100 protein-coding genes, 1 tRNA gene and 1 pseudogene (2 of these 102 running past the window's edge) are annotated in these 115343 nt (G+C 46.8%); 51 read left to right on the top strand and 51 right to left on the bottom strand.

Annotated elements, in window-relative coordinates:
- From AB3114_RS00945 to AB3114_RS00965, 5 genes are all read right to left on the bottom strand, one after another.
- Positions 1-481, bottom strand: partial view of an NAD(P)H-binding protein gene (locus AB3114_RS00945; RefSeq protein WP_367341389.1) — the 5' portion only. The gene continues 185 nt to the left of window position 1, outside the view; only the first 481 of its 666 coding nucleotides appear in the window; the start codon lies at positions 479-481; the stop codon falls past the left edge of the window.
- A gap of 151 nt (positions 482-632) precedes the next feature.
- Positions 633-1367, bottom strand: coding sequence for an amino acid ABC transporter ATP-binding protein (locus AB3114_RS00950; RefSeq protein WP_367341390.1), 735 nt, complete (start codon positions 1365-1367; stop codon positions 633-635).
- Positions 1367-2068 (bottom strand): amino acid ABC transporter permease, encoded by a 702-nt coding sequence (locus tag AB3114_RS00955; protein WP_367341391.1) that lies wholly within the window; start codon positions 2066-2068, stop codon positions 1367-1369. Before AB3114_RS00955 ends, AB3114_RS00950 begins: the two co-directional genes overlap by 1 nt.
- 33 nt (positions 2069-2101) lie before the next feature.
- Positions 2102-2890, bottom strand: a complete 789-nt coding sequence (locus AB3114_RS00960; RefSeq protein WP_367341392.1) for a transporter substrate-binding domain-containing protein — start codon at positions 2888-2890, stop codon at positions 2102-2104.
- A 110-nt stretch (positions 2891-3000) separates the two neighbouring features.
- Positions 3001-3327, bottom strand: a complete 327-nt coding sequence (locus tag AB3114_RS00965) for a hypothetical protein (protein WP_367341393.1) — start codon at positions 3325-3327, stop codon at positions 3001-3003.
- 134 nt (positions 3328-3461) lie between these two features.
- Here AB3114_RS00965 and greA point away from each other — a divergent pair, with 134 nt between their 5' ends.
- The gene (gene greA, locus AB3114_RS00970; protein WP_367341394.1) at positions 3462-3941 is read left to right on the top strand and encodes a transcription elongation factor GreA; all 480 of its coding nucleotides are present in this window, start codon (positions 3462-3464) and stop codon (positions 3939-3941) included.
- A gap of 42 nt (positions 3942-3983) precedes the next feature.
- Here the strand turns inward: greA and AB3114_RS00975 are convergent, their stop codons facing one another.
- The 9 genes from AB3114_RS00975 to AB3114_RS01015 form a co-directional block, all read right to left on the bottom strand.
- Entirely contained in the window at positions 3984-4493 is a 510-nt protein-coding gene (locus AB3114_RS00975) for an O-acetyl-ADP-ribose deacetylase (RefSeq protein ID WP_367341395.1), read from the bottom strand.
- Between the two features lie 13 nt (positions 4494-4506).
- Positions 4507-6417, bottom strand: a complete 1911-nt coding sequence (locus AB3114_RS00980) for a M13 family metallopeptidase (RefSeq protein ID WP_367341396.1) — start codon at positions 6415-6417, stop codon at positions 4507-4509.
- A gap of 103 nt (positions 6418-6520) precedes the next feature.
- Positions 6521-7693, bottom strand: a complete 1173-nt coding sequence (locus AB3114_RS00985) for an MFS transporter (protein ID WP_367341397.1) — start codon at positions 7691-7693, stop codon at positions 6521-6523.
- Positions 7694-7711: 18 nt separating this feature from the next.
- The gene (locus AB3114_RS00990; RefSeq protein WP_367341398.1) at positions 7712-8899 is read right to left on the bottom strand and encodes an MDR family MFS transporter; all 1188 of its coding nucleotides are present in this window, start codon (positions 8897-8899) and stop codon (positions 7712-7714) included.
- A 96-nt stretch (positions 8900-8995) separates the two neighbouring features.
- On the bottom strand, positions 8996-9283 hold the full coding sequence (locus tag AB3114_RS00995) for a hypothetical protein (RefSeq protein ID WP_367341399.1): 288 nt from the start codon (positions 9281-9283) through the stop codon (positions 8996-8998).
- On the bottom strand, positions 9283-10602 hold the full coding sequence (locus AB3114_RS01000; RefSeq protein ID WP_367341400.1) for a VWA-like domain-containing protein: 1320 nt from the start codon (positions 10600-10602) through the stop codon (positions 9283-9285). The genes AB3114_RS00995 and AB3114_RS01000 overlap by 1 nt, the downstream gene beginning before the upstream one ends.
- Positions 10603-11769, bottom strand: a complete 1167-nt coding sequence (locus AB3114_RS01005; protein ID WP_367341401.1) for an ATP-binding protein — start codon at positions 11767-11769, stop codon at positions 10603-10605.
- Position 11770: 1 nt separating this feature from the next.
- Positions 11771-12403: a DNA-3-methyladenine glycosylase gene (locus tag AB3114_RS01010; protein ID WP_367341402.1), complete on the bottom strand. Its 633-nt coding sequence runs from the start codon at positions 12401-12403 to the stop codon at positions 11771-11773.
- 23 nt (positions 12404-12426) lie between these two features.
- A complete protein-coding gene (locus AB3114_RS01015) occupies positions 12427-12750 on the bottom strand; it encodes a hypothetical protein (protein WP_367341403.1) in 324 nt (107 codons plus the stop codon).
- 127 nt (positions 12751-12877) lie between these two features.
- Between AB3114_RS01015 and AB3114_RS01020 the strand changes: the two genes are divergently transcribed.
- Complete coding sequence (locus AB3114_RS01020) at positions 12878-13513, top strand: NAD(P)H-hydrate epimerase (RefSeq protein ID WP_367341404.1); 636 nt, start codon at positions 12878-12880, stop codon at positions 13511-13513.
- 86 nt (positions 13514-13599) lie between these two features.
- On the opposite strand, the gene AB3114_RS01025 is transcribed toward AB3114_RS01020, so the two are convergent.
- Complete coding sequence (locus AB3114_RS01025) at positions 13600-14220, bottom strand: LVIS_2131 family protein (RefSeq protein ID WP_367341405.1); 621 nt, start codon at positions 14218-14220, stop codon at positions 13600-13602.
- A gap of 154 nt (positions 14221-14374) precedes the next feature.
- On the opposite strand from AB3114_RS01025, the gene AB3114_RS01030 reads away from it, so the two are divergent.
- From AB3114_RS01030 to AB3114_RS01045, 4 genes are all read left to right on the top strand, one after another.
- On the top strand, positions 14375-14914 hold the full coding sequence (locus tag AB3114_RS01030; protein WP_367341406.1) for an HdeD family acid-resistance protein: 540 nt from the start codon (positions 14375-14377) through the stop codon (positions 14912-14914).
- Positions 14915-14988: 74 nt separating this feature from the next.
- Positions 14989-15189 carry an LBP_cg2779 family protein gene (locus tag AB3114_RS01035; RefSeq protein WP_367341407.1) on the top strand — a complete coding sequence of 67 codons (201 nt, stop codon included), beginning with the start codon at positions 14989-14991 and terminating at the stop codon, positions 15187-15189.
- Between the two features lie 312 nt (positions 15190-15501).
- Positions 15502-17421 (top strand): LysM peptidoglycan-binding domain-containing protein, encoded by a 1920-nt coding sequence (locus tag AB3114_RS01040; RefSeq protein ID WP_367341408.1) that lies wholly within the window; start codon positions 15502-15504, stop codon positions 17419-17421.
- A 151-nt stretch (positions 17422-17572) separates the two neighbouring features.
- Complete coding sequence (locus tag AB3114_RS01045; RefSeq protein ID WP_367341409.1) at positions 17573-17884, top strand: ArsR/SmtB family transcription factor; 312 nt, start codon at positions 17573-17575, stop codon at positions 17882-17884.
- Positions 17885-17953: 69 nt separating this feature from the next.
- Here AB3114_RS01045 and AB3114_RS01050 read toward each other — a convergent pair whose 3' ends face one another.
- The 4 genes from AB3114_RS01050 to AB3114_RS01065 all read right to left on the bottom strand — a co-directional run bounded on the left by AB3114_RS01050 (position 17954) and on the right by AB3114_RS01065 (position 22212).
- Positions 17954-18187, bottom strand: a complete 234-nt coding sequence (locus AB3114_RS01050) for a hypothetical protein (RefSeq protein ID WP_367341410.1) — start codon at positions 18185-18187, stop codon at positions 17954-17956.
- A gap of 70 nt (positions 18188-18257) precedes the next feature.
- Positions 18258-18716: an arginine repressor gene (locus AB3114_RS01055; protein WP_367341411.1), complete on the bottom strand. Its 459-nt coding sequence runs from the start codon at positions 18714-18716 to the stop codon at positions 18258-18260.
- A 130-nt stretch (positions 18717-18846) separates the two neighbouring features.
- Entirely contained in the window at positions 18847-20832 is a 1986-nt protein-coding gene (locus tag AB3114_RS01060; RefSeq protein ID WP_367341412.1) for an ATP-binding cassette domain-containing protein, read from the bottom strand.
- A gap of 84 nt (positions 20833-20916) precedes the next feature.
- Positions 20917-22212: a Y-family DNA polymerase gene (locus tag AB3114_RS01065; RefSeq protein ID WP_367341413.1), complete on the bottom strand. Its 1296-nt coding sequence runs from the start codon at positions 22210-22212 to the stop codon at positions 20917-20919.
- A gap of 216 nt (positions 22213-22428) precedes the next feature.
- Here AB3114_RS01065 and AB3114_RS01070 point away from each other — a divergent pair, with 216 nt between their 5' ends.
- The 4 genes from AB3114_RS01070 (at position 22429) to AB3114_RS01085 (ending at position 27952) form a co-directional block, all read left to right on the top strand.
- Positions 22429-24006, top strand: coding sequence for an Nramp family divalent metal transporter (locus AB3114_RS01070; RefSeq protein ID WP_367341414.1), 1578 nt, complete (start codon positions 22429-22431; stop codon positions 24004-24006).
- Positions 24007-24292: 286 nt separating this feature from the next.
- Entirely contained in the window at positions 24293-24952 is a 660-nt protein-coding gene (locus AB3114_RS01075) for a hypothetical protein (RefSeq protein WP_367341415.1), read from the top strand.
- 332 nt (positions 24953-25284) lie between these two features.
- Positions 25285-27090 (top strand): threonine--tRNA ligase, encoded by a 1806-nt coding sequence (thrS, locus tag AB3114_RS01080; RefSeq protein WP_367341416.1) that lies wholly within the window; start codon positions 25285-25287, stop codon positions 27088-27090.
- Positions 27091-27232: 142 nt separating this feature from the next.
- Positions 27233-27952, top strand: a complete 720-nt coding sequence (locus tag AB3114_RS01085; protein ID WP_367341417.1) for a gamma-glutamyl-gamma-aminobutyrate hydrolase family protein — start codon at positions 27233-27235, stop codon at positions 27950-27952.
- Between the two features lie 41 nt (positions 27953-27993).
- Here the strand turns inward: AB3114_RS01085 and AB3114_RS01090 are convergent, their stop codons facing one another.
- Positions 27994-29337, bottom strand: a complete 1344-nt coding sequence (locus tag AB3114_RS01090) for a glutamate--cysteine ligase (RefSeq protein WP_367341418.1) — start codon at positions 29335-29337, stop codon at positions 27994-27996.
- Positions 29338-29527: 190 nt separating this feature from the next.
- Here AB3114_RS01090 and AB3114_RS01095 point away from each other — a divergent pair, with 190 nt between their 5' ends.
- Positions 29528-30928 (top strand): class II fumarate hydratase, encoded by a 1401-nt coding sequence (locus tag AB3114_RS01095; protein WP_367341419.1) that lies wholly within the window; start codon positions 29528-29530, stop codon positions 30926-30928.
- Between the two features lie 80 nt (positions 30929-31008).
- Here AB3114_RS01095 and AB3114_RS01100 read toward each other — a convergent pair whose 3' ends face one another.
- Entirely contained in the window at positions 31009-32193 is a 1185-nt protein-coding gene (locus tag AB3114_RS01100) for a hypothetical protein (RefSeq protein ID WP_367341420.1), read from the bottom strand.
- A gap of 216 nt (positions 32194-32409) precedes the next feature.
- On the opposite strand from AB3114_RS01100, the gene AB3114_RS01105 reads away from it, so the two are divergent.
- Together AB3114_RS01105 and AB3114_RS01110 are read left to right on the top strand one after the other, a co-directional pair.
- Positions 32410-33606 (top strand): amidohydrolase family protein, encoded by a 1197-nt coding sequence (locus AB3114_RS01105; protein WP_367341421.1) that lies wholly within the window; start codon positions 32410-32412, stop codon positions 33604-33606.
- Between the two features lie 21 nt (positions 33607-33627).
- Positions 33628-34968 carry a M20/M25/M40 family metallo-hydrolase gene (locus AB3114_RS01110; protein WP_367341422.1) on the top strand — a complete coding sequence of 447 codons (1341 nt, stop codon included), beginning with the start codon at positions 33628-33630 and terminating at the stop codon, positions 34966-34968.
- A gap of 68 nt (positions 34969-35036) precedes the next feature.
- Here the strand turns inward: AB3114_RS01110 and AB3114_RS01115 are convergent, their stop codons facing one another.
- Both AB3114_RS01115 and AB3114_RS01120 read right to left on the bottom strand, forming a co-directional pair.
- Positions 35037-36278: an MFS transporter gene (locus AB3114_RS01115; RefSeq protein WP_367341423.1), complete on the bottom strand. Its 1242-nt coding sequence runs from the start codon at positions 36276-36278 to the stop codon at positions 35037-35039.
- Complete coding sequence (locus AB3114_RS01120) at positions 36278-37582, bottom strand: alkaline phosphatase family protein (RefSeq protein WP_367341424.1); 1305 nt, start codon at positions 37580-37582, stop codon at positions 36278-36280. The genes AB3114_RS01115 and AB3114_RS01120 overlap by 1 nt, the downstream gene beginning before the upstream one ends.
- A gap of 152 nt (positions 37583-37734) precedes the next feature.
- On the opposite strand from AB3114_RS01120, the gene AB3114_RS01125 reads away from it, so the two are divergent.
- Positions 37735-39183: a C69 family dipeptidase gene (locus AB3114_RS01125; RefSeq protein WP_367341425.1), complete on the top strand. Its 1449-nt coding sequence runs from the start codon at positions 37735-37737 to the stop codon at positions 39181-39183.
- Positions 39184-39473: 290 nt separating this feature from the next.
- Here AB3114_RS01125 and AB3114_RS01130 read toward each other — a convergent pair whose 3' ends face one another.
- The 9 genes from AB3114_RS01130 to AB3114_RS01170 all read right to left on the bottom strand — a co-directional run bounded on the left by AB3114_RS01130 (position 39474) and on the right by AB3114_RS01170 (position 49121).
- Complete coding sequence (locus tag AB3114_RS01130; RefSeq protein ID WP_367341426.1) at positions 39474-42617, bottom strand: MMPL family transporter; 3144 nt, start codon at positions 42615-42617, stop codon at positions 39474-39476.
- Between the two features lie 18 nt (positions 42618-42635).
- Positions 42636-43217: a TetR/AcrR family transcriptional regulator gene (locus AB3114_RS01135; RefSeq protein WP_367341427.1), complete on the bottom strand. Its 582-nt coding sequence runs from the start codon at positions 43215-43217 to the stop codon at positions 42636-42638.
- A 178-nt stretch (positions 43218-43395) separates the two neighbouring features.
- Positions 43396-44043 (bottom strand): DUF421 domain-containing protein, encoded by a 648-nt coding sequence (locus AB3114_RS01140; RefSeq protein ID WP_367341589.1) that lies wholly within the window; start codon positions 44041-44043, stop codon positions 43396-43398.
- 9 nt (positions 44044-44052) lie between these two features.
- The gene (locus AB3114_RS01145; protein WP_367341428.1) at positions 44053-44502 is read right to left on the bottom strand and encodes a DUF3290 domain-containing protein; all 450 of its coding nucleotides are present in this window, start codon (positions 44500-44502) and stop codon (positions 44053-44055) included.
- A gap of 93 nt (positions 44503-44595) precedes the next feature.
- Complete coding sequence (locus AB3114_RS01150; protein ID WP_367341429.1) at positions 44596-46023, bottom strand: nicotinate phosphoribosyltransferase; 1428 nt, start codon at positions 46021-46023, stop codon at positions 44596-44598.
- Between the two features lie 111 nt (positions 46024-46134).
- The gene (locus AB3114_RS01155) at positions 46135-46866 is read right to left on the bottom strand and encodes an NUDIX domain-containing protein (protein WP_367341430.1); all 732 of its coding nucleotides are present in this window, start codon (positions 46864-46866) and stop codon (positions 46135-46137) included.
- A gap of 111 nt (positions 46867-46977) precedes the next feature.
- The gene (locus AB3114_RS01160; RefSeq protein WP_367341431.1) at positions 46978-48339 is read right to left on the bottom strand and encodes a PTS ascorbate transporter subunit IIC; all 1362 of its coding nucleotides are present in this window, start codon (positions 48337-48339) and stop codon (positions 46978-46980) included.
- A gap of 30 nt (positions 48340-48369) precedes the next feature.
- Positions 48370-48666 (bottom strand): PTS sugar transporter subunit IIB, encoded by a 297-nt coding sequence (locus AB3114_RS01165; protein ID WP_367341432.1) that lies wholly within the window; start codon positions 48664-48666, stop codon positions 48370-48372.
- Positions 48667-48680: 14 nt separating this feature from the next.
- Positions 48681-49121: a PTS sugar transporter subunit IIA gene (locus tag AB3114_RS01170; RefSeq protein ID WP_367341433.1), complete on the bottom strand. Its 441-nt coding sequence runs from the start codon at positions 49119-49121 to the stop codon at positions 48681-48683.
- Between the two features lie 129 nt (positions 49122-49250).
- Here AB3114_RS01170 and AB3114_RS01175 point away from each other — a divergent pair, with 129 nt between their 5' ends.
- Positions 49251-51326: a PRD domain-containing protein gene (locus AB3114_RS01175; protein WP_367341434.1), complete on the top strand. Its 2076-nt coding sequence runs from the start codon at positions 49251-49253 to the stop codon at positions 51324-51326.
- A gap of 49 nt (positions 51327-51375) precedes the next feature.
- On the opposite strand, the gene asnB is transcribed toward AB3114_RS01175, so the two are convergent.
- The 5 genes from asnB to AB3114_RS01200 all read right to left on the bottom strand — a co-directional run bounded on the left by asnB (position 51376) and on the right by AB3114_RS01200 (position 58573).
- Positions 51376-53301 (bottom strand): asparagine synthase (glutamine-hydrolyzing), encoded by a 1926-nt coding sequence (gene asnB, locus AB3114_RS01180; protein ID WP_367341435.1) that lies wholly within the window; start codon positions 53299-53301, stop codon positions 51376-51378.
- Between the two features lie 30 nt (positions 53302-53331).
- Positions 53332-54564 carry a carboxylate--amine ligase gene (locus tag AB3114_RS01185; RefSeq protein WP_367341436.1) on the bottom strand — a complete coding sequence of 411 codons (1233 nt, stop codon included), beginning with the start codon at positions 54562-54564 and terminating at the stop codon, positions 53332-53334.
- 201 nt (positions 54565-54765) lie between these two features.
- Positions 54766-56091, bottom strand: a complete 1326-nt coding sequence (locus AB3114_RS01190) for a C1 family peptidase (protein ID WP_367341437.1) — start codon at positions 56089-56091, stop codon at positions 54766-54768.
- Positions 56092-56229: 138 nt separating this feature from the next.
- Positions 56230-56829 (bottom strand): signal peptidase I, encoded by a 600-nt coding sequence (lepB, locus tag AB3114_RS01195; RefSeq protein WP_367341438.1) that lies wholly within the window; start codon positions 56827-56829, stop codon positions 56230-56232.
- A 202-nt stretch (positions 56830-57031) separates the two neighbouring features.
- Positions 57032-58573: a UDP-N-acetylmuramoyl-L-alanyl-D-glutamate--2,6-diaminopimelate ligase gene (locus tag AB3114_RS01200; protein WP_367341439.1), complete on the bottom strand. Its 1542-nt coding sequence runs from the start codon at positions 58571-58573 to the stop codon at positions 57032-57034.
- A gap of 183 nt (positions 58574-58756) precedes the next feature.
- Between AB3114_RS01200 and AB3114_RS01205 the strand changes: the two genes are divergently transcribed.
- Positions 58757-59425: a YitT family protein gene (locus AB3114_RS01205; protein WP_367341440.1), complete on the top strand. Its 669-nt coding sequence runs from the start codon at positions 58757-58759 to the stop codon at positions 59423-59425.
- A gap of 67 nt (positions 59426-59492) precedes the next feature.
- Here AB3114_RS01205 and AB3114_RS01210 read toward each other — a convergent pair whose 3' ends face one another.
- From AB3114_RS01210 to AB3114_RS01220, 3 genes are all read right to left on the bottom strand, one after another.
- Positions 59493-60125, bottom strand: a complete 633-nt coding sequence (locus tag AB3114_RS01210; RefSeq protein WP_367341441.1) for an SDR family oxidoreductase — start codon at positions 60123-60125, stop codon at positions 59493-59495.
- Positions 60126-60238: 113 nt separating this feature from the next.
- Complete coding sequence (locus AB3114_RS01215) at positions 60239-61351, bottom strand: P-loop NTPase fold protein (protein ID WP_367341442.1); 1113 nt, start codon at positions 61349-61351, stop codon at positions 60239-60241.
- A gap of 197 nt (positions 61352-61548) precedes the next feature.
- Positions 61549-64176 (bottom strand): SEC10/PgrA surface exclusion domain-containing protein, encoded by a 2628-nt coding sequence (locus AB3114_RS01220; RefSeq protein ID WP_367341443.1) that lies wholly within the window; start codon positions 64174-64176, stop codon positions 61549-61551.
- A 298-nt stretch (positions 64177-64474) separates the two neighbouring features.
- On the opposite strand from AB3114_RS01220, the gene AB3114_RS01225 reads away from it, so the two are divergent.
- Entirely contained in the window at positions 64475-65254 is a 780-nt protein-coding gene (locus tag AB3114_RS01225; protein ID WP_367341444.1) for a LytR/AlgR family response regulator transcription factor, read from the top strand.
- On the opposite strand, the gene AB3114_RS01230 is transcribed toward AB3114_RS01225, so the two are convergent.
- Together AB3114_RS01230 and AB3114_RS01235 are read right to left on the bottom strand one after the other, a co-directional pair.
- Positions 65217-65672 carry a hypothetical protein gene (locus tag AB3114_RS01230; RefSeq protein WP_367341595.1) on the bottom strand — a complete coding sequence of 152 codons (456 nt, stop codon included), beginning with the start codon at positions 65670-65672 and terminating at the stop codon, positions 65217-65219. The two genes, AB3114_RS01225 and AB3114_RS01230, sit on opposite strands and share 38 nt — an antisense overlap.
- A gap of 93 nt (positions 65673-65765) precedes the next feature.
- Positions 65766-65825, bottom strand: a pseudogene (locus tag AB3114_RS01235) (hypothetical protein); the annotation flags it as partial.
- Positions 65826-65977: 152 nt separating this feature from the next.
- Between AB3114_RS01235 and AB3114_RS01240 the strand changes: the two are divergent.
- Positions 65978-67225, top strand: a complete 1248-nt coding sequence (locus tag AB3114_RS01240; RefSeq protein ID WP_367341445.1) for a GHKL domain-containing protein — start codon at positions 65978-65980, stop codon at positions 67223-67225.
- Positions 67226-67320: 95 nt separating this feature from the next.
- On the opposite strand, the gene lysS is transcribed toward AB3114_RS01240, so the two are convergent.
- The 8 genes from lysS to rpmH form a co-directional block, all read right to left on the bottom strand.
- Positions 67321-68823: a lysine--tRNA ligase gene (gene lysS, locus AB3114_RS01245; protein ID WP_367341446.1), complete on the bottom strand. Its 1503-nt coding sequence runs from the start codon at positions 68821-68823 to the stop codon at positions 67321-67323.
- Positions 68824-68843: 20 nt separating this feature from the next.
- Positions 68844-69848, bottom strand: a complete 1005-nt coding sequence (gene dusB / locus AB3114_RS01250; protein WP_367341447.1) for a tRNA dihydrouridine synthase DusB — start codon at positions 69846-69848, stop codon at positions 68844-68846.
- A gap of 85 nt (positions 69849-69933) precedes the next feature.
- Positions 69934-71871: a tRNA uridine-5-carboxymethylaminomethyl(34) synthesis enzyme MnmG gene (gene mnmG, locus AB3114_RS01255; RefSeq protein WP_367341448.1), complete on the bottom strand. Its 1938-nt coding sequence runs from the start codon at positions 71869-71871 to the stop codon at positions 69934-69936.
- A 16-nt stretch (positions 71872-71887) separates the two neighbouring features.
- Entirely contained in the window at positions 71888-73279 is a 1392-nt protein-coding gene (gene mnmE / locus AB3114_RS01260; protein WP_367341449.1) for a tRNA uridine-5-carboxymethylaminomethyl(34) synthesis GTPase MnmE, read from the bottom strand.
- 157 nt (positions 73280-73436) lie between these two features.
- A complete protein-coding gene (gene jag, locus AB3114_RS01265; RefSeq protein ID WP_367341450.1) occupies positions 73437-74261 on the bottom strand; it encodes an RNA-binding cell elongation regulator Jag/EloR in 825 nt (274 codons plus the stop codon).
- A gap of 70 nt (positions 74262-74331) precedes the next feature.
- Positions 74332-75165: a membrane protein insertase YidC gene (gene yidC, locus AB3114_RS01270; protein WP_367341590.1), complete on the bottom strand. Its 834-nt coding sequence runs from the start codon at positions 75163-75165 to the stop codon at positions 74332-74334.
- 26 nt (positions 75166-75191) lie between these two features.
- Complete coding sequence (gene rnpA, locus AB3114_RS01275) at positions 75192-75530, bottom strand: ribonuclease P protein component (RefSeq protein ID WP_367341451.1); 339 nt, start codon at positions 75528-75530, stop codon at positions 75192-75194.
- A gap of 122 nt (positions 75531-75652) precedes the next feature.
- Positions 75653-75799 carry a 50S ribosomal protein L34 gene (gene rpmH / locus AB3114_RS01280; protein ID WP_283583137.1) on the bottom strand — a complete coding sequence of 49 codons (147 nt, stop codon included), beginning with the start codon at positions 75797-75799 and terminating at the stop codon, positions 75653-75655.
- A 504-nt stretch (positions 75800-76303) separates the two neighbouring features.
- On the opposite strand from rpmH, the gene dnaA reads away from it, so the two are divergent.
- The 14 genes from dnaA to AB3114_RS01350 all read left to right on the top strand — a co-directional run bounded on the left by dnaA (position 76304) and on the right by AB3114_RS01350 (position 92517).
- On the top strand, positions 76304-77632 hold the full coding sequence (dnaA, locus tag AB3114_RS01285) for a chromosomal replication initiator protein DnaA (RefSeq protein WP_367341452.1): 1329 nt from the start codon (positions 76304-76306) through the stop codon (positions 77630-77632).
- Between the two features lie 175 nt (positions 77633-77807).
- Positions 77808-78950 carry a DNA polymerase III subunit beta gene (dnaN, locus tag AB3114_RS01290; protein WP_367341453.1) on the top strand — a complete coding sequence of 381 codons (1143 nt, stop codon included), beginning with the start codon at positions 77808-77810 and terminating at the stop codon, positions 78948-78950.
- Positions 78951-79178: 228 nt separating this feature from the next.
- Positions 79179-79397, top strand: coding sequence for a S4 domain-containing protein YaaA (gene yaaA / locus AB3114_RS01295; RefSeq protein ID WP_367341454.1), 219 nt, complete (start codon positions 79179-79181; stop codon positions 79395-79397).
- Positions 79398-79409: 12 nt separating this feature from the next.
- On the top strand, positions 79410-80534 hold the full coding sequence (recF, locus tag AB3114_RS01300; protein ID WP_367341455.1) for a DNA replication/repair protein RecF: 1125 nt from the start codon (positions 79410-79412) through the stop codon (positions 80532-80534).
- The gene (gene gyrB, locus AB3114_RS01305; RefSeq protein WP_367341456.1) at positions 80531-82483 is read left to right on the top strand and encodes a DNA topoisomerase (ATP-hydrolyzing) subunit B; all 1953 of its coding nucleotides are present in this window, start codon (positions 80531-80533) and stop codon (positions 82481-82483) included. Before recF ends, gyrB begins: the two co-directional genes overlap by 4 nt.
- Before the next feature lie 22 nt (positions 82484-82505).
- Positions 82506-85019, top strand: a complete 2514-nt coding sequence (gene gyrA, locus AB3114_RS01310; RefSeq protein WP_367341457.1) for a DNA gyrase subunit A — start codon at positions 82506-82508, stop codon at positions 85017-85019.
- 195 nt (positions 85020-85214) lie between these two features.
- Complete coding sequence (gene rpsF / locus AB3114_RS01315) at positions 85215-85511, top strand: 30S ribosomal protein S6 (protein WP_367341458.1); 297 nt, start codon at positions 85215-85217, stop codon at positions 85509-85511.
- A gap of 41 nt (positions 85512-85552) precedes the next feature.
- Complete coding sequence (gene ssb, locus AB3114_RS01320; RefSeq protein ID WP_367341459.1) at positions 85553-86236, top strand: single-stranded DNA-binding protein; 684 nt, start codon at positions 85553-85555, stop codon at positions 86234-86236.
- A 29-nt stretch (positions 86237-86265) separates the two neighbouring features.
- Entirely contained in the window at positions 86266-86502 is a 237-nt protein-coding gene (rpsR, locus tag AB3114_RS01325; protein WP_283583146.1) for a 30S ribosomal protein S18, read from the top strand.
- 91 nt (positions 86503-86593) lie between these two features.
- Positions 86594-87259 carry a histidine phosphatase family protein gene (locus AB3114_RS01330; protein WP_367341460.1) on the top strand — a complete coding sequence of 222 codons (666 nt, stop codon included), beginning with the start codon at positions 86594-86596 and terminating at the stop codon, positions 87257-87259.
- 50 nt (positions 87260-87309) lie between these two features.
- The gene (locus tag AB3114_RS01335; RefSeq protein WP_367341461.1) at positions 87310-89340 is read left to right on the top strand and encodes a DHH family phosphoesterase; all 2031 of its coding nucleotides are present in this window, start codon (positions 87310-87312) and stop codon (positions 89338-89340) included.
- A 5-nt stretch (positions 89341-89345) separates the two neighbouring features.
- Entirely contained in the window at positions 89346-89798 is a 453-nt protein-coding gene (rplI, locus tag AB3114_RS01340; RefSeq protein WP_367341462.1) for a 50S ribosomal protein L9, read from the top strand.
- Positions 89799-89836: 38 nt separating this feature from the next.
- Positions 89837-91264: a replicative DNA helicase gene (gene dnaB / locus AB3114_RS01345; RefSeq protein ID WP_367341463.1), complete on the top strand. Its 1428-nt coding sequence runs from the start codon at positions 89837-89839 to the stop codon at positions 91262-91264.
- A 62-nt stretch (positions 91265-91326) separates the two neighbouring features.
- Positions 91327-92517, top strand: coding sequence for an MDR family MFS transporter (locus AB3114_RS01350; protein WP_367341464.1), 1191 nt, complete (start codon positions 91327-91329; stop codon positions 92515-92517).
- Between the two features lie 93 nt (positions 92518-92610).
- Here AB3114_RS01350 and AB3114_RS01355 read toward each other — a convergent pair.
- Positions 92611-92683 (bottom strand) — tRNA-Lys (locus AB3114_RS01355).
- A 248-nt stretch (positions 92684-92931) separates the two neighbouring features.
- Between AB3114_RS01355 and yycF the strand changes: the two genes are divergently transcribed.
- The 19 genes from yycF to AB3114_RS01450 form a co-directional block, all read left to right on the top strand.
- Entirely contained in the window at positions 92932-93636 is a 705-nt protein-coding gene (yycF, locus tag AB3114_RS01360) for a response regulator YycF (RefSeq protein WP_367341465.1), read from the top strand.
- A 14-nt stretch (positions 93637-93650) separates the two neighbouring features.
- Positions 93651-95525, top strand: a complete 1875-nt coding sequence (gene walK, locus AB3114_RS01365; protein WP_367341466.1) for a cell wall metabolism sensor histidine kinase WalK — start codon at positions 93651-93653, stop codon at positions 95523-95525.
- Positions 95503-96795 carry a YycH family regulatory protein gene (locus AB3114_RS01370; RefSeq protein WP_367341467.1) on the top strand — a complete coding sequence of 431 codons (1293 nt, stop codon included), beginning with the start codon at positions 95503-95505 and terminating at the stop codon, positions 96793-96795. Before walK ends, AB3114_RS01370 begins: the two co-directional genes overlap by 23 nt.
- A gap of 12 nt (positions 96796-96807) precedes the next feature.
- Positions 96808-97659, top strand: a complete 852-nt coding sequence (locus AB3114_RS01375; RefSeq protein WP_367341468.1) for a two-component system regulatory protein YycI — start codon at positions 96808-96810, stop codon at positions 97657-97659.
- Between the two features lie 15 nt (positions 97660-97674).
- Positions 97675-98484 carry an MBL fold metallo-hydrolase gene (locus tag AB3114_RS01380; RefSeq protein WP_367341469.1) on the top strand — a complete coding sequence of 270 codons (810 nt, stop codon included), beginning with the start codon at positions 97675-97677 and terminating at the stop codon, positions 98482-98484.
- A gap of 90 nt (positions 98485-98574) precedes the next feature.
- Complete coding sequence (locus AB3114_RS01385) at positions 98575-99849, top strand: S1C family serine protease (RefSeq protein WP_367341470.1); 1275 nt, start codon at positions 98575-98577, stop codon at positions 99847-99849.
- Between the two features lie 523 nt (positions 99850-100372).
- Positions 100373-100852 (top strand): 23S rRNA (pseudouridine(1915)-N(3))-methyltransferase RlmH, encoded by a 480-nt coding sequence (gene rlmH, locus AB3114_RS01390; RefSeq protein ID WP_367341471.1) that lies wholly within the window; start codon positions 100373-100375, stop codon positions 100850-100852.
- A gap of 342 nt (positions 100853-101194) precedes the next feature.
- A complete protein-coding gene (locus AB3114_RS01395; RefSeq protein WP_367341472.1) occupies positions 101195-102226 on the top strand; it encodes a PTS sugar transporter subunit IIB in 1032 nt (343 codons plus the stop codon).
- A 17-nt stretch (positions 102227-102243) separates the two neighbouring features.
- Positions 102244-103071 (top strand): PTS mannose/fructose/sorbose transporter subunit IIC, encoded by an 828-nt coding sequence (locus tag AB3114_RS01400; RefSeq protein ID WP_367341473.1) that lies wholly within the window; start codon positions 102244-102246, stop codon positions 103069-103071.
- Between the two features lie 12 nt (positions 103072-103083).
- On the top strand, positions 103084-103929 hold the full coding sequence (locus AB3114_RS01405; protein WP_367341474.1) for a PTS system mannose/fructose/sorbose family transporter subunit IID: 846 nt from the start codon (positions 103084-103086) through the stop codon (positions 103927-103929).
- A 76-nt stretch (positions 103930-104005) separates the two neighbouring features.
- Positions 104006-104386: a DUF956 family protein gene (locus AB3114_RS01410; RefSeq protein WP_367341475.1), complete on the top strand. Its 381-nt coding sequence runs from the start codon at positions 104006-104008 to the stop codon at positions 104384-104386.
- 570 nt (positions 104387-104956) lie between these two features.
- Complete coding sequence (locus AB3114_RS01415) at positions 104957-106141, top strand: ammonium transporter (RefSeq protein WP_367341476.1); 1185 nt, start codon at positions 104957-104959, stop codon at positions 106139-106141.
- Between the two features lie 165 nt (positions 106142-106306).
- Positions 106307-106543, top strand: a complete 237-nt coding sequence (locus AB3114_RS01420) for a transcriptional regulator (RefSeq protein ID WP_367341477.1) — start codon at positions 106307-106309, stop codon at positions 106541-106543.
- 84 nt (positions 106544-106627) lie between these two features.
- Positions 106628-108751: an ATP-dependent Clp protease ATP-binding subunit gene (locus AB3114_RS01425; protein ID WP_367341478.1), complete on the top strand. Its 2124-nt coding sequence runs from the start codon at positions 106628-106630 to the stop codon at positions 108749-108751.
- Between the two features lie 159 nt (positions 108752-108910).
- The gene (locus tag AB3114_RS01430) at positions 108911-109897 is read left to right on the top strand and encodes a LacI family DNA-binding transcriptional regulator (RefSeq protein ID WP_367341479.1); all 987 of its coding nucleotides are present in this window, start codon (positions 108911-108913) and stop codon (positions 109895-109897) included.
- Positions 109898-110177: 280 nt separating this feature from the next.
- The gene (gene scrK / locus AB3114_RS01435) at positions 110178-111056 is read left to right on the top strand and encodes a fructokinase ScrK (protein WP_367341480.1); all 879 of its coding nucleotides are present in this window, start codon (positions 110178-110180) and stop codon (positions 111054-111056) included.
- A gap of 15 nt (positions 111057-111071) precedes the next feature.
- Positions 111072-111482, top strand: coding sequence for a VOC family protein (locus AB3114_RS01440; protein WP_367341481.1), 411 nt, complete (start codon positions 111072-111074; stop codon positions 111480-111482).
- A gap of 31 nt (positions 111483-111513) precedes the next feature.
- Positions 111514-112533 (top strand): zinc-dependent alcohol dehydrogenase family protein, encoded by a 1020-nt coding sequence (locus tag AB3114_RS01445; RefSeq protein WP_367341482.1) that lies wholly within the window; start codon positions 111514-111516, stop codon positions 112531-112533.
- Between the two features lie 263 nt (positions 112534-112796).
- On the top strand, positions 112797-115343 hold the 5' portion of the coding sequence (locus AB3114_RS01450) for a KxYKxGKxW signal peptide domain-containing protein (protein WP_367341483.1). 585 nt of this gene lie beyond the right edge of the window; only the first 2547 of its 3132 coding nucleotides appear in the window; it begins with the start codon at positions 112797-112799; its stop codon lies beyond the right edge, outside the window.

Consider the following 115343-nt stretch of genomic DNA (forward strand, 5'->3'; position numbering starts at 1 on the left):
TCAACCATGGCAAACGCAACGTGGTGTAAGTCAAACCGGAATCTGCTGCTAGCTGGTCAGACTTCACAGCGGCATTGTCGGCAGTGACCTTGCCACCAAAGCAGGTGTCCCGGTTCCACTTACCAAATGCACCAGGCACTTCGTCATAGATGCCCAGCAGGTTGGTCAGGATCAGACGTTTGACCCCTTCCTTCTTCATGGCGTTGATGATGTTATTAGTTGGCCGGTTTTGTCCTTCGTCATGGTCAATTACGGCATTGAACACCATGTCTTGACCCTTGACGGCCTTGTCCACATCAGCAGGGTTGTTGAGGTCGCCTTCGAGGACAGTAACCCGCGGATTGGATGCGAGGTCATTCAGTCGGCTGCTGTTCCGCAACATCAGCGTCAAGTCAACGTCCTTAAACTGGTCTTCGTTTAAAATCCGATCCTCAACCAAGCGAGCAATCTGTCCATTAGCAGCTAAAATAGCGAGTTTCATTATAATTTCCTCCTCTGTTTTTATATCATTTTCAACACTGCTAATGCTAATCCTTATAGCAAACTTTAAGGCAAGGGGAAAATCACAAAAAAATGAAAAACTGGTAATTCACCTCCTCAAGCCTTTGAGAAAGCAAATTACCAGCTCCATCTTAAAATTTCATTGCCGCTAAGAATTCTTTAATCCGCTCGGTTGGGTGGTTAAAGAAATCGTCACTGCTGCCATTAAATTCAATCCGACCGTCTTCCACGAAAATCAACCGGTCAGCAACACGACGGGCAAATTCCATGTTATGGGTAACGACGATCATCGAATGCTGCTCATGAGCTAAGCGTTGCAAGACGCGCAGCACCTGGGCCTCTAATTCTGGATCAAGGGCACTGGTTGGCTCATCAAACAACAAGTAAGAAGGATTCATCGCTAAAGCCCGACAAATGGAAATTCGCTGTTGCTGACCACCAGAGAGTTGGCGCGGGTAACGGTCGGCAGTATCATCTAGGTCCACCTGCCGCAACAATGCGTGTGCCCGCTGGTTAGCCTGGTCAACCGGTTGCTTAAGTACATAGCGCGGTCCTTCAGTGATGTTCTGTAAAACCGTCAAATGAGGAAACAGGTTCCAACTCTGGAAAACCATCGCCGTTTTGCGCCGGGCAGTCAGAATCGTCTTGCTAGTCAGGTCAGAACTAAAATCGATCGTCAAATCGTCGAGCTGCATCGTTCCCTTTTGCGGACGCTCTAATAGGTTGAGTGAACGCAGCAAAGTGGATTTACCGGCACCAGACGGTCCTAAGATCACCGTCGTCTGGTGTTCCGGAAATTCAACCGATACATCCACCAGGGCATGGTGTTCAGCATAACGTTTATCAACATGGCTCAGTTTGATCATTAGGCACCCTCCTTTGAATCGGCAACATAACGGGAGGTCCACTTTTCAAGATAGTGTTGCAAGATGGAAAGGACCGTGCAGAAGACCGCGTAGATAATCGCTACCAGCGAATACATCAGTAATGGCTGGTAGTTGTGAGCGACGATCTGCTGGCTGACCATGAACATTTCCATGATGGTAATCGAGCTGGCCAGTGACGTGTCCTTGACTAAGCTAATAAAGGCATTGGACAGCGGTGGTACCGCGATACGCAAGGCTTGGGGAAAAATGATTCGCCACAAAACCTGTTGGTAGGTCATCCCAATCGAATATGCTGCTTCCCATTGGCTCTGGGGAATAGAATTAATCGATGCCCGAATGGTTTCGGATTCGTAAGCCCCGCAGTTCAACGAGAAAGTAATGATGCCCGCCGTCCACGCGTTGAACTGGATGCCAATATTTGGCAAGCCAAAGAACACGATGAACAGCTGAACCAGCAACGGGGTTGAACGGAACAGCCAAACATAGAAGTCAAAGATCCACTTAGCTAGCTGCCATAAACCATGTACTAGCAAGTTGCCATGTGGATTGGAACGTCTAATCAACGCGGTCACTACCGCAATAATCAATCCCAGGACAAACGAAATGATTGAGATGGGAATCGTATATTTTAAACCAGCCTTGATCAACTGTGGCGTCGTTGTAACGATAATGTGCCACATGCCATTCATCCCCTTTGCTAGGTGCCGCTATCCTTATGGCTTAGTGATGTTGCTGTTAAAGTACTTCATTGACAGGCGCTTCAGCGTACCATTTTTGCGTAAGTGGCTCAGTGCCCGGTTGACCTTAGTCTTCAGGCCTGGGTTATGCTTACTCATTAGAACAGCCACTTTTTGGGTTGGGACTTCCTTTGATGGTACAACCACTGACTTGAGATCAGCCGACGGGTTCTGCCGTTGGTAATAGAGGTAGGCTTCGTTGGCGTCGAGCAAAGCAGCCACCCGTCCTTGCCGTACCAAGGAAACAGCAGCGGAGAAGTCGCTCATCGTTACAACATTACCATGCCACTTCTTAACGTTATCGGCATTGACTGAACCAGTACCAGCAGCAATCTTCTTACCCTTGATATCTTTCATATTGTGAAGAGAATTGTTGTTCTTCTTCATAATCAAAGCATCTTTAGAGTAAATATACGGTGTTGAGAAAGTATAAGCTTTCTTGCGGGCTGGCGTTTCAGCAATATTGTCAAGCACAACGTCGAACTTCTTGGATCCCAGTCCAGCAATCAGTGAGTCCCACTTAGTTGGAACAAACTTAACCTTGTAGCCCATTTGTTTAGCTAGTTTCTTGGACAATTCAATTTCAAACCCAGTCAACTTACCATTCTTCCGGTAGGCATAAGGAGCGTAAGTGCCTTCCACCCCAACGGTTAACGTGTGCGGGTGGATCAGATGAGCCTGGGCACTCTTCTTACCACAACCACTAACTGTTACTGCCAACAACAATGCCGCAGCAACGACAATCAAACGATGCAAAAACTTCATTATTATTTTCCTCTTCTCAAATAGTGAATAACCTTTTAAATTATCTCGCAAAGGCTGCTGGTAAGCAACGATTTGCTACTAACTTTTGAGAAGTGACACAAATGTTCCCATTACCGACCGCCGACAATTTTATCAGCAGCGTCCGATAACTTGAGGGATAGTTTGTCGGCAGAATCCTTAAAGTCACCAATAAAATCCTGGCTTTCAGGACTGACACGACCGACTTCCTTGCCCATAATATCAGTCACAACCAAATCTTTTTGATCCCACTTAACATCGTCGTAATGGCCTTCCAATGCAGCATCCATGTACGCTTGCAGCATGTCTTTTACCGCATCACTAATAACGTCGTCAGCTTCAAGGTGTTTACCATGAACGTTGGCTTGGGCGATCTTCATTGCTACTTCATCCATATTTGACGGAATTTCGATACTCATTTTCCATTCTCCTCTTTTCATCAGGTCACTGGATTAGTGTAACGCCAGGCCTTAAGGACGCGCAATAATTACGGCTGGCTTGACGCTGCAATGGCAAAGAGCCTAGCATAGTGGTCGAGTAAGGGGGAATGCACATGGCTGAAATCCAATTCCAGCAAATGACTAGCAAGGGTTATCATGAAATTCAACAAGAAATCGAAGACCTCAAGAAGCAGCGGCCCTTTAAAATTGCTCAGTTAAAGGCAGCCCGGGCGCTAGGAGATTTATCCGAAAACACCGAATACAGCACTGCTAAACGTGAATTGCGTCATCTGGAAAGCCGGATGCGCTACCTTGATCATCTTCTAACTTACGCTAAAATCGTCGATCCCAAGGACAATGGCACCGTCCAACTCGGAGCCCACGTTACGATTGAATTCACTGATGATCACAGTCAAGAAACCTACCAGATTGTCGGCAAGCAGGAAGCTGAAGAAGCTTCATTAAACGAACAAAAGTTGTCCTTTGATTCACCGTTAGGTAAATCATTAATGCATCAGCAGGTTGGTGACACTGTTAACGTCAAGGCTCCAGCCACAACCTACCAGGTTAAGGTGAAAAAAGTCGAACTCTAGTAACAAAATTGGCCAGCACCCGTAAGTGCTGACCATTTTTCTTTATTCTGCAATCGCCTGTCGATAAGCCTTTGCCGTTCGCGGATCAAAGGCGCAGATAATAACTTCCTTCAAACTATCATCTTTTTGAATGAAATCACGGATCGTTTTAATAGCGATCTTCGCTGCCCGCTCTAACGGGAAGCCATAAACGCCCGTACTGATAGACGAAAAGGCAACGTCGCGGCAATTATTTTGAGCAGCTAACTCCAATGAATGCTGATAGCTGTTTGCCAGCAGTTGGTCCTCATTATGATTACCACCGTGCCAAACCGGTCCCGGGGTATGAATGATGTACTTAGCTGGCAGCTTAAAACCCGGGGTAATCACGGCTTCCCCCGTCCGGCAGCCATGAAATTTCGCACAGGCCGCGTTGAGTTCTGCCATCCCCGCTGCCCGGTGGATGGCACCATCGACACCACCGCCACCACGAAGGCCAGTGTTGGCAGCATTGACGATAGCATCGACCTTCAGCGTTGTAATATCAGCTTCAACAACTTTGATTGTGGTCAATCAGCTCACCGCCTTACCAAATATTAACCCGTTTGTCTGGTGCCAGGTACATTCCATCGCCTTCATGAATTCCAAAGGTGGTGTAGAAGTCGTCCTGGTTCTGGGCTTGGACGTTAGCCCGCAGTTTATTAGGAGCGTGAACGTCAATTGACAACAACAATTGCTTATATTGGTCGGTGGCCTTCATCCGCCAAATCCGGCCCCAATTGATGAAGAAGGCGCGCAGGTCAACATCATCTTCCTGCTTAGCTGCTGAGAGGGCACAGGACAAGCCACCACCATCAGCGATGTTTTCCGAAACCGTTAATTTGCCGTTAACCGGATGCCCAGCAAATTTCAGCCCGTTAAACTCATCAATCATCTTTTGGGCCAGTTTCTGGAAGTGTTCCTTGTCTTCTTTTGTCCACCAGTTATGCAGATTACCGTGTTCATCAAACAATGAACCATTATTGTCAAAAGCATGGGAAATTTCGTGGGCCATAACGGCGCCGATCCCGCCGTAGTTCTCGCTGCTCTTCTGTTTCAGTGAATAGAACGGTGCCTGCAGAATAGCTGCCGGGAAGACAATGATGTTCTTGAACGGAGCGTAGTAAGCGTTGACTGTCGATGCACTCATTTCCCAACGCATTCGGTCGACTTGTTTGCCATAACGGCTAAACTGGTCTTTGCTGAAGGTCACACTGAGGTTATTTAAGTTAGCCAGCAGCGTTTGGCCAGGATCGATCTTCAGTTGGTCAAAGATAGCCGGAATCTTATCCGGGTAACCGACTTGGATGCCCAGATTATCCAACTTCTTAATGGCTTGCTGACGAGTAGCAGCACTGAGCCAGTCGTTGTTACGCAGCCTATTCTCGTAAACGCCAACCATCCGGTGCACCATTTTGATAACGTCCTGCTTAGCTTCGGGGCCAAAGTACTGTTGCCCGTAGTAGGTGCCAAGGACCTGGGAGAACATGCTGCCAGTCAGATAGTAAGCAAATTTGTGTTGGTTAACGGCTTCTTTCCGTCCAGAAATGGCACGGCCGTACGTCCCACTAAGTTGACGCAGCTCTTCACTCAGATAATGTGAATCGGCTACGACCCGCTTAGTCAACAGCCATGACTTAAAGAGTTCAAAGTGGTCAGCCAGGATATCATCCAGGGCTTCGAAGTATGCCGGTTCGGTGACGATGATCTTGTCTGGCGTGGTACCAATCAGCTCTTGGACAATGGCCCGGAGATCAAGCTGCTTAGTGTGTCCAGCAAATTCATCCATCGTCTGTGGATTATAGAGCTTACTGTAATCAGCTGCCTCTTCCGCACTCTTTACGTGTGGAACTAACAAGGAATCAAACTGAACGGCTTGGTCAGCAATGGTTTTAGCATCATCTTCAGTAAAGCCAAACTTCTGCAGCAATTGAACGACCATCTGCTTCCAAATCTTCAAGAGAGCTGGTCCCTGCTGATTATCCTTAGCATAGTAAGTTTTATCGGGCAGGATCAGGCCTGGAGCGCTGGCAAAAAGAGCGTAAGTTGTCGCGTGTTTCATGTCAGCATCGATGTCAAAATCAACGGGTGAAGTCTCGCCACGTAAAATCGTATCTTTCCAGCCGTTCTGGTAATCCTGATAAGATTGCAGCTTCTGAATCCGGTCAACGCCTTCCCGAGATGGTTCGGTGCCCTCTTCATCACGGCGTTTGAAATCACCAGCCAATTGGTACAACTTTAGCATCTCAGAAAACTGGTTAGTCTGTGGGCGCTTATCCTGCTCTTTACCCGCCACAAAGGCGTCAAGATCAGCCATCAGGTGCTTTTCGACTCCATCTTCTAGTTCAACAAAGCCTCCCGTTGCCGGTTTATCCGCTGGAATCTTGGCCTGCTTAACCCAGTCCGCATTGACTGCTTCGTACAGGTCATCCTTAATTTGTTGCTCGTTAATTGCCATCGAGCCACACTCCCTTCAATATTTACCCTTTCAGTATACCAGTTTCTACAACAAAGCCACCCTGATAAGCACTGCAAGAACAGACCTACCTGGGTGGCTAATTTTATTTAGATGGGGCAAGGCGTTTCCCATGAATGATTAATATTTCCCGGGCAATAATCAAGGCAACCACCACAACGATAAATAGTGGTTGGTAGCCAAAATGATCAATCATGAGGCCACCCCAAAATGGTCCCAGTGCCTTGCCGACAGAAGAAAAGACATTAACCAGTCCTTGATTGCGTCCCTTCTGCGCATAAGGTGTATTTTCATCGACAACAACAGGAGCCGCTGGAACGTAGAGTGCTTCACCACAAGTTAAGAAAATCATCCCCGCGATAATCCAAGCACTCTGGTGAGAACAGATGATCACTACAAAAGAAAGGAGGCAAAAGAGTAACCCCGTACGGGCTTGACCCAGTGCCTGCTTGAAGATGTGTGGATTACGCAAAAGCAGCAGTTGGATGACAGTGATGCCAATACCATTGATAACCCATAAATGGCTATAAAAGGTTGGCCGGTAGTGTAGTTCTGCCAAATAAACAGACATATTAGTCATCCACTGGGAATAACAGAGCCACATTATTAGGAGGCTGGCCATTACTAGCCAGATAATTAAAGCCGTTTTTCCACTAGACTTATGGCGTGAGCCTTGCCGATTCAGTGTCGCAGCCTTATTAGGATATTTAAACGGCATCACCAATAAAGCAAAGGCCAAGACACAGGTAGCAATAATAACGATTACCATCATAAGACGTTGAATGCCGTGACCGTCATACAGATAACCGATTGATCCGGAACCGAGTACCAGACCAATATTGACAGCCAGATAAAGTAAGTTGAAATCGCGGCGTGAATAGCCACCGGCATCCATATAACTGACCATCGAATACTCTACTGTCAGCGCCCAACCGGTTAAAAAACCATACGGAAGTAAGAAGATGACATAACCCAACATCCCGGGCAATATCAAGCCAATTAAGGAAATAATCAGTGTACCGATGATCCCAATCATCAAAACCGCATATTTGTTAAGGCGGTCAAAGAGCTGGCCAGCCACGTAGCTGCCCAGGGCATTTAAAAAAGAGTAGATCATCAATATCATGCCCGTCTGTGTGAGAGAAAGATGGAATTCCTGGTGGAGATACAGCGTACTAACCGGCCAGACCATGCTATAGATTGTGTTGACGAGTAAAGCAATAATGGCTAAACGTGGCAATGTTAACCGACGTTTCACTACACTCACTCCCCCTGATTAGTTTTGTCTGCGTTGCATCCACCTCATGTAAATAACCACTGCCACAATGGACACGGCCATCATGGCAACACAACTAGTGAACAAGAAACGGTAATTCCATTCATCAATCGCAAAACCGCCGTACAACGGACCAATTGCCCGCCCGATCGAAGAAGTCATGCTGACTAAGCCTTGATAGTGCCCGGCTTCGTCTAAAGTAGTCATCGTTGCCACCCAGGCTGGTGCTCCCGGAAGGCTCAGCATATCACCAATCGTCAAAATGATCATTGAGATCGTAAAACCCGCCAGGGAATGGGAGAAGATCAAGATGACAAACGATGAAGCAAAGATGATTAAACCAACGATAATCTGCGTACTTAGTCGCACATACGGTGAGAGCATATTAACTAACGGCTGCCCACATACGATTAATAAACCATTGATCGTCCACAAGAGGCTGTATACGAAGAATGGAATCCCCATATTGGTGATGTGGACCGACATAATACTTTCCCACAGCGAATAAGCGAGGTAAGCGACAATCAAGTTCAGACAAATTAACCGAATCAGGATAATCCGTTGGTGATGGCCAGTGGAACTAACTTTATTCCGTTCTTTGGTTTTACTCTGGGCCCGTTTTTCAACTTTCGTAAAGTTGACGTTAAAGGTGAACAGAGTGACCAGCAGAAGCGCCAAGTAAAAAATCGAGGTGACAACAAAGGTAATGACAATCCCAATTGGGAACAGAACCCCGACGAGTAGCGTCCCAATAACAATCCCGAGATTATAGGCAATATAAATGATGTTGAAAACATAGCGTTGCCCATGTCCCGTAACAGCGGAACCATAAGCGTTAGTGATCGTCATGTTGATTCCGTCACCAAAACTTACCAGTGACATCAGGACGCCAAAAATAGGCCAGCCATGGAAAACAATCAAAAGCACCACGGCGGCCACGGCTATTCCTGCCCCGATGACCGCTGTCAAATACGGACGCCAATGATCAAACAGGTGTCCTCCCAAATAATTGCCAAAAATCATTGCTGCTGACATTATCAGTGTGACGACACCAGCCGTTGTCAGTGTTTGGTGCAGGTAATTATGCACGTACATCGTGGTTAACGGCCACAAAAAAGAGGCTCCGGTGCTGTTCATAAAGCAGGCCACCACAACCCATTTCAATTTGACAGCTGTTCGCTGTCCCATAACAAACTCCTCCTGTTATCAGGCCCCAAAGCTACAATCGATCACCTTAATTTTAACATTTCGCTATTGTGAAAGCGATCAAGGGGAGCAAGGAATCTAATTGAATTCTGCCAGTAATTCTTGGCGTCCTGCGGCGGAAAACCACTGCGGATAACGTGCTATCAACTGACTGGCCGAGCGGTAATCATCTAGGTTCACTCGCCCAGTAATCAATCCCTGCCGCTGCAGCAGACGAGCCCATGATACATCTACTGCGTCCACCAATTCATTAGCAATGGGGCTCTTCTTAAAATCCCAGTCTTCATGCAGCAGCTGGACCGCCCGCTGATAACGTGAACCATGCCTCAAAATCTCGCGCATTTGTTCTGGTGTTAATTCTGCCATCATGAATCCTCCTTGATTTCAATAATTCGGCCAGGCGGGCTAATGACTGACAACTGGTCCCGGCTCGTTGTCAGTAGCCAGACAACGTTGCGGTAGCCATAAGCATTAAGCTGTTTTTCACCCCAGCCGTCAGTCATGATAATCACCAAATGGCCATTCTTGTCGACATGGTGTTGGTGCAGATAGTCAAAAATCGCTTGGAAACTGGTGCCCCCACCACCAACTCGTCGGTAATCCACTCGTCGACCTGGCTGAAGCTGCTGAATTCCTTGTTCCTGAACTTTGGCATCAAAAGGATAGACCGTTGCTTGAACCTGAAATTGTTGACCGAGGGCGTTGATCGTACTTAATAATTGGCTGATCTTGTCATTGGGCATGGAACCCGAATTATCGACGAAGATGTCAAGCTCCATCACGTATTTGGTCATCCGTCCTGGCAAATCCATCCTCATCGGCTGGCGACGGTTAAAGCGACCCCAGGAATCTTGATAGCCACGGGCGACACTGCCTAAATCGAGTCTCAACTGACGACTCCATTTCATCATCGGCCGCTGCCGCGGCTTCTCAAGAGCCTGACGAATATTGCCCGGCAACAGTCCCCGATCATGTTGGGGTGTCTCGCGCCAAGCAGCTTTCAGCAAATTTTGCAGCTGCCCTAAGCGCCAGGTACGGTTGACCCCGCTGCTTTCACCATGCCAACCAAGATGAGATTCCAATTGTGGCAAGGCCTTAGCAGGACGCGGCCTGCTACCCTGCCGTTCATCCAAATGACGGTTGAGGAGTTGCCCATGCTTATCCGTCGTCGGTTGCAACTTCAAATGGGCTTTTTCGATCAACTTGAGGTAAAAAGCCGAGTCCTGGTGAGCTGGGACATTGCGGTGCAACAAACGGCGCAATGATCCTAGTGTCGCAGTCCCAGCAGGCACCTGGTCCAAATACTGGTTCACCGCAATATCACAAGCCACTTTCACATTAGCCTGGTCCGCCCGATTCGCATAACGAAAAGGGTGACGCCAAATAACGTGCAGCGCCTCATGACTCAGCAAGGCCAACAGTTGGTCTGGCTCAATCGCGGTTAATTGTTGCGGATTAAAGGCGATTGCCAATTGCTGATCATGCCAAGTCAGACCCAAAACCGCTGTCGATTGGTCAATGGCGTAACGGGGCAAACGCAACAGTATCTCGCCCGTCAACCGGTTAGTCCGCAATACGTCCACCACCGCTTGGTTAAGGTAGGCATCTGCCAGTTCAGTACCCGTCCCAGTATTCAACTGTGCATTTAGTTGATCATACAAAGTTGTAAGCCGTCGACTTGCCAACTAATCGCTTCCTTTGTCGCTTTGCGTTGCAACCCGCGCAAGCCAGTGATAAAGATTGGCTGCTTGCGGATCATCTCCTAAACGTTGACTGAGTTGCTCTAAGATTGGCTGCTTGCTTTCCCCAATAGCTTCAGCCAAACTATATTGACCGTCCGGGCTCAGTTGTTGAGCTGCTGCTAAAAAATTAGCTGCGTGTTCAGCAATGGACCATCCCTGATGATCATCTTGCTGAATCCACTGCTTCAGGGCGGTTAAACGTCCCATTTCATCTGCCTGTTCAAAGCGGTCACGGTGATTACCATTGGCCAAGTCATCGACTGACAGCTGCTGGCCATGTTCCTTCACAAATTGTGCAAAGGCCACCCCAACTGTCGTACCAAGATCGCCACTAAAGACATCCGCCATGAGAGCATTTTGCTGTCGGGGATTCAATTTCTGTAATTCGGTGAGGTTACGTGATACCCGTTCCCACGAACGTGGTGTCGGGTAAAGATCATCGCCATGTTCTTCTGGCGCCAGGGCATCGGGATTTTCCTGAATATACTGACGTACTAGACGGTGAACCCGGTCGTGCCCGTGATCCTGAACACCGGCCCACTGCAGCCAGTCATCGACTGAACTACGCATGACCAACCGGACGGTCCGGTCACGGATGGCTGCATCCCCAGCCGCGACGGCATAATTACTGTCAGCGAATTCTTCCATGCTACTGTCAGGGTTTTCTGCAATAACAATCTTAACTTCATCGGGTAAGCGGAGAGCATTGACTTGCCGTTGTAAAACCAGGTTCATCAATTCACTCTGGACGGCCTGGGTTCCCCGGTTAAATTCATCCAGAAACCAGATAATTGGTTGCCCAGGGTGCTTTTCAGCCTGTTTAATAATAGAAACCAATGTCTCTGAATAACCATACTGAACATCAGCGAGACGGCCGTAATGCTGGGTCTGGACGAAAGAATCGCTGGTCAACGGTGGCACCGGAATCGCCAAATCGCCTTTTTCTACCAAACTGACGACGGTCGTAAATAGTGACGCCTTCAGGTGTTGAGCAACATCTTTCACCAGGGCTGATTTACCAATCCCGGCTTCACCGACGATGTTGGGAACATTACCTGCCTGTATAATTGCTGGCACCGCAACCAATAACTGTTGGTATGTCAGAGCCATCTTATCGCCTCCATCCTAATGTCTGTTGATTGACTTGCCGTTTTCGCATGCCCGATACGTAGGGATTGCCATCTACGAAAAATCGCCACTGCTCATCAGCGTGTGGCCCCTGTGGTGTCGTCCCAATCCGTTGGGAGCAAGCGATTGTTTCTGGTTGGCGCGCTTGGAAATCGTCGATCGTCAATGGTGCCCGCAACAACGAAGCACCATCTAATTTTCGATCTTGAATTCCCAACGCTTGCACTAACTTAGCTGGGCCATTCGTCATGGCCACTCCCTGACGGTGACGATGATTAGCCATCGTCGCTACACCTTGCAGAGGCTGGATAGCCCGCAGCAACACACTTTGGGGCTCTCCAGTTTCTTGGGTAACGATATCGCAGCAAATCCAACCACGAATCTGATAAAGGTACCACGTTCCCGGAGATTTAAACAGCGAAGCGGTGTAAGCCGTGTGACGTTCTCCGTAAGCATGCGATGCCACATCATTGACACCACAATAGGCCTCCGTTTCGACAATCAATCCAGCCAGTTTTGCCTGACCAGTATCGTAAACCAATCGTTTTCCCAAAAGGTCACGGGCAATTACCGGTGTGGGCCGACCAGTAAAAAACTGTATTGATAATTGTGCCACGATTGCTCACCCCATAATGAAAATCACTGCTTAGCCAAAATATGTTGGCCGTCTTTTAGCAGCTGGTCACTCGCGTGAACTGTCAAAAAACGTTGCATTGGCACCACGCTATGGCGGTCTTTAAACGCTAATGGCAATTCTTCCAAAATCATGACCATCAAGTGGTTTTCCGTCATCAACAATTGACCTGGACGATCAAATTTGCCCTTGGTATGCTTGCCGATGCGCCAAGTGTGGACTTTGACGCCGCCATCCGCATCGCGTTTAAATTGATAGCCGCCATTATCGTCTTCGATGACTGGAATACCCACGTAACGATGAGTTTCATATTTTGCTTTTTTGCCCATAGATCTTGCTCCTTAGCCGTGCTTTTGCCATTCATCTTAGCTAATTCCACGAACTTTGTCATCCCCTGCCACTAACAATAAAAGTGTTATGATATGTCTGTTTACATTATTTTTGGAGGGACCTTTAATGGCAAAAACTGTGACTGCTGAACAAATGAGGCACTATGACCAAGCAACAATTCATGAGATTGGCATCCCATCAGCCGTTTTAATGGAACGGGCAGCATTGGCCGTACGCGATGAAATTTTATCGGGATTTCCGTTGTCACAAGGCAAAGTTGTTATCGTGGCTGGTAGCGGCAATAACGGTGGTGACGTCTTAGCACTCGCCCGTTTGCTTCACATTGCTGGTTTACACGTATCCATCATTAATGTCGGTAATCTTGACCACGCCAGTGATGAACACAAACTTCAGGAACACATTTGCCATTACTACCAGATACCCGAAAGCACTGATTTAAAAGACCTCGACGGTGCAACAATGATCGTCGATGCTATCTTCGGAATCGGCATTAACCGCCCCGTCACTGGCAACTACACCGATGTGATCAAACAGATTAATCAATCATCAGCCGTCAAATTGGCTGTCGACATGCCATCTGGCATCAACACGGATACTGGCGAAGTCATGGGTTGTGCCGTCAAAGCAGACGCAACCGTCACCTTTGCTTTCAATAAAGTGGGACTAACCAAGGATCCTGGTAAGAAGTACGCCGGTCGAATCGTTTTGGCAGACGATATGGGGACGTATGAAGTGAAGTAATAGCCCAGTTAACAACACAAAAATAGGCCTCTAGTGTTCGGATCTAACGAATACTAGAGGTCTTTGTCATACTGTCTGTTAACTGTTTAATTCAAATCAATCATATTTGCGCCCGGAATCCGCAAGAGCGTATAAGTTGTTGCCACCCGGCCACAACGAACACCCAAACCATTGAGCGGAGTATTCTTGTAGTGAATGGTCATCTGAGCCACAAAGGCACGACCTGTTCGACGATTCTCTTCTTTCAATCGTTTTTTATTCCACGGATAAACAGAGGCTTGCGTACTGATATAGGAATTAGAGTCAGCAATTGAACCGAAGCGGGAATCCGTCGTGTTTTTAGAATTTTTAGTCCAATAAGTATAAGAAACAACCGGGTGCTTCCCCATCCGACTACGGTTGGCGACAACGTAATAGAACCCATGCTTCGTATTGCCCAACTGCAGTGGTTCATAAGTCTCACTCGTCGTGACAGCCTGTGTATTATGCACGTCAACCGAGCGGAAAAAGGTAAAGTATGCCATCAAGCCAATGCATGCTAAAGACAAAATCGTTAACAGGACATAGCGAATAAATAATTTACTGCTAAACCGTTTCTTTGTTTTAGCAATTAACATTAGTTGATGATTGCGGATGTATTTGACTGTAAAGACGCATAAGACGACTACTGCAAGCCAACACAGCCATCCTAACCAATTCCAATTCATTTTTCAGCACTCCCATCTCTAACTTGCCCTTTATTATGACACAAACCCGGCTAAATTTCCGCCAATCTAACCAATCATTACCTTTTCTAATTAATTTTGCTAATTTTGATAAAATATAATTAAGGTATAATAGTAAAGTTATTATTGCAAAGGAGTGATTGAATTGTTTAGTGCAAGACAACCAAAACCGTTTGGTTGGGGAAATTTAATCTTAGGTATCCTGCTCATTGTACTGGGATGCTTGTCATTTAACCGCCCCGATAAAACGCTACACCTATTAACGATTTTGGTAGCAATTGGTCTTTTATTACGGGGGATTTACGAATTATGGTGCCGGGTAGGCATCAAGGACCTATTAGGATTTAATGCCGGTTGGCTGCTGATAATGGCAATTGTTGATATTATTTTAGGAATTGTATTCTTATTCTTCCACAACTTTGGCAGTACCGTCATCGTCTACATTTTTGCTTTCTGGTTTCTCTTCGACGCCATTGCCGATGTTTCGACCATTAGTCTGTTCAGTCGTTTCCATGGTCCAGCTTGGACGATCTTTATGGTGATCTTCAGCATCCTGCAAATCGTCATTGCCGTCATCATGCTCTTCCAGCCAATGCTGTCAGCAATCATGCTGGTCTGGCTGATTTCTTTCTACCTGATCGTAACAGGAATCTTCAAAGTCGTTCAGTCGTTCTAAGGTCCTTGCCTTTTGGCGAATAAAACGACTACAATAGAAGTTAAAGGTTTTTGATTGAAAGGGGACGTTCGATAATGGCTGACAAGGAAAATGATCTCTCCCACCAAATTATTGAATTTGAACGTAAAAAAGAAATGACTGACAATGAGGTTGCTTTAGGTAGCCAGTTGTCTGTAGAGCGCGTACACGATATCAAGTCTGAATCAACCGAACCAACGATTGAAGAAATTGGCTTGCTTCAACGTTTCATGCAATCCAAGGGCGATAATGATTAACCTAATCATTCATAATTAATTAAAAGCAAGAGCTGGTGAAACAATTTTTCACTGGCTCTTTTTTACGTCTATCTACTTTTCAATTGATAAGATCCTTGCCCTAAGTTTAATAATTTTATAAAATGTAAATGTTATGGTCATTTTGAACTAAATGAATCACAATGGGTGATAAATTCGTTGACGATCCATATTAATCATGATACCTTTTAAAATAATTAAAGACCTTTGGAAATTCTTAACCTTTTTCTCTTATTCAGAATATAGATTGATCAATTAATAAATGAAACGGTCTACTGAGGGGGACTCAACAATATGCAGGAAAATTCAGAAGTAAAAAAACATTTTAAGTTATATAAAAGTGGCCGTAAATGGGTCGTTGCTGGCATCACTACTTTAGCCTTACTGACGGCTGGTGGCAGTATTGCTCACGCCGACGAGCAAAGCAATGCCAACCAGGACAACAACCAAGATGCTAGCAAAACGGCCGCTAATAGTAACAACAACCAAACCACTTTGAAAGCTGGTAGTAGTGCTGAAAGTGACCAAGCCACTTCTGCAGCTACCCAATCAGCTACTAGTGCAGCTTCAGCCAATAGCAGCAATGCTAGTCAAGCAACGAGTTCTGCCTCTGCACAATCATCAAACAGCAACCAATCTGCTAATAGTCAAAGTGCTGCCAGCGCTAGTCTAAAAGCTGCAACTGTTTCTTTCCAATCCGGTGCTAGTTCGGCAAACGAAACGGCTGCATCTTCTGCAACTTCATCAGCTGAGTCACAGGCCAATTCTGAAAAAGCCGTCGTCACTGTTCCGGCTGCTGCCAACAACGTTGACCTCAATTCATTACACTTCAGCAATAACGCAAGCAACCAGCAATTTATTCAAAGTGTTGCTAGCGGTGCAATTGAAGGATGGAACAAATATGGTGTTCTGCCATCCATCACGGTAGCCCAAGCCATCCTCGAAAGCGGCTGGGGTCGTTCTAGTTTGTCAACAACAGCCCACAACCTCTTTGGAATCAAGGGATCATATAATGGTCACTCCATCAACTTACCAACACGTGAAGTTTACGGTGGCCGGAGCGTTTATATCAATGACTACTTCCGGGCATACGCTAACAATGCAGAATCCGTGGAAGACCATGGTAACTTCTTGTACAGCAACTCCCGTTACCACAACCTGTTAGGTGACACCAACTACGTCAGTGTTGCTAACAAGCTCCATGCTGATGGTTATGCCACCGATCCTAGTTATGCTTCATCGTTGATCAGTTTAGTTCGGACGTACAACCTTACCCAATTAGACTCCGTTGCTTTGGCCGGCAAGCAAGTGACGCCGATTAACAACAACAGTGGTAACCATGATATCGTCAACAACCAAACTAGCAACAACAATAGCAACAGCAGCAATTACTATACCGTCCAAAGTGGCGACACCCTGTCTGGCATTGCTAGTCAATACAATACAACTTACACTCACCTGGCAAGCATCAATGGTCTTAGCAATCCAAACCTTATTTATGTAGGCCAGCGTTTGCTTGTTTCCAGCTCTACTCCAACGAGTAGTGCAGCTCAGAACAGTTCACAAAATAGCCACGCTGCTTCACAAAGCCATAGCCAAGCCACGTCCCATACATCGACTAGCTCTGCCAAAGCTTCCAGCACGGCCACTGCTAGTGCCAGTGAAACTTACACCGTTCAAAGCGGCGACACCCTGTCCGGCATTGCCGAAAAGTTCAACACAACATACAGTCACTTGGCCAACATCAACAACATCAGCAACCCGAACCTGATCTATGTCGGCCAAACGCTAACCATTAATCGAGCTGCTCAGACCAATCAGAACTATCAGTCTCACAGTAGTTCTCAACAACCAGCAGCTGCTTCGAGCCACAGTTCTGCCGTATACACCGTCAAAAGTGGGGATACCTTATCTAGTATCGCGGCACAATATGGTACTAATTACGAATACTTAGCCAACTTAAATGGCCTGTCTAATCCAAATATGATTTATGTCGGTCAACAGCTGAAGGTAAGTGGTAATACCTCCGCTAGTCACGCAACTTCTGGTAGCTATACATCTAGTAGTCGTACATCTGGCAGCTACACCGTTCAAAGCGGTGATACGCTCTACGGCATTGCTCAGCGTTATGGTTTAGATTGGCACACTCTTGCCCAAATCAACGGCATTAGTTCACCATACACGATTTTGGTCGGTCAAACTTTAGTTCTGTAGTTTGATTTTAAATTAACCTGGGGAAAAATGATTAAGTGTGTTCGTAATGAACATGCTTATCATTTTTTTGTTAATTGATCAAGTCTTGTATTTGCAAAAATAGCAAGCTAATCTTTAATTAGGAACGATATTGGGAAAGTCGTGATTTATTGTGAGCAGCTATCAAGCACCAGAATTAGAGGATTTACAAACCGTCAGCAAATTATTCAAACTCCTTGGGCACCCTAAGCGTTTGCAGCTTCTGTACCTGCTCTTACAGCAGCCGATGAGCGTATCACAAATTAGCTCCGCGTTGAATTGGGAGCAATCAGCCGTGTCCCATCAGTTACAGCAAATGAGGGCCTTTAACCTGGTAAATTACGACCGAAAAGGCAAAGTAATTGTTTATCATCTCAAAAATCCACAAGTAATGACTTTGATTGCAGACATCGTTAGTCATACTGAACAAATTCTTAAGATGTAAAGCTAAAAATTCAAAAAGCCCCGCAATTCGTAATTAGCGAATTGCGGAGCTTTTCATATAGATGCCTATTTACTTGAAATCTAGTTGGAACTTCTCGACCACGTTAGCGGTTTTCACCGTCACATCTTCCCCATTATGGTAATCGCTGCTCATCAATGAGAAAGAAGGATGCATATGTCCGTAGAAGCGGAAGCAATACTCCTTGCTTTTGCCACTAGGTTCCACACTCATTTCACCAGTAGTGTGATCTGAACAACTAATTGTTTGATCGCCTAACTTCGAATCAACGTAAACTTTCGTCATTGCTAGTCACCTCTATGGTTATCATACCGCAATTTTGGTGAGCCTAACTTATTTATTTGAGATCCCTACATCAATTATGCATATGTTCGGTGATCATTTTTGCGATCTTCTGTGCACCTTCTGGTGACTTGCAAATAACAATCAACGTGTCGTTGCCAGCAATCGTCCCTGCCACTTCTGGTAGCTTTACCTCATCAAACAATCCGGCCATCACAGTCGCAAAACTGGAGTTCGGCGGATTTTTAATGACATTGATGAACTGAACGGTCGTGATGTCGTCAACGTCATTAGCGATTGCATCATAGAGTTCACGGTAACGGTTGTCATTATTAGCAGCTAGTTGGGAATAACGCAAAATCCCATTGTCGTTTTCTTTCACGATATTCATGGAGTGAATATCCCGTGAAACAGTAGCCTGGGTGGCATTGACTCCCTGTGCGGCCAACAGCTTCAACAACTCATCTTGAGTACTGATGGGTTGTTGTTTGATCAATTTTAAAATTAAAGCTCGGCGTTTTTTGCGATCCATCCCAGCGCCTCCTTTATACATAATCTGGATATTAATACGTGCTTAATCATACTCCTATTTTGCATAAAAGAAAAGCCCTCAGTATTTAAGTGGATGAATACTGAGGACAGTTATATTTGAATTAGTGTATTTATTCAGCTGACAATGCATCAATAGGGTTCAATCGTGCTGCCCGTCGTGCTGGCAATAACGCTGCGATAAACGAAATAACCAGGGCAATCACAAAACCATTAACCAAGTTGATTGGCATCAGTTGGACGATGTTGTAATGAATTAGACCATAAATGGCGTGATTGAACACTGACGAAATAATCAAAGCTAAAACTTCAGCCAAGATAGCCGCAAAGAGGCCGATAAAGATGGACTCCGATGTAAAGAGCCGCCGGATATCGCTCCGTCGCTCACCCAAAGCACGAAGAATCCCAATTTCCTTGGTACGTTCTGAGACCGACATGTACATCGTGACGATGATCATCAGTGCAGAAACCAGCAACGAAATTCCAGCGATAGATGAGAGAACCCGCGAAGCGACCTTCACGTAGCTATTGAGAGTTTTCAGAATTGAACCGACGGTAATTGATCCTAAAACGTACTTATGGTCTTTACCCTTTAAAGAGTTGATACGGCTAGCAACCGTTGATACTTGGTTCAGCTCTTTGACATAAACTGCAGCAGAATTTGGTTCCGTCACTGCATGGGCATTTGTCAGACCGCGTTTCATCGTTTGGTAAGTTGTGGCTGTAATGGCTGATCCAGTATTGGAATCAGTAATTCCAACAACTTTGAGCTTCAGATTGACCTGAACGGGGGCGTCCTGAGAATTAAACCAGTTGAAACTGAAGTTAACCCGTTTGCCCATCAATGATTTGTAATGGCGTTCACCCCTAAGGTTAGCAGCTTCACGCCGACTAATAACCACTTCACCATTGCCCGGGCGATGGCCATGTTTGATCACGTGGCTGCTCTGGTGTTTAGTCCACGTGCCAATTGTGCTACCACTAACCGATTTTCCAGCAAACTCTGCTTTATAGGTAGGAATAGAATAACCCGGATAAACACCATTAACACCCTTCACGTTGCGCAGCCGGTTCATCTCATGATGACTGAGGAGCATTGCACGTGGATTAGAAGCGAAATTCTGCATCGAATCCTGCAATTCTTCCATCGTCATCTTTTTGCCGCTAGTGTTGCGAATAACCGTAATGACGTGCGGATTCATCAGACTATTGATCTGGTTGTTGATATAGCCATTAACCCCATTGCCTAAACCACTGAATAACAAAACAGCAAAAATCCCGACTGCTGTACCGAGGATAATTAAGAAATTCCGCCAGAAGTTATAGGAAAAGTGTTTAAAAGCAGTCCGGTAGCTAGCAGCAGCAGATAATTGCTTAGATTGGATTTGTTCCTGATCGACTGGGATGGGATATGCATCCTTTAGGCGTTCATCGCCACTAATCTTGCCATCAGCCAAATGAATGATTCGCGTCCCGTGGTCGGCCACTTCCTGAGAGTGGGTCACGGCAATTACCAGCTTGCCTTCACGCGCAATATCATCCAGGAGCTTCAAAATTTCTTGAGTGTTAGCCGAATCTAAGGCCCCCGTCGGTTCATCGGCAATAATCAATTGAGGATCCGTGGCTAAAGCACGCGCAATGGCAACCCGTTGCTTCTGACCACCCGACAGCTGGTTGGGATGCTTCTTTAGTTGCGACTCTAGTCCTACCCTCGTTAGCAACTGGACTGCCCGCTGGTGTCGCTGCTTACGATCTAGCGTGGTCATATCCAATGCCATCAAAACGTTATCTAACACCGTTAAGTGCGGAATGAGGTTATAGGATTGGTAGATATAACCAATTGTTTCTCGGCGATATTGATCCATCATCTTTTCTTTGTGGTGGTCCAGTGCTTTGCCATTAACGACAACTTCACCGTCAAATTCACGATCCAAACCGCCGATGATGTTCATCAGTGTCGTCTTACCGCCGCCAGATTCGCCAAGGATAGAAACAAACTCGCCCCGCTCAAAGCTAAGGTTGATCCCCTTTAAAACCGGAAATTCTTCATTTCCCAGGAAATATGACTTATGAATGTCTTTCAGTGTTAGGAACGCCATATTTTTCTCCATTCTATCTATAGTGTATTGTTGTTGCACTAAGCTTATCACACTTTGAAGGAGTCTTAACATCATTCATCAGACTTAAGCAAAACTATTGCCACCATTATGACCACCCACAAGTCCAGCTCGTTCCAGCATCGTTCCACCCTGTAGCAAGCTGTTAGCATAGAAGACCTTGTTAGTTCCAAAGCGATCCCGCAGGTGATCCACCAAGTGATCAAAACGATACTGTTTAACTTGCTGATTGACAGGAGTAAAGAGGGATAGTTGTTGGCCACTAGCTGGGCAGAGTCTACCCAGGCTTACCGCCACGTTGCGAATTGTCTCCCCATCCCATGATTGGCGAAAAATGTCTAATACAGCATCAATAATAATGCGACTATCATCTGTCGGATCAATTTTGCACTGGTGAGCAAAGCCCGACCGCCCTAACTCCGCCTGCCGACCAGAAAAACCAATCCATAAGCTAACACAAGCTGTCAATTGATGGTGGTGGCGCATCCGAGAAACCACCTGCTGGGTAATTTCACGAAGCACTACCGTAATTTCAGCAGCAGTATGGTAATCGCGTGGTAGCACCTGTGAATTGCTCCAGCTGTGGTCTTTGACTAACGGAATCCTATCTAATTGGCTACGGTCAATGCCCCAAGATAGTGCATAGAGTTGCTGCCCCATGACTCCCATTTCACTACTTAATTGATAGGGATTGGCATGTGCCAAGTCACTGATGGAATAAATTCCAAGGCGGTGTAAGTGCTTAGCAGTTCGCTTGCCGATGCTCCATACCTTAGTCAGATCAGTGATTGGCCAAATTTTTTCACAAAAATTACGATAGGTCAGTGTTCCCCGAAAATTACGACTATGTTTAGCTAGCAAGTCTAAGGCTAGCTTAGCTTGCAAGGGATTCTCACCGATACCGACCGTTGTGTAGAGGCCGAGACGATCTCGCACCGTTCTTTGGATACGCAGTGCTACCTCTTCAGGAGTTTTGCCAAAAAGGTGCCATGATTTTGACATATCCAAAATGCTCTCGTCGATAGAATACGGCCAACACTGAGGAGGCGCGACAAATTCTTGGAAGATTTGGTTAATAGCCAGGTTCTTTTCTATATAAAGATTCATCCGGGGAGGCACTACCAATAAACGTGGGTCACGGGGTACCTGGTATTCACGATCAACATTGCTAATGCCAAACTCTTTTTTGGCCATCGGCGAAGCAGCCAGCACTAGACCCTTCCCCGTATTGGCAGTTTCGGACATCACAATGAGTGTGGCTTTCAGGGGATTCAAGCCACGAGCTACACATTCCACGCTTGCGTAAAAAGATTTATTGTCGATCATAAAAAATAAGCCATGCGGTTCGTGTTCATAATTCATCGTTAACCTTCCCCCTTTGCTCATATTATACGAACACATGTTCGAAAAAGGCAAGGATTTTCAAAAAAATCCCATAAAAGCGCTTTTTTGGGGTACTTTAGATGAAAACTTAGATTGAATTATGTTGTTTTTTATGTTAGCCTAAAAAAGGTTTTGAAAGAGACTAACGTCGTTTATCAACGACCTTAACATTTACACAGAAAGGTGGATTTACAAGTGGACAATACAAAACGTCCAAAGAAGCAACACCACTTGATTGAATACGCCAACGGGAAATCGCTGGAAGAAATCAATGGTACGGTTAAAGTTCCAAAGGGCAAAGGATTCTGGAGAACATTATTTGCTTACTCTGGTCCTGGTGCCCTGGTTGCCGTTGGTTACATGGACCCAGGTAACTGGTCAACTTCAATCACCGGTGGTCAAAGCTTCCAATACACTTTAATGACTGCGATCCTGATCTCAAGTTTAATTGCGATGCTACTGCAATACATGGCTGCTAAACTTGGGATCGTGAGCCAAATGGACTTGGCGCAAGCGACCCGTGCCCGGACAGGTAAGGCCTTAGGGATCGTCCTTTGGATTATGACTGAACTTGCTATCATGGCGACTGATATCGCCGAAGTTATCGGGGCTGCGATCGCTCTGAACCTATTATTCCATATTCCATTGGTACCAGCCGTATTCATTACTGTACTGGATGTTCTGGTTCTGCTGCTGCTGACCAAGATTGGTTTCCGGAAAATCGAAGCTATCGTTGCTTGCCTGATTCTGGTTATTCTGGTTGTCTTTGCTTACGAAGTTGCACTGTCACGTCCAGATTGGTTAGGCGCTGCTAAGGGCTTGATCCCATCAACCAAAGCTATTGCTAAGGGTCCAATCGTTGGTGGTATTTCACCATTAACTGGTACTTTAGGTATCGTCGGTGCCACCGTTATGCCGCACAACCTGTACCTGCACTCAGCTATTTCTCAAACCCGTGAAATCGACCATAACGACCCAGAAAGTGTTCGTCAAACCGTTCGTTTCACCACTTGGGACTCCAACATTCAACTGTCACTGGCCTTTGTTGTTAACTCATTGCTGCTGATCGTTGGTGTGGCTGTCTTCAAGATGGGTGCCATTAAGGACTCCAGTTTCTTCGGTCTATATGAAGCTTTGAACAACACTTCCATGCTTAGCAACAACCTGTTAATTGCCGTTGCTAAGTCTGGTCTGCTGGCCACCCTGTTTGCCGTTGCTTTGCTGGCTTCAGGTCAAAACTCCACTATTACTGGTACCCTGACTGGTCAAGTTATCATGGAAGGTTTCATTCACATGAAGATGCCCCTGTGGGCCCGTCGTCTGGTTACCCGTGTTATCTCTATCATCCCTGTTCTAATTTGTGTTGCCATGACTGGTAAAGAAACTGCTATTCAACAACACGAAGCCCTGAACATGCTGATGGAAAACTCACAAGTGTTCCTGGCTATTGACCTGCCATTCTCCATGCTGCCACTGATCATGATGACTGACAGTAAGGTTGAAATGGGTGAATTTAAGAACAACAAGGCCGTTAAATTCTTCGGTTGGGTTTCAATTCTGTTACTGACCTTCTTAAACCTTTACAACATGCCACAAACCTTTGAAGGCTTCGGCCTTTGGAAGAAGGGCACGGCTGATGTTCTTGCCTGGATCACGATCGTTGCCATCATTGCTTTGTTGCTCTGGACCTGCTACGAATTCCGTACTGGTGAAAAGCGGTTCCGTGCACAGCACATCGGCCACGACAAGGGCGAATCTGTTGAAGCTAAGTAATTAATTCACGTCAATCATTAATTTCACTTTCCAATCACGAGTGGGAGCATGACAGAAGTCGTTTATGACTTTGTTAGTCACCCCCCCAAGTAACAATAGGCCTCTAGCGTTCGGATTTTCGAATGCTAGGGGCCGTTGTTGTACTGTGCATTAAATTATTATCCATGTAAGAGGAATCATAGTACCTCCCCCCGCTCGTGGTTTGGTTCTTTTCAACCATCGGGCAGTTCATGGTATAATAGGTGAGATAAACTATATTAGCCTTTCCTACTGAGGTGAAAATAAAATGAACAACAACTTGGAACCAAATCGTAATACACGAATGGGCCGTTACGACTCACCAAAGCCCAAACAACATAAATCACTTTTCAGTAAAAAACGACCTCGTAAAGCTAAGCAATTTCACTATGGCAAGGGTCCGCATAAGGGCGGCAGCAAACTCTTCCGGATCCTGCTTGGGATTCTGTTAGCCGTTCTGGTTGTCATGATTATCGTCTTTGCTTTCAAACAACAAAACCCTGTTAACACCAACAGCGACTCCGCCAGTGTATCGACTAGCACGAGTTCCCACCGCAAACAACATCACCACAAAAAGCATCATCACAAACACCACCACTCTAGTAGCTCTTCTAACGGCACTGCTACGACCGATGATGATGATAACGATGGTTATACTGGCGGCAGCCAAACCACAACGACTACGACAGGACGTAGCAATGGCAACGGCGGTTCCCAAGGCAGCACCCAGTCCAATGGTGGCCAATCCAACAACAACCGTTCATCTAACAATGGCGGCGGCCAAACCGGTGGCCAGCGGACTTATGGTGGTAATGGCAACTCCTCTAACCAAGGAGCCCAAAACAACAACGGCGGCAATCAAAGCAATAATAGCCAAAGCAACAGCGGTGGTGGCAATAATACCAATAACGGTACGCAAAGCCACTAAACTGATTTAATAATTTTCTAATTTTTCTCTTGACACGAAATTGCGCGATGCTATACTTTGAATTGTAAAGGACATGCCTAGTTTAGTCAGTTAGACAGGGAGTCGGTGCCATGGCTGGAAGCACCGTTGACCGGCTAAGTTAACGTACCACCTTTCTTTTGTTTCCCGAAATAAGGGAGACCGGTTCGTGAACCGTTACCACACCATGGAGGGAGTCTTTTAGTAGGCTCTAAATGTGGGTGGAACCACGCTGATTTCGTTAATCAACGTCCCTAGCGCCATTAAATTGGTGCTAGGGGCTTTTTTTATTACTCAAAGGAGTGTGTATATCGATGGCACAAGTACAGTTATTATCACCAGATGGTTCAGTTCGTAAAGTAGACCGCGATTCAAAAGAAGCTCTGGACGCTCTGCGGCAAACAGCTGCTCTGTTACTGAAGGCAGCTCTGAAGCAAGAGTTTGATGGCATTCGTCTTGGCGAAGCAAAGGTCGATGAAGACGGCTTCCACGTTGATTCTGACAAGGACGACCAACAAGTTTCAGTTGACCAACTGCCACAATTAGCTGACGCTATGAAGAAGTTCATCAAGGACGACGCTAAAATCGAACGCGTTGAATTGAGCTTGGATGATGCTTTAGCTAAAGCCAGTGACGACCAATACAGCAACGCCCTGCTGAAGGAAGCTGCTGACGGCGACAAGGTTAGCGTTTACTCCGTTGCCGGCGTCATCGCCCCAGCTGAAGCTGATGTCCTGACCTACGCTGATGTTTTGAAGAACTACAAGCTGCTCTCCGTTGCCGGTGCTTACTGGAAGGGCATGTCATCCAACCCGATGCTGCAACGGATCTACGGGACCATCTTCTTCAAGAAGGCTGACCTGGACGACGACATGAAGAAGCGTCAAGAAGCCCGCGAACGTGACCACCGTGTCATCGGTAACCAACTGGACCTCTTCTTCGTTGATCCAAAGGTCGGTGCCGGCCTGCCATACTGGATGCCAAAGGGTGCTACGATTCGGCGGACGATTGAACGTTACATCATTGACCGTGAAGTTGCCGACGGTTACCAACACGTTTACACGCCAGTGCTGATGAACCTGGACGCTTACAAGACTTCTGGTCACTGGGCACACTACCGTGACGACATGTTCCCACCGATGGACATGGGTGACGGCGAAATGCTTGAACTGCGGCCAATGAACTGCCCAAGCCACATTCAAATTTACAAGCACCACATTCGTTCATACCGTGACCTGCCACTGCGGATTGCCGAACTCGGGATGATGCACCGTTACGAAAAGTCCGGTGCCCTCTCCGGTCTGCAACGTGTTCGTGAAATGACCCTGAACGACGGCCACACCTTCGTTGCTCTGGACCAAATCGAAGACGAATTTGCCAAGATCCTAAAGCTGATCATGGACGTTTACAAGGACTTCGACATCACCGACTACAGCTTCCGTCTGAGTCTGCGTGACCCGAAGAACACCAAGAAGTACTACGCTAACGACGAAATGTGGGAACGTTCACAGAAGCTGCTGAAGCGTGCCATGGATGATCTCCACCTCGACTACTACGAAGCCGTTGGTGAAGCTGCCTTCTACGGTCCAAAGCTGGATATCCAAACCAAGACTGCTCTGGGCAACGACGAAACGATGTCCACTATCCAACTGGACTTCATGCTGCCTGACCGCTTCGGTTTGACTTACGTCGGCAAGGATGGTCAAGAACACATGCCAGTTATGATTCACCGTGGGATCGTCGGCACGATGGAACGGTTCATCGCTTACCTGACTGAAATTTACAAGGGTGCCTTCCCAACCTGGTTGGCTCCTGAACAGGTTCACATCATCCCTGTTTCAGATGACAAGCACGGTGACTACGCTGAACAGATTGCCAAGAAGATGAAGGCTGCTAACCTGCGGGTTGTTGTTGACCACCGTAACGAAAAGATGGGCTACAAGATTCGTGAAAGCCAGACTCAGAAGGTTCCATACACTCTGGTTGTTGGTGACGACGAAGTTAAGGGCAACAGCGTTTCTGTCCGGAAGTACGGTGAAAAGGAACAGAACGAAATGTCCATGGATGCCTTCATGAACGAAATTCTGGCTGACATCGCTTCATACTCACGTGAAAAGTAATTAAAACTAGAAGATTAATTTCTAGCTATTAATAAGAGGATGAGAAATTCGTTTCCCATCCTCTTTTACTTTGCCCTAATAATTTACAATTATTCACAATTTCTTTATACTATGTACAAACTATTGCAAAGGAGACCTGCCCATGCGACCAAGAATTTCTATCCCAGCCGATACCTTAACGGTGGCCACCAACATTATCAATGAGCGTAACGCTAACTTTGCTCCGCGGCCCCTGATTGAAGCCGTCCTTAAATCCGGTGGTGTTCCTGTCATTTTTCCCAACGTACCGACAGAACTTATCCCCGAATACCTCAACCTCTTCGATGGTATTATCTTTGCCGGTGGCAGTGACGTCGATCCCACCTTCTTTGGTGAAGAACCGCACCAAAAGCTCGGCCCAACCTACTTTAAGCGGGATCAATTTGAGATTGCCTTGGTCAAGGCTGCCCTCAAAGCGGGTAAAGCGATGATGGGCATCTGCCGTGGGATGCAGGTTATCAACGTTGCTCTCGGTGGCACTGTCTACCAGGACCTCTCCGAGGCACCGTTTAAAACCCTGAAGCATTCACAGGACGCCCCTGGTAACTTCCCTTCTCACCACGTCACAACAACAAAGGGCAGTCACTTGGCTGAGTTGGTCGGCAAGCGACCGTACGTAAATTCTCGGCATCACCAGGCCCTCAATAAAATTGCAGATCCGTTGAAAATCACTGCCAAAGCAGATGATGGCATTACGGAAGCCGTAGAATCAAAAGACAACGACCGAATTCTGGCCGTTCAGTGGCATCCGGAAAACATGTTCAAACATTATGACTACTCACAGGCACTGTTTGCTGATTTAATCAAGCGAGCACAAAAATAAAAATTGGAGCAGGAGGAAATATCCCCTTGCTCCAATTTTGTTTACTCTTGCGACAATGCTTGCCGTAACTCCGCCGCCGTGTATACTTTGCCACTCTCAAAGCCCCGGAAAGGATTGATCGACTCGAGGGCTGCTTCCTGGTAACGCTTGGCCCGCGTCAATGCGTATTCCGTCAGCGAACCATTCTTAACGTAGTTCATCAGCTTAGCACTCGGCGTCGTCCGTGTGTTCATGATCCTGTCTTCCAGGTCTTCCAGGATTTCCGAATATTCAGGGCCTAGTTGAATTTGGTTAGCATAGCGTTCCAGGCTCTTCATGATTGCCCAAGCGGTCGACTGATATTTACTCTTCTTAGTTGGATCTTCTTCGGCAATTTCTTCATTGATCTTATCCGCATTCTGTAAAATATTGTCCACGTCTGTCTCGTGCAACGCCGGATGCATGATGAAGTAGCTAGCCATCAAACGGATGAAACGCAACGTTCCGGTCCGAACACCCACCGATGTGCTCGGGTCCAGGTCGAGCATCCGCAGTTCCAGGTATTCCACGCCCTTCTTCGGCAGATCCTTTAGATTCTTGTTTCCTTTAAAGCGAACCGGACCATGGAATTCATAGTCAGAGGTCAGGACACCCTGCTTCACTCCTTGTTCAATCCGGGCAATGTACTTATCTAAGTTAGTGTAATCACCGGTAAATTTCGTGCCAAAGCCATATTTACTCTGCCGAATCGAACGGAAAGGATGCTTCGGTTCCTTACCAGGTGCAAAGTAGTTAGCTTCGGCAATCGGACTGGCGCCGAAAAGATATGTCAGTAGCCAGCGATAACGCACAAAACCCTGGGCCAGCACAGAATACAAGTAGTTGCGCACTTCGCGTTCGTCTTTGAACTTCTCCGGAAAATGTTCTAGTACTAACTTGATCACGTGCTCATCGATGCTCAGATTAATATGGGCACCACACGGGGCTCCCTGTGAATAGCCGTGACGTTTGGTCCATTCAGCCAAGTAGGCTTCCTTCTTGGGACCCATCTTGGCAAACTGCAGCTTGCTTTTGTCTTCTGGCATCCGTGGTGGCATCGACAATGGCCACAGTAGTTCCCCTGGAGCTAAGGCGGAACGCAATGCATTATTGATCCGGTACAGGTAGTGCATGGCGTCAATGGCATGTTTAGCGGATGGCGTCACTGTCTCTGACATCGTCTCCAGGTAGTCATTAGTAATCCACGGATTAGTCTTTTCATCCCCAATCCCTGCCGGATAAGGTTCCTGGCTAAAATTGCCGTTTTCATCAACCCGTTGCATTTCGATTTCCATCCCCATCGTAAAATCTGAGGTTTTCGCAACGGCTTCACTATCAAAAATCAATTGTCCAATTTGGCTAAACATTGGCTTCCCTCCTAAATTAGAAATTACTTAGAATTTTCTAATAATATAACAGCTTTCACCAAGAGAAGCAATTGCTAGTCCTAAATAGGAATTAAAGTCTTATTTTGGTACAAATCAGCTATAATAATAAGCACAATCTTAGATGTCTGCGCAGTTAGTAATAAAATGTGTCTGAAAAGAGGTTTTGCATATGACTGAATCATACCGAGTTGAAAGCGACACAATTGGTCCCGTCAAAATCCCCAAGGATGCCCTGTGGGGACCACAAACCGAGAGAAGCCGTCACAACTTCCCTGCTGGTGAATTGATGCCATTACCAATCATCCGCGCTCTGCTGCAAATCAAAAAAGCTGCGGCCCAGGCCAACCTTGACCTCGGTGCTGAGGATAAAGAAAAAGGACAAGCCATCATCGAAGCCGTCGATACCTTGCTTGCGCTAAAAGACGAGCAGCTGCGTCGAGACTTTCCTCTGCACGTCTACCAGACTGGCTCAGGTACCCAAACAAATATGAACACCAATGAAGTCGTCGCCAATGAAGCGATGAAATTGCATCCAGAATTAACAATTCTACCTAACGACGACGTCAACCGCGGTCAATCATCCAATGACACCTTCCCCACTGCCATGAATGTCGTTGCGGTTCAAGCACTAGACCAACTGGAACCAGCCGTCCAGCACCTGATCAATGAACTGGTCGTCAAAGAGAAGAAGTATTGGCGCACCGTCAAGGTTGGCCGGACGCACCTCCAAGATGCCACACCACTCACCTTTGGCCAGGAATTATCGGGTTACATAGCCGCTCTCAAACATGACCTAGCTTACATCAAAGAACTGAAGCCCACCCTTTATGAATTAGCAATCGGCGGAACGGCAGTTGGCACCGGCCTCAACGCAGCCCCAGGAATGCCAGAGCGGATTACCGAAAAGCTGTCCCAAGTCTATGGCCACCAATTTAACGTCCATACCAACAAATTCTTTGGTCTGGCCCACCATTCGGGAATAAACGTTGTCCACGGCGCACTGAAATCCTTGGCAGCCGACGCCTTTAAATTAGCCCAGGACATTCGTTTTCTCGCTTCTGGTCCACGTGCTGGCTTACGCGAACTCAACCTGCCAGCCAATGAACCAGGATCTTCCATCATGCCTGGCAAAGTGAACCCGACCCAGGCCGAAGCCGTCACCATGGCCGCCCTCCGGGTCTTCGGCAACGACACAACCATCACCGCCGCAGCTTCCCAAGGCAATTTCGAGATGAACGTCTATAAACCAGTGATGATCGCCGCTTTCCTGGAGTCAGCTGACTTACTGAGCGGAACATTGCGAAACTTCGCTGATAAAGCCATTCAGGGCTTAACCGTCAACGCCCAACGGATGGATGACCTTTTGGATAATTCCTTGATGACCGTCACGTCCCTCTCTCCACACATCGGTTACCACGCAGCCGCTGAAATTGCCCAGCAAGCTTCCCGTGAAGGTTTAACCCTACGTCAGGCAGCACTGAAGAGCGGCAAAGTTACCGCCCAACAATATGACGAGTGGATGGACTACATGAAGATGACCAACGTCGACCAACACAAACCGGAAGAATAACTGAAAAAGAGCATGACCCACAAAGCCTCATCAGCTTTGTTGTCATGCTCTATTTTTTTGCCATTTTTTAACCTCAACCCTTACAGCAATCTCAAGAAAATAGATGCGATGACCACTGAAGCGACGGAGACGGTAGCAAATCCACCAACCAGCATTGGGTTCAAGGTGTTTTCTAGAACAACCTCTTCCTCGTCCTTAGTAGTAGAAACCGTTCGTGCCACCTCGGTTGTCAGCACGTAGTCAGCTGGGAAACCGAAGAGAGCTGTCAGGGAGCAAGCAAATGCCATGTAAGGACTCATGTGCAGTGGCTTGTGAAGAAGGAATGAGGCTACGAACATTCCCACAACACCCAGGACAATCAAAACAACAATTTGCAAAATCACAGTAGCTAATGTCCGTGGTGAGGTCAGGCTCAGTTGAGAGAAAATGTAGGCAAGGTTGCCATAGATCAGCCAATTAGTAACTCCTGCTTTGCCGAGGGCATTTCCTTCCAAAAATCCGAGTTGGTGAAAAATAACACCAAAGACCAGGCAAAAGATATTAGGATTAATCACATTGTGTAATAAAGCAGCTACAGCATAACTGAGAGCACCGACAAATCCTAATTTAAAGATGATGAAGGCAGGAGTCCGGTACGCTTTAGGAATCTTGTTAAAGCGACCTTTCTCTTCTACACCTTTTTTATCGTCAGCGAATTGGCCTGTCTTTTGAATATTACCGGCATGGTACTCAGAAATAACGCGCCGACCTTCTTTTTTCAACAGCCAGCCAGTTAATGGATAACCGATTAATGAGTGCATGATGAACATTGAAACTGGAATGGCAACTAAGGTAGTAATTCCAGCTGCTTTAAGGCCGTTAGTCATCAAGAGCGCTGCAACCAATCCACCAGTCAGCGGCGGTACAGCTGCCACAACCGTGTGCCAGTTAAAAATAAAACTACCAATGGTTAATGTCAGGGCCAGGGTGCCACAAACACCAACAAGAGCAATGCAAATTGCTTTCCATTGAGCAGCTAATTGGCGCAAATTCATTAGTGTTCCTAGATGAACTAACAGTAACCCAACGACAACAGCTGAAAAGTTATCACCAAACGTAGCCATTGTAACAACCGTTTTTGGTAGAACCGTCCAAAAACCTATGACAAAAAGGAGCGCTGAAATAAAGATAGATGGAAGATAGGACCTCGTTCGCGTCGATACCCACTCACCAAGAAAAAGAAAACACATGACAACCGTAAATGCCATTAACGGAGTAAATTTCATATTGCTAACTCCTTTCTGAGAAACAAATTAAATTAAAAATTGATTAGAATGAATTATAGGTGCTATCTGTCTATTATTCAAGCCCAAATTTAAAATAATTTAGTTTTACTCAATTTTAAGAGCTTTTAATTTGGGGTTGCACTTAAAATAAATTAGTGTTAGTTTAAATGCATGTTCCGTAACATTAGAATTTTCTAATTTTTAAGGAGTGGTTATATGACAATTACTTACACCAATGTCAATTTATTCCAAGGCACTAAGGATCAACTACTGAACAATGCTTGGTTTACTGTCAATGAAAAAGGCAGAATCGAAGACATTGGAACAGATAATGCTCCGGCCACAGATAAAGTGGTAGATCTTAAGGGTCAATATGTTATGCCCGGCTTAATTAACGCGCATACACATATTTTTATGAACGCCCTCACCAATAAGCTTTACTACATTAGTGAAACGGAAGGCACGCTGCAGGCTCTAGCTAACTTACGCGAAGCTCTCCAGTCAGGCCAAACCTATATTCGTGATTGTGGTTGTATTTTTGATATCGATGTTAAACTCCAAAAGAATCGCAAGGCTCATCCATTCACGGGTCCTAACATTATGGCTTCTGGTCGTCCGATGTGTATTACCGGTGGCCACGCGGACTTTGTCGAAGGTGAAAACGCCCAAACAACTTGGGGGCATCTGGTGGACTCAAACGATGAAATGCGGCATGCCGTCCGTCTAAACTTCAAAGAAGGAGCACGTAACATCAAAGTAATGTCGACTGGTGGTATTATGTCAGCTACCGACCAAATCGATGACACTGAATTGACGGTCGCAGAAATGAAGACGGCCGTGGAAGAAGCCCACTCCAAACACATGACTGTTGCGGCACACGCTGAAGGCGGCAACGGGATTCATAACGCCATTCTCGCTGGTGTTGATTCAATCGAACACGGTTCTTTCGTTAGCGATGACGACATTCAATTGATGTTAGATAAGGGAACATATCTAACACCAACGTTAGTTGCCCCATGGACATTGATGAGATATGGCGAAGGCAAGGTGCCTCAATACATGCTCGACAAAGCCGGCAAGTTCCTGAAAGATTGGTTTGCTAATACCGGTCGTGCTTTCAAGGCGGGTGTCAAACTAGCCTTCGGGACAGATGCTGGTTGTCCATTTGACCGCTTTGCTTATGCTCCAAAAGAATTAGAATTAATGGTTCAAGCTGGTGCGACTAATTTCCAAGCACTGCAATCAGCCGGCGTAGGCTCAGCCACTCTGATGAAAATTGATGATGACTATGGCACCCTTGAAAAAGGTAAGTTTGCCGACTTCCTCGTTTTGAAAGACAACCCATTGAAAGACGTTAAGGCCGTTCAACAAAAGGATAAGCAAGTCTTCCAACACGGAACACGGAAGTTTTAATAAGGGGGCATTGTCACAATAATGGCTAATCAAAAGGACGAAGTTCAACAGTTTGTGGTAGACGACCTCGCCAACGTTCAACATTATCTTGAAATCCCCAGTGTTTCGACGGAAAATCGCGGCATTCCTGAAGTTGTTGCCTGGCTGTCATCGACCTTTAAGGATTTAGGTGCAAACCGAATCGAACAGTGGAACGAGTTAGGCGGAAATCCTGTAATTTTTGCAGAATTTAGTGTGGGCAAAGCTAAAACGCTTCTTTTCTATAACCACTACGACGTTCAACCAGAGGCACCTCTTGATCTATGGCACACCAAACCGTTTGAACCGACAATTAAAGATGGCAAACTATTCGCACGTGGTGCTAGTGATGATAAGGGTGAATTAATGTCCCGCCTCTCTATCGTCAAGTATTACCAGCAACACGGTGGCCTTCCCTGCAACCTGAAATTTGTTGTAGAAGGGGAAGAAGAAATTGGTAGTCCCCATATCGATGACTACGTTGCTAAACACGCAAACGACCTAAAGGCAGACGCCTGTATCTGGGAAGGTGGTACCAAAAATGAACGTGATCGCTTCCAAGTCACCTGCGGTATGAAGGGCATCTTCACCTTTGACATGAAAGTAACTACCGCCGATAAAGACATCCATTCCTCCCAAGCTTGTTATATCGACAATGCTGCATGGCGTCTTGTGAAAGCACTGAACTCATTACTCGACGACCAGGGAAATATTGACGTCGATGGCTTCTACGATGACGTTGTTCCACTAGACAACCCCACCAAGGACGCAATTGATAAGATGGACTTTGACGCCGAGCGCATTAAGAAACATTATGGCTTAAAACGTCCCTTTATTACTAAGAATCCCAAAAGAGCGCTGGTGCAAGGCAGTACTCTCACCATCAACGGATTATCTTCCGGTTTTGAAGGACAAGGCAATAAAACCATCCTTCCCCACAATGCTCGTGCTAAACTTGATTGTCGTCTCTTTGCAGGTCAGAAACCTCATCACATTTTTGATCTTATCCGTAAACAGCTAGACCACAACGGTTATTCCGACGTCGAAATGTCTTACGCTGCTGGTGAAGAAGCTTTCTTAACTCCTTTAACAGATCCCTTTGTTCGACTTTGCCAGCAAACTGCTAAGACAGTGTATGGAGATGATAATTACCTGTTAGTTCCTGATATGCCCGGAGGCGGTCCTGGCAGAGCTTTCCAAAAAGCACTCAACTTACCAATCGTGCTGGTTGGGATTCACTATTCGGGCAGTGATCCACATTCCCCTAACGAAAACATTCGATTAGAAGACTATCGTCAAGGCAGCTATTACTTGTATCAGCTATTAAAATCTTTCGGTAAATAAAATTGACCTCCTAATGAAAAGAGCATGACCCCAAAGCCTCATCAGCTTCGCTGTCATGCTCTTGTTGTTTATTTAGATAATTTTGGCAAACGCCAGAAGATCAACAGTCCGATCAGAAAAAGGATACTCAGCGATCCCGCACCAAGCGTTGACCGACCGGTTAACTGGGTCACGATTCCCACGATGACCGGTCCGATAATGGCCGAGAATTTACCTAAAATATTATAGAAGCCAAAAAATTCATTACTAGAATTTTTGGGAATTAAACGGCCAAAGTAGGACCGGCTCAAGGCTTGGATGCCACCCTGGCTAGTGCCGATGAGGACAGCCAGCCCCCAGAAACCGACTAAAGTATGTAAATGCAGTGCCGACAGGCAGATGATAACGTAAACTAGGATGCCGATTAAAAGAGCATTCCGGGTTTGGATGCGGTTGGCCAGCCAACCATAAAGCAAAGAAAATGGCACCGCAATCAGCTGAACCATCAAGAGGACCAGCATCAACATCCCCGTCTTCATTCCCATATCCTTACCGATCGAAGTTGCCATCGTAAAAATCGTGTCAACCCCGTCGATGTAGAAGAAATAGGCCACCAGGAACCAACAAGCCTGCCGATAATGGCTAAGGTGACGGAGGGTTTGCCGTAACCGCCGTAAACTATCGGTAAAGTGATGATCCACCGCGCCCATCGTGTACTGCTGATGACCATGCTTCAACAAGGGATAAGCAAAGATGATCCACCATACCGCAGCCAGCACAAAGCTGAATTTAGCAATTGCCACTGACGACATCAAACCACCCAGGCCATGAGTCAGTTCCGGTACTAAGAAAATGAGAAAGGCCAGCACACCACCCAGGTAGCCCATCGAATAGCCAGTGGTCGATACGGCATCCATTTCCGAATTGTCAGCAACATCAGTCAAAAAACTATCATAGAAAACGTTGGCGCCTGAATAACCGATGCTGGCAAAAATATAGACTATTAATAGAAGCCACCAGAGCTTAGCAGGCACGACGGCTAAACAGAGGGTCAGGATAATCCCCGCCCAAGTAAAGACGTTTAGCCAGCGCCGCTTCATGTGCGGGTAATCTGCCATCGTACCCAGGAGGGGCGCCAGTAAGGAAACAATCAAGGTTCCAACACTGTTGGCATAACCCCAGTAGGCTGTTGAATTGCTAGCACTAACCCCGGCAGACTGGGCCACGGCCTTAAAATATACGGGCAAAACCGCCGTGGTCACCAGGATGCCATAACCAGAGTTTGCCCAGTCGTAGAAAATCCATCCCCACTGCTGTTTGGAAAACTTCATCAGGACTCCCCCTCCTTCACTACGCCAGCAATCGGGTGGCCGGCTGTCGGTTGTGGATAGTGTAAGCCCAACAATTTGGCAAAGGTCGGTCCCTCATCGACCAGGTGGGCTTCTTCATCGATGACACGCCCTTGGTTGACGTCCGGACCCACGAAGACGGCTGTCGTGTAGTAGTTTGGTTGGTTGGGGCCGTAGCCATGAACCCCATGATACCGATCGTGCGTCCCTAATGACGTTGGGTCCACCGATTCTACTACTGCCGGCCGGTTAACCTCATCCGTGAAGTAGTATCCCCGCTCAGCCTCTACCAAGAAGGCACAGTGTGGATCAGCACCGAGCTTAGCCGCCTCTTTCTGTGAGTAGATGTGGGCAACTCCCTCGGTACCTTCGAGCAATTGACGTACTTTGGCTAAATCTACACCGTCGCGTGCGTAAACATAAGTTTCGCCATCACAGGTTTTTGCCGTCACCTGCCAATCCTTATGGTAGGTTGGCTTATCTGGATACGATCGCAACCATCCCTGATGCTCAAAGAGCATGTTCAGGTGAATCATCTTATGAACGTTGATCTGGTAGTGGTCGCCGAGAAAAACGAAGTTCGTGTGATCGTAAGTTCCTGCTTCTTTGGTGGCTTGCACTAACTTCGCTATGCGTCGATCCAGACGCTGCCAAGCAGCCCGGGCATCAGTAGACCGTACTCCAAAGCGGTGACGCATACTGTCCATATCAACCAGGTGGATGAGTGTTAGATCTGGTTTTTTATTCTTCAACGTATCGACCGCGCACGCCGTCACGAAGTCATCCAGCCACGGTTGCTTGATTCCATGACGCAGGTGACCGTAGCGATGGTTCATCTGTAACAGAAACCACGGCGAACTAGCCTTCAACGATACCAATACCTGGTTGGTCCAGATGCGGTTAGGAAAAATTTCAGAAATATTGTAGGTAATCTTACTGCCGGCAGTCACTGGCCACAGAAAAGCTGCCGTCGTCATCCCCGCTTGGTTAGCTAAGTCGTAAAGAGTAGCTGCCTTGACGTCACGCCGGTACCAATACCAGTCCGGTGAGAGGAGTTGCGGCTGCAGTTTTGTATTGTTAACGATGCCGTGAACTGCCGGGTACTGGCCAGTGATAATCGAGGTGTGGGACGGGTAAGTCAGGGTCGGAAAAATTCCCCGAACATGTTTTACCCAAGTCCCCTGATCACGCAATTTCTTAAGATGCGGTGCCAAATCTGCCCACTGATCAAGGTCGTTAAAACCCATTGAATCTAGTGAAATGACAACTAATTTATTCTGTGGCATTGGTAAGAATCCTACTTTCTTTCAATAAGTATCTAAATTTTCACGATAAGGCCATCCGACAGATTTGTCAATTTGTGTGGATTCACCCCCTACCAGGATTGTGTACAATTAAAGTGTGTATTGAAAGCGATTTAAAGAAAGGTTCTGATCCAATGACACGTTTTCGCAACTCAGCTTGTACCTCAATGATGGTAGGTAAAAAGGCCTCGATTGACGGTTCAACCTTTATCAGCCGGAATGAAGACCGGGTCAAGGCAATCGAAGGCAAGCGTTTTTTGGTTCAACCAGCTGTCCACGGGCGCGACAAAACCTACGTCTCGCCTTATAATCAACTGACGGTCAAACTGCCAACTGACGGCATGCGCTACACCGCCACGCCGAGTGCCGATCAGTCTGCTGGTCCCAATGAAGAAGACGGCTTTAACGAGGCCAACATCGGCGAAAGTGCTACCGAAAGTGTCTACGCTAATGAACGGGTGCTTGGCTATGATCCCTTCGTCAAAAATGGGCTGGCCGAAGACTCGATGACAACCCTGGTTTTGCCATTCATTCACTCCGCCCGGGAAGGGGTCGAATACCTGGGCAAATTAGTTGCTAAGTATGGTTCCGCTGAAGGCAATGGTGTCCAGTTTATCGACAAAGACGAGGTGTGGTATATGGAAATTGCCACCGGTCACCAGTGGGTTGCGATCCGCATCCCTGATGATTGCTACGCGGTTGCTGCCAACCAGATCGCCATCCAGCAAATTGATTTCAAAGATCCAGACAATTACATGTGGGCCCCAAATATTCAAAAGTTCGTCGCTAACCACCAACTCAACCCTGATGATGACCAATGGAACTTCCGTCACATCTTTGGTACTGATACCCAAAAAGATCGGCACTACAACACGCCACGGGTTTGGTTTGCCCAACGCTACCTGAACCCGAAGGCTGCCGCTGGTCAAGCACCAGAAGACTCCGAAATGCCGTTTATCCGGAAGCCAGAGCGTAAGATCAGTGTCGAAGACATCCAGTACATCCTAGGATCACACTACAACGAAACCCGCTTCGACCCACTGGGCAACGGTACCGAAGAAGAGCGCAAGATCTACCGTTCAATTTCGCTGTCGCGGACGGCACAATCACATATTCTTCAGGTTCGCAACCACGCAACTAATGACAAGAAATCTAATGCCACGGCTAACCAGTGGGTTGAATTTGGGGTGCCGAGTTTCTGCCCATACGTACCGTTCTACGCTAACGCCACGGACACTGACCCCTCCTACCGGAAATTAACTCCTACGATGGATTGGAAGAGTGCCTTCTGGCTTAACGAAGCCCTCGCTACCATCGTTGAATCGCATTATGAAGAGTACATGGAAGATGACGTGGCTATGAAGAAAGAGCTCAATGCCTGGGCACGGACCAAGTTGGCGGCGGTCGATGAGCACGTTAAGGGTGCTGGCTTAACTGGCAGTGAGTTGACCAACTACCTGACTGGTGTGAACCACGAAATCGTCAGCCACTACAACCAGCGGATCAAGCAATTGATCATGAAGCTTTTGACGGACGGTGCTAGTCTATCGAAGCTCACCTTCAAGATGGACCCGAATTTATAATGTATATAGAAGTGCGACACAATGCGTACAGAGAGCCCGGTGATCTAACCTAGCACGGGAGCTGACATTGCCAAATGGCGGCTTTCGGGCGTAGTTAGATACTTAGGGCTCTGCATTGTGGAGCACGTTAAGAAGTTCGACACCATGCACACAGAGAGCCCAATGATCTAACCTAGACCGGAAGTTGGCATTGCTAAATGGCGGCTTTCAGTCGTAGTTAGAAAAAGCAAACGACCCGGATAGCTATGATGCTATCCGGGTCGCTTTAGTTTAGCCAAAAATTAGCAGTTTTATTGCGGATTCTTATTGATTACTTGTTTGTTCAGTGGATTGCCATAAGTTAGTGAAACAACACTAGTCATGACTTCTGGCATGATCAATACCAGGATGATCAGACCAACGATCACGGTCATGGCAACTTCGATCAGTGTTGGAATCCCTGATGGAATCAAGGCAGCAAAGGTACCACTCAGGATGATAGCAGCTGAAATAACAACCGTCCCGATGTTACCACATGCTCGCACGATGTTCTTGTTAGGATTGTTTTCTTCACCCTGGTAATCCAGGTAACGCCGCATCAGGAAGATACTGTAGTCCACACCTAAGGCAATCAGCATGATGAAACTGAAGAATGGTGTGTTCCACGTCAGCATGTCGCGACCCATGAACACTTGAACCAACCAGTGGTTGATAGACAGTGATGACAGGTAAGCCAGTACCAGCGTCCCCATAATATAGAGAGGCTGAAGCAGTGAACGGGTGATGAGCATCAGAGCCAGAGAAATTCCGACCAGCATGATCACTGCAGTCCGCATAAAGTCAGAACCAGCAGTCTTACGCATGTTGTAAATCCGTTCAGACTGACCACCCATGGCGATCCGGGCGTGGCCAAGGTCCGTCCCCTTCAGTGACTTCCGTGCCATTGAAGCCAGGGAGTTAGCCCGGTCAGTAGCCGTGTAACTGTTTGGATCAGAATTGTAAACAATAACGACCCGCGCAGCTTTCTTGTCGCTAGACAGGTAAGTTTGAATCGATGGCCGGAAGGTCTTGCCATGCAGAACATAGCTTGGAATGTAGAGATGCTTAGCAGCAGCTGAGCTCTGCAAACCACCCAGGTAATTAGAACCGGAGTTCAAGCCCTTATTCAACTGCTGCAGACCAGAAGTCAGTTGTGGAGAAGCAGCAGCCAACCGGTTAATCCCGGTATTCAGTTGGAGAGCACCGGCAGCACCCTGACTAACGGCGTTTTGAACTTGCGTCAAACCACCAGTCAATGTTTGCAAAGCAGTAGTGGCACCTGGCAAGGCAACATTAGAAGCAGCTGCCAATTGAGCCACAGAAGCACGTAAAGTAGCAATCTGACTAGTCAGGCCACCAAGTGATGAAGCAGAACCAGAAACGGCCCGCATAGAGTTGCCTAAACTCTGGTCAGCAGCACCGGCAGCTTGGATGTTAGCAGCGACTGACTGTAAACGTCCAGCCAATGAAGCTTGTTGACCACTAGCGGAACTAGCAGCACTGGACATGATTTGACGCATGGCGCCTTCCATGACAGATCTCTGTTGGTCATTTAATCGAGCTGATGATTCTGCGCTCTGGAAAGCGGACATAGCTGAACTGGTATCGAGGCTGGCGCTAGAACCAGACAGGCTTCGCAAAGTATTGCCAGCTTGCGTCAGGTTGTTGCCGATCACGGTTGCCTGAGTACCAACATTTTGCAGATTGCTGGTAAGACCGGCCGTATCAATCGATCCACCAGCGTTATTCAAGGCACTGTTCAGTTGCTGGATACCACTGTTAATTTGTGGCAGTCCTTGCTCCAGCTGAGCAATCTGAGCAGCACTAGAACCGGACATCGAAGCGTTCAGTTGTTGACTCAACTGGGTTAATCCATCGACCAACTGTTGACTTCCGGCAGACAACTGGGTAATCCCTGTACCCATCTGCTGACTACCAGCCGTCAGCCGACTCACACCCCGGTTAGCCTTGCCCAGCTGCTTATTAACCGTCCCTAATTGGTTATTAACGTACAGACGCTTAATCTTAGCACCACTCGGGCGGGTAGCAGAAGATGCCAGTTTGACACCATTGCTATTGTGAATCTGACCAGTAATGTTATCGATCAGCATGAGGTCTTTCTGGTTATCAAGACGGTGGTTTGACTGAATGTACAGTTCAGACGGTTCAGCGGTCCCCTTTGAGAAGTGCTGCTGAACTAAGAGGTAACCATGCTTTGATGGCGTACTGTCAGCGATTTCGGCCGCATCATCATAGTCCAGCGGGTGCTGGGAAGTAAATGCAAACGGCAGCAAAATTACCAGTACTAGTGCCAGAGCGATGATTGGGTGCTTCAGTGACCTGCTGGCTTGGAAGTGCCACAGGCGACTAGCTGATTCGCCTTCAAACTTCTTGAATGGCCAGAACATGTTCTTCCCTAACGTCACCATAAAGAATGGGTTCAAAGTAAGAAGAACAACCAGCAGAACAGCTACACCAACGGCCACACCGACGGCCGAACGGTAAACGGAGAATCGTGCTAAACCTAGGGCCGCAAAACCGATCAGCAGTGATGAGCCAGACATCAAAATGGTATGGCCGGCACGCCACCGCGCGTCCATTGCGGCGTCGTAGGTCTTCATCCCTAGTCCAAGATTTTCCTTAAACCTGTTATAGAGCAGGATGTTGTAGTCAGTCCCAATCCCGAACAGAACGATCACCATGAAGACTTGGGTGAAGTTAGAGAATGGGAAGTTAAACTTGTCGACTAAGTTAGTCACCAAACTGAAGGACGTAATGAACGAAACCCCAACCGTTAGTAATGAAACCAGTGGAACGATCGGTGAACGGAAGACCAGTACCAGAACTACGAAAATAAAGATAACAGAAATAGCTTCCGTTTTCTTCAATCCTTGTTGGATTGCCCCAGAGAAGTCATCCTGAATGATCTGCGAACCCGTGACGTAAGTCTTGAGGCCCGTCGTCTTCATCGCACTCATCAGTGACTTGTTTTCGTTAGAAACAGTATCATGACTCTTGCTGACGTTCATCTGAACCAAAACAGTTGATTTGTCTTTGGATATCAACTGCTTCTTGGTTGCGGAATTGTCGTAGGCCGCGGTCATACTCTTGATCCCGTACTTGCTCTTATGCCTCTTCAAGTAGTTGATCGTGTGCTTAACCCGCTTAACCTGAGTATGAGTCATTGCGGAATCGCCGTTGTTAAAAACCCCAACGGCTTCATAGGTATTCTTGGACCCGTGACCCCAATTGTTTTTCATCGTGTTAGCAACTTCACTCTGCACGTTGCTTGGCAGACTGATATTGGAGTGAGCCCTGGTCAATGCGTTGACGTCTGGCAGAAGAATAATGGCTGCAATTACCAGAATAATCCATGCTAATAATCCGCCGACGTGGTGACGCCTAAACCAATTCATTCAATCTCATCTTCTTTCTTAATTAGCGGCTTTTTTATCGTTGCAAGGAGTAATGAGCCGCATAATCATTACTTCATACTCACGCTTGCGCTCTTCTGCTGATGGTTGATTATCAGTTAAGGCAAATGAATCTAAAAAAATGAAACCAAAAACCGCCCCTACCAGCATTTGTGGTCGCACTTCCATCGGTTCTTTCCCATCGGCCTGCACGATCTGTTTGACTAAATCCAGATAATTGACGATCTCATCATGGATTCGCGTCTCACCCTGCAATCCACGCATCGAATAGAAAATCCCCGCCATAAATGGCAGTTTGACCATTTCATCGCGAAGCCGATCAGCCATTGCCAGCAAAGCTTTCCTGCCCGACAAGCCCACAATCTGTTGAACAATTTGTTCACGGATCCGCCGTAAGACACTCGCCCCTACTAGTGAAATCAAATCTTCCCGATTTTTGACGTAGTGGTAGAGTGACTGGGACCGAATCCCCAAGTAATTCGCTAAGCTAGTCATTGTCAATTGACTAAGGCCATCTTTATTGGCAATCTCAGTAGCTGCCTGAACCACTTTTTCCTGGTTCAGGGTTCGCGATTGCGCCATCGATCATCCCCCCCTTTGTAAGCGGATTCTTCAATCCACAGATATAATCTTCACGATGTAGATTATCTAATACTCTCTGAAGGATATCAACCATAAATTTCCATTTTTATTAATTTTTGCTAAAAAAACGGTTTGAGCAGCGTTTCCTACCCAAACCGTTCATCAATTTTACCGGACCTTATCGTCCCTTATTGCTATAACCGATTAAATGAACCTTATGATTTACGTACTCACCGAGGAAAATCTCGTCGACGTCATTAAAGCCAGCTGCCTGCACTTGTCGATCCAGCCAGTCCTGCGAATGATGAATCAATTCCAATACATCCACGTTGACGGACCCATCGCTGATCAGAGGAAAACGAATGTTAGCCTCATCGTTTTCAATGACGGTCAACTGACCATTTTGTTCAAAAATACAATTTTTCACTTGCTCTACCGAAAAGACGTTTTGGCTACGCAGTTTAAACATCAGGTCGTTAGCCGACAGCCCCGCTTTCATGCAATTGTCGACCAACACGCGCCCATTCTTAATCACTTGAACGGGTTTGCCGTTAATCAAATTGCGGAACTTAACACTGTTGTCACGCGCAAACTTCAGGATAAAGACAACCAAAGTCCAGATAATTAAAACCAGCAGGAATTGTAGGATCGTGATGTTGGGATTGTAGATAATACCACCCATAATCCCACCTAGGACATAGTTTTGCAGCTGGTCCATTGCGTTAGTAGGCGCTATGTTGCTTTTGCCAAAAAGATTAATTTGCAAAATCAGAGTGAACATGCCTAGGAAAAACTTGATGAAGAGATCTGTATAATTTAATGTCACCAAAATTCTCTACCTCTCAATATAAACGTGGTGATTGACGACGTGAGCCTTGGTCAGAGTATAGCTATTATTGTCGTTATTTAAGTGTAGCTGGTAATCTTCTTTACGCGAATTAATCCTGACGATTAACCCATCCTGCAAAGTTGTTGAATTGACCAGAACATCTTTTTTTGAAACATGATTATCTTTGGCTACAGACTTAATAAACGGCACTATCTGTGCTGCTTGAGACTTGATGTGGTTGTTCTGAATATACCTTTCGTACTGCGTGCCACTAAACAGCATCAAAAAGAGCAAGGCAATAATCCCTAAATCCCGATAACGTGAATTCAAACGATCGCGCAGGTACAAGAAGGCAAAGATCACTAATGCAAAGGCAGCGACTAACATCAAAGACGTGATGACCGTCTTATCCGTTGCCTGGTGATTTTGGATGTAGCTTAAAGTATAAAACCTCATAAATTCACTTTCCTAATTTCAAAAAACTGCCATCAATGGTTTAAGCCATTTTGATGACAGTCAGTTGTTAATACTATTTCAATTTAACGCATCTTAGCGGTGCTGGTCAATCAGCTTTTGTTGCATCTGGGCCAGTTTAGGTGTCAGGTAAACCGGATAGAAACTTGGGTTGACCAGACGACGGGTCGTCTTCGGCAAGTGTGCCAATTGCTCCTTTACGTAATGCTGAATGGCAAACGGATCACCGTTCGTCGTTGGCTTCTCGCCCGGCTTCAGCATCGTCTTCATCAATGGTTCAGCCTTGAAATCAGTCAGTTTGACATTGACATCAACCGCGTTCGGATCTGAATTGATGGCTTCGATTGTGTCCGGCAATTTTTCGTCTGCCAAGGCAATGACGTCCGCAAAGGCGCTGTGGTGATCGCCATTGTGATACAGACGGTAAACCTGCTTGTTGCCTGGCAGCGTGATCTTTTCACGGGTGTTGCTCAGCTTGATCTTTGGCAGCCACTTACCATCGACTTCCAGTTCAGACATCTTATAGACCCCACTGAGGACCGGACTGGAAGAACTGGTGATCAGCTTTTCACCGATCCCGAAATTATCCAGCGGTGCACCTTCGTCGAGCAAAGACTTGACAACCTGCGCATCCAGGGCGTTGGAAGCCGTGATCTTTACTTCGGACAAACCAGCATCATCCAGCATCTTCCGGGCTTCGATCGACAGCTGGGCGATGTCACCGGAGTCGATCCGAATGCTCAATGGCTTGTGGCCCTGGGCCTTCAGTTCTTTGAAAGCCTTGATGGCGTTCGGAATCCCCGACTTGATGACGTCATAGGTATCAACCAGCAAAGAAGATGTATCTGGGTAAATCTTGTTCCATTCACGAAAGGCTGTCAGCTCATCCGGGAAACTTTCGATCCAGGCGTGGGCCATCGTCCCGACAGCTGGGACGTGAAATTCTTTCCCAGCCAGCACGTTAGAAGTACTGCCGCAACCACCGATGATGGCTGCCCGGGCGCCATAGGTAGCGGCATCTGGTCCCTGTGCCCGTCGTGCACCAAATTCCATCACTGCGTGACCGTTGGCAACATTGACGATCTGCCGTGCCTTAGTGGCAATCAAGGACTGGTGGTTGATGAGGTTCAGAATCAGCGTTTCCAGTAACTGGGCTTCGATCAACGGACCGCAGACACTGACGATTGGTTCGCGCGGAAACACTGGTGTCCCTTCCGGCAAAGCCTTGATGGTGCATTCGTTCTTGGCCTTCCCCAAATAGTCCAAGAAGCCATCAGAAAAGTGATTAAGTGAGCGTAAGTAATCCAGGTCATCTTTCGTAAAGTGCCACTGGCTCACTTCTTCCAAAACTTGTTGTAAGCCAGCCGAAATGACAAAACTCCCTTGATCTGGAACCCGCCGATAGAAGACATCAAAACGTGCCTGTCGATCATGCGGCAAGGCTTCATAATAGCCGTTTGCCATGGAGAATTCATACATATCTGTCAGTAATTCGTGGGTCATTTTTAAACTCCTCCACTATTTAAGTAAAATGTACTTTAATCCTGTTAAAAAAATAAAAAGCGTTTCCAAAATTTATAACCTAATTAATTGTAACACTTTTCATATAGCTTGTTAATTTCGTAACTTGTATAACTTAGGTGGTCGTCCCGAGTGTTTAGGCTTGTCGACCACCCCGGCTTCGCTGAAAAGACGACGGTGGGTTTTTTGGAAGTTAGAATTGTCGATCTGGTCGACTTTCTTTTGCCAAAACGACGCATATACTTCCCGGGCCTGCCGCAGAGTAAAGGTGGGGCCAAGGATCTTCAAGATATTGGGCTGGTAATCCAATTTATTGCGAATCCGCCGCAACGCGGTAGTAATAATGGCAGTATGGTCAAAGGCCAAACTGCGGGTGCCCCTTGCTAATTTTAAGCAGATTTGGTCATGTTGCAGATAATAATCACTGCCCTGGTAATTTAAACTAAACCATTGTGCTTCAGTTGCCCCATATCCCGGGTTCAAATGGGGCATCGTCGGCAGAAAAGTCATATAAGCTAGAGCCAGGAACCGCTCCCCAGGTGTCCGGTCTGGTGCAGTAAACGTCGCTAACTGCTCCGTCGAACTAGCTGGCAAGGTTAGGCCGATCTTTTCTTTGATCAACCGCACACAGGCACTGTCGGCATCCTCGCTCTTGCGTAGCAAGGTCTCCGGCAGCGCCCAGACGCCACGGAAAGGATCATCTGCCCGCTTAATCAAGAGAATTTGGGGATGACGATCCTGACGGTTAAAGCTCCAAATGATGTTCGTAATGGTAATCAATGGCCGTTCCGTGATCCGTTCCAAACTGAGCACCCCCTCTGACATAGTTGATTATACGACAGGTGTCCCAATCAATGATATTAAAAATGGCTCGATCACAGAAATTCTGCAATCAAGCCATCTCAGTTTGATAGTTTATTATCTTAGATCATCCAACTACTTAGTGGCAGCCTTGCTAGGTTTCTTCATGAAGAGGCTGATCAGAACCACAATCACCGTAAAGGCGATAATCCCGATAGTCAGTGCAGTAGAACCCATATTACCAAGCTTACCAAGGACAATCCCTGGAATCAGGTAGTCAGTATCAGCAAAGGTTGAAGCAGCCATCTTCAGGTCACCGAGGACAGGCAGAACGAACAGTGGCAAGAAACTGATGATGATACTGTTGATCGTAGCACCGATGATCGCACCACGACGGCCACCCATGGAGTTACCGTAGATCGCAGCAGCGGCACCACAGAAGAAGTGACCGACAACACCAGGAATGATCACCGTCGTGTGCATTGCGACCATAATGAACATGCAGATGGTACCAACGAAGAATGATACCAGGAATCCCAGCAGAACAGCGTTAGGAGCGTACGGGAAGATGATCGGTACGTCCAGAGCTGGCTTGGAATTTGGCACCAGCTTTTGGGCGATCCCTTGGAAGGCTGGAATGATTTCAGCCAAAATCATCCGTACACCTTGGAGGACAACGGCGAAACCAGCAGCAAATGTCCCGGCTTGAACGATGGAGTAAATAATGTAGTTTGTACCCTTACTCAAACTGTGTTCAACAAAGTGTGGTCCACAGATGATGGCCAAGATGATGTAAACAATGGCCATCACGATGGTGATTGAAACGGTTGAGTCACGCATAAAGCCAAGTGCCTTTGGGAACTGGATGTCTTCGGTATCGTGTTTCTTGTCACCAAAGAACTTCCCGCACAGACCAGCGATAGCGTAACCGATGTTACCGGTGTGCCCCATGGCAACGGCATCACCCTTGGTGATCTTGCGCATGAACGGCTGACAAAGGGCTGGCGTGATAGTGAACAGCGTTCCTTCAAAGAGGCCGCCAAGCAGAATGGTCTTCCAACCAGAACCCATGCCGGCAGAAACCATAACAACCGCGGCAAAGCAGGCAACGTAGAGCATAGCTTGACCAGTTAAGAAAATGTACTTGAACTTGGTAAACCGTGCCAGCAAGACGTTCACGATCATCCCGACCAGCATGATCAGAGCAGCGGTGGAACCGTACTTAACTAAGGCGATGGCCACCACGGCTTCGTTACTCGGGACAACCCCTTGAACACCTAAGGCAAACTTGAACATCTTAGCAAAAGGCGTTAAGGCATTACTCAAAATTCCCGCCCCACCGGTCAGAATTAAGAAACCGGCAAAGGTCTTAATGGAACCTTGAATAACATCAGTGGCTGACTTCTTTTGAAGCAGCAGCCCCAGCAAAGCGATCAACCCAACTAGCAGCGCTGGGGTCGTCGCAATACTCTGGAAAATATTTAATAGTGCACTCATTGATATCCCCCTCTTAATCGGCGGCTAAACTTAGTCGTGGCTAATGCCTTCCTTGTCCAGAATGGCATTGACCTTTTCCTTCAGTTCGTTAGCGTCAACCAAGCTATTTAAGACGATCACCCGGTCATCAGGAAGACTGCCTGCTGCCGTCTTCAGGGTCGGGTCGATAAAGAAGTAGTCGGCTTGGTCCGGCGTTGCACTGCCGACATCGGAGTGGCTGACTTCAATATTTTCTTTAACGTTTTCCTGCTTCAAAATGTTATTGATGTTCATTTGAACCATAAAACTGCTACCGAGTCCACTTTGACATAGTGCTTCAAACTTCATAATCATTTCCCCCTCTATTGGTTGAAAACTGCAAGAATTTGTTCTTTAGTTGTTGCTTCTAAAAGCTGCTTGTTTTTATCTGGATCCATCAGCACCTGCGTCAACTGCTTGATGACCTCTAGGTGACTATGATCATCAGTAGCGGCTAAGACAAACCACAACTTCACTGGGTGCTGGTCATCGACCAAGTTGACATCGTGAGTCAACTTTAAGAGTGACAAGCCAACTTTTTTTACACTTTCTGACGGTCGTGAATGGGCCAACGCAATTTCGGCCCCGATATTGATATACGGTCCCTGTTTCTTAACCACGTCAATCATCGATTGCACATAATCTGCACCAATACTGTGGTTATCAATTAACGGCTGCGCAGCTAACTTGATGGCACCTGTCCAATCTAAGCCTTGACCATCGGCTAATTGAACTGTGGCTGGAGTTAAGTAAGAAACTGCCAAGTCATCACCTCATTTCGTTTACAGTTAATATGATATGGGAAAATGATAACGCTCACAAGTGCAACCACAACACTTGCTTTAGTGCAAAAACTGCACTAAACTAAAAACAATCAAAAGGGGGATTACACTATGTCCATCGACGACATTAAGCACGCCACAGCACTGGTCAAAGTGCTCAGTGACAGTACGGAACCTTTGCCCATCGACCTAATAGAAGAAAGGCTGCAGTTATCACGCCGCAGCCTTTACTATACAATTAAACGCCTCAACAGTGCACTCAACGATAAGGGACTAGACGGGATCACGAACTTACGGGGAGCAGGTTACATCTTACCGGATGACACCAAAGAGGCTCTTGCCACCCGGGCCCAACAAGCGAGGCCTGCTAAGTCCTTTCAGCAACTATTCCACCAGCATTTTTATTTCCCGCACTTAAGGCAAGACGACAGACAATTATTGATGGTCTTTGCCTTGATCTCGCGTCGCTATACTTCACTCAACCAGTTAGCCAAATGTTTCGGTGTCAGCAAAAACACCATCATTACTGATCTCAAAAAAATCAAAGAAACAAGCGCTAAGGACCTAATTATCACCAACACCCGGCAAGGAAAAGCCGTCAAAGCACCAGAAAAGATTCAGCGACGGTGGGTTTTTAGCCACTTCGACCACCTGGCCCAACTCATTAACTCTCATATCACCTACACTCCGCATTCCCTATACGAACAGCAGCTACAGATCCTTGAAGAAATTACCGCTAAATCCTTCACCGAACACGCACTCAAATTACTAAGCATTTTTATCCAGTGGACCATTGAACGCCTGAAAAATCGCCCTGATACCCTCCTACCAATGCCAAAATCAGAATCGGACTGCCCATCGATGACCGTTGTCTGGGCCAGTTCATTTTTTAATGATCTCGGGATTTTTCAAAATCATGGAGAAAGTGCTTTTCTTGATGAAATTATTAGCATCCAGGCACTACGCCAAGTCGATCCTGAAGACCCGTTAATTCAGCAGTTGCGTCCCGTCACCAGCCAAATTATCAAACGGTTTAACAACTTGACGGGCGTCCACCTACCAACCCAATCCGGGCAACTGGTCGAGGGTCTGACAACCCACTTGGTATCGACTTATTACCGGGTTAAGTATCACCTGCATTACCACAACCCGCTACTGAAACAGATTAAGCACCAGTACCGCGAGACTTTTGAAATCACCCGTGCCGTTATGCAGCCCTTCAATAAAATTGTCCACGAAAAGCTCAATGACGACGAGATAGCCCTCATCACCACCTATTTCAGCAGTTCCTTGCGCAACCCAACTGGTCAACCCATCACCAAAAAGTCGGCCCTCGTGGTGTGCTCTAGCGGCATCGGTACTTCGGAATTGCTGATCAGTCAACTACGGCAGCACTACCCGACCATTAACTTTATCGGACCCTATAATACTTTCCAATTTGAAAACGTCTCACTCAAAAACATCCAGGTGGTGTTATCCACCGTCCCCCTGCCACAACCAGAGAATTGCCGTGTCTTAACGGTTCCAGTCATCCCTAATCCTAAAGATTGGCGACAGATAGAACAGGCCCTTGTCAGTAACGGCCTGCTCAAACAGGTCACCCACCAACAAATCAGTGTCGGGGCTTTAATGGATATCATCGCTAACTACGCCCGCATCGTTGAACCTAACAAGTTGGAAGCCGCTCTGCGCAGCTACGTTAACCAGCAAAACCAGCTGCAAGCGCCGATAATGACAAATCAAGATGATCACCCAACATCAATCAACTACATCGACCGACCAATGGATTGGCAAAACGCTATTCGGCAAAGTTTCACGGACTTAGTGCAAGCTGAAGTGGTGAGTTCGAAGTACCCTGAGCAAATAATCAAGCTTACCCAAACACACGGTGATAACATGGCGATCGGCAAGGGCGTTTTTCTCGCTCATGCCGCGCCGAATACCGGTGTTAACCAACTGGGCTTCTCTTACACCCTCTTCCGTTATCCTTTTATCACCGTTCCTAAATCGACGAAGAAGATCAGGCTGGTGGTCGGCATCGCTCCCGTCGACCAGCAACAACACCTCGGCGTGCTCAGCCGGCTGCTGCAATGCCTGCAGGATGACGATTGGGTGCAAGCAATGAATCAGGTTGATTCATTGGCCGCTTTTCGACAGCTATTAGTTCGCGGCAAATTGATTAACTAAAAAAGCGGACCGACTCGACATTAAGCCGAATCGATCCGCTTTAGTATTATCAATAACCTACTACGTATACCCGTGGTTCTTTGCACTTATCCAGTGCACTCTCGTCCATCTGGTAATCATCGACGAAGTAGAGCTTGTACCATACCAGGAAGGTGTAGATGGTCCAAAGCTTCCGCCGGCCATCGACCTTACCATTGAAGTTGTCATCAGCCAGCTTCAGCAGCTTGTCCTGGTCAAAGAACTGGTTGACGAAATCCTCTTCAAAGACAGAACGGATTTCATCATAGTACTTCTTCTCACGCAGCCATTCCCGTACTGGAACTGGGAAGCCCAACTTCGGCCGGGTTGCCCATTCTTCCGGCAGGTGACGGTTGGCAGCCATCCGGAAAGCATACTTGGTGTCCTTGTAGTTAAAGAGGTACTTGGATGGGGTATGACCAGCGACCCGCATAACTTCCTTGTCGAGCAACGGAACCCGCAATTCGACGGAACTAGCCATACTCATCTTGTCAGCCTTCAACAGGATGTCACCCGGCATCCATTGGTGGATGTCCAGGTACTGTTTCTTAGCGACTTCAGGCAGATCCTTATCCTCAACTTTATCGAAGATTGGATCGATGATTTCCTTAACCGTTGGACCACAGTTGTATTCTGGCTTCAGAATATCAGCTGCTTCGTCCGGACTGAAGATGTAAGCCTGGCCGATGAAACAGTCACGGGCAGGTGCCAGGTTACGGTACAGGTGCAACTGGCCGTGGAAGTGCTTGTTCTTCAGCCAATGTGCAATCTTGTAACGACGTTCACGTGGCAGCTTCTTCAGTTGGTCCGTGATCCAGCGGATGGACTTGATCTTGGTGTCAAAGCCATAAGCTTCATAGCCAGCAAACAGTTCGTCGGCCCCTTCACCAGATAAGACAACCTTGTAACCGGCATCCTTGACCATCTTGTTTAAGAAGTACAAAGGAACGACGGACGGGTTAGAATCTGGTTCATCCAAGTAGTATTGAATCTTCGGGAAAGTATGAAAGGCTTCGGAATCCGTGAGCTTGCCGTTTTTGTTCTTCAGTTTCAACAAGTTAGCTAGCCGCGTACTGTCCTTGGTTTCGTCGTAACGCCGGTCAAAACCGATTGAGAAAGTCTCGTTGGGCCGCATCATAGCCGTGACATAGCTAGAGTCAACACCGGCTGACAGGAAAGAACCAACCTTAACGGTCTTGTCAGCAAATGAGTGGGCCTTAACAGAGTCGTCAACGACATTTTCGATATTGTCGACGGCTTGGTCAAAGGTCTCGTTACTTGGATCGAAGTCCGCATCCCAGTATTGGGTCGTAGTCAATTTACCATCCTTGTAAGTGAAGTAGTGGCCCTCCGGAATCCGGAAGACGCCCTTAAAGAAGGTTTCGTCAATAGCCGGGTATTGGAAAGTCATGTATGGCTTGAGGGCTTCGCGGTTGAGTTCTTTATGGAAATCAGGGTTAGCTAACAGTGATTTGATTTCTGAGCCAAACATGAAGGTGCCGTTCATCTTAGCGTAGTACAGTGGCTTGATGCCAAAGTGGTCCCGGGCACCGAACAATTCGTTAGTATCACGGTTCCAGATGACGAAGGCAAACATTCCGCGTAATTTCTTGCAGACGTCGGCGCCCCATTCTTCATAACCGTGAAGGATCACTTCAGTATCAGTGGTAGTCGTGAAGGTGTGGCCGAGGTCGATCAGCTTCTTACGCAGTGGCCGGAAGTTATAGATCTCGCCGTTGAAAACAATGGCTAAGCGCTTGTTTTCGTTAAAAATTGGTTGGTCACCGCCGCGTACGTCGATGATACTGAGACGGCGCATCCCAATAGCTGCGTGCTTATCGGAAAAACGTCCTTCACCATCAGGGCCACGGTGGACAATCCGTGCGAGCATGTTCTTTAAAACGTTGTCCTTCACCTTAGGTTCATTGTCATTAACGAATCCTGCAATTCCGCACATAGTTATTTCCTCTCTTTTTATTGATTCTTTTTAACGTTGCACGAAGTATTTCTCGTAATCGGCTTTCATCAAGTGGAAAGCGTAATGCATCAGCAAGCGCTGCCTGAGTGAGTCATTCTTGTCGAAAGCCGTCGTGCCCCACTGGCCTGCTTCAATCAGCTTAATTGCCCGTTGCTTGTACTTGTTGTCCTTAGCGTACTTGTAGAACAGTTTCTTTGGCAATCCCAGCCACAGCATGTTGCCGTCCGCGTAATCCGTGTCCTTCTTTGGCAAGTGGAAAATGACGTCATCAGTGACATACTTTGCCAAATTGTAGCCGTTCAACGTGCAGTAGAAACTGCTTCGCCCTTGCCGTAAGTTGATTTCGAAGACCTTAAACTGGCCGTCGCGCCGGTCGTATTTCAGGTCGAAGTCGGCAAAGCCCACGTAGTTAACGGCTTCTAGAAACTTGACGATTTGGTCGTAAATCTGCTGGTTCTTTTCCGGCAAAATAGCCATGTAGTTACCAACGGCAGCCGGAGCCGGATCTTCCAGCAACGGGTGCCCCAAGCAGATCATCCGAACGTGGTGGTTCATGTCAACATAAGCGTTGATCACCCGCATATTGGAATCATCGCCAGGAATGAAGTCTTGGCAGATGAAGTCGCTCTTGTAGCCAGCCTTGTAGATCTTTGGCAGAAGCTCATTGAACTGTTCACGGGTATCCAGGACGTAGGCTTTCTTCCGTCCCTCAAAGTGGATATCCAGCCATTCGATACTATTAGATGGCTTCAAAGCAACCGGGAAGCCAAATGGCAGCTTAATGTTTTCAGCGCCCTTGGATTCCACCTCTTCTTTGGTGATAATCCGGGTCTTTGGATACGGCAGGCCATACTTGTCGGCTGCCTGGTAGAAGGTTTCCTTCGTCCCGAGAGCCTTGAACAGCTGCCGGTCAACGTATGGACAAACGAAGTGTTTCTTCAGTTCATCCAGGTGCTGAGAAATGAGTTCGGTGTAGCCGTCCCCACAACTGAGCAGCAGATACTTAGTATTGGGGTCCAGGTGTTCAGCTACCTGATTCATGATCTTCATAAAACCAGGATTGCTGTTGAAGCCCTTGTGGAGTCGCACATCAACCAGCTTGGTGTAGCGGGTCGGTGCTAGTTGGGTATCACCATAGGCAATACTTTTAATCCCGTAAGCTGCATAAAACGAACGCGCCATACCATAGCAATTGAAATCAGTCCCTAACAAAATGGGCTGAAATTTTACGTTTGTACTCACTTTAATCTTCCTTATTTATCAAATTTTGTAACGATCTTTTCATCTATTCCGAAACTTAATCATAACCCATTACTAAGCCAGTTTCAACGGAACCTTAATTGGCTTTTTTGCTAAACCAAAACGACTGATTCCCCGCGGCACCAGCCTTGAAGAATCAGTTTATTTTATTTGTTCAAATGTGAGACAAACACTCATTTAGTTCTAGCACAGCGAATCCCAAGCCGGCAATTCTTCTGGTTGAGAATTCCAGATCTTCTTCAAGGAATCATCCAAGTACTTCTTATTGATAACGGCTTCGTAGGTGTAGTCCTTGAACCAATCTTCCGTCATCACGAAGTAACCCTTGTCGCCGTTCTTATCGCCCCAAGAGTTTTCGATCTTCCAACGGTTTGGCTCACCATCAACCAAGTTCACACCAGTCAGGGTCATTGCATGAGAGACCATTCCCTGCCGACTCTCCAGGCGGTCCGCCTTGTTCATCTTGAAGTCGACACCGAGCAATTCTCCTTCTTTGAAGAGCTGTGCGTCCATGATGCCCCGTTTGCGATCCATCTGCTGGAGAACATCATTGCCAACCCAGACGGTTTCGTTATCCTTCAACTGCTTAATGGCCAGATCCTGCAGGTAGTGGAACGGGACATTCAGGAATTGCAACGGAATCCCATCAACCACGTTGTCTTCAACCGGCATTGAATACAGCTTATTCATCTCGTGATCTGGAGCATTGGTGATGAGAACGTAGTCATGTAGGTTGATGTCAAAGTACTTGTGATAGAAGTCCAGTGGCGTCAAATCAGCATCACGGTGATACTTTTTGTCGTCGTCCCTGTACTCCAAGTCAAACTTCATCGGTGGTTCACCAAAGGCCATCACGGCAACCCGGTAAACGTCACTCATCATCTGATGTTGCATTTTGGCTAATTCATCATCACTGGCGTGCTTTTCGTTCACTGCCCGCCGCAGTTCCAGGGCGTCCTTCTTCATCATGTCATGGAGTACTTCAGAAACGTCGCTGGTGTTCTTCGTGTTGAATGTATCCGGCATCACGTATTCCGGCACTACCCCGTACTTTTCGATGATGCTGGCGGCGTTGGACCACTGGCCACCATCGTCGAGGGCTGTGGCAACGTAAAAGTCCACTGTCCGGTCATGGAAAGGCTTGTCCGCCGTAGCAATGACGTTTTGGAAATACATGTTAGCCCGTTCGATCCGGTCCCAGAAGAAGAGGTAGTTCTGTGACAATTCAAAATCGTTCAGTTTGTACTTCAGTGCAAAGTGGTGACGCAAGGTGTTTAAAGCAGCGAATGACCAGCAACGGCCACTCTGTCGTTGGTTAGTAACCTTGCCTGTCTTCACTTCAATGCTGAACACCCGGTGGTCACGCTTGCTGATATTCGGGTCTTCACTGCTGGCCTTGATGCCGTTCTTCATGACGGCACGGGCAATCACTGGTGATGTTTCACGTGAAACAAAGTCATCGTGAAACTGTTGAATCTCCTTACTGGAGAGTGCTGAATGTTTTGTCAAAACAATCCCTTCCTTAGCTAAAGTAATAACTCTTTTATTGTAAACCTCTTTGTCGTGGGCCGCGAGAAATTGGTTCTGGCAAAATAAAAGGCCCAACCGAGTCTCATCCTGAGCATCCCGGTTAGGCCTAATCTATATTTACTTGAAGTAGTGTTTCCACTGGTTATTGACGTTATTCCGTGCTGGCTGTGTCCTGTTCCAGAAGCCGACCTTGACGACCCCAGTTACTTTATTCTTAGGAACGAAGCCCCAGTAACGGCCGTCGTTGGAAACGCTCCGGTGGTCACCTAATACAAAGTATTCACCAGCTGGCACCTTGGTTGCGCCATTATGCGACAACCAGTTGTTACGCTTAGAAATACTCTGCAGTGTCCAGTTGCCAGTGCCTTGCTTGCGTTGCACTTGGCTGATGTAGCCCTGGTCAACTTTCTTACCGTTGACGTACAAATTGCCATTCTGTGACTTAACCGTGTCGCCTGGCAAACCGATAACCCGCTTAACGTAATCCGTCTTCTTAGAAACCTGCGGGTCAACTCCGTCTGCATTGAAGACAATCACGTTGCCACGGTGAATCGTTTCGTGCCGGTAGCAAACAACCCGTTCGTTATTCTGCAAGTTTGGTTGCATCGATGGACCATCAACCCGCACAAAGTGGAAGAACTGGTTGATCAATAATGCAATCAGCAGGCCAATAGCAACTGGGATAACCCAGCTCAAAACCTCTTTAAATGCTCTCATTACTTTTGCTCCAATTTATTAATTTTTTACTATCTTAACATGGATTTTATACTATGATTTGCATATTTTGACAAATACTAAGCACAATCGCGAAAACCCACCGAGCCCTTTCGACGCGAAGCTAGCCTATCTGGAAGGATAGCTACGTACGATCATCCTAGGCTATCCCACCAGGGCTCCGAGAAGGTTGGTTTTCAGCTCACTAATGTTCCAATTTCTTAATAGTATCCTCTGCTACCGTGATGTCGCTCGGGTACGGAACGTTCTTCCCCTTAATCTTCTGGAAGTGGTCGTCGCCCTTCCCGGCTAAGACCACGATGTCAGCTGGGGTACTGTGCGAAATAGCGTGTTCGATAGCTTCCTGTCGATCCATAATGAATTCGACCTTGCCGACCCGTGAATGATCAATATGGCTATCGATTTCCTGATCAATCTTCTTTGGATCCTCAAAGCCAGGGTCATCCGTCGTCAGAATGGCAACGTCCGCCTTTTCTTCAGATAAGGCTTTACCGAAGCCTTCTCGCCGCGAAATACCCTTGTCACCCGTAGCACCGAGCAAAATGATTACCCGGCCGCTAACGTGGGTCTGCTGACGCAAGAAAGCCACAAGCCGCTTAACACTGATGTAGTCGTGAGCGTAATCGATGTAAACCGTGCCGTGATCCTTCGTCGTCAGCATATCCATCCGGCCAGGAATCCGCGTGTGTTCAAGAGCTTCCGCAATTGCGTCCGGCTTAGTACCAGCCATCCCACTAGCGATGATAGCTGCCGTTGCGTTGCCTTCGTTGTAATCACCGGCAATATCAACGTTGTAATCACCATCTACTGCCAGGTCTTTTGCGCGCTGAGATTGCGACTTCAAAGTAAAGTTAGAACCATGCAGGTTTTCACCGTCATCTTCGTACGAAAAGTCTAACGGAACAGCGCTGTTGCCACTAGGACGGCCGAAGACAAAGATGTTTTCTGGATCCGTCGTCGACTTAGCCGTTGCGTAAAAGTCCTTGAAGTGCGGATCGTCGGCATTGATGATGCACCGCCGGGAATTGACCATCAGCTGTTCTTTGCAGAACTGGTAATTAGCGAAATTCGGGTGTTCATTGCGCCCAATGTGGTCTGGGAAGATGTTAAGAAAGATCCCGACATCAAACTTCAAGCCATAAACCCGGTTCCGCAGATAAGCCTGGGATGATACTTCCATCACCATGTGATCCATGCCGTTATCAACTGCCCGCCGCATATCACGGAAAAGATCTAGTGATTCTGGCGTGGTCAATGCTGACTTAAAAGTATCTTCTGGCTTAGGACCCAGCACGGAATTGACGGTTGAAAGAAGTGCTACCTGCTTGCCGTCCTGGTTGCGTAAGGCATCGTAAGCAAAGTAAGCAGTCGTCGTCTTACCCTTGGTCCCGGTAATGCCGATCAAAAACAGTTGATCCTGCGGGAAGCCAAAGAAAGCCGCCGAAAGCAATGCCATCGCCTTATCTTCATCATTGACAATAATCCCCGGAAGATCGCCACCGGCTGCGTCTTCTTGCGGAGCAACATAAGCGATAGCTCCCTTCTGCCGAGCACTGGCTAAATATTCCGGTTTAGTCCGTCCTTTGCAGAAAAACAAACTGCCCGGCGTCACCTGCCGGGAATCATAATGAACATCATTAGCTGTAAATGTCTTATTATGTACGACTTTGACAAGCAGATCGTGTTCGCGCAATAACACTAGCGCTTCTTGACTACTGAGTTGCATCTTTTAAGGTTCTCCTTTAAAATATCTCACTCTAAATTATTTCGTTAAGCCCGCGAGTTGTCAATGATAATCAAGAAGTCTTAAGTGATTTAAGATAAGTTCGAGCCAAAGTTGTTTCATTAGCAAGTGGTCTTTGCTATAATGACCTTCATTTGAGCAAAACATTTGGAAAGGAAAAGAGACGTGCAGAAAGCAAATTCAACACCAATTCGAGTTACCGCCCTCATTGTTGGATTAATCACCAACGCTCTGGGTAACGGATTAACCATTTCGACAAATATGGGTGCAGCGCCATGGACGGCGGCCGAGGTTAATCTAGCCAAACTCTTTAATTTGTCTGTCGGCATGACGATGTTCATCGCGGGAGTGCTGGTGGCAATTGTGAACCAACTTTTGATCCACCAGTGGGACAAGTGGCGCTTTATCGGTGAAACCATCTACATCGCCTGCTTCAGTTATTTCATCGACTTATTCTTGGCGCTTTATGACTGGATTGGTATCCCCCACCTCAACATTATCTGGCGAACTATCCTGTGTTTTGCCGGCATCTGCATCTTCTGTGCTGCCATCTCCATCTATCAGCGGGCCAATATCGTCATGCACCCCAACGACGATACGACCAACATCCTGCGTTTCCTCTACCTAAAGGGACACGTTGGCTGGGCACAGTTGGTTAATTTCTTGATTCCGATGGCCGTGATTCTACTGGTATTTCTGGTCACTCGTCATATCTACTCGGTCAACATCGGTACCCTGCTATGTATTCTCTGTAACGGCCCATTGATTGGGATCGCGGACCAGCACGTCTGGTTAAGTCTTCACCATAATTTCCGGGCAAAGGCTAATCGATAATCACCTAAAAAAATCCTCTCGCAAATTCTGCGGGAGGATTTTGTATTAATTGAAGCTATTTGTCAGCTTACAGTGACTTCAGCGCATCATCGATGTCGGTATCGCCACTGCTAATCGGAATGACCTTATTAATCGTATTAGCGTCCTTCAGGCTGTCAGCCAACACCCGCGCTACGTCCGGAATGGCGATAGTGCCATCACTAGGAGCCTGCAATTGGATCTTGTTAGTCCCTGCTTCTTCTTTCAGGCCCGTTGGTTGGATAATGGTGTAATCCAAACCAGATGAGTCCTTGAGGTAAGTATCAGCGAAAAATTTAGCCGGTAGGTAATCCCCAGCCCATGACAACTGATTCCAGCTATCGACATCCAAACTAAACATGGAACTCAGCATCACGTAACGTTTGATGCCTGCTCGCTTGGCAGCCATCATCGTCTTAATGGCACCCATGGCGTCAGTTTGAACGACATCTTGACCCCGTGAACCAGCCGTGAAGTAGACAGCGTCGACGCCCTTAATTTGCTTTGCGATGTCATCGACGCTGCTGTGTAGGTCCAATTTATCAGCAGTCACGTTATCCAAATCGATGATCTTTTCGGGATGGCGTGAAGCCGCGGTCACACTGTTGCCGTCAGCAACTAAGTCCTTGATCAGTTCTGTAGCGACCCGGCCGGAACCACCGAAAACGAAGACTTTACTCATATTGTCCAACTCCTTTGTCTGATATTTTTATAAATTTATAATATTGCTTGCGCACGCAATTATTATATCATCTCAACTCTCTTCCTTCAACAATCTCAAAACGCTATTGTTATTTAATGCCACTCAATATCATAAAAGTATATGGAATTAGGATCTTGAGTGGACTGCACAAACTCGTTAAAAAATGGTAAAACATACTGCACATGTCCATATGAAGCGGGTTGAACCAAGTGACGAGCAATTGCTCTTCTTCGATATTGCGAAGCATATGAAGAATTGACCTCTAATCTTTTTGCTACATCTTTTAACGCCTTATTACCCAAAACTGCTATTAAATATTTTTGATCCATTTCAGAAAGGTCAGCGAAAATTTTATTATAAGACTCATCAAATAGTTTCATTTTGTAAAGCTCAGTAATTTTTGATAGTTGTTCGTCGCCAAATTTTGGAACTGCATCTTTAGTCTCTTCCCATTGTTCAAATGCACAATACCCTAACAATTGAAACGCAAAAGAATACCCTTTTACCATTTTGGTCATTTTTTGTGCGACTTCCATATCACAATGAAAAACTGATCTATATGCAATGGCCATATTACTGTTTTGTAGAGGTGTCATTACTTCTTTTTCGGAACGTAAAAGAAAAGTCAGCTTTTTTTCGTTTTGGATATCCATCACTAAATCTGGCAATCCTGTCATCAAAACAAAAATAGGTAAATTATGACGTTTTAATTCATTGAATATTTGTGCAAAGCTTCGAATTTGCTCACTATTATCCACCTCGTCAATAATCACTAAGACGTATTGGTTATTCTTTTTAACATGATCCATCATTATTCTAGCAGCTTTGGCAATCTCATTTCCGTTACTACTGCCACTCTTAAAATCAAAACTCAAATCTTTAAATTTAATAGAGCTCAACCCTATTTGACTAAATATTTGCTGCCACTTTGTTTGACTAATATTACTTAATTGACTAATAAAACTATTTAACAGACTAGCATCATTAACCAAGTCAATACATTGGCAGTGCTTATCTTTATTCAGTTCATGCTCTACCTGTGTCATAAAAGATGTTTTGCCAGAGCCACGGACTCCAGTTATAAAAAAAGAACGTGCAAAATCGCTTTCCTTTATTTTATTAACTAATTTATCTGCTCGCTGATCAGTATCAATGTAAATTTTAGGGACATCACCAAACGTTGGATTAAAGGGATTTTTCGCCATAATTATACACATCCTTTTTGTATTGTATATTTAATAAATTATTTTAGAAGTTTTTAGAAGTCAAATATTATTTTAGAACTTTTTAGAAGTTATTACTAGCAAACTACTCCGCCGTAACCAAAAAAATACCCTTTAGATATGCCACTCTCATTACTTAAGTAGCAACTCTAAAGGATACTGTGCACTATTTATTTAATTTAATTGAACCGTTTCTTGTCTGCTGCTAATCCTAAGCCGAGCATTCCAGCAACGACACCTAATACAGTAATCGCAACACTGTTATCATTACCAGTTTGTGGCAATGTCTTGCCTTGTTGTTCACGATACTGTTCACGAGTCATCGCCGTGTGTTCGCTGCTACCAGTAGCAATAGAACTATCAACGTTCACATAATGACCGTGAACTGCTGATTCACTACCATTAGTTGGCAGAACAACAGTCGGCTTATGTGCAGCCTGTCCTTGATTGTTATTAGAAGTGTCAGCAGTATTAGTGGTGATCGTGCCGGTTGGCGTTGTCGTGTTGCCACCATTACTTGGAGTCGATGGATTGGTAGTATTAGCACTATTGCTTGGCGTGGTTGGGTTGGTTGTGCTATTACTGTCACTCGGCGTCGATGGAGTAGTCGTGTTATCACTGGTGCTTGGCGTCGATGGAGTAGTCGTGCTACCACTGGTGCTTGGCGTTGATGGTGTAGTCGTGCTGCCACTGGTGCTTGGCGTCGATGGAGTAGTCGTGCTACCACTGGTGCTTGGCGTCGATGGAGTAGTCGTGCTGCCACTGGTGCTTGGCGTTGATGGTGTAGTCGTGCTACCACTAGTGCTTGGCGTTGACGGAGTAGTCGTGCTACCACTGGTGCTTGGCGTTGATGGATGAGTTGGCGTGGTTGAACCGGCTTCTTGAGCAATCTTAGCCTGCAGACTAGCAATGCTGCTCTTGGTTTGAGCAATAGCATTTTCAACTTCATTGACCTTAGCCTGGGCCTTGTGCAAGGCATCCAACTTAGCAGCGGTGTTAGCCTTAGCAGCATTAAGCTTAGTCTGTGCATCAGCTAATGCCTTATTGGCAGAATCCAACTTTGCTTGTGCGCTCTTAACAGTTGCATCCTGGCCCATGTTAGCAAGTTGGCCTTGCTTCCATTGGTCAATAGTGTTCAGTTGATTTTGAGCTTGATTGTAAGCTTGCTGGTCACTAGCATTTAACTTATTAATGTCAAAAGAAATACTATTCTTTTCAGCTTGCAGGTAAACTAAATGAGCAGGCAAAACACGTAGACGGACCTGCAAATCATGTAAATTTTGTTTCAACTGGTCAATCTGATTATTTAATTCAATAATCTTAGACGAATCACTGAAAGTTGGCGTAGTTGAATCATTGGTCGTTGGACCCATAGCTGCGTATTGGTTAATCCGGTCCATCATGTTAGGCGTGGTATCGCCATCACCTTCGGCTGAGTTAACAAAGTCGAAAGTAAAGGCATACATTGAATTACCAGTATTATTATCAGTAGCAAAACCTAAACCAATACCAACGTTCCAATTACCATCTTCAAGGAAGTTGTCACGGTGCCCCCAATCGGAATCTGCGTCAGCGTTAAGCATTGAATCAACCGTATGCAAAGCACTTTGATATAAATCAAACATGCTAGAAGCTCCAGATAACAATCCATCACTTGAGCTCCCATCATTATCATGAGCAGCAATGACACCTAAGTTTTCGTATTGATCTTTACCAAATGCATTTATGATATCATTTTCATTATGATCAAATCTTAATACAGCTGAACTAGCCCGAACTTGCGCTTGCTGATACTTTTGTTCTGTCATGGTAAATGGTGCTAAACCACGTTGTGCCCGTACATGGTTAATTGCATTTAAAATCATAATAGCTAATTCTTGCTTTTGTGCATCAGTCATACCAGTAGATGGATCTACTTTATCTACATCTGTTATTAATGTATTGTAGTAAGTTTGCAGCTCAGTGTTATTTTGAATTTCATCATGAGTTAATGGAATAGCATATCCACTGCCTGCACCCTTATTATCATCAGGACTAAGATACATATTTTCAGGAATTACATTTCCATTCCAGTTACTGGATGTAGCATTATCATAACAACTATCCCAAAGATTATTACGAACTGCATTTTCCAATAAACTCTTAGTAGTATCTACTGTATGTGTTTGACCTGCAACAGTAAAACTTTTGCTTGTGCTTTGCTTCTGCGCATCCTGCAAACTCTTAACCTGATTCTGCAAATCACTAATTTGTGATTGCAGCTTCTTCACATCACTCGGGCCATTCTTGATTTGATTATTAGTGTCCTGAATCTCTTTATCAATTTGGGCAAGCTGACCGCCATTAGCCTTATTCTTCAAGCTGTTAATTGTTTGGTTAGCTTGTTGTGAACGTTGATTAGCTGCTTGGTCAACCGACTGCTTGTAATTATTCTGTGCAGTGTTGACAGCCTGCTGTGCATTCTGTTGAGCAGTGTTAGCTGAATTAACGCTATTTTGCGCATTAGCTTGGTCAGCCGTTGCATTGTTATAGTCAGTATTTGCTTGGTTAGCAGCACTATTAGCCTGTTGCTGTTGCGCTTGCTGACTAGCTAAAGTTTGCTGCTGGTTAGCTAATTCTTGCTGATCTTGTGTTGCCTGACTACTCTGTGCAGTCTGGGCAGCAACGTTCGTAGCAGCTGGAGCAACTACGTCAGCATGAACATTATTTGTAGTTAACAATGCTCCTCCCATCACACCAGCCGTGATTGCAGTTGCGACTAACCAATTCTTCTTTGCCTTGTAAAGCTTCTTGCGTGATTTCAACATAAATAGCTCTCCCCCATCAATAAAATATAACGCCATCATATTACCCTATCTGCATTTTTGACGATGCACCGAATGGTTTATAAGTGCACTAAATGAATTTTTTTATTTCTAAAATTAATTAATCCATTGATTACGGAATAAAATAATCATGAAAAGCAATGGTTAGAGAACATTTTCAGTTTTTACTGCACTAAATGGTTACTAAATGCACTAAGCGTAAAAATTATTTTCGAATGAGTGCCATCGCCAACATTAACCTGTATCATGAATTTAATACACACCAAAAGAGGGAAAAGCGATGAAATTCAACATTTTCTTATTGGAGGATAACAATGTTGAACGACAACAATTTAAGCAAATCCTCCAAGCAATTATTAATAGCAAGCATGCCCTTAGCCACAGTGTCATTACATCTTTCGCTAATACCGACTCACTCAATCGCCACCTACCATCCCCAAGCAGTAGGAACATCTTTATTCTCGACTTAGAAATTAATGGTGAGCCACAAGCTGGACTAAAAATGAGCCAGGTCATCCGCCAACACGATCCACAAGCTTATATTATCTTCTTAACAATTCATGATGAATTCCTTTACCAGAGTTATAAATACCGGGTCAATGCCCTCGATTTTATCGACAAAAAGCAGGGAACCATCCGCGACGACCTCACCAAAGATTTCACCACAATCTTAAGTCAGCAACAGAGATCACAGAATGGCGTTAAGTTGACTTTTCGCAATAACGCCAGCGTCTTTCGCATCGCCGTTAACAATATTCTGTACTTTGAAACCAACCATGATCAACGGCGGCACTCATTTTTAATAACCGATAATAACGAACGGCTGCCAATCAACGCTTCGCTCAATCAATTAGCGGACCAGTTAACCGAATATCACTTTTACCGGTCCCATCGTTCATTTCTCGTGAATATTGACAATATTGAAGAAATCCAGGACAGCACGATTCGCTTCTTTAATAATGCCACCACCTGTCCTGTTTCCCGTTTAAAGAAGCGTGGCCTTATCAACGCACTCAGTCAAATTAATAATCATTCAAGTAGAAATAACGATAATATTTAATGTGATAACTGGGATAAGTCTTTAACGGCTCTACTGGGCTTTCCTTGATCCAACTACCATCATTCAGCTTCATATGCTCAAATACTATGAGGTGTCCCTGAAATCTTACCTCTGCTTGATGATGTGCCAGGTTCAAATGGTATGGGTAATGGTGTTTAGCTTGTTGATAAGCTTTTTTGAGAGGATAACCGACCTGACTCATTTTACTTCTAGGAATCAGTACTACCTTGCCATAAATATTATTGCCCTTTGATTGTTCAACTTTCTTCGTGTAGTAAATAGTACGGACGACTCGTTTTTGCCGGTTTAGCAACTGCACTTTGGCGGGATTGTACGATACGGTTCGGTTAGATCTAACTTGATTGTGGGCTGCTAAAATAATCATTACCAATGCCAATAAAACTATACTAACAGACAAGATTAGACGATTAGTTGACCGTTTTGCAGGTGCCACTTTAGTTGGGCGGACTTGTGGCGACGGTAGTGTTGCTCCACAGTTGATGCACCTTTTTTGGTCCATTGGATTGGTTGCCCCACACTTGGGACAGATAATACTGTATTGGTTTTTCATCACATGTTTTCACCTAAATTAGAAAGGATAACTATTTCATATGTCATATTTTAACATCACTTGGCCATTTCCTTCTTCATCCCCATCACTTCTCTACTGGCTAGTTAACTACGTTTTCTATGGTCTTTCGCTATCATTTGCCACCTTTTACCATGATCCGTAGTTTAAGTAAATGGCGACTTCATATTCCATTTTATGATTATTTAATTTTTGCCGTCTTCGTCGTGTTCATCGATCAAAATGGCCCGATCAATTATGCTTTAGAATGGCTAGTTATTCTTTTACTACTGTATTGGAACGCTAATCCACAACACCATTCACTTGTTGAAACATTAACGGAAATGAGCTTAGCCTTTGCCCCGTTAAACATCTCCGTGATTATCCTGGCCAACGTTTGGATGCACTTCATCCACCACGTCAACCCGAATATGAACTCACAGATTGCCGACTACGGCTCAACCCTCTTCATCTTAGTTGAACTGCCGGTGGCCCTAGGATTAATGAAAATGTTGCGCAAACCTTTTCGGCGTTTCCTCAAAAATGTCCATCAGGCGGGCTGGCTAATCGTCGTTATCCTGATTAGCTTCGGCTTCGAAGTCCTCGAAAGTGTAGTTGTCCAAAAAGTGTTGGTCCTCCCGACGCCCGTCTTAACGTGCATCTTCATCGGCTACTTCTTATTATTTGCCTTGGCCGTCTGGGACATTGGGCTCCACTACCAAAAGCGTCACCAAATTGACGCCTTAAGTTATGAACTCAACAATTTGCGCCCCTATACTAGTGAAATTGAAGCTATGTACGACAATTTGCGGCGCTTCCGCCACGACTATAAAAACATTCTATTTAGTCTCCAAGAAGCCGCTTCTAATGATAATACCCAACAAGTCAAGCAGATCTTAGGTCAAGTCATTACGCCAAGCGAGAAGGAACTTTCGATCGGCACTGACATCTTGGCACGGCTCGATAACATTGAAGACCTAGCAGCTAAGAGTTTAATTTACAACAAACTGCGCCAAGCGATTAGCCAAAAGATCAATGTCCAAATTGAAATCCCGCAAAAAGTTAGTTTGGCCAACTACATGTCTTTAGCGGATGGCATCCGTATCCTAGCGATCTTGCTGGATAACGCCATCGCCGGTGCCAAGAAAACGACTGAGAAGAAGCTCAATTTGAGTCTCTTCACCAAAGATCAACAACTATACATCATCGTTGCTAACGATACCGTTGAAGAGCAAGTTCAATTGCCAAACGAAAACCAATCAGTGGTCAACTTTAACAGCTCCCACGGCTTGGGGCGGCGCAACTTACGGATCATTCTCGCCAGATACCCGCAAGCCGTTGCTCAGGTTAAGGCTAACCATCACCGTTTTGAACAAACAATTGTGTTTCAGCCTCAGAAGTAATATTGGATTATAGAAAAGAACCATAAACTAAAATAAACCCCCGAAGTTAGCCTTTCGTCCAGCTTCGGGGGTTTGTTGTACAAATTGTGATTGATTTAGTTTTCGCTGTTGTCTACCGGCCGCATCGTCGGGAACAAAATAACATCACGAATTGATTCAGCATTGGTCAGCAGCATAACCAAACGGTCGATCCCAATGCCAAGTCCACCTGTAGGCGGCATACCGTATTCCAAGGCTTCAACGAAGTCATTATCAACTACATCGGCTTCCTCGTTACCATGAGCCTTTTCCTTAGCTTGTTCTTCAAACCGCTGACGTTGGTCAATCGGGTCATTGAGTTCACTAAAGGCATTGCCCATCTCACTGCCAGCAATATAGAGTTCAAACCGGTCAGTCATTGCCGGGTTATCCTTATTGCGCTTAGCCAATGGGGAAACTTCGACTGGGTATTCATAAACAAAAGTTGGTTGAACCAACGTCTTCTCTACAAAGTTTTCAAAGAAGGCACTGATAACGTGACCCTTAGTCCAGAAATCTTCAGTCTCGATATGGTGATCCTTAGCTAACTGAAGAGCTTCAGCATCAGTCATGTCCTTATTAAAATCGATGCCGGTCTTTTCCTTGATTGCGTCGACCATGGTAATCCGCTTAAAGTCCTTGCCTAAGTCGATATCATGACCCTGATAAGTAATTTTCATGTCAGGGGCAACGACCTTAGTAGCTGCCTTGATAATGCCTTCGGTTTCGTCCATTACATCATGAAAGTCATAGTAGGCAACATAGGTCTCTAGACTGGTGTACTCAGGATTATGCTTGAGGTCCATCCCCTCATTCCGGAAAACACGACCAAGTTCATAAACCCGTTCGAAGCCACCGACGATCATCCGCTTCAAGTACAATTCAGTAGCAATCCGCAAGTACATGTCAATATCCAGAGCGTTGTGGTGCGTCTTGAACGGACGAGCGTTAGCACCACCGGCGTGGTTGTTCAAAACTGGGGTTTCAACCTCAGTAAAGCCATGGCTGTCCAGATAGTTACGGATAGCTGTAATAATCTTGCTCCGTTGGTGGAACCGCTTGAAGCTATCAGGGTTAGCAATCAGGTCCAGGTAACGTTGGCGGTAGATCGTTTCAGGATCTTGCAGGCCATGGTACTTGTCAGGCAGTGGCCGCAGTGCCTTAGTCAGGAAGGTCATCTTGCGAGCCCGAACCGTTAATTCACCAACCCGGGTCTTAATCACATCACCAGTCAGGCCCCAGAAGTCACCGATATCGGAGTCCTTGAAGACCTGGTAGGCGTCCTCGCCAATGATATCCTGGCGAACGTAAATTTGGATCTTACCACTGCGGTCGATCAGGTCGGCAAAACTAGCCTTCCCGCTCCCACGCTTAGCGATCATCCGGCCGGCGATCGTGACCATGTTGCCTTGGTCAGCCAATTGATCCTCAGTCAAATCGCCAAATTCCTTGCGGATGTCACTGGACAGGTGATCCCGCTTGAATTTGTGACCAAAGGGGTCGATGCCCTCTTCGCGCAGCTTCTTCATCTTATCGCGCCGCACTTGCATTTGGTCGTTTAAATGTTCTTCCTTTGCCATTACAGCTAGCCTCCAATAAACTAATTTCTTGCTTGTCGCTCACGTTGATAATCCTGCACCTTAACGAGCAATTCGTCAAATAGGCGGTCCATTTCTGATTCCTCAGTGGCCTCCATCAATGCCGCCTTCGTTCGTGCAGAATGCGGAATGCCCTTGACGTAGTACGCTGCCTGCCCACGGAACTCCCGCACCCCGACATAATCGCCCTTTAATTCGATTAAGTCGTGAAGGTGTTCCTTAGCAATGGAGATCTTTTGTTCAGGCGTGGCTTCCGGCAATAACTCACCGGTCTCAAGGTAATGCACCGTCCGCTTCAGCATCCAAGGATTGCCGAGGACTGCCCGGCCGATCATGACGGCATCGCAGCCGACTTCATCCAGCATTCGCTTAGCGTCCTCTGGTGTCCGAACATCCCCGTTACCCATGAACGGGATCGTAACTGCGTCCGCCACCTCTTTCAGGATGTTCCAATCGGCATGACCTGAATAGAATTGCTTCCGCGTCCGCCCGTGCATCGCAATGGCCGAAGCCCCGGCCCGTTCAGCCGCCAAGGCGTTTTTGACGGCATAAATATGGTCACTGTCCCAACCGGTCCGCATCTTGACAGTAACCGGCTTGGAAACAGCATCGACGACGTATGACACCATTTCGTAGACCTTATCTGGATCAAGCAACCAGCGGGCTCCCGCATCGGTATTAACCACCTTGTTGACGGGGCACCCCATGTTGATGTCAATTACGTCCGCATCGGTCTTGGTATCAACGAATTGTGCTGCCTGAACCAAAGTTTCCTTACTGCCACCAAAGATCTGAATCCCCATCGGGTGTTCGACCGGGTCGACATTCATCATCGAGAGGGTCTTTTTATTGTGGTACATGATGCCACGGTCGGAAATCATTTCACAAACCACGTAACCGGCACCAAACTTTTTACAAATCACCCGGAAAGCCGAGTTGGTCACCCCAGCCATCGGGGCAACTACCACCCGGTTAGGAATCTTGACATTGCCAATCTGCCACTCCATTACTTAACCTCCGTGTTGCCATAGCTAGAAAAATCGTATCATATGCCAATTAGCCAATTCAAGTTATATTTGGGCTAACCACAACTTATTTTTCATCTTTTTGAATCCGTGCGACGTGTCCCTGTTGCAGGTAAACACTCAGGATGGCCAGATCTGCCGGGTTGACCCCGCTGATCCGGGAAGCTTGGGCCATTGTCTCTGGCCGAATCTTCTCCAGCTTCTGCCGACCTTCCGTTGCCAGCCCCTCGATGGCCTCGTAATCGATGTCATCTGGGATGCGCTTAGCTTCCATCCGCTTCAGACGCTTAACGCTGACCATTTCCTTCTTAATGTAGCCCGCGTACTTCAGCTGAATTTCAACTTGTTCGATCACTTGCCGACTCAATTGCTCAGTGGGTTCACCGACAAACTTTAAGAGGGTCTGGTAATCAACGTACGGCCGTTTCAGGAAGTCAGCTGCCGTTACCGCGTCTTTTAAGGCATGGTCGCCGTGGGCTTCAACGAATTCGTCGATCTCTTGTCCCGGCTTGATCCGGACGTTTTGTAGCCGTTTAATTTCGTCGGCCACCTGTTGCTTCTTGTGTTCCATCTTCTGGAAACGCTCGTCGCTGACCAGGCCAATTTCGTGGCCCTTGGCCATTAAGCGGAAGTCAGCGTTATCGTGACGCAGAATCAACCGGTATTCGGCCCGACTCGTCAGCAGGCGGTATGGTTCGTTGGTGCCCTTAGTGACTAAATCGTCGATCATAACGCCAATGTAGGCATCGGAACGTTTCAGGACGAAAGGCCCCTTGCCCAAAGCACGACGACCAGCATTGATGCCGGCGATCAACCCTTGACCCGCTGCTTCTTCGTAGCCGGAAGTCCCGTTGGTTTGACCGGCCGTGTAGAGGTTCTTGACCAGCTTCGTTTCCAGGGTGGACCGCAGTTGGTATGGCGAAACCACGTCGTATTCGATGGCATAGCCGGGCCGCATTAACTGAGCATCTTCCAGCCCCTTAACGGAGTGGAGCATCCGCTGCTGGATCTCTTCCGGCATTGAGGTGGAAAGACCGTCGACGTACCATTCGTCCGTCGTCCGCCCTTCTGGTTCCAGGAAGATTTGGTGGTGGTCCTTGTCAGCAAAACGCACGATCTTATCTTCGATCGATGGGCAATAACGAGGGCCTACACCTTTGATAACTCCGGAGAACATCGGTGCCCGTTTGAGGTTATCACGGATAATCTGGTGAGTGTTCGGGTTAGTGTAGGTCAACCAGCACGAAATTTGGTCAGAAATCGACAGGTAGGCGCTGTCCGGCGTGTCGAAGCTGAAGTGGTGCGGCGTCGTGTCACCGGGTTGCTCTTCCGTTTCGTCGTAGTGAATGGTGTTGCCGTTAATTCGTGGCGGTGTCCCGGTCTTGAAACGCTTGAGTTCGAAGCCAAGGCGTTCCAGACATTGCGACAGTTTGACCGCTGACTTGGAGTTGTTCGGTCCAGACTCATACTGGAGTTCACCGATGATGATCTTGCCCCGGGCAGCCGTTCCGACCGTCAGCACGACGGCCTTGGCCTTGTAGCGGGCACCGGTGTTGGTAACGACACCCTGGCAGACACCATCCTTAACGATTACCTGGTCCACCGTAGCCTGGCGGAGAGTCAGGTTTGGCGTCTCTTCGATCGTCTTCTTCATCTGCATGTGGTAGGCATGCTTATCGGCTTGAGCACGCAAAGCACGCACTGCGGGGCCCTTCCCGGTATTCAGCATCCGCATCTGTACGTAAGTGGCGTCAATATTTTTACCCATCTGGCCACCAAGTGCGTCAATTTCTCTGACAACAATTCCCTTAGCAGGTCCACCGACGGAAGGGTTGCACGGCATAAAGGCGACCATTTCCAGGCTAATCGTCACCAACAAGGTTTTGTTGCCCATTCGGGCGGCGGCGAGGGCCGCTTCACAACCAGCGTGGCCCGCACCAACAACAATCACATCATAACTGCCGGCATCATACTGAATTGCCGTTCCAGCTTTTCTCTGTTCCATTGCTTCGATTCCTCCATTACTTACCCAAACAGAATTGGCTGAACAATTGGTCAATTAACTCATCCTGGTAGCTGTCACCGGTAATTTCACCCAGCAAGTCCCAGCTACGCCGCAAATCGATCTGCACGAGGTCAACCGGCATCCCATCGTCAATGCCCTTCAAAACATCGTCCAGAGCTGTCTTAGCCTTCTTTAGCAAAGCAATCTGCCGGGCATTGGTCAGCATGACCTGATTCTGACTCGACTCGATTCCTTCATTAAAGAAGAGGTGGCTGATTGTAGCGGCCAGCTTATCCATCCCCTTGTTCGTGACGATCGATGTCGTAATCAATTCATCCCCGTCCAGGGCTGCTTTAAGTTCGCCCATATCCACTTTTTGTGGCAGGTCGGTCTTATTCACCAACACGATCCGTTGCTTACCTGCCGTCGCCTTGATCAGTTCATGATCTTCATCGGTTAACGGCTCCGAGCCATCGATCAGCAGTAGGACCAAATCCGCCGTCTGAATTGCCTTTTCACTGCGTTCGACCCCGATCTTTTCGACTTGGTCGCTGGTCTGACGAATCCCAGCCGTGTCGATCAGCTTCAGTGGCACGCCCTTGACGTTGACGTATTCCTCGATGACGTCACGGGTTGTCCCCGCCACGTTAGTCACGATCGCCTTATCTTCGTGCAGCAAGGCATTTAACAAACTCGACTTACCAACGTTTGGCCGGCCGATGATCGCCGTTGCCAGGCCATCCCGCAGAACCTTCCCTTGCTTAGCCGTGTCGAGCAACTTGACCATCTTCTTACGCAAGCTAATGGCGTGATCCTTCATCAGCTTGGTGGTCATCACTTCGGCATCATCGTATTCAGGATAATCAATGTTGACTTCCACTTTAGCTAAGACGTTTAAGATTTCTTGGCGGAATTTCCGGATCAGTCGGGACAAGCTCCCGTCCAGCTGGTTGACCGCCACCTGCTTAGACTTGTCCGTCTTAGCCCGGATAATGTCCATCACCGCTTCGGCTTGTGATAAGTCGAGTCGGCCGCTTAGAAAGGCCCGCTTGGTGAATTCACCAGGTTCAGCCATCCGCGCGCCGTTAGCCAGGATCAATTCCAAAATCTGGTTAGTCACCAGCAAACCACCGTGGCAGTTCACCTCAACCACGTCTTCTTTGGTATAGGTCTTAGGAGCCTTCATCACCGAAGCCATCACTTCATCTATCTCTTCACCAGTTTCTGGATCGACGATGTGACCATAGTTAATGGTGTGGCTAGCCACCTTGGTCAGGTCACGTCCCTTAAATAAATGGTTGACCACTTCAATTGATTGGTCACCACTTACCCGAATGATTGAAATGCCGCCCTCACCCATCGGGGTGGCAATTGCTGCAATGGTTTCCTCGCCAGCTGTAGCATTCAACGAAGGTTCCTCCTCTCAAGAATCCAAAGAAAAAAGCGCCAATCCCAGCCACTGGTAACCCAGTAAGATGGTCAAAGCACTTTCACTACTCTAACGTTCTGATTAAATTTTCAAAGCCATTGTACAAAGCACGTTCCCGAATGTCAATATTAAGGTCTTAATTGCTTGGCACAACGACAACACTGCGGAACGGTTCCCGTCCGTGTGAGTAAGTCGTTACCTTCGGGTTGTCCTCTAACAAGCGGTGCAATTCCTTCCTTTCCCGTGCCGGCATGGGGTCGAGAAAGACGGCCTGGCCAGTGGCAATCACTTCCGTCACACAGCGGTCAGCCAGCTTGGCAATGGTCTTCCTGCGCCGTTCCCGGTAATTAGCAGTATCCAGAACCAAGCCTGGATCATGGACACCGTGGTAATTGAGGTAAGCCGTTCCCAGTTGCTCCAGCGCATTGATCTGACGTCCATGGTAACCGATCACGGTTGACGACTGTTTAGTCTTAATTTCGATGTTTAAGCTGTGTGCTCGCAACTGGTTGACTTGAGCAGTCCCGTGCACGCCCAGTTCACGCAAGATGTCTTCTATGTAACCGCAGCAGCCATTGGCAGCCTTGCGCATCTGTTTCAAATTACGCTGGTGGTTAGCGGCCACCCGTTCACGTTCCAGTTCTTCCGGGCTTTTAGGGGCAGCTTTTTTGATAGCAGCTTTAGCAGGATGCGATTGAGCCTTGGGTGAATGCCGTTTCTTTTTAGTCTGCTTAGCCTTTTGTGGCGTTGCTTGCTGAGACGGTTTTTGGAGATGGGATGGCTGCTCGGTCTTTTGCTGAATTGGTGCTGCTTCAATAATTGCCGGCCGCTTCCCAAAACCGAGGAAACCCCGTCGCGGTGTTTGGACTACCTTAATCTTTAACATTTCCTGGGAAATACTAAAATGTTTAGCCGCTTCCTGTTTGGCTTCTTCCAGCGTCTTAGCGCTAAATGATTTCATTTTTGTCTTCTCCCTCACTATATAGAAAAAGCTGGGAAAAAACTGAGTTTCTTCTCCAGCCTCTTATTCATTAATGACGGCGGTGGCTCCGCAAGGCCTTCCGCTTAGCACGGGCAATTGCTCGCTTCCTGTCTCGTTCTGCTTGTTGCTTTTCCTTGCGTTCCCGGTTGATCTTAAATGGATTTTGGATCAATAAGGTTTGCACAACTTGGAAAGCGTTGGTAACTACCCAGTAAAGGGTAATTGCTGACGAGAAGCCAAGCGCCATAAAGAATACCATGATCGGCATCCCCCACGTCATCACGGTTGTCATCGTGTTCTTTTCTGGCATCGATGCCATGCTGAGCCATGAACTAATTAAAGTAAAGACAGCAGCCAAAATTGGCATCACGTAGTAAGGGTCAGTATGCCCAAGTTGAAGCCATAAGAAAGAACCAGACCGCAGTTCAGATGTCCGCCAGATAGCTTGATACAAAGCCCACATAACTGGCAATTGAATCAACAGTGGCAGCATCGTAACGTAAGGGTTAATTCCCGCTTTCCGGTAAAGAGCCCGCTGTTCTTCTTGCATCTTCATCATCGTATCACGATCACGAGATGAATATTTTTTCTGTAAAGCCTTTAGTTGAGGCGTAATCTCCTGTGTCTTCAGTGTTTGCTTTGTCTGGTAATACATCAGTGGCAGCAAGATAATCCGGATGATGATCGTAAAGATAATGATCCCCATCCCATAACCACCAAAGTTATGTGACAGCCAGATGATAAAGCGTGAGCAATTATAGAGGATGTAGTGATCCCAAAGGCCCTTACTATGGCTGGTGATTGGTCCATTGGAGCAAGCCGTCAACAGCAAGGTCATTCCCATAATGCCCACGAGAGTGAGTGTCCGCTTAAGGCGTTTCATACGTGATTTCAAAACGTGTTTGTCTCCTAATTAAGTAGTTTGGCCAGTTTAAGAGCGTGAACTAAGTTGCGCTTTGTATCTGCCATCGATAATCCGTCAGCAGACGGACGTGCAATAACTAGAAAATCCACGTCCGACTTCAACTGCGGTTTGACTTCCAGTAGAGTCTGGCGAATGCGACGTTTGACCCAGTTCCGGTGAACAGCATTTCCTATTTTTTTACCAACGGAGATGCCTACCCGGAAATGCTTCTGACCTGGCTTATTCATCTGGTAGATGATGAATTTGTGGTTAGCCACCGAATTATGGGTCTCAAACACCCGTTGAAATTCTTGTTCTTTTTTTACACGGTACGATTTTCGCATTTTCGTTCCACCCGTTAAACCACTGCAACAAATGAAAAAAGGACATGGTAAGCATCGGCTACAACTATGGTTCATTGCAGCACAATTGCTTGCCGTGCCCTTTTGGTTAAATCATCAAGTGCTTATGCCTTAACCGTTAATACCTTGCGGCCCTTTTGACGGCGGCGTGCCAGCACTTTACGACCGTTGCTGGTACTCATACGTGCGCGGAAACCATGCACACGGGCACGGTGACGCTTCTTTGGCTGAAATGTGCGCTTCATTGCCATTTTTTGTGGCACCTCCTTATATCGGTGTTTGCTCTGTGACGCCCCAAAAAACGGGCGCACTCATAAACATACTTTTGTATTGTAGCACAGTTCGCAGGCACTTTAAACCAAAAAAATTAATTGGAATTTTTTACTTATCCACAGTTTTTGCCAAATAATCCACAACGTTGTTTTTTGACCTAACTTTTTTGCGACTTATCCACACGTTTTTAACGGCTTTTCCAAGTGTGAACACCCCTGTGATTATGTTTATCCACAAGGCTGTGGAAAACCCAGTGGATAAGTCAAGAATGCCTTAATAGCAAGGATAGTTATCAACTTTTGCCTGTGCAAAACTGTGGATATCACCTTAATTTTCCACATTTCGACACCGCTGTGTGTAATTTACACGCAACGTTGTGTACTCTGTGGGCAAACTTTTTTACAGCCTGTGGAAAACTCTGTGAATGAATGCTAGAATACCTTTTGGTTTTATTTATTCAATCTTTCAAAGGAGGTATTCTTTTGACTGAGCTCAATGCCTTATGGCAAGCGATTCAGAATTATCTTCGTGACATCTACGGGAAACCAACCTACAAAAACCTGATTACCCCAGCCAAAGTCGCTTCTTTAAATGACAACATTCTTACAATCGAATTGCCTAACAAATATATTCAAAAATTCTGGCGTGAAGAAGTCGATCCGAAGGTCAAAAACGTCCTTTACCAACAAACGACGGCTAATATCACTCCCCAATACATTGTTAGCAACGAACTGACTGAGGAACCGGTTCAAACAACTCCCGTCAATAATTTACCGACATATAAGGAAGAAACACCTCTTAACCCTGAATATACCTTTAAGAATTTTATTCAGGGACGGAGCAACGAAATGGCTTATGCCGCAGCTTATGCCATCTCTGACAATCCCGGAAAAGTCTATAATCCACTGCTCATTTACGGTGGCGTTGGTCTGGGTAAAACTCACTTGATGCAAGCTATCGCTAACAACATGCTGGAACATAATCCAGCTGCACGAATTAAATACGTTACCAGTGAAAACTTCATCAACGATTACGTGAACTCCATCAAAAACAACAGCCAGGAGCAATTCCGCCAGGAGTACCGCAATCTAGACGCTTTGCTGGTTGACGATATCCAGTTCTTCTCCAAAAAGGAAGGGACCCAGCTGGAATTCTTTAATACTTTCAACTCTTTGCACGACAACAGCAAACAGATTGTTCTAACTGCTGATCGTTACCCAAAGGAAATTCCTGATATGACGGATCGTCTCGTTTCGCGGTTTGTCTGGGGCCTGTCGGTAGAGATCGCCTCCCCTAACTTGGAAACGCGGATCGCTATCCTGCGTAGCAAAGCTGAGGAAGAAAATATTCAGGCACCAAATGAAGTTCTCAACATGATTGCCAACCGGATCAACACCAACGTGCGTGAACTAGAAGGTGCGCTGATGAAGGTCAAGATCCTTGCTCAAATGAAGCACGAGCCGATTACGATCGCGCTGACCCGCGAAGCTCTTCAGGGAATGTCCACCGAAAGTGCTGACGAAGGCTTGGACATCGATACCATCCAAAAACGAGTCGCTTCTTATTACAAAATCAATCAATCGGATATTACTGGTAAAAAGCGAACCAAGCAAATCGTCGTACCGCGGCAAATCGCCATGTACCTATCGCGTGAATTGACCAGCAATTCCTTACCACAAATCGGCAAAGCATTTGGCGGCAAGGATCACACCACCGTCCTTCACGCGATCGATAAAATTGAAAAACAACTCAAAGACAACCAATCGTTGCAAGACGATATACAGGACCTTAAAATGGACCTACAACGCTAGGTGTTGATAACTAACAGTTTTTCCACTAGTTATCCACAAGTTATCAACAGCCTTTAACCAGCGTGATCACTAAGGTTAGCCCGACTTATCCACAAGATCCACAAGCCCTACTACATCTACTTTTTATATAATCTATTAATGTATTTACCAACAGGTAAAACAAGGAGTGTCAGGTATGAAATTTACAATCAATCGTTCAGCCTTTATCGAACAGTTAAATAATGTTTTACGGGCAATTTCATCAAAAACCACTATCCCAATTTTGACAGGATTAAAGATGGTTGTTAGTAAAGACGACATTACGTTAACTGGTAGTAATGCGGACATTACTCTGGAATCAAAAATATCCATTGTAGATGATAAATATGCATTAAAGATTGATGAGCCAGGAGCCATTGTTTTACCTGCTCGTTTCTTTAATGAGATTATCAAAAAACTTCCTAATGATGATGTAACCATTACAGTTGCAAACAACTTTGAAGCGCAGATTACGTCTGGCCCTGCTGAATTTAAGATTAATGGCCCGGATGCTAATAACTACCCACCATTGCCGGAAGTAGCGGCAGAACAAACGATTGAGCTAGCTCCTGATATGTTACGTGAAGTAATCAGTCAAACGGTGTTCGCGGTTTCTAACCAGGAGAATCGCCCAATTCTGACAGGGATCCACGTAACGTTAGCTGATAATTTATTGACATTGGTCGCTACTGACAGTCACCGTCTAGCACAACGGAAAGTGGAATTAAGTGATGGCAACGATCAATCATACGATGTCGTTTTGCCTGGTAAATCATTAGTAGAATTGTCCCGGATGATCAGTGATGAAAAAGATGACGTGAAACTACAAATCGCGGAAAATCTGGCACTTTTCAGTTTTGGCAACACCCACTTCTACTCCCGGCTGCTCGATGGCAACTATCCAGAAACGAGCCGGCTGATTCCAACGACTTCAGACACCCAGATTGAATTGCAAGCTGATCAATTCCTGTCTTCAATTGAACGTGCTTCTTTGCTGTCGCACGAAAGTCGCAACAATGTTGTTAAGCTCTCTTTGAATCCTGATGATGGTCAGGCCCAAATCAGCGGCGATTCTCCTGACGTTGGTTTTGTGGAAGAATCAGTGGTTAACAGCAAGTTGAGCGGCAAGCCACTAGAAATTTCCTTTAACCCTGACTACATGAAGGATGCGCTGCGTTCATTCGGCAAGGCTACGATTATGATGGCCTTTACATCCCCATTGCGGCCATTTACCCTGGTACCAAGTGGTGATGAGGACAATAACTTTGTCCAGCTGATTACGCCTGTTCGGACACGCTAAAATTACCTCAAATAACAAATTAACCGCAGAGTGGAAGCTTTGCGGTTTTTTCTATGGCTAATTTGCTGAAACGACATGAGAGCGCATTATATCTTTTTTGCGGGTGTGAAGTGATTTTTGACTCAAAAGGGCTAATAATGACTGAGAGCCATTTTTGGGCCATTAGATTTGTTTTTAACTCTTAAAAAAGATATAATATAGATGTTTATTGGAGAAGTAGGTGATTGAATGGCAGAAACAAAAACGGTAGCGATCAAAGGTGATTTCATTACCCTTGGCCAGTTGTTAAAAGAGGCTGGGATCATCCCCACTGGCGGGGCTGCAAAGTGGTTTTTAAAGGATCATCAAGTACTGGTCAATGACCAAGCTGAAAATCGGCGTGGTAAAAAATTGCGTTCTGGTGACACGGTTGTCATCCCGGACCAGGGACAATGGACGATTAAATAAACGAGGTGTGGCATGCTTCTCGAAGAATTGCAGCTGCATAATTTTCGAAACTATGCCGATACTAAGGTCCAGTTCAGTCCTGGAGTCAACATCTTCATTGGCGCTAATGCGCAGGGTAAGACCAATTTGATGGAAGCTATCTACGTGCTAGCACTGACAAAAAGCCACCGGACAGCAAATGATCGTGAACTTATACACTGGAAGCAGAAACGAGCGACGGTTGCTGGGCGCGTTAAAAAGCGTCTCGGCAGCGTGCCACTTGAAGTTCAGTTCAGTGGTCGCGGCAAACGGGTTCAGCTTAACCATTTATTTCAGTCACGCTTGTCGACTTATGTTGGTTCGCTTAACGTTGTGCTTTTTGCGCCGGAGGATCTAGCCATCGTAAAGGGCGCGCCAGTGGTTCGGCGGCAGTTTATGGATACTGAATTCAGTCAAATGAGCAGCCAGTATTTGTACCAGCTGAGCCGTTATAACCAGGTACTAAAACAACGCAACCAATACCTTAAACAACTGAAGTATCACCAGCAGACTGATCAGGTACTGCTGGGTGTTTTGTCTGATGAACTCGCGGCGGCAGGTGGTCAGTTGATTGCTTTGCGGGCCACCCTGCTACACCAGTTGGAGCACTGGGCTGCTGATTTACACCACCATATTTCGACGGAAAAAGAAGACCTGACTTTTAAGTACGCTAGCCAGGTCGAGGTGAGTGAAGATCAGACCGCATCGGATTACGAACGGCAGTTGCGCGAACGTTACCACCAGAATAAGGACCATGAAATTGAACTCGGCACAACGTTGAGCGGTCCCCACCGCGACGACGTTCACTTTTTTGTTAACGGGGCTAATGTGCAGAGCTTTGGTTCCCAGGGCCAACAGCGGACGACGGCACTATCAGTAAAATTAGCCGAAATTGATTTGATGAAATCGCAAACGGGTGAATATCCATTGCTCTTGCTGGATGATGTTTTGTCCGAACTCGATGACGAACGGCAGACGCATCTTTTAACGGCAATCCAGGATAAGGTGCAAACATTTTTAACGACCACGAGTTTGAGTGGGGTTGCCAGACAACTAATTCACCAGCCAACGATATTTAGGATTACAGATGGACACGTGCAAAAGGAGGAAACGCAGTGAGCGAGAGTGAACAAGAACAAGAGAAGAAAGCTGAACTGGGTAGCGAATACGATGCTAGCCAAATCCAAGTTTTAAAGGGTTTGGAAGCCGTTCGGAAACGTCCGGGGATGTACATCGGTAGCACTACTTCTCAGGGTCTACACCACCTAGTATGGGAAATCGTGGACAACGGGATTGACGAAGCCCTAGCTGGTTTCTGTGATGAGATCAACGTTGTCGTCGAAAAAGACAACAGCATTACCGTGACTGACAATGGTCGTGGTATCCCAGTCGACACCCAAAAAGAAACTGGCAAACCAGCCCTTGAAACGGTCTTCACTGTCCTTCACGCCGGCGGTAAGTTCGGCGGCGGCAGCTACAAGGTATCCGGTGGTTTGCACGGTGTTGGTGCTTCAGTTGTCAACGCCCTCTCCGAAGAACTGGACGTCTACGTCACCCGTCAAGGTAAGGAATACTACATGGACTTTGAACGGGGCCACGTGAAGACGCCGATGAAAGTCGTTAAGACTGGTATTCCTGATATCCAGCACGGTACGCGGGTTCACTTTAAGCCGGATCCGGAACTATTCCGTGAAACAACGACCTTTAATATCAAGACCTTGACGGATCGGATTCGTGAACTGGCCTTCCTGAACAAGGGTTTGAAGATCACGATTGAAGACAAGCGTCCGGAGAAGCCCACGAAGGATGAATTCCACTTTGAAGGCGGGATTCGTCACTACGTCGAATTTCTGAATAAGAAGCATGAGGTGCTCTTTGATCCGCCAATTTATGTCGAAGGCAAGTACAAGGGCATTACGGTGGAAGTCTCACTGCAATACACTAATGACTACCATTCTGAGCTTTTGACGTTTACTAATAACATCAATACCTACGAAGGTGGGACGCACGAAACTGGCTTCAAGACTGCGCTGACCCGGGTGATCAACGACTATGGTCACCAGGCCAAGATCCTGCACGACAACGAATCACTGTCCGGTGATGACGTCCGTGAAGGGATGACGGCGGTTGTCTCCATCAAGCACCCGGACCCACAATTCGAAGGTCAAACCAAGACCAAGCTGTCCAACTCCGACGCCCGGACGGCAACGGACCATATCTTCGCTGAAACCTTCAACCGCTTCTTGATGGAAAATCCTGACACGGCTCATAAGATCGTCGATAAGGGGCTTCTGGCATCTAAGGCGCGTGACGCTGCTAAGCGGGCCCGGGAAGTGACGCGGAAGAAGAGTGGCCTGGAAATCAGCAGTCTGCCAGGAAAGTTGGCCGATAACACCAGTAAGGACCCGAACATTTCTGAACTGTTCATCGTCGAAGGTGACTCCGCCGGTGGTTCTGCCAAGCAGGGTCGTTCACGGTTGACCCAGGCAATTTTGCCAATTCGGGGGAAGATTTTGAACGTCGAAAAGGCAAGCCTTAACCGGGTTTTGGCTAACGATGAAATTCGTTCGCTCTTTACTGCTCTAGGAACTGGTTTCGGCAAAGACTTCGATATTACGAAGGCTAATTACCATAAATTGATCATCATGACCGATGCCGATGTCGACGGGGCCCACATTCGGATCCTGCTGTTGACGCTCTTCTACCGCTTCATGCGGCCGATGATTGAACACGGCTACGTCTACATTGCTCAGCCACCGCTATACCAGGTGCGTCAAGGCAAGTTCGTCAAGTACGTTCAATCTGACGAAGAGCTAGACAAAGTTGTCAATTCCCTGCAGCCAACGCCAAAGCCGGTTATCCAACGTTACAAAGGTCTGGGTGAAATGGACTCCGACCAACTATGGGAGACGACGATGAACCCTGAAAACCGGCGTTTGCTCCGGGTAAAGCTGGACGATGCAGCGGCTGCCGACCAAATCTTCCCAATGTTGATGGGGACGAAGGTTGCACCACGGCGCAAATTTATTGAAGATAATGCCAAGTTTGTTGAAAACCTGGACCTGTAAGAGCTAAAGGAGGAACACGAAAGTGGCTGATGAAGACACAAGTCGGATTACCGATACTAATCTGACGAGTCAGATGAAGAATTCGTTCCTGGATTACGCGATGAGTGTTATCGCGGCCCGGGCATTACCGGACGTCCGTGATGGGCTCAAGCCGGTTCAACGGCGGATCCTTTACGGAATGAATGAACTAGGCGTTACTCCGGACAAGCCTTACAAGAAATCTGCCCGGATCGTCGGCGATGTTATGGGGAAGTTCCACCCACATGGTGACTCCGCTATTTATGAAGCTCTGGTGCGGATGGCCCAGGACTTCTCTTATCGCTACATGCTAGTTGATGGTCACGGTAACTTCGGTTCGGTCGATGGTGATAGTCCAGCGGCCATGCGTTATACCGAAGCCAAGATGAGCCGGATTTCTGTCGAAATGCTGCGTGACATCAACAAAAATACGGTTGACTTCCAGGACAACTACGATGGCACCGAAAAGGAACCGACGGTCTTGCCGTCTCGTTTCCCGAACCTGTTGGTTAACGGTGCTTCTGGGATTGCCGTCGGGATGGCTACTAACATCCCAACCCACAACCTCGGTGAAGTCATCAGTGCTATCCACATGCTGATGAAGAACCCAGACGCAACGACGGAAGACCTGATGAAGGTTTTGCCAGGACCAGACTTCCCAACCGGTGGTGTCGTGATGGGCAAATCCGGAATCCGGAAAGCCTACGAAACTGGTCGGGGCACGATTGTTGTCCGGGCAAAGGTTGACATCGACGAAAAGAAGAGCGGTCGTCAGCAGATTATCGTTCACGAAATTCCGTACATGGTCAACAAAGCTAAGCTGATCGAGCGAATCGCCGAACTGGCCCGCAACAAGGAAATCGAAGGGATCACCGGTGTCAACGACGAAACCGACCGTGAAGGTATGCGGATTGTCATCGATGTGCGGCGGGATGCCAGCGCCGAGGTCATTTTGAACAACCTGTACAAGATGACCCTGATGCAGGCCACCTTTAACTTCAACATGTTAGCGATTGTTGACGGTGCCCCGAAGATTTTGAGCTTAAAGGAAATGCTCAACTACTACCTTCAGCACCAGGAAGACGTCGTTCGGCGGCGGACCGAATTTGATTTAAATAAGGCTCAGCGTCGTCTCCACATCGTCGAAGGCTTGCGGATTGCGCTTGATCACATCGATGAGATCATCAGCATTATCCGTAATTCCCAGACGAGTGAAGTGGCTAAGGAACAGTTGATGTCTAAGTTTGGCCTCTCTGATCGCCAGTCACAGGCCATCCTGGACATGCGGCTGGTTCGCTTAACCGGTCTGGAACGCGAAAAGATCGAGGATGAATACAAGAAACTGACTGCTGCGATCGCCGATTACAAGGACATCCTGGCTCACCAAGAACGGATCAACAAGATTATCTATGACGAACTGATGGATATTCAAAAGAAGTTCGGCGACAAGCGGCGGACCGAGCTGCAAGTCGGTGACATCACCAGCATCGAAGATGAAGACCTGATCGAAGAACAGGACATTGTGATCACCCTGACGCACAAAGGCTACATCAAGCGTTTGCCGGTCGATGAATTTAAGTCCCAAAACCGTGGCGGTCATGGTGTGAAGGGGATGGGTGTCCATAAGGACGACTTCATTGAACAACTAATCTCTAGTTCCACCCACGACCTACTGCTATTTTTCACCACTTCTGGCAAAGTTTACTCGATGAAGGGCTACGAAATTCCTGAATACGGCCGGGCTGCCCAGGGGATCCCGATCATCAACATGCTTGGCATCGATAGCAAAGAAAAGATCAGCAACGTCATCAACGTCTCAGGCAAAGATGACGATGATGTGGATGATAAATACCTCTTCTTCACGACCGTCAAGGGTGTCGTTAAGCGGACACCAGTCTCTGAATTTAAGAACATCCGCAGCAATGGCTTGAAGGCCGTTAACCTGCACGACGGGGATGAGCTGATGAACGTCAGCATCATCGATGCCCACCAGAACATGATTATCGGAACCCATGAAGGTTACGCTGTCAGCTTCAATTCCGACGATGTTCGGTCGATGGGTCGGGCAGCTGCTGGGGTTCGTGGTGTCCGTCTGCGTGATAACGACTACGTCATCGGTGCTTCGCCATTGAATGACGACAGCAACGTCTTTGTCATTTCCGAAAAGGGCTATGGCAAGCAAACTGCCGCTAGCGAGTACCCAATTAAAGGACGTGGCGGCAAAGGGATCAAGACCGCTAATGTCACTGCTAAGAACGGGGCTTTGGTTGGCCTGACGACCGTCGATGGCGACGAAGACATCATGCTGGTCACCGATAAAGGTGTGATCATCCGCTTTGGCATCGAAACCGTCTCCCAGACTGGTCGTTCCACGATGGGGGTTCGCCTCATTAAGCTCGATGGCAATTCACAAGTGGCCACGATGGCTAAGGTTGCCAAAGATGACGACAACGATGACAAGGATCAGTCGGAACAGTCAACCGAAGAAGCTAGCTCCACTAAGCCTGAACAAAATTAAAGAAAAATAGACACATTTCCCGGGAAATAGCGTATTTATTTAACAGTACCGCATCCCGGGATTTTTTATGTCGACGCTTATTGTAAATTAGTTGATGCTATGTTATTATTTTATTCTGTGAGTATACGTAATAACGTCTACTCTCCTTGCCCTTCCCATCGTGGGAGAGCCAGAGTCCATAAGGAGGTGTAAATAATGGAAACACGCAAATACGAAATTACTTACATCATTCGTCCAGACCTCGAAGAATCTGCTAAGTCTGACTTGGTAGACCGTTTTGACAAGGTTGTTACGGACAATGGTGCTACGCTCGTTGAATCAAAGGATTGGTCAACCCGTCGTTTTGCTTACCCAATTGCTAAGTACACTGAAGGTACTTACCACGTGATGACGCTGACGACTGACACTGACCAACCACTGAACGAATTTGATCGTTTGGCTAAGTTCAGCGGTGACATTCTGCGTCACATGATCGTTAAGCTGGATGCTTAACATTAATTACGGGAACACGTTTTTGAGAGGAGTGGATGCCGATGCTTAATCGTGCAGTTATTACTGGGCGTTTGACAAGAGATCCCGAGGTGCGGTACACCAACAACGGAACTCCAGTGGTTTCTTTCACTCTAGCCGTGGATCGTCAATTCCGGAACCAGCAAGGTGACCGGGATGCGGACTTTATCAACTGCGTCATTTGGCGCAAGTCCGCTGAAAACTTCGCTAATTTCACCCATAAGGGTTCATTAGTTGGCCTAGACGGACGGATCCAAACGCGTAACTACGAAAACCAACAGGGACAACGGGTTTATGTTACCGAAATTGTTGTCGACAATTTCGCACTGTTAGAGCCACGTGCTCAGAATGGCAATAACCCGGCTGGTTCCTTTGGCAATGGCCAAGCTTACAGTGGTGGCAACCAAAATGGCTCTTACAACGGTGGTAATAACCAACGTTATAATGGCGGCCAGCAAGGTGGCAATAGTTACGGTAATAACGGCGGGTTTGCCAATGGTGGTTTCGGTGGCGACCAGTTGAACAACAACGAACCGGTTCAAATTAATGATGATTCATTGCCGTTCGCTAACAACACCCCCTCTCAATCGGCCCAACCTGATTCATCCAACCACGGTGCTGGGGATGACAAATCATCCAAGAAGGATCAGGGTAAGTCAGATTCCGATGATAATTTAACTAATTCAGAGGATAATTTACCGTTTTAAAATAATTCAAAGAGACAGGAGGTAATTTCATGGCTCAACAACGTCGTGGTGGCCGTCGTCGTCGTAAGATCGACTTCATCGCCGCAAACCACATTGATTACATTGACTACAAAGACACTGACTTATTACGTCGGTTCATCTCAGAACGTGGCAAGATTTTACCACGTCGGATCACTGGTACTAGTGCCAAGAACCAACGTAAGTTGACGATCGCTATCAAGCGTGCACGGATTATGGCTTTGCTGCCATTCGTTGCCGAAGACTAATCGTCAATTAATTAAGCAAAGAGAGTTGCGACGCGGTCGTGACTCTCTTTTTAGTCTTATTCGAAATGATCAGTTAAGGGAGGCAGTAGTAATGAAAAAAGAAATTTATTTAGTGCGCCACGGGGAAACGCTCTTCAACTATTTCTACAAAATGCAGGGCTGGAGTGATACTCCACTGACGAAAAAGGGTGTTGCCCAAGCCCAACGTGCCGGTCGAGAATTAGCTAACATCCCCTTTGACCTAGCGATTGCCTCTGACTTAGGACGGGCTATCCATACTTGCCGGGAGATCGTTAAGTTGAACCGCAATGCTGACCAGCTTCACATCCAGGAAATGCCCGAATTTCGGGAAGTCTACTTTGGTAGCTTTGAGGGAATGGACGGCGACTGGGTTGAACGGCAGATCTTTGCCAGCCACTTGGATTCGATGTCAGATTCCGAATCACCATTCTTCCAGAGTGGCTTTAAGAAAACGCTGAAGTTCACGAAAGAAGCCGACCCTTACCATGTAGCAGAAGACTATGACGAATTCTGGCAACGCCTCACCCCGGTTTGGGATAAACTGCGCCAAGCTTCAGCTCAGAAGATCCTGGTCGTTAGTCACGGCCTCGCGATTCGCTTGATTGCGGAACGTTATGGCGACGGCCAATTTGACTTAGCCAAGGGTGAAAACGGGGCCATTACGCGGGTTGAATTGACCGACAATGATGTCCACGTCAAAAGTTACGCTGAAATCCATTTGCATGGACAAGATTGATCCTTGTGATGTGATATTATATTGAAGTATAGACACAGGGAGGTGAGAAGATGAAGGACTTTTTCAAGGGTGACCGGTGGATTTTATTCATACGTGACAGCTCGGTACGGGCTAACGCAATTTTTCTTTTGTCCCTATCGATCATCACCCTCGTGATTTCCTTTAACCTCAACTGGGTTATCGGTGTCATCATGATCATCTTCTTATTAGTAGGGCTCTATGTCAGTCTGAAGCAATTATATAAATTGCGCGATGACACCAATACCTATATCAACGATATGACATACCAACTCGAACGCGGCCAGCAGGAAGCCTTGCTGGATATGCCAGTGGGGATGATCATGCTTGATGAACACCAGGTCGTCAAGTGGATCAATCCTTACATGGCTAAGTATTTTAAGCTGGAGGCCGTGGTCGGTAAAAAGCTCAGTGATGTTGATTTTAAGTTATCCAAGTTGGTGAAGAAGTACCATCAAGAAAAACATCCAATTGTCGTTTCCTGGAAGCGGCGACGCTTTGAGTTTTTGATTCAGGAACGTTTCCACATTATTTACCTGATGGATGTCACCAAGTACCAGCAGATTGAAGAACGCTACAAAAATGAGCGTGTCTTTGTCGGCCAGATTTACTTGGACAACTACATTGAGCTGACGCAGGGGATGAACGACTCTGAAGTTTCTAACCTGCACAACTACGTTACTTCCGAAATCAGCAAGTGGGCCAAGGTGAACCACCTGTTGATGAAGGTGATCGATGATGATAATTATTTGATCGTCGGTTACCAGCGGTCGCTGGACAGCCTGGAAAAGAAGAAGTTCAAGATCCTGGATGTCATTCGCAATAATACGACTAAACAGAACTCGCCAGTCACGCTGTCTGTCGGGATTGCCTATGGCGAACACGATTTGATGAAGATGGCAGACACGGCTCAGCAAAACCTCGATCTGGCTCTGGGCCGTGGTGGCGACCAAGTCGTCGTACGGGCCGAAAATTCCGAGGCCCGCTTCTATGGTGGCAAGACTAACCCGATGGAGAAGCGAACTCGGGTGCGGGCACGGATGATCAGCCAAGCTATGCAGGAATTGATGGCTGAAGCCGACCAGATCTTCGTGATGGGGCACAATAAGCCTGACATGGACTCGATGGGCGCCTGCATGGGTATTCGGCGGATTGCGAATATGAACGGGCATGACTGTTGGATCGTCCTCGATACGGAGCACGTCCACTCTGATATTGCCCGGCTGATGTTGGAAATTAATAAGTATAAGGACATCAAAGATCACATCATTACGCCAGAAGAAGCGATGGCGAAAGCCACAGATAAGAGCCTCTTAGTGATGGTGGACCACTCCAAACCAAGCATTTCGATTTCACCGAAGCTCTTCCAGCAGCTGCAAAACCGCGTGATGATCATCGACCACCACCGGCGTGGCGAAGAGTTCCCAGAGAACCCACTGTTGGTCTACATCGAACCCTATGCTAGTTCAACCTGTGAACTGATTACGGAAATGTTCGAGTACCAGCCGCGCGATAGCGAGTCGCTGAATAAACTAGAGGCGACGACGATGCTGACGGGGATCAAAGTTGATACTAAGTCCTTCAGTCAACGGGCCGGTACGCGGACTTTTGATGCCGCTAGCTACCTGCGTTCTGCCGGGGCAGATGGCCTATTGATCCAACACTTCATGAAGGAAAATCCTGATAGTTTCCTGAGTCGCAACCATCTTATTTCTACTGTTAAGTTCATTAATGATAGAATGGCATTGTGTGTTGGTGAGGATAACCAAAGCTACGATCCAGTGACTGCGGCCCAGGCTGCGGACATGCTGCTGCAGATGGACGGGGTCGATGCCTCGTTCGTCATCACGAAGCGTCCAGACGGCGTCATCAGTGTTTCGGCACGGTCGATGGGTGACTTCAACGTCCAGTTGGTGATGGAAAAAATGGGTGGTGGCGGCCACCTCTCTAATGCGGCAACCCAAGTTAAGGGTCAGACAGTCAGCCAGGTTAAAGAAGAGCTGGTTGACCTGTTGAATCACAAAGAAGATTCCGAAGATGACTCAGCAACAACGGAGGAGTGAAGAACATGAAAGTTATTTTTGTTAAAGACGTTCGTGGACGCGGTAAACGCGGCGAATTAAAAGAAGTTTCTGATGGCTACGCCCAAAACTACTTGATCAAGCGTGGTTTAGCTAAGGCTGCGACCAAGTCTGCGATGAGCGAATTGCACGGCCAACAACGTGCCGCTGAAAAGCACGAAGCAGAGGAACTGGCCAACGCCAAGGAAATGAAGAAGAAGCTGGAAGATGACAAGACGGTCATCGAATTGAGTGCCAAGGCCGGAACTGATGGTCGGATCTTCGGTTCCATTTCCAGCAAGCAAATCGTCAAGGCATTGAATAGCCAATTTAACCTGAAGCTAGACAAGCACAAGATTCAACTGGCAGCACCGATCAAGGCTACCGGATACGTCAGCGTGCCAGTTAAGCTGCACCATGATGTGACAGCTAACATCCGGGTTCATATCGCTGAAAAATAAGCAGTGGTGCTTTTAATTGAAGGGAGGTCGAACCGATAATGGCAGACGAACAGCTGACAACTGCCGGCAGCAGTGCACCGCAGATGCCGAATGATCAAGAAGCTGAACGAGCCGTCCTCGGGTCGGCTTTTTTGTCGGATGATGCCTTTAAACAATCACTCGAATTTCTGACGCCAAAGGACTTCTACCAACGTAATCACCAGATCATGTACCAGGCGATGGTTAACCTGGATGATCGGGACGAAAAAATTGACCCGATCACGATCCGGGACGAGTTGACGCGGGAAAATCAGCTGGCCAACGTTGGTGGGATCAAATACGTCGCTGAATTGGCTGGCGCGGTTCCGACCGCAGCCAATGTCGAATACTACGCGAAGATCGTACGCGACAAGGCGACGGCTCGTCGTTTAATCGAAGCAGCCCAGAATATCATCGATCAGTCTTACGAAGGCAAGGAGGCCGTTGCTGATCTGACCGATAACGCTGAGCAATCCATCATGCAGGTGGCAGAAGACCAAAACACCGGTGGCTTCCAAAACATGAACGACCTGGTCGATTCCTCGCTGAACCACATCGAAGAGCTGACCAAGGATCATAGCGACGTGACGGGCATTTCGACGGGCTACAAGCAGCTGGATGAAATTACGACCGGCCTGCATCCCGACGAATTCATCGTCATCGCGGCACGGCCAGCCATGGGGAAGACGGCCTTTGCCTTGAATCTGGCACAAAATGTCGCTATTCGTGGCGAAAATACTGTAGTAGCGATCTTCAGTCTTGAAATGGGTGCTGAGTCATTGGTTGACCGGATGCTCTGTGCAGAAGGGCGGATCAATTCGCAACACTTGCGAACCGGTAACCTGACTAACGAAGAGGTCACTAATCTCTGGAACGTTTCAGGCACCCTGGCCAATACCCGGATGTTTATCGATGACACACCTGGGATTAAGGTCAGTGAAATCCGGGCGAAGTGCCGGCGTCTGAAAAAAGAACAGGGTTCGTTGAGCCTGATCGTAATCGACTACCTCCAATTGATCGAAGGCGGCAACGCCGAAAACCGGCAGCAGGAAGTCTCGATGATTTCGCGGCAATTGAAGAAATTAGCCAAGGAATTGAGCGTGCCGGTCATCGCTTTGTCACAACTATCTCGTGGTGTTGAACAGCGACAAGACAAGCGACCAGTTCTTTCTGATATCCGTGAATCCGGCTCAATTGAGCAAGATGCCGACATCGTCAGTTTCCTGTACCGTGACGACTATTATGACCGTGATGATAATGAAGAAGACCCTGACGAAGGGGGACAGCCGGCTGATGAGGATGACCAACCGAGTGTCAGCCAGGTGGAACTCATTATCGAAAAGAACCGGAGCGGTCCGCGGGGAACGGTTAATTTGATGTTTAATAAAACGTGCAACAAGTTTGTTCCACAAGACTTGGGACGCAGCATCGAAGAAAATCAACAATAATATTAAACAGCGCAGGAGCAATGCTTCCGGGCTGTTATTTTGTGGACAAGGGGGATCAAGCAATGAAAGCCAAAAAAGACGAATTGCGCCTTCACTGGCTGCTTTTGGGAGCATTTCTAGCCAACATCGGCAACAGCTTTGTCTGGCCGTTGACAACGGTCTACGTGCACAATGAGCTGCATCAATCACTGACTGTTTCGGGGATTGTTTTATTGCTGTACTCGGGAACAAACGTCATCGGATCATACATCGGTGGGACGCTTTTTGATCGCTTTAATCCTCAGCACCTGACATTGGGGATGGTCGTTGCTGAAATCGTTATGATGGGTCTTTTGATGTGGCAAAACGGTTGGCCTGCCTACCCGATTTTATTGCCGATTGTGGGATTCATTAACGGCTGGCTGATTACCATGTTGAATTCGTACGGGACGCGGATCCGATCCCACGATGGCCGGACTGTTTTTAACCTGATCTATTTTTCTAACAACTTTGGGATGATGATCGGGACAGCAGCTGTCGGTCCCCTGTATGAAGCGAGTCATGATCATGTGGGCCCGCTTTTTGCGGTGACGGCAGTGATGTATGCATTCTTCTTCGTCCTGGTTTGGTTTTGTTACCGTGTACCACAGATTAGCCAACACAGGAAGACGAGCAAAGCCACTAAGGTCCAGCTTAGTTGGCATAATAAGTTAATCTGCTGGTCCTTCTTTATTGGGATTGCGATTGTCTGGATTGCTTACAGTCAGTGGTCCAGTAACATGTCAGTTTACATGACGGAAATGGGCATTTCCTTGACCCTTTACAGTCTTTTGTGGACGGTTAACGGTTTCTTGATCGTCGTCTTTCAATTAATAATTAGCTGGCTCAATCGCTACCTCACCAACCCCTACCGGATGATTTACTTTGGCCTCCTGACGGTAGCAATGTCGTTTGCGATTTTACTCTTTGCCAAGCAGTATTACTGGTTTGTGATTGGGATATCAGTGCTGACTTTAGGGGAAGCGACGGCTTTTCCTACCATGCCGGCAGTGATCAATGAGCTAACACCGAACGAAGAGAAGGGACGCTACCAGGGACTCTTCAATGGCTGGTCATCAGTGGGGAAAGCCCTGAGTCCGTTAGCTGGTGGTTTGATGATCAGCGCTACTTCCTATAAGTGTTTATTTTTGAGCTGCTTATTGGCTGTTTTGCTGGTTTTCATCGCTATTGTGCTGATCTGTGAGGGTAACCGTAAAAAGGCAGATAGGTATTAAAAAAACGCAGAATGAGCGAAATGTTTGACTCATTCTGCGTTTTTGAGTATAAAAGAACATAAAAAAAAGCACCGCCTAAAGCGGTGCGAATGATGGGCAGTCAGGGGATCGAACCCTGGACCCACGGATTAAGAGTCCGTTGCTCTGCCAGCTGAGCTAACTGCCCATGTCCTTAACGACAATTAATATAATATCAACATTACCCCATGAGTGCAAGGCTTTTTTGAAAAAAAGTGAGAAAAATTTGAAATTTGTTGGATAATGCGAATTTCAGCAGGATCAGAAGGCCTTACTCGTGTGTATCAGGTGGTTAATGATACCCTTGTGATATAATAGTAATGTTTAACCGAGTGAATAAATAGAAATTGGGGGAGATTGACCCCATCATGAGACAGTTTGGAGGTAATCATTTAAATGGCTAAGATATTAGTTGTTGATGATGAAAAACCAATTTCAGATATTATCAAATTTAACATGGAAAAGGAAGGCTACGAAGTATGCGTGGCCTATGATGGGGAAGAAGCCCTTGAAAAGGTAGAGAGTGAATCACCAGACCTGATTATTCTTGACCTGATGCTACCAAAGATTGATGGCCTAGAAGTTGCCAAGCGGGTTCGTGCTAAACACAATATGCCAATTATTATGGTCACCGCCAAGGATTCTGAGCTAGATAAAGTGCTAGGCCTTGAACTAGGTGCGGATGACTACGTTACTAAGCCGTTTTCTAACCGGGAGTTGGTGGCACGTGTGAAGGCTAATTTGCGGCGCCAAGCTGCGACGACAAATGCCAATCCACAAGACAGCAACGCGGACATCCAGGTTGGCGAGCTGACAATTCATCCGGATGCTTATACCGTCACTAAACGGGGGAAGAACATCAACCTAACCCATCGTGAATTTGAATTGCTGCATTACCTAGCCCAACACCTGGGTCAAGTCATTAACCGTGAGAACCTCTTACAAACGGTTTGGGGTTACAATTATTACGGTGACGTGCGGACGGTTGATGTGACTGTTCGTCGTCTGCGCGAAAAGATCGAAGACAACCCGAGCCAACCGAAGTGGCTGATTACGCGGCGGGGTGTTGGTTATTACTTAGCAAAGCCAGACCAAGATTAGAGGAATGATCACTTGTGAATAGCAAGATCAAATTTTTCCAATCGATTCGTTTTAAATTTGCCCTCATTTTTGCGTTAATGCTCATGCTGACGCTTGAAATTGTGGGGGCCTTTTTTATGCGTCAACTGGAAAGACAAAATTTAAATAATTTCCGGCAACAGATTGTATTGCCTTCGTATATTGAAAATTCATTGTCGACGCAGCTTGGACGCACCAATACGACTTCAGCCAATCACCATATCAGGACGATTTTGGCAGAAGTCAACAACAGCAATATCTCTGAAATTCGGGTGATCGATAGCAAGGGGATCATCCGCGGAACCAGCAGCAGTACAAACCAAGGAATTGTTGGTCAAAAAACAACCGACTCGGGCATCAAAAATACCCTGGTTAGTGACCGCAACCATACAGAGTACCTTTACGACAATACCAACCACAACCGCTACTATGTAAACATCGTGCCGCTTTCCAATAGCAACGGTAATAATGAAGTTGGGGTTCTCTACATGCGAGCCAACCTCGAAGGGGTTTACTCGACGATCAACAATATTTACGTCATCTACATTTCAGCCGTTCTGGCATCGATTGTATTGTGCTTGCTGCTGTCAATTTTTATTTCCCGGGAAATCACTGCTCCTATCGAGGAAATGCGCAAGCAAACGATGCGGATTGCGCGTGGCGATTACAGTGGCCAAGTTGAAGTGGTAGATAATGACGAGCTGGGACAACTGGCTGGTGCTATCAACAACTTGTCGGTGCGCGTGGAAGAATCGCAGGATGCCTCTGAATCTGAACGACGGCGGCTGGATAGTGTCCTCAGTCATATGACTGACGGGGTGATCGCAACAGACCGGCGTGGCAACATCACGATCATCAATAATACCGCTCTCCAATTGTTAAATTATGACGAAGAAGATGACGTCATCGGCAAGTCAATTACGGACATTTTGAAAATCCGCAAACAATACACGATGCGCCAGCTAATTGATGAAACACAGACTCATGTCATGATCGATATGAATGACGAAAATGGCCTGATTTTGAGTGCCTTCTTCACCCCAATTCAGCGGGAATCTGGCTTCGTCAGCGGTCTTGTCTGTGTTCTGCATGATGTCACTAGCCAGCAAAAGGAAGAGCGTGAACGGAAACAGTTTGTTTCCAACGTTTCCCACGAATTGCGGACACCGTTGACCAGCGTTAAGAGTTACGTCGAAGCCTTGACTGATGGTGCATGGAAAGACAAAGAGGTGGCTCCCCGCTTTCTTAAAGTGGTTCAGGACGAAACAGACCGGATGATTCGGATGATCAACGATCTCTTGAGCCTTTCGCGGATGGACTCCGGGACGGCTAAGCTGAACCTGGAATACGTCAACATCAACGAGCTCTTTAACTATATTCTCAACCGCTTTGATATGATCATCAAAAAAGAGAAGAACGAAAATCCGGACAGCAAGCACTATTCCATCGTCCGTCACTTCACCAAGCAAGATTTGTGGGTGGAGATCGATACGGACAAGTTTACCCAAGTGATCGACAACATTATGAACAACGCGGTCAAGTATTCCCCTGATGGTGGGGTCATTACTTGCCGCCTGGTAGCAACGGACAAGCACGTTATCCTTAGCATCAGCGACCAAGGTTTGGGGATTCCGCGGAAAGATATCGGCCGTATCTTTGACCGTTTCTTCCGGGTCGACAAAGCTCGTTCGCGCAAGCAAGGAGGAACTGGCCTGGGCTTAGCTATCTCCAAGGAAGTCGTCAACATGCTTGGTGGCCAGATATGGGTTGATAGTACTGAAGGCCAAGGATCGACCTTCTATATCTCATTACCATACATTCAATACGATGAGGAGGATGAATGGGACGATGATGAAAAAGATCAGAACTAACTGGCTCGGCCTTTTGCTCGCTATGGCCGTAATTATCAGCCTCATTTTGTCTGGGCTGATTTGGGCAAGCCCATACGCCAATAGCCACGTGCGTAACGATGCCAATAATATGAATAAGCAGTTTACTGCCCAGTCGATTGGTGATATCTATTTGCCGACAGAGATTGTCAGGGTTAACGGCAGTGGTAACCAGTTTAGGATGTATGGCCAGCACGCCAACGCTGCTTTGACGGCCCAGAACACCTTGAGTAAGTGGCACCTGCTGCATCTGACACGGGTTGGCCGGGGTGATTCACAAGATTACTTGGACACTTTGCGAACGCCTCATTCGCTAGTGCTTAGCTATGCGACGCCGATCCCAACCTCAATTTTTAACCAAACGTTTTCCCAGGAATTGAATACTAACCGCATTCCCCAGATTCAGCGGATTGTTTTACCGAGTAACAATCAGCACGTGATGTACTTGCTGGATGACCGCAATTTTCAAGTTTACCGGGTTGATATCACTAACAACAATACAGATAAGATTAAAAAGCTAGTTCAGCAGAGTAGTGGGCACCAACTGCCAATGGATCACCAGGTTGTCGGCAAGACGCTTTTTACCGTCTATCCGCACGGAGTGAAGCTGCCGGTCTATGCCTACCAGGTTGTTGGACAAAATGTTGACAACGTCACCGGTAATTTACTAAACACCAGACAGAGCAGCAACCTCAATCAGCGTCGTGAGGGCCAACAGATCACCTATTCCAATAATGGACGGCGTCTGACCTATGATGAATCAACCGGAATTATCGATTACGTTAACTACACTGGCAAGGATAGCAATCCTTCAACACAACAGCTCTACAATACGGTTTATCAGCGTTTGCGGCGTATTGGAACAGCACTGGACTGCCTTCATTTTGATGATTACAGCCGGAAACACCAACAGATCACTTTCCGCAGTTATGTTCAGTCCTTCCCGATTTTTAACGAAAATGACTACGGACTCGTGCAGATCACGGAGTCGAATCAGGGGATCGAACATTTCCGCTTTAGTCGCTACAGTTTGCAGACACCGTTACCGGTTAAGGAATCTAGTACCCGCCTGCCTTCGACTGCTTCGATCTTAAACCAGCTTAAAGCGGCAGGTAAGGAGAAGCAGGTAACTGGCTTGCGTCTTGGCTACCTTTGGCAAACGGGGGCTACGCATCATGGCGTTACCCTTGAACCGACGTATTTGATTAAATACCATGGTAATTGGCTAGATTATCACGATGTACTAAAGTAGGGAGGGCTCAGGATGAATTTTAAACGCATTATGTTAATTTTCCTCGTTGCCTTTGCCTTGCTAGATGTTTTCCTTTTTGTGATGGTAGTGGTCAATGTTCGCTTCACCAACATCGGTCGGCAAATGAGCCAATCTGATATCGTCATGAAAGAGATGCGCAATGAATCGATTAGCTTTAATGGCAATCTGGCTAAGGATAACCACAGTGGCTACTACTACTCATTGAGTAAAACCAACGATACCAACAGTCTGGAAAGCCAAACGAGTCGCCTCCATGGTCAATCGACCCGGATTGAAAATGGCATTCTATCCAGTAGTTTCAACCACCCGATTAAAGTGGATATGGTTACTAAAACCAATGATTTTAGCCGGATCATCGATAATCCAAAGAGGGTGCTCCATGGGCGGAAGTATCACTACAATGCAGATCTGTCATCTAAGCACTACGTGGTTTACACTGAACAACTGGGTGGTCGACCGTTGATGGGCGAAGATGGGCGGATTACTTTCCGGATTAACCAGCATGGCCAAGTTGTCGGCTATACCCAGAGTTATTTAAAGACCGGCAAGATCCTGCGTCCATGGAAGAAGACGATTAGCCAACAAGAAGCTGTCATCGAGCTGTACAAGCACAATGAGCTGCCAAATAACTCCAAGATTCACTGGGCCGATCTTTGTTATACCCGTTTGCTGACGACGCGGAATCGCTCCGTTTACGTTCCGACGTGGATGGTCGAAGTCCGGGCCAAGAACAGTAATAAAGAAGAACGCTTGAAAGTCAACGCCCTCACGGGGACGGTCATTAAGAACAATAACGTTACGGTTAACGTTAACGATTTGGCACAGCAGAGAGCAGCAGATTGAGGGGAGAGTATGAAGTTGACTGATACAGATGATCATTTGAAATTTAGTGCACTCGCAAGTGGCAGCACAGGTAACTGCACTTATTTTGAGACACCCCACCACAAAATTTTGGTGGATGCCGGTTTGAGTGGCAAACGGATCGCAGCGTTGATGAAAAAGATCGGCCGTTCGCTGAATGATGTGGAAGCCTTATTTGTGACCCACGAACACAATGATCATGCACACGGAGTTGGCGTGCTTGCCCGCCGTTACGGGATGGCAGTTTATGCCAACCGGGGAACCTGGGCCGCGATGAGCAAGCGGATCGGTAAGATTGACCCGCTGCAGAAGCACTTGCTGGAACCGGGGGAAGTTAAAGACTTCGGCGATATGCAGGTGGAGAGCTTTGCCGTTAGTCATGATGCTGCCGAACCGCAGTTTTACCAAGTGCACCACGATGACGAAAGTTTTTGTGTGCTGACGGACACGGGTTACGTTTCGGATAGCGTTTGCGGCACGATCAAGGATGCTGATGGCTATCTGATGGAATGCAATCATGATATCCAGATGTTGGAGGAAGGACCTTATTCTTGGCCACTCAAACAGCGAATTTTGGGGGATGAAGGTCACCTGTCCAATGAAGAGGGTGCTGATGCACTGATGAACGTCGTTGGGCGTCGAACTAAGCAAATCTTGTTAGGCCACCGGAGTCAGCACAATAATCGTCGTTCACTAGCGCATTTGACGGTGGCTTCCTTGATGGCAGAACACGATTTTGCTGTTGATGAGGATTTTAAGATTAGCGATGCGGAGCCAGACCAACCAACGCCATTGACTATGCTATAATGGTGCAAATTATTACTAACTTAATCATAATTTCTTCATAATTGATGACTAAACTGAACTTATAGTTAAGATCGCTTCGGAGGAAGATTCATGGACGAGAATAAATTTCGGCGTCGTTTTTGGATGAAGGTTATCGTTGTCGGTTTGTTAGCAGGACTGATTGGTGGCGGCATTAGCATAACAATTGGCAATGTGTGGACACGTCATGAGCAAAATACTGTTACAAAAGTTCCGAGTGGTTCGACTAAACCTGGTGGAGCTAGTGTTCAGGGCAATAAAGCCCAGCTAAAGAATCCGTCGACACAGGCTTACAATTCGGTGAAGGATTCAGTTGTCAGTGTCATCAATAAGCAGCGTGTCCAGAACTCTGGCAACAGCGTTTTTGATATGTTTGGTGGCGATGCCCCTTCAAATAGCAATTCTGGCAAGCTTCAGACTGCTAGTGAAGGTTCAGGTGTTATCTACAAAAAGCATAACGGAATTGCCTATGTTGTTACCAACAACCACGTGGTTTCTGGTTCTAATGCCCTCGAAGTCATCTTAAGTAACGGCAAGAAGGTTTCAGCCGGTTTGGTTGGGACGGATTCCACTACCGACTTAGCCGTTTTGAAGATTTCTGCTAAAAACGTCAATACAGTGGCCCGCTTTGGTAATTCTAACGACATCGCTGCCGGTCAGGATGTCTTAGCGATCGGTTCACCGATGGGTAGTGAATATGCCAACACGGTCACCAAGGGGATTATCTCCGCTAAGAAACGGACGCTGAAGGTTTCTACGAACGATGACGATTCTTCGAATGGCAATAGCGGTAGCAGCACTACGACCAATGTTATCCAAACTGATGCAGCCATTAATTCCGGCAATTCCGGTGGCCCATTGATCAACATGGCAGGACAAGTTATCGGGATCAACTCGATGAAACTTTCGTCAAATGGCGAAGGCAGCAGTGTTGAGGGGATGGGCTTCTCCATTCCAAGCAACGAAGTCGTTCGGATCATCAACCAGTTAGTAGCCCATGGTAAAGTTGTTCGGCCAACGCTGGGCGTTAGTATGATTAATTTGAGTAACGTGACGAGTGATTCCCAGAAGAACGTTCTGAAATTGCCGAGTTCCGTTAACACTGGTGTTGTTCTGATGAAGGTCAAGAGCGGCTCTGATGCTGATAATGCCGGTTTAAAGAAGTATGATGTTATCACCAAGCTGGGCAATAGTAAGGTCCAAGGAACGGGCGATCTGAAGACTGCTTTGTACAAATACAAGGTTGGCGATTCAGTTAAGGTTACCTACTATCGTTCAGGAACTCAGCACGTCACAACCGTCAAATTAAGTCAGACGGCTAGCTCAAAAGTAGAGAATGACAATTAATTTATTGAATTGAAACTATAATTTCATTAATCTTGGCAAGTTCTTGCCAAGATTTTTTTATTTGTCATCAAAACATGTGTTTTACGAACGTTTGATGGTATAGGCATGATAATCATTCGTCGTAATTTGTCTTAAACCGAACACCCATTTGTTGATGGAAAAATCATTTTTGCGATATTTCCACTGATGCCTGTTTATAACTGTGGATAACTTTGTGGACAATCTTTGTTATAATGGCTCAGTGTTGATTACAGTAGGATTACTTATCCACTAAAAGTTATCCACAGGCTGGTGAAAATGCTGTTGATAAGTGTAAAACATTTGTTAAAGGAACGCTGTATCCCTTGTCAGACGTGGTCTCTAGAGGCCTATACCAGAACAAACGTTTCGGTGGATAACTGTGGACAAGTAGATTACAAAGTGCAATATAATGACGAAAAAGTGATTGTCGAACTTTGGGTGATGTGAATAAGTTGAGATTATCCTGTGGATAAGTCTGTGGAAAACTTGTGGAGGAATCATAATGAATATCAAAATTATTGGTGTTGGCAAGGTCAAAGAGAAGTACTTCCGTGCGGGCATTGCGGAATATGCTAAGCGCCTTAGCCGCTTTTGCAAATTCAAACTGGTTGAAGTGAAGGACGAGCAAGCTCCGGAATCGCTCAGCCAAGCTGAAAAGGATGAAGTGATGGCTAAGGAGGGTGAACGCATTCTCAATAAGATCAGCAGCCGGGAATATGTTTATGCCCTAGCTATCAAGGGCAAGGAACGGAGCTCAGAAGCTTTTGCCCATGAAATCCAACAATTAGCTACTTACGGACACAGTGACATCACTTTTGTCATCGGTGGATCCCTTGGCCTAAGCCCAGAAGTTTTAAAACGGGCTGATACACAGTTGTCTTTTGGACGCTTGACCATGCCGCACCAGTTGATGAGGTTAGTGTTGGCTGAACAAGTCTACCGTGCTTTTACGATTATCAACGGTTTGCCTTACCATAAGTAAGAGATGAGCAAGATTTTTAGGCAAATTGATTAAGAAAATATAAATCTTATTAGTTTTTTTCTAATTATTGATCTAGTTATCACTAAACAGGCGAAATGAGTTTTTTGACGGGCCTTTGGGACTAACAACACGATAAATAAAGAACAATTGGTCTAATTTTCGTTTCCTTGACAACGAAAAAAAGTGTCTGGAATGGCTATTGTAGCGGTTCCATAATGTTCCACATTATGGTATACTTCCAAACTGACGCGACTATGTAGATGTATATTTGATAGCAATTATTCACCTAGTTGGGTCAGTTTGATTACTTTATTATTAATGCATCCAAGAGGAGGAATGACGATGGTTGGGATTATCCTGGCAAGCCATGGTGGTTTTGCTGAAGGGATTTTCGAATCAGGTCAGATGATTTTTGGTGAGCAAAAGAACGTTGCTCATGCCATTCTGAAGCCGGGCGAAGGTCCTGATGATTTCCATGCTAAGCTTGAAAAAGCGGTAGATAGTCTTGATGACAGCGACCAAGTTCTGTTCTTGATCGACCTGTGGGGTGGTACGCCGTTCAACCAAGCTAGCACCATGGTTAAGGAACACGAAGACAAATGGGCAATTGTCACTGGTATGAACCTGCCAATGGTACTGGAAGCATACGGTACTCGTTTAGGCGGCGAAGAAAGTGCCCAAAAGATTGCTACTCACTTGGTCAACGTTGCTAAAGATGGTGTTAAGACTTTACCAGAAAGCCTGGCACCGAAGGCAGCAGCACCAAAGGCAGACAAGGCATCAAATGATGACAAGTCCGCAGACAAGGACAAGCAGGAGCCAACTGGTACGATTGCACCAGGTACGGTTTTGGGTGATGGCCACATCAAGTACGTTTTCGCCCGGATCGATGGTCGTCTGCTGCACGGTCAAGTGGCAACGGTTTGGACGCCAATGTTTAAGCCAGACCGGATCATCGTTGTTTCCGACAGCGTATGCAAGAACAAGCTGCGTGTTCAAATGATTAAGAACGCTGCACCTGCCGGAACCCATGCCCACGTTGTCCCTCTGAAGAAGATGGTCGAAGTTTCTAAGGACCCACGTTTTGGTAACACGCGTGCATTGCTGCTCTTTGAAACTGCTGAAGATGCTGATGCAGCCAAAAAGGCTGGTATCGACTTCAAGAAGCTGAACGTCGGGACGATGTCATTCAAGAAGGGTGATGTCTCCTTAACTAAGGACATTTCCATGAATCAGGAAGATGTCGACGCTATCAAAGACCTGCGTGACCGTGGGGTTAAATTTGACGTGCGTGCCGTTGCAGCTGATACTCCACATGACATGGACAAGCTGCTCGAAGAAGCTCAGACAAAATTGGACCAACAAAAGAATTAGCTTGACGGAGGAGACTAATGTCTAACATTATGATTGTCATTGTCGCATTCATTGTAGGTTGCGGCAGTGTTATGGATTCATTTGAAACCTACCAACCTTTGATCGCTTGTAGTTTAATTGGTTTGTTTGGTGGTCACCCGGTTGCCGGCTTGATGCTGGGTGGTGAACTCCAAATGATCGCCCTTGGTTGGGCTAACGTCGGTGCCGCTATGTCACCAGACGCTGGTTTAGCCGGTGTTGCATCTGCAATTATTTTGCTGAAGAGTGGTGGTGCTACCAGCAACGTTGGTACTGCCATTGGTTTGGCTATTCCACTGGCAGTTGCCGGTCTGTTCCTGACTATGCTGGTACGGACTGTTACTGTCTTCATCGTTCACATCCAAGACCACGCTGCTGAAGAAGGCAAGATTTTGCCAATCGAAATTTGGCAATTCGTTGGTTTGTCACTGCAAGGTCTGCGTGTTGCTATTCCAGCTGCATTGCTGCTGGCTCTGCCAACGAGCGTTGTTCAATCTGGTTTGAACATGATGCCGAAATGGCTGAGTGACGGGATGACCCTTTCTGGTGGGATGGTCGTTGCCGTTGGTTACGCTATGATCATGAATATGATGTCCACTCGCGATGTATGGCCATTCTTCGCCATCGGTTTCGTTATCGCCGCTTTGAGTAAGCTGACTCTGATTGCTATTGGTACTCTGGGTCTGGCATTTACTCTGATTTACCTGCAACTGCTGAACAACGGTGGTGGCAACGGCGGATCTGGTAATGGTTCTAATGCTGACAGCAAGGCTGCTGGTAATAGTGGAACTGGTGATCCACTTGGCGATATCCTGGATAACTACTAAGGAGGCAGGAAGATGGCTGAAACAGCACAAAACAATGACAGCAAACGTGTCACTTTAAGTAAACGGGACCGTTTGAGTGTTTGGTTCCACTCATGGTTCATCTTAGCTAACTTTAACTACGAACGTATGCAAAACTCTGGTGTTTGTTACACCATGATCCCGGCAATCCGGAAACTTTACAAGAACAAGGAAGACCGGGCTGAAGCTCTGCAACGTCACATGACTTTCTTCAACACTCACCCGTACCTGGCTTCACCAATTTTCGGTGTTACGATGGCGCTGGAAGAAGAAAAGGCTAACGGTGCTGATATCGACAACGCCGCTATCCAAGGTGTTAAGGTCGGGATGATGGGTCCGCTGGCCGGTGTCGGTGACCCACTGTTCTGGTTCACGATTCGTCCAATTATCTTCTCACTGGGTGCTTCCCTGGCAATCAGTGGTAGTATGGTCGGCCCTATTCTGACTTTTGTTCTTTGGAACATCATTCACTTGGCCTTCACTTACTACACTCAGGAATTCGGTTACCGGACTGGGATGAAGATTACTGAAGACCTTTCTGGTAGTCTGCTGCACAACGTTACTCACGGTGCATCTCTAATGGGGATGTTTGTTATCGGTGCCCTGATCGAACGGTGGGTTTCTATTAAATTCACCTGGGTTTACGCACGGCCAAAAGTTAACGGTCATGTTCACCCGATGACCCTGCAGAGTTCACTTGATCAGTTGATTCCTGGTCTGGCGGGCTTGCTGCTGACCTTCCTGTGCATGTGGCTGCTGAAGAAGAAGGTTTCACCAATCGTTATCATCATTGGGATCTTCGTTGTTGGTGTGGCAGCACACTGTGCACACATTATCTAATGGAGCTGTTGATTGACTAAAAAGACTTCCCCGTGAATGTAATGGGGAAGTTTTTTATATAGAAAGGAGATTACCGATGGCCGAATCAATGAACCACCATTCTGAATTGGTTGATCGTGGCGAATTTTTGAACGGGATGGGCTCTTATGGACACCTGATGGTGGGCGATAAAGCCTTTGAATTTTACGACGAGAAAGTTTCTAAGAACTATATCCAGATTCCCTGGGATGAAGTCGATTTCCTGTCGGCTGAGGTAATCTTCAACCGCTGGATTCCGCGCTTTGCTTTTCATACTAAGCACAACGGGGTGTTTCGTTTTGCTGCCCGCCATCCTTTTAAAGTGTTGCGGGCTGTGCGAAACCACGTCGATCCTGACCGGATGTTACGTTCATTGTCTGTCTGGGACGTAATTAAGCGTAACGTTAAGCAGGCGTTTAATCGAGGACGGAATAAATAGGGATTCTAAGAAGTCGGCACGATGCCGGCTTTTTATTTTGCAAAATTATATTTTAGGTATCCCTAAAATATGCTATACTGACATTAGTTGGGTATTAAAAGATAGTACTGGAACAGGTTCATTGAACCGGGATTAGCAAAGGAAGGACTGTCACAATATGATTATGACCATGTTAGAAGTTTTGGGAATTGAATTGTTGATCGCCCTAGCAACGTGGGGGTTGATCGTTGTTAAATGTCGCGATTTTCGTCATTTCACTAAATAGATATATCCAACTATCAACTGTGAAAAGATAAGCGGTGAATTCTGGTATAGATTTCACCAGAGAGGTTGAGGAAGGATGCTGGGTCTGGCTGAACAGATCGAGCGTCCTTTTTGTTTAGCTTTTATGGCAATTGGTCTATACTGGTAAATACTTTGAATATTTAACAAAGTGGGCAGATAACTAATTAATGTTTTTTCTGTAATCGCTTTGCACTAATCATTATTAGCAATTCATTGGTGGATCTTGTGGTCAGTTGGGAGAGGTGATAAATTAGCCCTAATTTATTGTGATTGGAGGCGGTCTATGTGTTGCAAGTGAACACACTCTTTGTGATGATTGCAAGTATTCTTGTATTGTTGATGACACCTGGCTTAGCATTTTTCTATGGTGGTCTAGTCAATAATCGTCACGCTAACAACATGCTGCTGACCGTCTTCATGATGTGCGGTTTGGCGGTCCTGCTTTGGATTGCGGTTGGTTACTCACTATCATTTTCTGGCAACCACTTTGGCGTCTTTGGCAACTTGCGCGAAGTTCTGATGGCTCGGGTGCCAATTGATGCGGTCACCAAGGACGGAATTTCAGTCGGCGTCTATGCCATGTTCATGATGATGTTTGCGATCATCACGCCGGCTCTCTTTTGCGGATCAGTGGTCGGGCACGGACGTTTTACCTTTCTGGTATTCTTTACGATCTGTTGGTCTATTCTGGTTTACTACCCTTTAGTCCACATGGTCTGGGCGCCGCACGGTTTATTAGCCGACCTCGGAGCAGTTGACTTTGCTGGTGGCTTGGTGGTTCACGTTAACGCTGGTATTACGGCGCTAATCTTGTCTGCCTGGGTTGGTCGTCGCCATGAAATTGGCACCGAACACCATAACCTGGCTTGGGTCCTGATCGGCACGGCAATGCTGTGGTTTGGCTGGTATGGCTTTAACTGTGGTTCAGCGCTAGCCGTTAACAACACCGCGGTTCAGGCAATGCTGACGACAACGATTGCTTGTTCGACCGGGATGGTCACCTGGATGGTACTTGATCGCCACTTGCTGCACCGGGTTACCCTGGCTGGTGCTTGCAACGGTTCGATTGCCGGCTTGGTAGCTATCACGCCTGGCGCTGGTTACGTCACACTGGGTGGCGCGATGGTGATCGGCCTTGTCGGTGTCCTGTTTAGCCATGCCTTTATTTACCGGGTCAAGCCCAAATTGGCTATCGACGACGTCGTCGATGCTTTCGGCTGCCATGGTGTCAGTGGCATCTGGGGCAGTATTGCAACGGGAATGTTTGCTAGTCACGCTATCAGCAAGGTTGTCCCTAACGGGCTCTTCTTTGGCGGTGGCTTCCACCTGACACTCATTCAATTAGCGGCGACGGCTTTAACGATGGCCTTTGTGGCAGTGATGGACCTGATTATCATCAAAGCTTTGACGATCTTCCTGCCTGTCTCTGTCGATAACGTGGTTCTCCCACCGGTGGAGAGTAAGGATTAAATGTGAATGCACGCTGGAGATGACAATGTCGTCTTCGGCTTTTTGTTTTCCGGGCATCAGCGATTACCCGGGAAATTTTTTAGAAATTATTTCACATTTGTGCTATTTTACTATTGTGTTATACCACAAATGTGATATACTAATAAGTGTAAAGGAAGTGAGCACATGCGGATAGATGTTAAACGCTACCTCAGCGTGAATCACTTGACAATCTATCATGTTGCCAAGGAATCCGGCTATGGCTACACCACTTTACATAAGTCGTTTAACAAAGAGCAAAGCAGCGCGACACCTTTGAATTTACGTGATCTCGATGCCCTTGCTCAAGCGCAGAATAAGCGAATGTGGCAGGTGCTGAAGGATCTAGAGGAGCACTACTTGTTGAACGATGATGAAAAATAGTGGTAGTAGCGGCGTGGTTTAATTCACGCCGTTAGTTGTCACTAAGATTATTTAACTTGAAAATTAATTAAGGGGGATTGCATTATGGCACAAAATCCAGTAGATCCATTTGAAAACGGCGGCATGGACGACCTGTTTAACCAACTGATGGGTGGGATGAACGGTTTGAATTCTGAGAACCGTCGCTACCTGATCAACGGTCGCGAAGTCACTCCGGAGGAATTTGCTCAGTATCGGCAAACGGGACATTTGCCTGGTGCAGGAAATCCCGGCAATGTTGGCCAAAGCCAACGTGGTAAGAAGCAAGGCAAGGGCATTCTGGAAAAGCTTGGCCGCAACTTAACGCAAGAAGCTAAGGAAGGTAAGCTGGACCCAGTGATCGGCCGGAATAAGGAAATTCAGGAAACTGCCGAAATCCTTTCACGGCGGACGAAGAACAACCCAGTTCTTGTCGGTGACGCCGGTGTCGGTAAAACGGCGGTTGTTGAAGGCTTGGCACAGGCAATCGTGCACGGCGACGTTCCTGCTTCCATTAAGAACAAGCAGATTATCAGTATTGATATCTCTAGCCTTGAAGCTGGGACCCAGTACCGTGGCAGTTTCGAAGAAAACATGCAGAAACTGATTCAAGAAGTGAAGAAGCGTGGCAACGTCATTCTCTTCTTCGACGAAATCCACCAACTGATCGGCGCTGGTAGTACTGGCGACGAGAGTGGTTCCAAGGGGATGGCTGATATCCTGAAACCAGCTCTGTCTCGTGGTGAAATCACCATCATCGGTGCTACGACCCAGGATGAATACCGCAACACGATCATGAAGGACGCTGCTTTGTCTCGGCGGTTTAACCAGGTTACGGTTAACGCTCCTAGCAAGGATGACACCTTCAAGATTCTGCAAGGTCTGCGTAAGCTCTACGAGAAGCACCACAACGTTACTTTGCCGGACGATGTGCTGAAGGCAGCGGTTGACTACTCTGTTCAGTACATGCCACAACGGTCCTTGCCTGACAAGGCCATCGACCTGATGGATATGACAGCTGCCCACTTGGCCGCTAAGCACCCAGCAAAGAACGCTAACGAAATCGAAGCCGAAATCAAGAAGACTGAAGAAGACCAAGAAAAGGCCGTCAAGAAGGAAGACTACAAGGCAGCCCAGGACGCTAAGGACAAGGTTGCTGACCTGAAGAAGCAGTTGAAAGACAACTCTACTGCTGACAAAGTCACTGCAAAGCCAAGCGACGTCGCTAGCGCTGTTGAACGGCTGACTGGCATTCCGGTATCTAAGATGGGTGCCAGTGACATCGAACGTCTGAAGGGCTTAGACAAGCGTCTGGAAGGCAAAGTGATTGGACAAGACGAAGCCGTTGAAGCCGTGGCACGGGCCATTCGGCGGAACCGGGCTGGTTTTGACGAAGGCAACCGGCCGATTGGCAGCTTCCTCTTCGTCGGCCCAACCGGTGTCGGGAAGACGGAATTGGCTAAGCAATTAGCCCTCGACATGTTCGGCAGCGAAGACGACATCATCCGGTTGGATATGTCCGAATACAGCGACCAGACTGCCGTCTCCAAATTGATCGGTGCTAACGCTGGTTACGTTGGCTACAACGACAACGGCAACACCTTGACCGAAAAGGTACGTCGTCACCCGTACAGCATCATCTTGCTGGACGAAATTGAAAAGGCCAACCCACAAGTCATCACCCTGCTCCTGCAGGTACTGGATGACGGTCGGTTGACTGATGGTCAGGGTAACACCGTTGACTTCAAGAACACGGTGATCATCGCTACCTCTAACGCCGGCTACAGTAACGATGCTGCTGCTAAGGGCGCTACTGATGACGAGAGCCTAATCAAGAAGTTGACACCATACTTCCGGCCAGAATTCCTCAACCGCTTCAACGCGATTGTTGAATTCCACAGCTTGACCAAGGATGACCTGAAGAAGATCGTCAACCTGATGCTCGACGCTGTTAACCAAACTCTTGCTAAGAAGGGGATGGACGTTGTTGTCAGCGACGAAGCTAAGGAATTCTTGATCAACAAGGGTTACGACAAGGCCATGGGTGCACGTCCGCTGCGGCGGGTTGTTGAACAACAAATCCGTGACAAGGTAACAGACTTCTACCTTGACCACCTTGACATCAAGCACTTGCGGGCTGACATGAAGGACGGCAAGTTGGTCATCAGCGAAAACAAGGATGCAGAATAAAGTAAGAATTGAAGTTGAAACACAGACAATAAATTTCTCGGTACACTAATAAGGCGCTGGCGGGCGAAAACCTGCTGGCGCCTTTTTGTGTTCTCGATTGGTCATGACCATTTTGGCAGTATGCTATAATATGAGTATTGCTTAGAAAGGGGTTTCATCATGGCTGGAGAGAAGACAATTAAGTTGGAAGATGTGGCTAAACGGGCTGGTGTGTCCAAAACCACCGTTTCGCGGGTTCTCAATAACCGTGGCTACCTCAGTCAGAAGACCATTGACAAGGTCCACCAGGCGATGGATGAGCTAAACTACCGGCCCAACGTCATCGCCCGCCAGCTCTTCAAACAGAAGACCAACCTCGTGGCCCTCATTTTCCCGACCGTTGACGACCCCTTCTTCGCTGAATTGGAAGGTCAACTGGAGAAGACTTTTGACCGGTTAGGCTACCGGGTACTGATGGGCAACAGCCAAAACAACCCGGAGAAAGAAAAGAACTACCTAAAGCTCCTGCTCAATCACCAGGTCGACGGTATTATCGTCGGTTCGCACAACCAGGGGATTAGTGGCTACAAGAAGACTAAGCGGCCAATCGTCTCGATCGAACGTTTCTTGACTCCGCAGATTCCGGTTGTGGCTGCAGATAATTACCAGGGTGGCCTCCTGGCAGTTCAGCGCCTGCTCGACGATGGCTGTCAGCACATCATCCACACCAACTACCCATCTGATATGCCGTCACCGAATCAGCAGCGGCGCAAGGCCTACGAGGACTTGATGAAAAAGTATCATCGGCCAGCGATCACCTATGAGGTCTCCTTTGATGTTTCTGATGAAAAGAAGGAGAGCGTCTTCCGGCGAATTTACGAAGAACATCCAGAAGTGGACGGGATCTTTGCCGATAACGACACTAACGCCAGTCTGATCATCCGGGTGGGGAAGGAATACGATCGCCACGTTCCTTCTGACCTCAAGGTAGTCGGCTTTGACGGCGCCAGCATTACCCAGATGCTGTCACCAGAACTGACGACCATTCGTCAGCCGATCGACGTAATGGCCGAAAAAGCAGCTGACCTGCTGATCAAACAGATGAATGGTGAAGAGGTTCAGTCAGTCACCGTTCCGGTTCGGATCATCAATAGTTTTACCGCATAAATTATCTGCCTTCAGTGCGCGGCATTGCCGCTACTGGAGGTTGTTTTTGTTTAAAAATGTCGCCCTATGTCAACCGGTTGTCATTTTACAAAAAATCTGAAATAAAAAAATCAGCCCTCAGCCCCGTCCTGATGGGGATCTTGTGAAAATCTCAAAATAATTCTCTGTCAACCGGTTGACATCTAATGATGTAAGGGCTACCATAAGAACCGTTGAAAGCGCTTAAACAATTTTACAAGAGCTGATCGAATTCAACTCCGATTGATTAGGAGGAATAGCAATGCTACTCGGAAGCATTGAAGCTGGTGGCACAAAGTTTGTTTGTGCGGTTGGCAATACCAATTATCAAATTCAGGATTCCGTTCACATCCCGACGACGACGCCGGAAGAAACATTCAAGAAGTGCATTGAGTTTTTCGACAAGTACAAGAAAGACCTCAGTGCCATTGCGATTGCTTCCTTTGGCCCGATCGAAATTCGTCGGAGTTCGCCAAAGTACGGTTACATTACCGACACGCCAAAACAAGGTTGGGCTGACACCGACTTTGTTGGACCATTTAAGAAGCACTTCGATATCCCGATTGCTTGGACAACTGACGTTAATGGTTCTGCTTATGGTGAATATGTTCTTTCAACATTGTTCAACAAGCGGATCAATTCCTTGGTTTACTACACGATCGGAACTGGTGTTGGTGCCGGTGCCGTGATCGGTGGTCACTTCGTCGGTGAACTTGGTCACCCTGAAATGGGGCACATTCGTTTGAAGCGTCACCCAGATGACTTAGACTTCAAGGGAATTTGCCCATTCCACGGTGATTGCTTGGAAGGTTTGGTTAGCGGCCCAACCTTTGAAGCCCGGACTGGTAAGAAGGGCAAGGATGTTCCGTTGTCCGATCACGTTTGGGACATCATGGCTTACTACACAGCCCAAGCTGCTCTGGACACCACGTTGATGTTCCGTCCTGCCAAGATCGTCTTTGGCGGTGGCGTTGTCAGCGAACCATTCCTGAAGAAGGTTCGCCGCGAATTCAAGAAGCTCTTGAATGACTACGTTGATGTGGGCAACGTTGATGATTACATTACGATGCCATTGGCAAAGAACAATGGTTCCGCTACGATCGGTGACTTTGCTTTGGCACTGAAAGCAGCAACTGATTAAGGGAGATGTTGATTGATGGCTTTTAATAAGAGTTTAGCTGGATATTTTGATGACCTGGCCCATGTGGGAATCCCAACCGATGACCTGAAAAAGACGGTCGACTTTTGGGAAGGTTTAGGTTTTAAGATGCAAGGCCGGTTTGATACTGACGACCAGGGTCACCAAGTGGTCTTTATGAAGTTCAACCACTTGATGCTGGAAATCTGGGACAGCGATGGTGCTGTTCACAAGACCGGTGCTATCAACCACATCTCACTGAACGTTGAAGATGCGGACGGCGCTTACCGGGCAGCTAAGGAAGCTGGCTACAAGATGAAGGAAAGCGAAGTTCAGCATCTTGACTACTGGCAACATGGTATTAAGTACTTTAATATCGTGGGTCCTAATGATGAGACAATCGAATTTTGTGAAGTTGTAAAGGGTTAATTAAAAGGATTAAATTTAGGAGGATATAACAATGAAAGCTTTAGTAATGACTGGTAAACAGAAGTTAGAAATCGATGACAACTACAAGAAGCCAACCCCAAAGCCAAACGAAGTGCTGATTCACACCGCTTGGGCCGGCATTTGTGGGACTGACAAGGCCCTCTACAATGGTCTGCCAGGTTCAGCTAGTGCCGTTCCTCCGATTGTCTTAGGCCACGAAAACTCCGGTGTGGTTGCTGAAGTTGGTTCAGCTGTTGAAGACTTCAAGGTTGGTGACCGTGTCAGCGTTGACCCTAACATCTACTGCCACAAGTGCTACTACTGCCGGACTTCACGTCCTGAACTGTGTGAACACCTGGATGCCGTTGGTGTTACCCGTGACGGTGGTTTCGAAGACTACTTCACTGCTCCTGAAGAAGTTGTTTACCACATTCCTGACAACGTTTCTCTGGAAGCCGCTGCTGTTATCGAACCAATTTCATGTGCTATGCACGGTGCAGACCTGCTTGAAACTCACCCATACCAAAAGGTATTGATCATCGGTGATGGTTTCGAAGGTCAACTGATCGCCCAAATCCTGAAGGCTCGTGGTGTTCGTGAAGTTACCCTTGCCGGTACTGTTGATGAGAAGCTGGAAAACAACCGCAAGCACTTTGGCTTCAAGACCATCAACAACATCAAGGAACCAGATGCTATCAAGCCAGACAGCTACGACATTGTTGTTGAAGCCGTTGGTCTGCCAAAGACTCAGGAACAAGCCGTTGAAGCTGCTAGCCGTGGTGGCCAAGTCCTGATGTTCGGTGTTGGTAACCCTGACTCAACCTTCCAGGTTAACACTTACAAGGTTTACCAGAAGCAACTGCACATCCAAGGTTCATTCATCAACCCATACACCTTCGAAGACTCCATCGCTCTGCTGCAGTCAGGCGACGTTGACCCACTGCCACTGATCTCCAATGTTCTGGACTTTGCCCACGTTGAAGACTTCGTTAGCGGCAAGTTAGGCAACATTTCCAAGGCTATCGTTAAGGTTGCTGGGGAAGAAGCCTAGGCTGAAGCGAACAAGCTCGTTTCTTGATTAAAAACTAAGTAATAGTAATCACTACCAAAAACATCTATCTACACTACACAAAATGACCCTGAGGTTCGGGCAATCGGACTTCAGGGTCGTTTTGTGTTTCAAGATAGATGCTCAAAAACCGCCAGGTTAAGGGAAAGCTGGTTGTGTGGCTGTAGGGGATGCGATAAGATAAGGGCAGAAACTTCGTAAGGGGTTTCATGGATTTCAAAAATAATTTTGAGGGAGTGTAATCAATGAGCAAAACTCATTTTAAGATGTACAAAGCTGGCACTAAGTGGCTTATCGCTGGAATTACAACGGTTGCTGCAGGTGCCATTTTAGCGGGTGGGGGCACCCCGCTAATGGCACATGCCAGCACACAAACTCCGGTTGTGCAGAGTCAGCAGAGTGGTGCAGTACAGTCTTCGGCACCGTCTTCAGCGGCAAGTGCTAGTTCGTCGATTGCATCGAGTGCTACCAGCTCTGCTAATAGCAGCGTGGCTTCATCCGCTGGTTCATCGTCTGCGTCTAGTGCGACTAGCTCTGCTAACAGTAGCACGGCTACATCAGCTAACTCGTCATCTGCATCAAGTGCAACTAGTTCTGCTAATAGCAGTGCATCTTCGAGTGCAGCTTCATCAGCAAATAATTCATCTGCTGCGCAATCAGGTAGTCAGGAAGATCCCAACAATGGTTATACCGATGTAATCTCTCATAATGGGGATGGGAGCATTGGTCATGATGTTTTTGTAAAAGATCCAAAGAACCCTAATTTAGTAACTTATTACTATTTTGACAGTGACAGTGAGCCTTATTGTCAATATAGTTTTAATACGGCTGTTAGGATAATCTCTATTTCATCACCACATCCTAGTACTTTTCCAGTACAAATGCAGAGAGTGAAATTTAATAGATGGATAGCTATCAATACGGCTACAGGTGAATTAGTTGGCTTTGGTCCCTGGGTTCCTGAAGCAGGTTCTGACGGTTCTATACCAGCTTATAAAATTCCACAAATAACTGGTTATATGTCTTACTATAATGATCAACCCGCAAAGGTTGTTAATACTATAACCTATCAAGAGATTAAAAACTCTGCTTCATTTGGAGCTACTTTTAGTGGCAGTGTAACTTACAGAAAAATGTCAGTTACTAAAACTGAGCAACAACACAAAATTGTAAGAAGAACAATTAATATCAAGACTCCCGATAATAAAACACAAACGGATACTCAGAGTGTTGATTATGTCAGAACTATTAGCACTTATGAAGATGGCAGTCAGGTTCAAAGTGCTTGGAAACTTGCCGAGAATAATGCTGCTAATTGGCCAACCTATGCTGTCCCACAAATCGCTGGCTATGACTCCTGCGTCAATGGTCAAAAGGCTACTTCTATCGACTCCCAGGCAGTTACTGAAGCAAGTAATGATGTGACGGTGGAAGTTACTTACCAAAAACAGCCAGTTAAGAGCCAGGAACAAAGAGTTATTACTCGGACAATTCAGATTACAAATCCAGATGGTCAAAAGGGTATTCAACCTCAATTTGTTACATTTGTACGAGATGTTACTACTAATGCAGATGGTACGAAGATATATGGTGACTGGACCCTTGACAGCAAGAGTAACAAAGATTGGCCAACTTATGCTATCCCACAAATCGCTGGCTATGACTCCTACGTTAATGGTCAAAAAGTCACTTCTATCGACTCTCAGGCGGTTACGGATGCAAGCAAAGACGTCACGGTAGCAGTGACCTATCAAAAGCAGCCAGTTAAGAGTCAAGAATATAAGACGGTTACCCGCACTATTCAGACCATCGATCAAAATGGAAAGAAGAGCAGTCAAACTCAGACAGTCCAGTTTGTTCGGGATGTTACTACTAATGCGGATGGTACGAAGGCGTATGGCAACTGGACACTTGATAGCAAGAGCAACAAGAATTGGCCAGTGTTCAACATTCCACAAATTGCTGGCTATGACTCCTACGTCAATGGGCAAAAGGCTACCACAATTTCGTTCCAAGATGTTGCAGATAATAGCAAAGATGTGACGATCCAAGTAACCTACCAGAAACAACCGATTAAGAGCCAAGAACACAAAGCCATCACCCGGACCATCCAGATTACTAATCTAAATGGACAAAAGAGCAGTCAAACTCAAACTGTTACATATGTCCGGGATGTTACTACTAGCGCAGATGGTACGAAGACGTATGGTAACTGGACGCTTGACGGTGAGAGCAGCAATAACTGGCCAGCATACAATGTTCCACAAATTGCTGGATATGAATCATATGTTGATGGACAGTTGTCGCAAACTGTTGCATCTAAAGCAGTTAGTCTCAATGATGACAATCTAACTGTTAATGTCACCTATAAGCAAGTTGCACCAACCCATGTTGCTAATGGTTGGCAAAAGACAGACGGTCATTGGTACTACTACGTCAACAACAATCCTCAAACCGGTTGGCAGATGTACAACAACAACTGGTACTACTTTGACAATAATGGTCAAGCTGCTAGTGGTTTACAAACAATCAATGGTCGCACTTATTACTTCGATGCCAACAATACTTGGGCTCTGAAGGGTTGGCAGCACGTTAACGGATCCTGGTACTACTTCGATCCATCTAATGTCTGGGCGCAGACCGGTTGGTTCCGTACTGGTGCCGGCAACTGGTATTACTTCGACCAAAATGGCAAGGCTGCTAGTGGTCTGCGGATGATCAATGGTCGTACCTACTACTTTGACCCTAATAACGCCTGGGCTGTTAAAGGATGGCAACACATTAACGGATCT

The sequence above is a fragment of the Limosilactobacillus sp. genome, from assembly GCF_040772465.1.
Taxonomy (GTDB): Bacteria; Bacillota; Bacilli; order Lactobacillales; family Lactobacillaceae; genus Limosilactobacillus.

Coding starts and splice junctions, on each gene's coding strand:
- AB3114_RS01445 (WP_367341482.1), top strand. CDS start 111,514: ATGAAAGCTTTAGTAATGACTGGTAAACAGAAGTTAGAAATCGATGAC.
- AB3114_RS00980 (WP_367341396.1), bottom strand. CDS start 6,417: ATGGCAATTAACGAGCAACAAATTAAGGATGACCTGTACGAAGCAGTC.
- asnB (WP_367341435.1), bottom strand. CDS start 53,301: ATGTGCGGAATTGCAGGATTCGTTAATGACAATGAACCTAAGGTGAAG.
- AB3114_RS01145 (WP_367341428.1), bottom strand. CDS start 44,502: ATGAGGTTTTATACTTTAAGCTACATCCAAAATCACCAGGCAACGGAT.
- AB3114_RS01050 (WP_367341410.1), bottom strand. CDS start 18,187: ATGACGAAAGTTTACGTTGATTCGAAGTTAGGCGATCAAACAATTAGT.
- rnpA (WP_367341451.1), bottom strand. CDS start 75,530: ATGCGAAAATCGTACCGTGTAAAAAAAGAACAAGAATTTCAACGGGTG.
- rlmH (WP_367341471.1), top strand. CDS start 100,373: ATGAATATCAAAATTATTGGTGTTGGCAAGGTCAAAGAGAAGTACTTC.
- dnaN (WP_367341453.1), top strand. CDS start 77,808: ATGAAATTTACAATCAATCGTTCAGCCTTTATCGAACAGTTAAATAAT.
- AB3114_RS01020 (WP_367341404.1), top strand. CDS start 12,878: ATGGCAAAAACTGTGACTGCTGAACAAATGAGGCACTATGACCAAGCA.
- AB3114_RS01105 (WP_367341421.1), top strand. CDS start 32,410: ATGACAATTACTTACACCAATGTCAATTTATTCCAAGGCACTAAGGAT.
- mnmG (WP_367341448.1), bottom strand. CDS start 71,871: ATGGAACAGAGAAAAGCTGGAACGGCAATTCAGTATGATGCCGGCAGT.
- AB3114_RS01200 (WP_367341439.1), bottom strand. CDS start 58,573: ATGCAACTCAGTAGTCAAGAAGCGCTAGTGTTATTGCGCGAACACGAT.
- AB3114_RS01215 (WP_367341442.1), bottom strand. CDS start 61,351: ATGGCGAAAAATCCCTTTAATCCAACGTTTGGTGATGTCCCTAAAATT.
- AB3114_RS01125 (WP_367341425.1), top strand. CDS start 37,735: ATGACACGTTTTCGCAACTCAGCTTGTACCTCAATGATGGTAGGTAAA.
- AB3114_RS01420 (WP_367341477.1), top strand. CDS start 106,307: ATGCGGATAGATGTTAAACGCTACCTCAGCGTGAATCACTTGACAATC.
- AB3114_RS01440 (WP_367341481.1), top strand. CDS start 111,072: ATGGCTTTTAATAAGAGTTTAGCTGGATATTTTGATGACCTGGCCCAT.
- AB3114_RS01165 (WP_367341432.1), bottom strand. CDS start 48,666: ATGAAGTTTGAAGCACTATGTCAAAGTGGACTCGGTAGCAGTTTTATG.
- AB3114_RS01135 (WP_367341427.1), bottom strand. CDS start 43,217: ATGGCGCAATCGCGAACCCTGAACCAGGAAAAAGTGGTTCAGGCAGCT.
- thrS (WP_367341416.1), top strand. CDS start 25,285: ATGGCACAAGTACAGTTATTATCACCAGATGGTTCAGTTCGTAAAGTA.
- yycF (WP_367341465.1), top strand. CDS start 92,932: ATGGCTAAGATATTAGTTGTTGATGATGAAAAACCAATTTCAGATATT.
- AB3114_RS01055 (WP_367341411.1), bottom strand. CDS start 18,716: ATGGATCGCAAAAAACGCCGAGCTTTAATTTTAAAATTGATCAAACAA.
- greA (WP_367341394.1), top strand. CDS start 3,462: ATGGCTGAAATCCAATTCCAGCAAATGACTAGCAAGGGTTATCATGAA.
- AB3114_RS01335 (WP_367341461.1), top strand. CDS start 87,310: ATGAAGGACTTTTTCAAGGGTGACCGGTGGATTTTATTCATACGTGAC.
- AB3114_RS00960 (WP_367341392.1), bottom strand. CDS start 2,890: ATGAAGTTTTTGCATCGTTTGATTGTCGTTGCTGCGGCATTGTTGTTG.
- AB3114_RS01425 (WP_367341478.1), top strand. CDS start 106,628: ATGGCACAAAATCCAGTAGATCCATTTGAAAACGGCGGCATGGACGAC.
- rplI (WP_367341462.1), top strand. CDS start 89,346: ATGAAAGTTATTTTTGTTAAAGACGTTCGTGGACGCGGTAAACGCGGC.
- AB3114_RS01385 (WP_367341470.1), top strand. CDS start 98,575: ATGGACGAGAATAAATTTCGGCGTCGTTTTTGGATGAAGGTTATCGTT.
- AB3114_RS00950 (WP_367341390.1), bottom strand. CDS start 1,367: ATGATCAAACTGAGCCATGTTGATAAACGTTATGCTGAACACCATGCC.
- AB3114_RS01085 (WP_367341417.1), top strand. CDS start 27,233: ATGCGACCAAGAATTTCTATCCCAGCCGATACCTTAACGGTGGCCACC.
- AB3114_RS01025 (WP_367341405.1), bottom strand. CDS start 14,220: ATGAATTGGAATTGGTTAGGATGGCTGTGTTGGCTTGCAGTAGTCGTC.
- AB3114_RS00965 (WP_367341393.1), bottom strand. CDS start 3,327: ATGAGTATCGAAATTCCGTCAAATATGGATGAAGTAGCAATGAAGATC.
- jag (WP_367341450.1), bottom strand. CDS start 74,261: ATGAAATCATTTAGCGCTAAGACGCTGGAAGAAGCCAAACAGGAAGCG.
- AB3114_RS00955 (WP_367341391.1), bottom strand. CDS start 2,068: ATGTGGCACATTATCGTTACAACGACGCCACAGTTGATCAAGGCTGGT.
- rpmH (WP_283583137.1), bottom strand. CDS start 75,799: ATGGCAATGAAGCGCACATTTCAGCCAAAGAAGCGTCACCGTGCCCGT.
- AB3114_RS01075 (WP_367341415.1), top strand. CDS start 24,293: ATGAACAACAACTTGGAACCAAATCGTAATACACGAATGGGCCGTTAC.
- AB3114_RS01130 (WP_367341426.1), bottom strand. CDS start 42,617: ATGAATTGGTTTAGGCGTCACCACGTCGGCGGATTATTAGCATGGATT.
- AB3114_RS01065 (WP_367341413.1), bottom strand. CDS start 22,212: ATGAATTATGAACACGAACCGCATGGCTTATTTTTTATGATCGACAAT.
- AB3114_RS01060 (WP_367341412.1), bottom strand. CDS start 20,832: ATGGCGTTCCTAACACTGAAAGACATTCATAAGTCATATTTCCTGGGA.
- AB3114_RS01040 (WP_367341408.1), top strand. CDS start 15,502: ATGCAGGAAAATTCAGAAGTAAAAAAACATTTTAAGTTATATAAAAGT.
- AB3114_RS01405 (WP_367341474.1), top strand. CDS start 103,084: ATGGCTGAAACAGCACAAAACAATGACAGCAAACGTGTCACTTTAAGT.
- dnaB (WP_367341463.1), top strand. CDS start 89,837: ATGGCAGACGAACAGCTGACAACTGCCGGCAGCAGTGCACCGCAGATG.
- AB3114_RS01015 (WP_367341403.1), bottom strand. CDS start 12,750: ATGGGCAAAAAAGCAAAATATGAAACTCATCGTTACGTGGGTATTCCA.
- AB3114_RS01120 (WP_367341424.1), bottom strand. CDS start 37,582: ATGCCACAGAATAAATTAGTTGTCATTTCACTAGATTCAATGGGTTTT.
- AB3114_RS01160 (WP_367341431.1), bottom strand. CDS start 48,339: ATGAGTGCACTATTAAATATTTTCCAGAGTATTGCGACGACCCCAGCG.
- AB3114_RS01110 (WP_367341422.1), top strand. CDS start 33,628: ATGGCTAATCAAAAGGACGAAGTTCAACAGTTTGTGGTAGACGACCTC.
- dusB (WP_367341447.1), bottom strand. CDS start 69,848: ATGGAGTGGCAGATTGGCAATGTCAAGATTCCTAACCGGGTGGTAGTT.
- AB3114_RS01095 (WP_367341419.1), top strand. CDS start 29,528: ATGACTGAATCATACCGAGTTGAAAGCGACACAATTGGTCCCGTCAAA.
- AB3114_RS01115 (WP_367341423.1), bottom strand. CDS start 36,278: ATGAAGTTTTCCAAACAGCAGTGGGGATGGATTTTCTACGACTGGGCA.
- AB3114_RS01410 (WP_367341475.1), top strand. CDS start 104,006: ATGGCCGAATCAATGAACCACCATTCTGAATTGGTTGATCGTGGCGAA.
- AB3114_RS01210 (WP_367341441.1), bottom strand. CDS start 60,125: ATGAGTAAAGTCTTCGTTTTCGGTGGTTCCGGCCGGGTCGCTACAGAA.
- AB3114_RS00995 (WP_367341399.1), bottom strand. CDS start 9,283: ATGGCAGAATTAACACCAGAACAAATGCGCGAGATTTTGAGGCATGGT.
- AB3114_RS01240 (WP_367341445.1), top strand. CDS start 65,978: ATGATCCGTAGTTTAAGTAAATGGCGACTTCATATTCCATTTTATGAT.
- AB3114_RS01090 (WP_367341418.1), bottom strand. CDS start 29,337: ATGTTTAGCCAAATTGGACAATTGATTTTTGATAGTGAAGCCGTTGCG.
- ssb (WP_367341459.1), top strand. CDS start 85,553: ATGCTTAATCGTGCAGTTATTACTGGGCGTTTGACAAGAGATCCCGAG.
- AB3114_RS01350 (WP_367341464.1), top strand. CDS start 91,327: ATGAAAGCCAAAAAAGACGAATTGCGCCTTCACTGGCTGCTTTTGGGA.
- yidC (WP_367341590.1), bottom strand. CDS start 75,165: ATGAAACGCCTTAAGCGGACACTCACTCTCGTGGGCATTATGGGAATG.
- AB3114_RS01225 (WP_367341444.1), top strand. CDS start 64,475: ATGAAATTCAACATTTTCTTATTGGAGGATAACAATGTTGAACGACAA.
- AB3114_RS01375 (WP_367341468.1), top strand. CDS start 96,808: ATGAATTTTAAACGCATTATGTTAATTTTCCTCGTTGCCTTTGCCTTG.
- scrK (WP_367341480.1), top strand. CDS start 110,178: ATGCTACTCGGAAGCATTGAAGCTGGTGGCACAAAGTTTGTTTGTGCG.
- AB3114_RS01100 (WP_367341420.1), bottom strand. CDS start 32,193: ATGAAATTTACTCCGTTAATGGCATTTACGGTTGTCATGTGTTTTCTT.
- yaaA (WP_367341454.1), top strand. CDS start 79,179: ATGGCAGAAACAAAAACGGTAGCGATCAAAGGTGATTTCATTACCCTT.
- rpsR (WP_283583146.1), top strand. CDS start 86,266: ATGGCTCAACAACGTCGTGGTGGCCGTCGTCGTCGTAAGATCGACTTC.
- AB3114_RS01150 (WP_367341429.1), bottom strand. CDS start 46,023: ATGACCCACGAATTACTGACAGATATGTATGAATTCTCCATGGCAAAC.
- recF (WP_367341455.1), top strand. CDS start 79,410: ATGCTTCTCGAAGAATTGCAGCTGCATAATTTTCGAAACTATGCCGAT.
- AB3114_RS01395 (WP_367341472.1), top strand. CDS start 101,195: ATGGTTGGGATTATCCTGGCAAGCCATGGTGGTTTTGCTGAAGGGATT.
- rpsF (WP_367341458.1), top strand. CDS start 85,215: ATGGAAACACGCAAATACGAAATTACTTACATCATTCGTCCAGACCTC.
- lepB (WP_367341438.1), bottom strand. CDS start 56,829: ATGAGAGCATTTAAAGAGGTTTTGAGCTGGGTTATCCCAGTTGCTATT.
- AB3114_RS01005 (WP_367341401.1), bottom strand. CDS start 11,769: ATGGCTCTGACATACCAACAGTTATTGGTTGCGGTGCCAGCAATTATA.
- AB3114_RS01175 (WP_367341434.1), top strand. CDS start 49,251: ATGTCCATCGACGACATTAAGCACGCCACAGCACTGGTCAAAGTGCTC.
- AB3114_RS00990 (WP_367341398.1), bottom strand. CDS start 8,899: ATGGGACAGCGAACAGCTGTCAAATTGAAATGGGTTGTGGTGGCCTGC.
- AB3114_RS01330 (WP_367341460.1), top strand. CDS start 86,594: ATGAAAAAAGAAATTTATTTAGTGCGCCACGGGGAAACGCTCTTCAAC.
- AB3114_RS01400 (WP_367341473.1), top strand. CDS start 102,244: ATGTCTAACATTATGATTGTCATTGTCGCATTCATTGTAGGTTGCGGC.
- AB3114_RS01220 (WP_367341443.1), bottom strand. CDS start 64,176: ATGTTGAAATCACGCAAGAAGCTTTACAAGGCAAAGAAGAATTGGTTA.
- AB3114_RS01430 (WP_367341479.1), top strand. CDS start 108,911: ATGGCTGGAGAGAAGACAATTAAGTTGGAAGATGTGGCTAAACGGGCT.
- AB3114_RS01035 (WP_367341407.1), top strand. CDS start 14,989: ATGGCTGACAAGGAAAATGATCTCTCCCACCAAATTATTGAATTTGAA.
- lysS (WP_367341446.1), bottom strand. CDS start 68,823: ATGGCAAAGGAAGAACATTTAAACGACCAAATGCAAGTGCGGCGCGAT.
- AB3114_RS01370 (WP_367341467.1), top strand. CDS start 95,503: ATGATGAAAAAGATCAGAACTAACTGGCTCGGCCTTTTGCTCGCTATG.
- AB3114_RS01155 (WP_367341430.1), bottom strand. CDS start 46,866: ATGTCAGAGGGGGTGCTCAGTTTGGAACGGATCACGGAACGGCCATTG.